This is a genomic window from Janthinobacterium agaricidamnosum NBRC 102515 = DSM 9628 (assembly GCF_000723165.1).
In the GTDB taxonomy this organism is placed as follows: domain Bacteria; phylum Pseudomonadota; class Gammaproteobacteria; order Burkholderiales; family Burkholderiaceae_D; genus Janthinobacterium; species Janthinobacterium agaricidamnosum.
Map to the genome: position 1 here is coordinate 170936 of NZ_HG322949.1, position 115343 is coordinate 286278.

A 115343-nucleotide genomic window follows, 5' to 3' on the forward strand; every position below is an offset into this window, starting at 1 on the left:
AGCCGCATGGTGGCAACGCGAGTACGCAGGCGGTGCTTGGAGATGGGATGACGTTATTGGTTCTTTCGGCAGTGATCCCGATAGCTGGCCCGCTCAATTTCGAACCGAATGCGTCCAGATTGGATTGCAATATTGGAGGCAGCAGATCCCAACCTCCGGCAAAAGATATTTCGGCGTTCTGGTTGAGCAAGGGGGCCTGCCACGGGTTTTGCTGGCGAAATCCAAAGGCAACATCTACGGTCTTATTCGGGCTGTTCTCAAACGAGCCGCGCGGCTAGGTGCCGAGGTTGGAGAAATAGCCGTGATGGTGGCTGATTACCAGGACAAGCTGCCTAAGAGCCTGCAGAACGATGCCGTGCATTTGCTGATTGCGCAAGTCGTCGGTACCGTGCTTGACCTCAAGCGGGAATTCAAGTTGAACAAGGGCGACAACGCGGTCGCCCGACTTGATAGTCTAGCCCCGCAATGGCGCCAACGCTTCCCTGTAGCCCTAGATGATCATGCTGCGATTGCCTTGCTAAGCGATCTCGTCGGGGACGCTGCCGCGATTGAAACCGAAACGCGCGCCGCGCCAGTGGTTGCTGAGCGTTTACTGGTGGAAGAATCAGGCGTATACACGCTAGTTTCACGCGTGGAGTTTCCTAAACTGCTGCTGGCCGAACCTCTGGCTGGCATACTAAATATTGATGAAAGCACTTTGCCATTTCGGTTCGCAGTCGATCTCCAGTTAGATAAGCAGTACTCTGCGGCGGATGTTCGTAAGACGCTTGGAACAGGTCCTGCACGTTTTCAGTTCGCGGTCTTATGCTCGCAGTGGCGCGGAGATGCCGCATTGCGAGAGCACTTGTTATGCAGTGCGTTGCCTGGTCGCGCGTCGATCAGCATACCGGTACCAGGCGGTATGGAAATGGACGTGGCGTCGCCTTGGGTTTTTACGTCAAACGGAGAGGAATGCCGGCTGGTTGCCCAAGGTAGCGCGGGTATTCGTCAGGACTTTGCTTATTTGGTCATTGACGATACGTGGAACATTTCTAGCGAGGGCCCCGATAGTTTAGTCGAGCGTTTGGGCCGTTTCTCTAGCGACTCCCTCGCGAAATCGGTATTCAAGGTCGTTGGTGTGGCAGCTGTGTTCGACGGCATACACACATATCGAGTTCATACCGGGCAGGCTGGCGCGGAAACCGAGCGACCGGTGTGGGAGGGCCGCCGTTTGGGTTTTGCATCTTCCCCGACCCTAGCCTTTTATGGTGCCCCAAAGCTTTGTCGCTATACCCCAGATGGTGCGCGCGAGGTTGTTCCTGTTCAGCAGCTTGAATGGCGCGTTGCCGGGACTACGCGCGTTGTAAGTGCCGCAGCTGCTCGCGGACCGGTCGATGTTCTGTGGCGAGTCAATGGCGAACTTCGTCTACGCAACAGGATGGTGATCCTTGATCGCCAGCCGTTACGATTTCAATCGGGGACATCTGTGACTGAGGGATGCATTAATGTTCCGTCCGTTTGGGCAGTGGATGCAGTTACCTTGGAGGATCGAGCGCTAGCCTTACGTTGCGAACGGACTATCGACTGGTTATCGATCAATGTGGATGCAACTAATCATCCACCAGAATCACTTCGGCTTACCTTGGATTGGAAGACATGTCCGGTACCATTCTTTCTAACGGTGCCGTTTCCTGCCTCGGGTGGGCGATTTGTTGACCGAAATGACAATCGGCTTGAAGTAGACTCCACGATCACTCTCGATCAACTACTTGGTGTCCGCCTGCGCTTGTTTGATTCCAACCCGGACCATCCGGTACAACATAAACTGGTTTTCTCGTTGCGTTACACTGGCCTCGACCGCCTCGCCGCAGTCCCTTCAATTGAGCATATTCTCGAGCTAGAAGACAACCGTGCCGAAGTGCGGCTGATTGACCACCAGAGCGATATCAACTCATTGCTGAGCCATACTGACGTGCTTGACGCCGTCGTCACTGTCGCGTTGTGGGCCGGCAGGAAGCAGGCTGCTTCGCTTTTGGTTAAACGTTACGAATTCGCTTTAATTCCAGACGGGGCCAGTGTCGGGATATCACCTTCGGACCTGCCGCGCTTGCCGATCGCTGCGCTTTCAGGGATAGAGTTGTTTGCGGTTCCAATCGGATCGATGCATAAAGATCCCGGCATCCGGTTGGTGCAGCAGCAGTCAGAGGGCGTTCCGTCGGGTAGGTGGAGCCTGCCTGTAAATGCCCCCGATCATCAATGGTTGATTTATCCGGCTTCCGGTTCGAGCTACAGTTTTCGAGCCGTGATGATTGACGTCGCCCAGCCCCAGGTTACTATGCCGACCGGCTATATTCTAGCCCCGGAGTCAATCTATGATGTGTTGCAGATAAGCGATCCGATTCGACGGCGCGCGATCCTGGCGCGTCGGCTTAACACGCTAGCAGATGATTACGCCCACCCTGATTGGCAGCTCATTGAAGGGATCTGGTGCAATATTGGACACCTCACGCTACCGACTTTGGATATCTGGCGAGCCTTCGCCATGAACCCATCCGCGCTGGCTGCATTTGCATGCCGTTGCTGGGAAAGTGCTTCGCTCGACCATGTGATGTCCATGTGTTGGCGGTTCCACAGCGAACTTGGGGTACTTTGGGAAACCGTACCGCTCCGAACTTGGTACGATGCCTGCGTCAAGATCGGCATCCAATACCAAGCCTTAATGCCAATGGTGGACAGCTCTGCGAGAGCGGCCTTAATCATCGACAGGGTCGGAGAAACGCTGCGCAGCATCCGGCTACATTTCCCTGCGCTCAACACCCTTCTTGCGTTCATCTCATTCCAACACACCGGCCAGGAGGTGGAAATCGTGGCACCGCTGATGCATGCCAAGTTGCAGGACTTGAAGGCGCGGCTGTGGCATGGTCCAGATGCGGCGATCCAAACCATCGTCTTACGCAATTCGGCTGACCGACATCCTCCATCCTTACCATTGTATGGCGACCTCATCGCTAAACTGAAGCTACCTGACGCGATTGCCAGCACGGCATTCACTCTGCTCTGGGATCCAACGAACCCGAAGGCTTGTGTGGCCAACATGCCTGTGCTACTTGCGCTCTGCAGTTGCACAGGAGCGTTATGCCATTGGTGGAGCGACCCGGCGCGCTTGACGGAGCTGCGTCAATATCGAGATTTCGACCGCGACTGGTTTTCCCATGCATTCGACCAAGCCGTGGCGATGTGTATCGTGTCTGGAGCCGTGCCGGCCATCCCAATAACAACGAACTGATTGAACATGAAGCCATTTTATTATTCGAAACTATTGCCCGACATGGCAGAGCGTACTAAATACGCAACGGTAAGCCGCCTTGCCTTCAGCAATCCAGCCTTGCGCAGGTATCTGCTGAAACAATTTACTGCACCGTTCGGTCAGTCTGGTAGTTTCCTGGGCGATCCTGTCTTCGAAGCGACGTTCGGTTGGGAAGCATCCACCGCAACCATGGGTGATTTGGCTGGCAACTTACTATCGTCGGCACTGGTTGACGCTATGGATGCTCCGCCCGACGAGTTGCGTGACGATTATCGCTTCCCCAGAAGCGCAACACCTTACGTGCACCAGCTGCAAGCATGGCGTTTGCTGGCCAGCGACTTGCCGCAGTCAGTGGTGGTCACCAGTGGCACTGGTTCTGGAAAGACAGAATGCTTCATGGTTCCGATTCTCGATCGACTGTGTCGTGAGCAGCAAGCCGCTCGGCGTCCGCTGGTCGGTGTGCGCGCACTGTTTTTATATCCGCTTAACGCGCTGATTAATAGTCAACGCGACCGACTGCATGCGTGGACCCATGCCTTTGGCGATTCGCTGCGCTTTTGCCTATATAACGGCAATACCGAGCACAAGGTACCCCAACGCGAACGTGACCAAGTGCCAAACCAAGTGCTCGACCGCGAAACGCTCAGGGAGGTCCCGCCTCCAATCCTAGTGACCAACGCAACTATGCTGGAGTACATGCTAGTACGCGCCCAAGATGCGTCGATTCTTGAGAAATCTAAGGGTACGCTCGAATGGATCGTGTTGGATGAGGCGCATAGTTACATCGGTTCGCAAGCAGCAGAGCTGGCCCTGCTGTTACGGCGCGTATTGCACGGCTTTGGGGTCGACGCGAGTAAAGTTCGATTCGTCGCAACTTCGGCAACTATTGGTGATCCATCTGGCGAGGCAGGCATTAAGCTACGCACTTTTCTGGCTGATCTGGCTGGGGTGGGAGTTGAGCAAGTGCATGTAGTGGCGGGGCAGCGATCGGTGCCAGTGCTGCCGCCGGCCGATGATCGTCACCGGCAGTCTTCTTTGCAAACTTTGCAGGAATTAGCTGGCGAAACGGACAGTGGGGAGCGCCTGTTCGCCGCGCTAGCCGGCAACGATACTGCAATGAAATTGCGCAATAGGTTTGCTCAGCCGCCGGATCGTAAGCCTGTGGCGCAGCTATCTGAACTATGCGAACTCTTAATTCCGGCAGCAGTGGACACGTCAACGAAACAAACACAAAGCCTGCTGTGGCTGGACCTGCTGAGCGGCACAACACGAGTCCTGCCATCGGGACGACTCGAACCATTTCTTCCACTGCGTGCGCACTTGTTTCACCAAGTGCTTGCTGGCCTGTGGGCGTGCGCTGATTCACAGTGTCCCTGCAAGGCGAATAGTCTGCTGGATGTTCCCGAATGGCCGTTCGGTAAGATCTATATGGAGCAGCGCAAACGCTGCGAGTGCGGTGTGCCGGTGTTCGAAATCAATTCATGCAGCGAGTGTGGCGAAAGCTTTTTGCCAGCTATGCTTGGCCTCACAGAGCATGGCTACTTTTTAGAAGCAACCGATAGTGATGCCGTCGACGAATTCTCTCTCGATGTTGAGCCGAGCGACGACGAAGGCGGAGAAGATGACGTTGGAGTGGTTGTCCATGTTAGCCGAACCAAGGTCATTATCGCGAATCGGATCCTTGGTGCCACTACTGGAACTAGGGTCGATAGGCTAACGCTGCAAGTCGAACCGGATGATAGTGTGGCCTGCTTGCGTCTCGACATCCGCGATGAAGAGGCACAAAAGGACGGTCGCATGGCGCTTCGTTGTCCATGTTGTAATGAAGTCGAAAGCGCTAAGTCGCCGTTGGCACGCCGCGCCATATTGGGATCACCGTTTTTGCTAGGACAGATTATTCCTACGTTACTCGAATTTTGCGAGGACGGAGAACAACCGCTTACTAAGCCTTATCGCGGTAAGAGAATGATCACATTTACCGACAGCCGACAGGGAACCGCTCGGATTGCTGCGAAGATCCAGCAGGATTCTGAGCGGAATCGGATTCGGGGACTTGTGTTGGCTAGGGTCGCTAGCTTGGCCAATGGGCCTGAGAACCCTGTCATCAGGCAGAAACAGGAGCAGATTTCGACGCTCCAGAGTGCGCTCGTTGCAGGCCCGAATGCAGGCTTGGAAAATCTGATACGCACATTCGAAAAGGAGATTGTCGAGGCTAGCGTCTTTAAGCCTGTGGGCTTCAACGATATGGCCGAGCACCTCACTACCAACGAGCCGGACGTTAAGCGCATGTACGAGTTCTACTTGGGCTTGGACCCAGAGCTGTTTAGTGGCCCTCACGGGTTACGCGAATTCGCAAAAATGTTACTCGCTCGAGAATTTGCTCGCCGTCCGCGGCGAGTAAACAGCAGCGAAACCATGGGACTCGTGGCGGTACACTACCCCAAATTGGAAGCGATCCAAGCGAAGCCGGTTTTGGGAGGCATGTCACTTGAAGAGTGGAAGTCGTTCTTGAAAATCTCACTCGACTTCTTCGTGCGTGAAAACACCTGCATTGATTTGCCAACCTCGTGGATGAAGTGGGGAGGAAATAAGGTACCTCGTAAGTACCTACTTGGGCCACAATCTAAAGAAAAGGCCGGCCATCCTTTCCTGAAATGGCCGCAGGTATCTGGAGCCCGCCGGGACCCACGCTTGGCACGGTTGCTGGCATATGGCTTGAAGATCGATGCACGCACTCCGGACGGTCGCGATGCAATTGATTCGCTGTTACGAAATGCATGGGACGACTTGATTGGTTGCGGCATCTTGCAGGGCAGTGTGAGTGGCGGCTATTACTTGACCTTCGATGCCATTGGGTTCGTTCCAATCACTCGTGCTTGGATTTGTCCAGTAACACGGCGTATATTGGACACAACATTTCGGAGCATTACGCCGTACTTGCCGCGCGACAATCCTAGTCCCGCCACGGCGGAGTGTTATCCGATTACCCTGCCATCTTATGCCCTGCTATCGCAGAGTTTTACCTCAGAAAGCGAACGCCTGGAAGCAATCCGATCTTGGCTGATGACGGCACCGGAGATCACGACCTTTCGAGAGGAAGGCATATGGTCTGATCTAAGCGACCGTATCGTTGAGGGGGCGGCTTATTTCCGGGCAGCCGAGCATTCCGCGCAACAGCCAGCACGTCGCTTGGGGAACTACGAGCGCGACTTCAAGAACGGTTATCTAAACCTACTGAGTTGCTCGACCACCATGGAAATGGGTGTTGATATTGGTGGCATTTCAGTGGTCGCGATGAATAATGTGCCACCGCACCCGGCTAACTATTTACAACGAGCAGGTCGCGCCGGCCGCCGCAGCGAAACTAGGTCGGTAGCACTTACTGTTTGCAAGAATAACCCCCATGATCAGTCCGTATTCGACAATACGCGTTGGCCGTTTGACACTAGTTTGCCCTTGCCAGCCATTTCGTTGTCGAGTAGCGCGATAGTGCAGCGTCACGTCAATTCGATGCTACTTTCAAATTTTCTGCGTGTTAGAGCCGGTACAGGCGGAATGGACCTGAACAAACTCGATTGTGCTTGGTTCTTCCTTCCGCACGATGCAGCGCTGGTGGATCAGTTTTGCAACTGGGCCGAAAATTTCCTGGGAAAGAATAATGCGGCACTGTCAAAGGGCTTGCGCTCGCTAATTCGTAACACCTGTTTCGATGGTACTACTGCTCTCACCGGATTAACGCAGATCGCTGCGGCCGAGATGCTGCGGGTACGCAATGCATGGTACGAAGAGTACGCTAGCATAGACGCGCGAATTTCCGAGTTTTCGTCACCAGCAATGCAGAAGGAGGCTGCATGCAAGGCCCTCAGCATTCAACGTAGTCGACTAGCTTCGGAATATCTTTTGTCGGAACTGGCATCGGAAGGTTTCCTGCCGGGATATGGATTCCCGTCCCATATTGCGTCCTTCGATACGCTTAATATCGAGGAAATTAAGCGCAATAAGCAGCAGGCAGCACACCGAGAAGACAACCGTATGCGTCATCGCGATTTGCCCAGCCGCGACCTTGTCACCGCGCTACGTGAGTATGCCCCAGGTTCCGACGTGGTCATGGATGGTATGGTTTACCGGAGTGCTGGTATTACGCTCAACTGGCATGCACCTGCAGCACAGCAGCAGATTCGCGAAATCCAGAGCATCCGAACTGCTTGGCGGTGTCGATCATGTGGTGCGAACGGCACAGAGCCAAACGTCGATTCAACCCTTCACTGCGCTGAGTGCGCAAAGCCCATACCTCCAGATGGTATCCGCAAGTATCTTGAACCGGCAGGGTTTGCCGTTGACCTATATGCAGACATTCATAACGATGTGACGCATCAACAGTTTATAAAGCCGCAGTCTCCTTGGATTCACGTCTCCGCAGAGTGGACCTCGTTGCCGAACGCGCGGCTCGGACGTTTCCGTGCGAGCCCAGAGGGGGCCGCCTATTTCCATTCGTCTGGTGCGCATGACCTTGGATATGCAGTTTGCCTCAAGTGTGGCAGGGCCGAACCCATGGGGGACGACAGTTCGGCCACGACATCTTTAAAAGGTCATTTGCCCGCTATTTTTCGCCATCCACATAAGCCTTTGCGAGGTAAGCGCGGTGGTGAAAGTGCAGTTTGCTCAGGCAGTGATGAGCCGTGGTCGATTATGCCGCACCTACACTTGGGACACGAGGTGCGTACTGATGTACTTGAGCTGCAGCTTCAAACTGTAGACGGCGATTACCTGCAAGACGAAGCAGCGGCTTTCTCCTTGGCGGTTGCGATTCGCTCGGCGATTGCAGACATGCTGGGAATTCAATCTGATGAACTGGGATGTAGTACTAAGGAAGTGCGCGCAGATGGCGGGACCATTTGCCGTTCTATTTTGGTCTACGACAATAATGCAAGTGGGTATGTGAGTACCGTCAGCGACCGCATCGATGCTGTGTTGCGCAAGGCCGCGCATGCTCTGCACTGCCCCAAGTCATGCGACAGCGCGTGCCAGCATTGCCTGGATAATTACGACACCCGTTTCCAGAACGAGTTATTAAATCGGCACGCGGCGCTGGCTTTCCTTACCGAAGCTTGGATCCGTGACATGCAGCTGCCAGTTGAGTATGCGTTTTTTGGAGCAGCGAATAGTCAGGCTGAATACCAGCCGTTAGCGGAAGCAATTTGGCGTGAACTAACAGCTCCAACTAATACCGCGCTGTATCTTTACTTGCACGGTGATGTTACAGACTGGGACCTGCCGGCGTCGACTCTGCGAAGCTACCTATACCGCTGGATTGGTGTTGGTAAGCCGATTACCTTTGTGCTTTCAGAGGCGGCTCTGCAAACGATCTCAATGCCAAACCGTCAAATGCTCAATGCGTGGGCAAACCTTGAGACAGTGAGTATTGGAACCTGCAAGAAGAGCCCATTAATTGGGGCGGGTGTTTTGCTGGCGCAGATCGCTAGTTTAGGTGGAACTATATCTTGGGCGATGACGAATGAATTGGCGGGGTGTGTCGGTCCTCAGTGGGGAGCAAGCGCGGGGCAAACTTTGGTACGGGGGCTTGGAATTGAACCTGCATCTGTTAAAGAGGTTCCGGTGGGAGAACTGATGCCTGCCAACCAAGCGAACAGCTATCAACTCCAGGTCACAGATCAATGGAACGGAAGTCTACAGGGTTTTGGTGAACGCTTCTGGCGCGACCTGTTCGAAGCTTACCCAGATCTGGCATCGCCATTAAGTCGGGGAAATAATAACGTTGTCGGAGTATCGTATCGCGATCGTTATCTTAATGCGCCCCTGCCGGTTGCATTGCTGCTTGAAGTCATCAATGGTTTGAAGCGGCGTTATGAGGATCAGTGGAATCCGCAGCAGATTGTAATCGAAACAGTCTCACTAAGTACCACATCCCAGATTGCGTCGGCACCACGACCCGTCTGGATGGATTGGACCAATGAGGCACTTCGCCAAGCAGCTATTGAGGAAGCATTCGCCTATTGTGGCATGTATGAAATCGAGTTTTCGCTGATAAAAAAATATGATGCCGAGCACGCGAGGACTCTGGAAATCGAATTCCAAGATGGATCGGGAATCGTAGTTAGGCTGGACCAAGGGCTGTCCTATTGGAAGGCAAATCGAAAGGGGTCACGCGTCGGTGGCACACACGACAGAGACAACGAGTTCGATTTTTCGCTGCCTACATCACTGCAAGGAGAGAAAATCGCGGAGCTTCGTACTGAAGTCGTTTGCCCAAGCTACCCGACATTCTTATATGCAAATCTACGTTAAAGCCATGGTCGAGTGAAGGACTCTACAAAAAGCGGAGCAAGTCCGGTGAACTCATGACCATTCCCGCCGACTACCGCACTTATTGCTGACGGCGGCCGAACGATACAACGTACGAGGCTGAGCGGGCATTGACCATCGGGTCCTGCACTTCAATACTGGCAGGCAGTGCATTGGGCAGGAATAACAGACGGTGCTGCGCCTCGTTGTTGTCGGGCGCGAGTTTGGTGATGAAAAGCACGCCCAGCTCTACTGTACGGCGGCTGTCCGGCCATGCGACCGAAGGATCGTTCAGCACGTCGCCGCTTTGAGCGATCTGCAACATCAGGCGGAACTTCACGGGCGCGCGCGCCACGCGCTGGCCGATCTCCGACGCCAGGTAATCGTGCGCCATCTTGGCCGCCTCCGCATCCGTCAGATAGTGTGCGCCATCGGCTGGAACGATTTGATAGCGTCCGTAGCTGACAGCGCCTTTGGCATTGGTGAATTTGAAGGTATTCACACCAAAGTAGGGCAGGCTTCCATAATCAGGCGGCGGCGGGCAGCGAGGATAGCGCGTCAGGCGCTTATCCCGTCTTTTTAATGGGCCTGCTGGCAACGCTTGGCGAACAACTGGACCAGCGGCAGCTAGAAAAAGTCATGGTGGAAACGGGGCGCCGGCTGGCGCGGGAGAATAACATCCCATCGTCCACTGATTTCGAACAGAACCTGGCCCAGGCAATGGCGATCGTGGATGGGCTAGGCGCCAATACGGAAGCGGTGGTTGAGGAAGGTGCGGTCGTGGTGCGCAATTATAGCTGTCCCGTTGCGGGGGCCGTGCGCGCAACCCCCTGCGTCTGCAAGGCAATCGCCGCTTACTTTGCCGAGGCGACCGGACGTCCGGTCACCGAGGAGTGTTTGCGCTCAGACCGATTAATCTGCCAATATCGGATCATGGATAGCTGATCTCCATCATCCCGGTGCAACTCCGAGGCTGTGGCAGCGGATGCCGGTGACGGCATCCGCTTTTTAGCTCTACTCGCTCAAGGCCAGATGCTCCACGGCGATGCTGCCCGTGGTGCCGTCCTGCTGCTTGTCTTGCGAATACACTCCCACCTTGTAATACACCGGTGTCGATTGCCAGGCATCCGCGGCATAGCTGAATTCGTATTTCGCGTCCTCTGTCCCGCTGCGCACCTCGACGTTCAAGGTGTCGCCGCGGAAGGCCAGATTGCATTCGATACGGCTACCCAAGGCCACCCCGTGCAACAGGGGGATGCGCTGTTCCGGGTCGCCGTAATGCTTTTTCACGCCCATGACGATGTCGCCGTGGCTCCAGCGCATCTTCAGCGCTTCCGAACCGCCGCTGCGTTCGCCGTGTATCTGGGCAAAGATTAATTCCCCGGTAGCGGGCTCAGCCAGCACCCGCAGCGCGACGGACAGTTCACGCTGCTGCGTGCTGCCCGCATCGATGGTCCAGTCGCGTTCTTCCCGCAATTCCACACGGGGAAACTCGGAATTCCCGCTATGGCCAGCCCCCGAAGGCACGCGGAATGTCATCGCCCCCGTGCGCTGATCGCTAAAGAAATACGCATCCTGATAGCGGTCGATGGGGCTGATCTCGGTGAATTGCAGGTTGGCATCAAGCGTTTGCAGCCGGAAAGGCGCAAGGTCGAAATTCTGTCCTGGCGCCAGCGCGGGATCGAGCGGCCCCGCCTGTACATTGTTCATCACGAAAAACGCCGACACCAACAAGACCATTTTTTTCATCGCTGCTCCAGGCTAAGGGAACTCAGGCGGACGCCGAGTTCCCCTTATTATGCGCCATGCTGATCTGTAGCAGCCCCGCGTAGCGGCGGAGATTGATGAGCGCCGGCATCTCAGCGCGGCAGCGTCCTTTCCACATTCACCCGCGCCAGCGCAAACGCCTGCCGCAAGATCGCCAGATCGCCAATGTGATTCGACAGCAGCAAGATTAGCTGGCTGTTCAGCATGGTGCGTTGGCCCTCGTCCAGGTCGCGCTGCGAATCGCTCACCATCTCGTAAAAGTCTTCATAGTCGTCGAGATTCTGGCCCAGATTCAATGGTGTGTTCATATATCCTCTCACTTGTTGCTTGGTTTATTTTTCAATATTTCAATATTTCAATACTCCGATACGCCAATATTCAGGCGGTCAGCAAACGGCCGCTGAGCAAGGCGTACAGCGTGCGGATAAACAGTACCGCGATGGCCACCGTCAGCAGGAACAGCAACAGCGCGGCGATACAGCCCAGCACTGTGCCGCCGACCGTGCCGGAATAGATCAGCGCCGAATTGGCCAGCGCCGCCATCGGGAAGCCGATCGCCCACCACGCGGGAGAAAACGGCGCCGGTTTGACGGCCAGGCGGTAGCCGATAATCACGAACAGGAACAGCCCGAAATAGAACAGCAGCGCGGCAAACATATCCACTTTGTGCACCAGGTTGACGTAGGCGATAAAGCCAACCGAAAACGGCGCAATCAATATCATCTTGGATGGACGCATGGCCGCGGCAAGAGGTTCCTGATGCACCAGCCGCGAGAAAATCAGCACGAAGAAAACGATGGCGCTGACGCCGCCAATCGCCGCCGCCAGCAAGTTCACTTCGTGTGTCCATTGCGCCGTCAGCGATCCTCCGGCCACCACGATATCGAGACTGCCGATGCCGGCGATCAGCCAGGCCGGCACGGCGCTCGAGGCCAGCGCATTGCCGTTCAACAGCCGCGAAATCATGACCACGCTCAGTGCCAGCGTGAAAGCCGTGCCAATACTCCACACAAGCAACTGGGCGCTACTGCTGTAGCCGCTGATGACGCTCGACAGCAACAGCACGCTGATGCCCACGGTACCGAAAAAATTGCCAATGACGGGATGCGAAAACTCCTGCCTGACCAAGTCGGGATGCCTGATCAGTTTGACCAGATAAGACAGCGCCAGCACAGCGAACAGCGACAGTGCGACGATGCCGATGCCGTTCGACACGGCGATATCGACGCCATACGCTTTGTTGGCCAGCCGCCACGCCAACGCCAGGCCGGCGACGCTCATGACGGAGCCGAACAGGGCGACCGGTAAATATCGGACAGACGGTCGTGCCCGCGCCGGAATGGTGCGGCGTGCTTGAGTGGTTTCCATAGTGACTCCATTGCTTGGTTGTACAAGTTCAGCACTGCCGGACCTGAGCCGGGCTGAGGTTTGCGCGTGCTTGCCGCTGGCGATTCTGCCCCAGCGGCAACGGGCTGTGAGCGGGCCGGCGGCGGCTTGGCCCAAAAGGAATACGACTTGTCCCCAAAGCGGCCAAGCCCCGGTTTCCGCTAGCCAGCGGACATGGCTTTAAAACCATTTTTTCACTCATCCGGGTTCGCTATTGAAGCAGCATCGCCGGCCCGAAAGCGCGCCCGGTACAGCTTTGGGGTGGTACTCAATTGGCGCGCAAAAATCATCCGCATCTGTGTTGCTGTGTGGAAGCCGCAGCGGAACGCGACAGTCTTCAGTGGCACATCTGTTTCCTCCAGCAATTTGCGGGCAAAATCGATCCGCACCTGGTCGACAAAAATCGACGGCGTGACGTGAGCATGCTTGGCAAAGGCGCGCGAAAATGTGCGCCGGCTGACGCCGACCGCGTCCGCGATTTCTTCTATCGTCAAGGCGTCGCTAATGTGGTCGGTGACATACTGCAACACCTTGCTCACCAGCGAGTCTTGATTCGGACCGACCGCAAGATACGGACTGTATTGCGACTGCCCGCCGTCGCGCCGGATGTACACGATCAGCCGTTTTGCGACCTTCATCGCAAGCTCATGCCCCCAATCCTCGGCAATCAGCGCCAGGCACAGGTCGATGCCCGCCGTGACGCCGCCGCAGGTGAACAGATTCCCGTCGCGCACGAATATCTTGTCTGGCCTCACCCTGGCAGCAGGGAACTGCGCCGACAGCCGTTGTGCGTGATCCCAATGGGTGGTGATTTCGCGGCCCGCGAGCAGCCCGGCGTGCCCTAGTAAAAACACGCCGTTGCATACCGCGCCAAACCTGCCGGCACCTTGCACATGCCGCTTCAACCAGTCGATAAAGGCCGGCTCCGGCTGATATGCCGGATATGCCGGTCCGCCCGCAACCAGCAGCAAGTCACTCTCCGCCTGGAAGTCCAGGTAGTGGCAATGAACCTTGAACTCGATGCCGCTGGAGCACATCACGCTGCTTGGCCGCCCTCCGACCAGCGTGATGTCGTAGTGGTCTTTCTTGCGCAGCAAGTAATTCGCCTCCGTAAAAACGTCCAGCGGACCCGCCACGTCAAGCGCTTGCACGCCGTCCAGTACCACCAAAGTCAGCTTCATCGCATCCCTCTTGTTTTGCCAAATTATCTGCGGTTAACAGACGGTTTTCTTGTCCTGCGCCGCGTGCCCCGGGCTGCTGAAGCCGTGAATCAAGGCAGCGGCCAGCCCCAGCACCACGCCAAAGACCACGATGCCGGTCCAGCCGAAACGGCTCATCAGCCAGCCGCTGATCGTCACGCCGAGCGCGCCGCCAAAAAACGTGGCCGTCATGTATAGGCTGTTGATCCGGCCTTGCGCTTTCGGATCGACCGCGAAGGCGCGCGTCTGGTTGGATACCAGCCCCGCTTGCACCCCGATGTCGAGCACGATGACGCCGATCACCAGCAATACCAGCGAGGATTCGGCGCCGGCCAGCAGCAGGTAGGCCACCGTCACGATGCCGATGCTCAGTCCGATGACGCTGCGCGATCCGACCTTGTCGGCCGCGCGCCCGCCGAGCGACGCGGCAAACGCGCCGGCCGCGCCGATGATGCCAAAACCGCCCGCCCAGGCGCTGCCCAAGTGCCATGGTCCGCTGGCCAGCAGCGCCGCCAGGTTGACCCAGAAGGCGTTGAAACAGGCCCACAACAGCGCTTGCACCATCATCGATTGACGGATCGGGCCATGGTCGCGGACCAGCGGCCACAGCGAAGCAAGCAGCCGTCCGTAGGAAAGGTTGGTGGTCGGCACGCCGCGTGGCAGCAGCAGGGCGGCGGCGATCCACACCGGCACCATGAACGCCGCTTCCATGCCGTACACCGCGCGCCAGCCATAGGCTTCGCCGACCACGCCGCTGATGGTGCGGCCCAGCAAGATGCCGACCATGATGCCGCTGACCACCGTGCCGACCGAGCGTCCCCGTTCGCTTGGCCGCGACATGACGGCCGCGAACGGCACCAGTTGCTGCGGCACGCAGCTGACGATGCCAAGCCCAAACGACGCGCCGATCAGCGGCCAGATGCCGGGCGCGAAGGCCGCCGCCAGGGCAAAGCAGAAGGCCGCCGCGATCTGGCCCAGCACCAGCTTGCGGCGGTCGAAACGGTCGCCAAGCGGCAGCAACAGGGCAAGCCCGGTGGCGAAGCCGAGCAGCGCCGCGCCGGCGACCAGGTCGACGGTGCTCAGGTCCACCCCCAGGCCGGATGCGATCAAGGGCAAGATAGGCTGGGTGCAATAGATGTTGGTGATCACCGCGCCGGCGATGATTGCCATCATGACGATCTTGCCGCGCGAGGCTATCGCCGGCGCGTCAGCATGCTCAGGATGCTTGGGTGTAATCGGCAGTGCGCTCACGGCACTCTCCTTTCATGTGAATGTCCTCCGTATTTGCGGCGGAATGCCGCGATCGGGAGCGTAGAGTGGCAGCTTACGTGTTTGCATTTATAAAGAGAATCCCATAAGATTGGGAATCATCCTCCCATTATTTGATAGAGTATTATGAGCCGTCTCGAATCCATGTCCATTCTGGTCGCCGTGGTTGATGCCGGCAGCCTGTCGGCGGCCGCGCGCCGGCTCGGCATGCCGCTGGCGACGGTCAGCCGCAAGGTGGCGGAACTGGAATCGCATCTGAAGACGCGCTTGCTTCACCGCACCACGCGGCAACTGTCGTTGACCGAAGCCGGTAGTTCATATGTGGCCGCCTGCCGCCGCATACTTGAAGAAATCGGCGAAGCCGAGCGCGCCGCGACGGGCGAATACGCGGCGCCAAAAGGCGAACTGGTGGTGACGGCGCCGGTCGTTTTCGGGCGCTTGCACGTGGTGCCGGTGATCGCCGAATTTCTCGCGCAGTATCCGGAAATCGACATCAGCCTGGTGCTCACGGACCGCGTCGTGCATTTGATGGACGAACACGCCGACGTCGCGGTGCGCATCGGCGAATTACCCGATAGCAGCTTGATGGCGACCGGCGTCGGTGCGGTGCGCCGGGTGGTCTGCGCCAGCCCCGCCTATCTGGCCACCCACGGCGTGCCGCACAGTCCACCCGATCTGAGCGCACATCAATGCATCACCTTCGAGGTGCTCGCTTCCAAGCGCGCCTGGGTGTTTGGAACCGGCAAGTCGGAGCTGTCCGTGCCGGTTCATTCCCGGCTCGCGGTCAATACGGCGGAGGCCGCTATCGCCGCCGCGATGCTGGGCGTGGGATTGATACGGGTACTGTCCTACCAGGTCGCGGACGCCCTGCGCGAGCATGCATTGAGCGTCGTGCTGCAGCCGTTCGAAGCGGCGCCATTGCCGATCAGCCTGGTACACAAGGGACAGGCGCCGGTGCCCTTGAAGGTGCGCGCCTTCCTGGATTTCGTCACGCCGCGCCTGAGGACTCGTACGGCGACATGGCAGGGCGCTCAAGTTCGAGATTATAAGAGCGTCTAACAAAACATCCATGGCGGCGTTGCCTTGCCTTGTCGTACATTCGTACTGCCTACGGCAAGGCGCCTTGCCCTGAACGTTTTGTTAGACGCATCTAAGATGCCGATGAAGTCCGGAATAAGCATCCACCAGTTGTTCCTTGCTGAAGCTTCGATTCAGCCCGCTCGGATTCGGTAATATCCACACCCGCGCGCCGCCAAAGCGCTGCGCCTGTTCGCCCCAATTCACTTGCCGTTTCCCCGTGATGCCGGCATACGCCGCCTTGCCAAGGAAGGCGACGCAGCCTGGTTGATACAAGGCGATTTTTTCCCGCAAGACCATTCCGGCAGTCTGGAATTCTTCCGCCTGCACCTGGTCGGCGCGCTGGGTGGCGCGGCCGACAGCCGCCGTCAATCCAACGCCGAAATCCAGCACGCCGCGGTCATCTTGCGGCGCCACCAGGTGCGGCGTAAAGCCGGCCAGATGCAGCACCGGCCAAAAACGGTTGCCGCGGCCGAGAAAATGGTGGCCCGCCGCCGCCGCATCGACACCGGGGTTGATGCCGCAAAAAACAACTTTTAATCCGTGTGCGAGGATGTCGGGCAGTGCTTGCTCAGCTTCGATGGTGCTCATGTGCGTTTTTGTGCGTTCATGTGCGACACCGGCTTGGCGACGCAGCGGTTTCATCAGTTGCAGGAAGCTGAAGTATGTTCGCTGTCACTGAAGCAGGCAAGTGACTTGGCAGCGTTTCCCGGCCATTCTGGAGCGATTTCGGGCCACGGTCGGAGGCAGGGCAACTGGCCGGCGCGAACAGCCGGCCAGTCTGGATCGCGCGGGCTTATTTCCTGGCCGCGAGCGGATCCGCCGTCGCAGCCGCTTTCGGCTTGGCGTCGGCGGCCGGGCTCGAAACGGGACCGGCCGGCGCCACCACCTTGTCCATAGGCGTGTTCGACGGCGCGCTGTCCATGCCGCCCAGGATCAGCGGCATGCCGCTCTGTCCGCCGCCCACCACCACCACCTTCGCATTCGGCGATTGCGCCAGCTGCGTGGTGGCGTCGATGCCGCGCAGGCGCAGATAGCCGTTGGTAATGCTGCCGCTGACAACTTGCTGGAAGTTGCGCACCCCCTCGGCCTCGATTTGCTTGCGTTCGCGTTCGAGCTGTTCGACCTTGACGCGGAAAGCATATTCCTCGATGCGTTGCTTTTGCTCGTTCTTTTGCTCGATCGCGGCGCGCACGGTTGGCGGCAGCACGATGCTGCTGATCAGCACATTTTCCACGTGCAGGATATCCAGTTCCGGGGTCGCGCTCAGCGTGTTGGAGGCGCGCTTGACATTGCGTTCGACGATCTCGCGGATCGCCGCTTCGAGCGTGCTGCGCTGGTTCGAATAAATTTCCTCGGCGCGGACCTTGCCCAGCACCGAGCGGGTCTGGGCGGCGATATCGGGCACCAGCAACGATTCCAGGAAGTGCGGCCCGAGGCGGCGGTGCAGGTGGCCGACGTTATTGGCGACCAGGCGGTAGCGGTAGGCGACCTTGACGCCGACCGACAGGCCGTCGGCCATCAGGCAGTCGACCGTCATCTCGCCCAGGCGGGTGCGGGTGTCGTACAGCGCGACGTCATCCCACGGGAAAATCAGATGGGTGCCCTCGCCATAGGTGCGCTCGGTTACCGTGCCGTCATGAAAGCGTTTCCACAGCACGCCGACATGGCCGGCCGGCACGGTGTAGACCACGTGCGGCGACAGCACGATCAGGATCGCCAGCGCGACCAGCGCGGCGACCGTCAGTTCGACGACGTTCGCTTCGAACCAGCGATGGATTTTCGCGCGCCAGCCTGTCGCGGCGGGCGCCAGTACTTCGGCCTTGTCAAGCTTCATCATCAACCTTTACTATGCTTCCGTAATTGAGTGCAATGCGGCGGTCCGCGACATCGAAATAGGCATCGTCATGGGTGATCGCGACGATGGTCTTGCCGGCGGCCTTAAATTCAGGCAGCAGCTCGCGGTAGAATTTCATGCGGAACACCGGATCCTGGTCGGCCGCCCATTCGTCCAGGATCAGGATCGGTTTTTCCTCCAGCAGGGCGACCAGCAAGGCCAGCCGCTTGCGCTGGCCGGAAGACAGGTCCAGCGTGTCGAAGCTGTCGTCAATCAGCTGCACCTTGCCGACCATTTCCAGCCGCTGCAGCAGCGCCGGCACGCGCTCGCGCGCTTCGGGGCTCAGTCCGTACAGGCGACGGAACAGGTGCGGATCGTTGAACACGACGGAAAACAGTTCGCGGTAGGCCTGGCCGTCTGTGGGCGCCAGCTCAAGCCCATCGAGCGAGATGGCGCCGCCGTCAGGCCGGTACAGGCCGGTCAGTATCTTCAGGAAAGTGGTCTTGCCGGAACCGTTGCCGCCGGTGATGAAGACCGTCTCTCCGCGCCGCAGCGTGAAGTCGATCGGCCCCAGCTTGAACGCGTTGCGGCCGGCGCCGTCATGATGGGTATACACGATGTTGCGCATGTCCAGCGTGTCGAACGGCAGCACCGCGCCGTGGTGGGTGTCGCGCGCGCCGCTGCCGAGCGCCGCTTCGACCTCGCCCAGGCTGCGCGCGGCCATGTCGGCGCTCGCCATCGCCGGCACCGAGCCGACCACCGCCGAAATCGGTCCGAACAGGAACAGCACCACCGTCGCCGTCTGCACCACCTGCGAGGAAAAATCCGAGGACAGCACCGGCACCACGAAAACCATCGTGCCGACCAGTAAAAACAGCGTGGTCTGGGCGAACGCCATGATGCTGCCGAGCGCGGTCATGGCGCTGATGCGCGAGCGCGCCGCGGCCTCCGACTCTTCCGCGAAGTGGCCGTACAACTCGTCGCTGCGGCCGCGGTTCATGCGGGTTTCCTTGAAGCCGTCGACAAAATCGGAGACGCGGTCGAACAGCCGGTTTTCCAGCCGCCCGGAATCGCTGAGGGCCTGGTTCAGCTTGCGGCTTTGCAGCAGGTACATGCCGACTGCCAGCGCGACAAATCCGGCCGCCACCGCCAGTGCCATCGGCGACAGCCATGCCAGGTACATCGCGCCAAAAAAGATCAGCACCACCGATTGCGCGGCGTTGGTGAGCACCGAGGCCAGTTGCGACAGGGTTTGCGTATCCTTGCCGATCGCGGCGTAGAGCACGCCTGGGCCGAGTTTTTCGAGGGTGTTGAGCTGGGCGTCGCGCAGCTTGCCGGTCAGGCGCAGCCGCAAGCGGTGCACCACGTGCTCGACTTCGGATGTCGTGACCCGGATCACGAAGCGGCTCGACAGCACATTGAGCGTCACCAGCGCCAGGAAAATGAAGAACGCGGCCGTGGTCGGCTTGCCCTTGGAGATCTCCTTGGCCGCGTAGTTGACGGACGCCAATACGCCGGCGCTGGTGATGCCCGAGATGGTAATCATGGCCAGCAGCTTGCGCTGCGTAATACGCAAGCCTTCCGCCTTGAGCAGACTAAAAAAACTCATAAATCGATGACTCCGTGGAATGGCGCGGGCAGCCCGCTATCACAGCGGCTTGGCCACAGGCTTGGGGCGGGTTAATACTAACAGCATGAGCGTCACGGGTGGCGACAATACCAGTGCCAGAATAAAGAAGCCGATAAAACCGATGCGGCGGCTAGTGCCGAACAATCCTGTTATCAACGCTCCAAGCAGATAGACGGCCATGAAAATGGGTAGAAACATGCGTGCGATTCCCTTTTAAAGAAAGTCTCAACAACGACCATACCAGTGGTGCCGTTGCACGAAATGTGTGGCTTGGCAGCCTACCATGATTGTACCTCGAAGTATTATCTAATTAATATATTTTTTAATGGAGTATGAATCTTCAATTTAAATAATTTATAAATTCTCAGTGACTATCGAAATAGTATTCTAAAAAAATCTGAATGAGGCCAAAGCCATCCTCAGCGCATAGCGGTACTGCCCTGTTGGCGCATGCTGGCCAGCGCCATTCCGGCAGCAGGCCGCAGCTGGAACCGGTTGCAGGCGGTCGGCTGGCATCCGCCACGCACCTCGGGCCGGATTGCCGCACCTTTTGCCGGGGCTGGAACGGCAGCGGACGGCGCCCCGCATACCGCTGCAGGAGCGGCTTGCGCCCTGAATCCTGCACCGCGGATTTCGCTCTGGTGGCGTGGTGTTATTTTCTTTCGTTTTGATCTAGATCAAACAATGAATATTTATGTGATAAATCGAATTTACTACTTCATTAAATTCATATAAAAAAAATTTTCGCAGGATTTATTATGGCTATGCGGGGAAAGGCATTATCGTAAAATATTTGTTTCGTTGTTGTTATTAATATTTCCATGTTACGATTAAATAAGATTTTTTGCGCGATCGCTAATTAGCTGATGGCCATCTGCAGTGAATCCTGACTTGGAAGTATTTTTTCATGAAATATTTACTTAAAGGAGTGTTCAAATGAGTGAAGCAGAAGTTGCAGCACCGATTCGCGCGGCATTAAGCGGGGACGCGCAGCGTTTGCTCGGCGCCGAACGCACGGTGGTGCGCTACGCGCAGTGGTCGCTGCTGGCGGGCCTGGTGCCGTTCAGCGTGCTCGACATCGCCGCCGTGACCGGCGTGCAAGCCAAGATGATTTATGACTTGTCCGGCCAGTACGGCATTCCGTTCCAAAAAGAACGGATCAAGACACTGATCGGCTCGCTGGTCGGCGGCGTCACCACCACCTCGCTGGCTTCGGGCGTGGTCGGTTCGGCCGTGCGTGCGATTCCGCTGGTCGGTTCGCTGCTCGGCGTCGTGACCCAGCCGGCGATCGCGTATGCGACCACCGTGGCACTGGGCCGCGTGTTCATCAGCCATTTTGAGGCCGGCGGCACGCTGCTCGATTTCGATCCGATCGAAATGCGCAGCTTCTACACCGGCGAAGTGGAAAAAGCCGCCAAGGAAGCAGAGCAAGCGGCAGCCGAGGTGAAACCGGCCTAATCCGGGATCCGGTCCGTGCGGGAGCGCTGGCCGCTGGCTGGCGCTCCCGCATTTTTGTCCTTCCCACCCCAGGTTAACGATTTTTTTGATGAGAGCGCAATACATCATGACCAGCACAAATGCATCGCCGGCGCCGCAGGAGCGCTACATCGTGGTGATCAATCACGAAGAACAATATTCGATCTGGCCGGAGTACCGGGAGTTGCCGCTGGGCTGGTTTGACGCCGGCAAGCGCGGCAGCAAGGACGAGTGCCTCGCCCATATCACCGAAGTGTGGACCGACATGCGTCCGCTGAGCCTCCGAAAACACCTGCAATCCTGAGCCGGCAGCCCGGTGCAGTTGATTGACACCTCACCATTGGAATCGTCATGTCCGTATCCCAGCCAGTCACGCGCGCGCAACGCGAATTGATCCTTGCCAGCCTGCTGCATCCTGAAGCGGCGCTGGGCAATACCGGCGGCACCGTCACCATGCACGGTGCGCTGCATATCGATGGATTCACCGCCTGCATGGCGCAACTGGTCGCCCGGCATGACGTGTTCGGCCTGGGCTTCGTGATCGACGGCCAGCAGATTGGCCACCGGCCGGTCGAACGCTCGGCGGCGCTGGTCCGGCTGGTCGATTATTCGGCGCATGACGACGCCGCGGAACTGGCGTCGGCGTTCATCGCACGGCAGTTCGCCACGCCGATCGACCTGGGCGCCGACGCCTCGCTGATCCAGAACTATCTGATTCGCGTGCATCCGCAGCATCATATCTGGCTATGCTTCGGGCCGCATGCGCTGCTCGATGGCTGGGGCTTTTCATTGATGTTCCAGGACATGGCCCTGTTGATGAGGCGGCATGCCGCCGGCGCGCAGGACGAGGCGCCGCCGGCGCCGCCGTCGTTCCTTGACTACACGGCCGAAGATTTGGCATGGTCGGCAAGCAGCGGCTGCCAGCGCTCCACCGACTATTGGCGCCAGCGGTTTCCGGTTGCACCCGACAGCCTGTTCGCGCCGATCAAGCCGTTCCAGCTGGCCGCCGGATCGCTCGCCCGCGCAGTGCCGCCAGCCCGCTACGCGCAGTGGAGCGCGGCCGCCGAGGGCGCCGGCCTGACGCTGGCCTCATGGATTGCCGCGGCGCTGCTGGCCACGCTGGCGCGGCGTACCGGCGTGGCACGCCCGGTGCTCGGCATGCCGCTGCTGGGACGCCGCACGGCGCAGCACAAGCAGACCATCGGCCTGTTCGCCAATGTAGTGCCGCTGGCGCTGACGGTCGATCCGCAGCAGCCGTTGGCGGCGCTGGCGGCGCGGGTCGCCGAACAGCAGCGCGCCGATTACCGGCACGCCCGCATCACGCCGAATGAAATCGCGCGGCCTTGGGGACAACGCGAGGGCAGCGCCGAGTTCATCCAGGTGACGCTGTCGTTCGAACGCCACGATTACACCAGCACCTATCCCGGCTGCACGCATGACATCGCGGCGTTCAGCCCGCTGGAACAACGACGGCCTCTGCAGATTTACCTGCGCGAATACCGGCAGGACCAGGATGTCGATATCGAGCTGTATTTCAACCAGTCCTTCCTGACCGAAGAGCAGGCGGCGGCGCTGCTGGACGATTGGCTGGCGCATCTCGACAGCGCCGGCCGCGGCGCCGACGACGGTCGCGCCGCCTGCCTGCCGGCGGCGCCGCATGCGCTGCCGTCCGGCGCGGCGCCGGACCTGTGGTCGGGCTTCGTGGCGCAGGTGCTGCGCGACGGCGCGGCGACGGCGCTGGTCGACAGCGACGGCGCGCAGATCAGCTATGCCGCCTTGCACCAGCGCGCGTGCCGGGTCGCCGCGGCGCTGGGCGGATTGGGACTGGCCGCCGAAAGCCGGGTCGGGCTGGCGTGCGAACGGCACGCCGGGCTGCTGGCGGCGATGCTGGGCATCCTGGCCGCCGGCGCGACCTACGTGCCGCTCGACCCGCGCTATCCGGCCGAACGGCTGGCCTACCTGGCCGGCGACGCGCAGCTGCGCTGCGTGCTGGCCGACGCGGCCGGCGCCGAGGCGCTGGCCGGGCTGGCGCTGCCATTGCCGGTGCTGTCCATCGATGCGCTGCCGGCGGCGGCAGACGGGCGCTGGCGCGCGCCGGCGATCCATCCGGAGCAGGCGGCGTATGTGATTTACACGTCCGGCTCGACCGGCCAGCCGAAGGGCTGCGTGGTCAGCCACCGCAACGTGGCCAGCCTGATGGCGTCGGCGGTGGCGCTGCACGGCTATGACCGGCACGACGTGTGGACCCTGTTCCATTCATACGCCTTCGATTTTTCGGTGTGGGAAATCTGGGGCGCGCTGCTGCTGGGCGGACGGCTGGTGCTGGTGCCGTATGCGGCCAGCCGCGACCCGGAAGCGTTGTATGCATTGCTGGCGCGGCAGCGCGTGACGGTGCTGAGCCAGACGCCGACGGCGTTCCGCTCGCTGCTGGCGGTGGACGCCGAGCTGCACGCCGGCCATCCACTGGCGCTGCGGCGGGTGATCTTCGGCGGCGAGGCGCTGGAGCCGGCGATGCTGGGCGACTGGTACCGGCGCCACGGCGCGGCGACCGAATTCATCAATATGTACGGGATCACCGAAACCACGGTGCACGTGACCAGCCGGGCGCTGGCGGCGCAAGACCTGGCGCGCGGCAGCGTGATCGGCGGTGCACTGCCGGGCTGGCGGCTGTATCTGCTGGACGCGGCGCTGCAGCCGGTGGCGCCGGGGCTGACGGGGGAACTGTATGTCGGCGGTGCGGGCGTCACGCGCGGCTACCTGGGCCGTGCGGCGCTGAGCGCGGAACGCTTCTTGCCGGACCCGTTCGCGGGCGACGGCAGCCGCATGTACCGCTCGGGCGACCTGGGGCGCTGGCGCGACGACGGCGAGCTGGAATACCTGGGCCGTGCCGACCAGCAGGTCAAGATACGGGGCTACCGCATCGAGCTGGGGGAAATCGAGGCGGCGCTGGCGGCGCATGGGGCGGTGCGCGACGCGGTGGTGCTGGCGCTGGAGGTCGGCGGTGAAGGAGACAAGCGGCTGGTGGCGTGGCTGACGCCGCGCGAGGCGGGGACGCCGCCGGCGGAAGCGGAGCTGCGCGGCTGGCTGGGCGGGCGGCTGCCGGAGCACATGATCCCGGCGGCGCTGGTGTGGCTGGAACGGCTGCCGTTGACGTCGAACGGCAAGCTCGACCGCGCCGCGCTGACGCTGCCGCAAGATGTGGACGACGTTGACGGCGCCGCCGCGCCGCGCGGTGCGCTGGAGCAGTTGCTGGCGGGGCTGTGGCAAGGCATCCTGGCGCGCCCGGCGATCGGGCGCGACGACAATTTCTTCGCGCTGGGCGGCGACAGCATCCTGGCGCTGCGCCTGGTGGCGCAAGTCCGTGAACACGGTTTCGAACTCAGCCTGGCGACGATTTACCGCCACGCGCAGCTAGCGCGGATGGCCGCTGTCATCGAAGCGGGCAGCGGCGCGGCGCAGGTGTTGCATGCCAGCACGCACGCCGGCGAAACGGCGCCGTCGCCGCCGCTGGCGGACGGCGTGGTACGTTCATTTCCACTTGCTGCGTTGCAGGGCGGTATGCTGTTTCACTCCGAACTGGAACAACACAACGCAATCTTCCTGGACGTGTTTTCCTACTTGCTGCGGGTCGACTGGGACGAGGCCCGCTTCCGCGCCGCGCTGATGCAATTGACGGCCCAGGTCGAGGCGCTGCGCACGGCGTTCGACTGGAGCCGGGGCGAGGCGCCGTCGCAACATGTGTATGCCAGCGCCACGCTGCCGTTCCAGGTCATCGACCTGCGCAGCCTCGACAGCGCCGGCCAGGCCCGCGCGCTGGAAGCCTTCCTGGCCGCCGAGCGCAGCCAAGCCTTCGATACCGGACACGCGCCGCTGTTGCGGGTCGCCGTGCATCTGCTGGGCCAGGACCGGCTCCGGCTGACGTGCGCATTCCACCACGCCATCCTCGACGGCTGGAGCTTCGCGACGCTGGTCGCGCGCCTGCTGGCCAGTTATCTCGAACCGCATCTGAACCTGCCCGCGCCGCCGGCGCTGCAAGAGCTGCAGGTGCGGCGCGAGCGCGCCGCCATCGCGGATCCGGCGCTGCAAGGCTTTTGGCGCGACTACGTGGCGGGCATCGCCGTCAGCGACGGTTTCGAACGTTTTGTCTCGGGCGAGAACCAGTTGCCGATCCGCTGCCGCGTGCCGGTCGACGCCGTGCTGCTGCGCGCCGCCACGGGGCTGGCCGCGCGCGCGGCGGTGCCGCTGAAAACGGTGCTGCTGGGCGCGCACATCCTGGCGCTGGCCGAAATCAGCGAATCGGACACGGTCTGCACCGGCTATGTCGCCCATTGCCGGCCCGAAGTGGCGCAATCCGAGCAAGCCATCGGCCTGTTCCTGAACACCTTGCCGCTGCAGGCGCAGGTCGACATCGACGCCTCGCTGGCGGGCTGGATACAGTCGGTCGCGGCGGAAGAGGCGCGCCTGCTGGAGCAGCGCTGGCTGCCGCTGGTCGAGATCAAGAAGCTGGCCGGCGGACGGCTGCCGTTTTCGTCGGCCTTCAACTTCGTTCATTTCCACGCCTACCATCCGCTGATCGGCGACGCGCGGCTGGAGCTGGAGGCGCTCGACGTGCACGAGCAGACCGACTTTCCGTTCCTGGCCCAGTTCTCGATCGATCCGCGCGACCAGTCGCTGGAACTGACGCTGATCGCCCAGTGCGATTCGATCGACTGGGAAGAGCTGAACCGGATGGCGCTGGTCTACCTGGCCAGCCTGGCGGCGCTGGTCGGCTCGGAAGCGGAAGGACTGGACGACGCGCTGGCGCTGCCGGGCAAGCTGGCGCTCGACACGCTGACCGTCAGCCGCCAGCTGGCGCCGCGCGGCGGCGCCGTCGCGCCATCGCCCCGGCCTGCCGCGCCGGCTACCGCGCCGGCTACTGCCCCGGCCATCGCGCCGGCCGGCGAGCAGGCCTGGTCGGCCACCGAACTGGCCTTGCGCGAACTGTGGCGCGACAGCCTGCCGACCGCCCGGATCGAACGCGGCGCCTCGTACTTCGCGCTCGGCGGCGACAGCATTTCAGGCACCCGCCTGGTGACCAGGGCCAGGGAACGTTTCGCGGTGCACTTGCCGCTGCGCGACTTCCTGGCCGACCCGACCATCGCCGGCATGGCGCGCGCGATTGACGGCGCCGCGCCGCGCGACGGCGCGACGCCGATCCCGCGCGTGCGGCGACCGGTGCACTGACGTTTCACTGGCCAGGGCGGAACTCCGGTTCCGCCTGTTCTTCCCTCTCATTGATCAGGTTCCATGCCATCTTTCGAAGCAGCGCTGTCAAGCACCCAACATGAAATGTGGATCGCCGAAAGTCTCGATCCAGGCACCACGGCTTTCCACGTCCCGCTGGCCATCGAGCTGAGCGGCACGCTCGACGAGCGGGCATTGCGCGCCGCGCTGAGCGGGCTGGTGCAGCGCCATGAAGCGCTGCGCACCAGCTTCGCCGTGCGCGGCGAAGACGTGGTGCAGGTGATCGGACCGGCCGCCAGTCCTGCGCTCGGGACCATCGCCCTCGACGGCGCGGACGATGCGGCCATCGACGCGCTGCTGCGGCAACTGGCGGCGCGGCCCTTCGATCTGGCGCAAGGCGCGCTGCATATCGCGCTGATCTGCGTGGCGCCGCAACGCCATATCCTGTTTCTCGGCCTGCACCACCTGATTTGCGACGGCTGGTCGCTGTCCATCCTGGGCCGTGACTTGCGGGCGCTGTATTTGACCCATGCTTGCGCAGCTGCCGGCGGCGGCGACGCCATCCTCGCGCCGGCCGACTACCAGTTCGTCGACTGGAGCGAGTGGCGGCGCGGACTGCCGGCCGATACCGCCGCGCGGGCGTTCTGGTCCGAGACCTTCGCCACGCTGCCGCCGCCGTGCCAGCTGGACCAGGCCGATCCCCGGCTGCCGCATTCCGTGGCGGCGTCGGTGGAAGCAGAACTGGACGCGCCTGCATGGTCGGCCGTGCAATTGCGCGCGCGGCAATCGGGCGTGACGCCGTTCGAATGGCTGGCCAGCCTGTTCGCGCTGTTCCTGGGGCGCGTGCACGGCGTCGCCGACCTGGTGATCGCGGTGCCGGTGGCCAATCGCGAGCAGCAGGAATTCGCCGATACCGTCGGCTGCCTGGTGAACACCGTGCCGTTGCGGCTGACGCTGGCGCATGGACAGCCGTTTGCCGAGCAAGTGCGGCGGCTGGCGCCGCGGATGCGCGCCGCGTTCGCCGCCGGTCCCTTGTCCCGTCAAGAGCTGGACGAACTGATACGGCAGCGCCATCCGCAATACGGCGGTCAACTCGGACACGCCATGTTCGCGCTGCAAAACGCGACCGGCATGGCGCACGACTGGGGCGACGGCTTGCGCGCGGTCCCGCGTCCGATTGAAAACCTGGGCGCCAAGTCGGACCTGGCCATGCGCATCGAACCGATGGACGGACGGGCCCGCATGGTGCTCGAATACCGCTCCAGCCTGCTGGGCGCGCCATTGGCGGCGGCGCTGATGGCCGGCTGGAGCCAGTGGCTGCACAGTATGTGCGCCGATCCGGAACGCAGCACCGATAACCTGGCGCTGGCCGACGCGCCGGCCGCACCGGCACAGGAGCCGCATGCGCTGCCGTCCGGCGCGGCGCCGGACCTGTGGTCGGGCTTCGTGGCGCAGGTGCTGCGCGACGGCGCGGCGACGGCGCTGGTCGACAGCGACGGCGCGCAGATCAGCTACGCCGCCTTGCACCGGAGCGCCTGCCGGGTCGCCGCGGCGCTGGGCGAATTGGGACTGGGCGCCGAAAGCCGGGTCGGGCTGGCGTGCGAACGGCACGCCGGGCTGCTGGCGGCGATGCTGGGCATCCTGGCCGCCGGCGCGACCTACGTGCCGCTCGACCCGCGCTATCCGGCCGAACGGCTGGCCTACCTGGCCGGCGACGCGCAGCTGCGCTGCGTGCTGGCCGACGCGGCCGGCGCCGAGGCGCTGGCCGGGCTGGCGCTGCCATTGCCGGTGCTGTCCATCGATGCGCTGCCGGCGGCGGCAGACGGGGGCTGGCGCGCGCCGGCGATCCATCCGGAGCAGGCGGCGTATGTGATTTACACGTCCGGCTCGACCGGCCAGCCGAAGGGCTGCGTGGTCAGCCACCGCAACGTGGCCAGCCTGATGGCGTCGGCGGTGGCGCTGCACGGCTATGACCGGCACGACGTGTGGACCCTGTTCCATTCATACGCCTTCGATTTTTCGGTGTGGGAAATCTGGGGCGCGCTGCTGCTGGGCGGACGGCTGGTGCTGGTGCCGTATGCGGCCAGCCGCGACCCGGAAGCGTTGTATGCATTGCTGGCGCGGCAGCGCGTGACGGTGCTGAGCCAGACGCCGACGGCGTTCCGCTCGCTGCTGGCGGTGGACGCCGAGCTGCATGCCGGCCATCCACTGGCGCTGCGGCGGGTGATCTTCGGCGGCGAGGCGCTGGAGCCGGCGATGCTGGGCGACTGGTACCGGCGCCACGGCGCGGCGACCGAATTCATCAATATGTACGGGATCACCGAAACCACGGTGCACGTGACCAGCCGGGCGCTGGCGGCGCAAGACCTGGCGCGCGGCAGCGTGATCGGCGGCGCGCTGCCGGGCTGGCGGCTGTATCTGCTGGACGCGGCGCTGCAGCCGGTGGCGCCGGGGCTGACGGGGGAACTGTATGTCGGCGGTGCGGGCGTCACGCGCGGCTACCTGGGCCGTGCGGCGCTGAGCGCGGAACGCTTCTTGCCGGACCCGTTCGCGGGCGACGGCAGCCGCATGTACCGCTCGGGCGACCTGGGGCGCTGGCGCGACGACGGCGAGCTGGAATACCTGGGCCGTGCCGACCAGCAGGTCAAGATACGGGGCTACCGCATCGAGCTGGGGGAAATCGAGGCGGCGCTGGCGGCGCATGGGGCGGTGCGCGACGCGGTGGTGCTGGCGCTGGAGGTCGGCGGTGAAGGAGACAAGCGGCTGGTGGCGTGGCTGACGCCGCGCGAGGCAGGGACGACGCCGGCGGAAGCGGAGCTGCGCGGCTGGCTGGGCGGGCGGCTGCCGGAGCACATGATCCCGGCGGCGCTGGTGTGGCTGGAACGGCTGCCGTTGACGTCGAACGGCAAGCTCGATCGCGCCGCGCTGACGCTGCCGCAAGATGTGGACGGCGTTGACGGCGCCGCCGCGCCGCGCGGTGCGCTGGAGCAGTTGCTGGCGGGGCTGTGGCAAGGCATCCTGGCGCGCCCGGCGATCGGGCGCGACGACAATTTCTTCGCGCTGGGCGGCGACAGCATCCTGGCGCTGCGCCTGGTGGCAAAGATCCGCGAACACGGTTATAGCTGCAGCGCGCGCGAGATTTTCCAGCATCCGACGCTGGTCGCGCTGGCGCCGGCGCTGAACCGGGCCGCCATGCCGGCCGACGACGGCGACGGTTTCGATGCGCGCCTGACGCCGATCGAAGCGTGGTTCTTCGACCTGGAACTGAGCAACCGCCACCATTGGAACCAGGCGGTGGTGCTGGAACTGGCGGCGGGCCTGGCGCCGGCGGTGGTGGCGGCGGCGATCGAGGCGCAGGTGCGCCGGCACGCGGCATTCTTCTGGAGCTGGCGGCAGGACGGCGCCGGCTGGAGCGTCGCGCAGGACCATGCCGCGCCGCGCCACTTGTGGCTGGCGCTGCCCGGCGCTGCCGATGACGCGCAAGCGGCGCAACTGGCGCAGCAGCGCATCCACCTGTCGGACGGCGCGCTGTCGGTGTGCGTCCATATCGACGCCCGGCCGGCCCGGCTGGTGTGGCTGGTGCATCACCTTGCGGTCGACGCCGTCTCCTGGCATGTGCTGCTGGGCGATGTCGCCGCGGCGCTGGACGGCGCCGCCGTCGGCCAGGCGCGCCTGGCCTCGTCGCGCCAGCGCCGCGTGCGCGACAGTGCCGGATTCGACCGGCAGCAGCTGGCGCTCTGGTCGCAGACCGCGCAACAGGCGCGGCCGTCGCTGTTCGACGCGGCCGGCGCCTGCACCTACGGCGACCAGCGCCGCCGCGACCTGCTGGTCGGCGGCGCCTTGTGGCGGCAGTTGCAGGACGCGCTCAGGCACGGCTTGCGGCTCGACGAATTGTTGCTGGCGGCGCTGGCGCCGGCGCTCGCCGGACTGGCCGGACAGAGCGCCATTGCGCTGGCGCTGGAGCATCACGGCCGCGACCTGGACGAGCGCGGCGCGCAGGCCGGCGCCGAAGTGGGCTGGTTCACCGCCATCGCGCCTATCGTCGTCTCGGCGCCGCCGGAGGCCGAGCCGCTCGACTGGCTTGCCAATACGGTCGAGGCGCTGGCGCTGTGGACGCCGCGCGCCGCCGAGTGGCTGGGCGCCCGCCCGGCGCTGGCCCCGCAAGACCGCGCATTGCCGGCGATTTCCTTCAATTACCTGGGCAATTTCGCCGCGCCGTCCGAGGGCGGCGCGCTGAAGGTGCTGCCGCTGCCGGCGCTGGCCTTGCACGACCCCGACGGCCGGCGGCCGTTCGCACACGACCTGATCGCCTGGTCCGACGCCGGCGGCCTGCATCTGCAATGGCTGTACGACGGTGCGCACCACGACCCGGCCGTGGTGGACAACTGGCTGGCCGCGATCGTGGCCCGGCTGGAGCTGCTGGCCGGCGCGCTGGACCGCTCAGGCCCGCGCTTGCCGGCGCTGGCGCTGCAGGAAGGACTGGTGTATCACGCCGCCAACGATGACAGCGACCGCTTGCCGAGCTATCTCGGCCAGGTACGCGGCACGCTGAGCGGCGCGCTGGACGCGGCGCGCTTCGAGGCGGCGTGGATCGCGCTGACGCGCCGGCACGCCGCGCTCAGGACGCGTTTTTACTGGCAAGCCGACGGCCGCGTGCGGCAACAGATCGAGACGGCGGTACGGATACCGCTGCGCCAGGTCGACTTGCGCGGACTGGATGCCGCCAGCGCCGGGCAGGTGCTGCGCCAGGAACTGGCGGCGCAGCACCGCAAGCCGTTCGCGCTCGACAAGGCGCCGCTGATGCGCCTGCTGCTGGCCCGGCTCGACGAGCAGCGTTGGGCTTTCGGCTGGACCCATCATCACGCCATCGTCGACGGCTGGTCGCTGCCGGTGCTGCTGACGGATTTATTGGCGCTGTACGACGCGCAGCAAAACCTGCCGCTGCCGGCCGCCTGCACGCCGGCCGAGCTGGCGCGCTACCGCCTGTCGCGCGACAGCCGCACCGCATCGGCCGCCTGGCGCGAGCTGCTGGCGCCGCTGGCCAGCCCGAGCCGGCTGGCCAGCGGCGCGGCGGGCCCGGCCGCCGACGCCGACCTGGACCTGACCCTGGCGCAGCCGCTGGGCGACGCGCTGGGCGCGCTGGCGGCAAGCCATGGCCTGACGCTGAACAGCCTGTTCCAGACCGCCTGGACGCTGACCGTCGCCGCCTTTTCGGATACCTTGGTGCCATGTTTCGGGGTTACCGTGGCCGGGCGCGACGCGCCGCTGGCCGGGATCGAGCAACTGGTCGGGCTGGCCATCAACACCTTGCCGATGGTGGTCGCGCTCGATCCCGCCGAGCCGTTGATCGCGCTGGCGCGGCGCGTCCAGTCGACGCTGGTGCGGATGCAGGCGCACGCCGAAACGCCGCTGCCGGCGCTGCAACGGCTGGCCGGCCATGCGGGCCATGAATTGTTCGATACCTTGTACGTGTTTGAAAATTATCCGCGCGGCGCGCTGTCCGGCCGCACGCTGACGGTGAGCGACATCGAGATGGCCGAGCGGGCCCATTATCCGGTGACGCTGGCGGTGCTGCCGGGGCCAGCCATCGGTTTGCGGCTGGCCTTGCGCGGCGCCGGCTCCGCTACTGCGCTGGGTGCCGCGCTGCTGGCCAGGCTGCAGGCGACGCTGCAAGCGCTGGCGGCGACGCCGCAACTGCCGGCCGGCGCGCTGCACGCGGCGCTGCCGGCGTGCGCTGCCGGTGCCGCCGCCGTTCCTGCCGCCGCCGGCGGCGCCAGTTTCAGCGAAATCTTCGAACGCAGCGCGGCCGCGACGCCCGATGCGATCGCGATCGCTTGCGGCGACGTCCAATGGCGCTACGGCGAACTCGATGCGATGGCCGAACGGGTGGCCGGCGCCTTGCAACAGCGCGGCATCGGTCCGGAAACGCTGGTGGCGCTGTGCGCGCGGCGCACTCCTGAAACGATGGCCTGCCTGCTGGGCGTCGCGAAGGCCGGCGCCGCCTTCCTGCCGCTGGATGCCGATACGCCAGCGGCGCGCCTGCGGGCCACGCTCGACAGGGCGGCGCCGGCGCTGGTCATCGCCGAAACGGAGCTCGGCGCCGCATTGACCGGCCTGGCGCTGGCCACGCCGGCCGCGCTGCTGGCGGCCGGAGCCGGCCCGCGCACCCGCCAGGCCGCCAGCCTGGATGCGCTGGCCTACGTGATCTACACGTCCGGCTCGACCGGCACGCCGAAAGGCGTGGAGGTCAGCCAGCGCGGCCTGCACAACCTGATGCAGGCGCAGCAGCGCGCCTGCCGCATCGATCCGGCGGCGCGGGTCTACCAGTTCGCCTCGCTCGGCTTCGACGCCGCCGTCTCCGAATTGCTGATGGCTTTCGGCGCCGGCGCCACGCTATGCCTGCCGGAACAGGGGCGCGGCGTGGTGGACATCGATTTCGAGGCGGACCTGCGGCGTCACCGGCCGACCCACATCACGCTGCCGCCGTCGTTGCTGGCGTCGCTGGCGCCGGCCGCGCTGGACAGCGTGCATACCTTGCTGGTGGCCGGCGAGCGTTCCGGCGCCGCCCAGCTGCAACCATGGCGCGCCCCGGGGCGGTTGCTGATCAATGCCTACGGCCCGACCGAAGCGTCGGTGTGCGCATCGATGGAAGCATGGGACGGCGCCGGCGATCCGCTGCTGGGCCGGCCGATGGCGGGCGTGACCATGCATCTGCTGGACAGCTGGATGCGGCCGGTCGAAGCCGGCGTGATCGGCGAGCTGTATCTGGGCGGCGCCGGGCTGGCGCGCGGCTACCGCGCGCTGCCCGGCCTGACCGCGGCGGCGTTCGTGCCGGACCCGTTCAGCGACCGTCCCGGCCAGCGGCTGTACCGCAGCGGCGACCTGGCGCGCCGCCTGGCGGACGGCCGGCTGGTGTATGCCGGACGGCGCGACGAGCAGATCAAACTGCGCGGGCAGCGCATCGAGCCGGGCGAGGTCGAGGCCGTGCTGGCCAGCTTGCCGGGCGTGCGGCGGGTTCGCGTCGCGGCCTGGAACGGGGACGGTGCGCTCAGGCTGGCGGCGTGGATCGAGGATGGCGACGGCCGGGCCGACCTGGCGCAGCTGGCGCAATTGGCGGCGCGCCAGCTGACGCCGGCGATGGTGCCGAGCCTGTGGGCGGCGGTGCCGGACTGGCCCTTGAATGCCTCCGGCAAGGTCGACGCCAGGCTGCTGCCGGTGCCGGCGCCGCTGGCCGGCGGCGGCGCGGCGGATGCGCCGCTCGAGGCCGGCGGCGCCGTGTTCGACGCCGTGTGCGCGGCGTGGGCCGAGGCGCTCGGCCTTGCCGCGGTCGCGGCCAGCGACGATTTTTACGCGATCGGCGGCGACAGCATCCTGGCGATGCGCATCTCTTCGCGGCTGCGCGCCGAAGGCTACGTCCTGCAACCGCGCGACATACTGGAAGCGGTCACGCCGCTGGAACTGGCGCGCCGCCTGGCCGCGCCGCCGGCGCAGGCGCAGCACCCGGCGGCGCCGTTGCTGGAAGCGCCGCTGGCGCCGGCGCAGCGCTGGTTCCTCGACCTGGCCGGCGGCCAGCCGCGCCGTTTCCTGCTGTCGGCCGAACTGCAACTGGCGCCCGGCTTCGACCGCGCGCGCCTGCTGGCGGCGCTGCGGCAGGCGATGGAAGGGTATCCGGTGCTGCGCGCCCGCCTGGCGCCGGAACTGGACCGGCAATGGCTCGATCCGCACGCGGCGGTGCCGGTCCTGTGTTCGGCCGCCGGCCAGCCGCGCGCGCAATTCATGGGCGCGGCGCGCGCCGTCATCGATCCGCTGCAAGGCCCGGCCTTCGTCTGCGCCTTATATCTTGGCGACGGCGATGGCGGCGCGGCCAGCCTGCTGCTGGCCGGCCATCACCTGTGGCTCGATGTGATCAGCCTGCAGCACCTGGCGGCGGCGATCGAGCGCGCCTATCAGGGCGCGCCCGCGCGGCCGGCGGCGACCACGTTCCTGCATTGGTCGGAACAACTGGCCCGGCTGGCCGGCGCCGGCGCGTTCGACGCCGAGGCCGGCTACTGGCGCGGCGTGCTGGCGCCGGCCGGGCTGCACCTGCTCGCGTCGGCGCGCCCTGATTACGCCAGCGTCGGCCGCGAGCAGTGGTCGCTGCCGCTGGCGCCGGACGCCACGCCGCCGCTGGCGATGCTGGAAGCGCTGCTGCTGCAAGCGCTGGGCAATGTGCTGGCGGGCGCTGGCCGGCCGGAACTGCTGGTCGAATGCGAACGGCATGGCCGCGACCCGGTCGCGGGCCAGGCCGCGGCGCTGGACGTGTCCGACGCGACAGGCTGGTTCACCGCCGCGTTCCCGGTGCGGGTGCGCAGCGGCGACACGGTGGCCGCGCTGGCGCGGCGGCTGGCGCAGCTGCCGCATGGCGGCATCGGTTTCGGCGCGCTGCGCGATCACCGGCGCGCCTTGCTGGGCGCCGATTTCGCGGCGTTGTACGGCGCCTGCCGGGTCGGTTTCAATTTCCTGGGCCGCATCCGGGCCGGCCAGCAGCATGGTCAAAGTCTGTTCGACGCCATCGGCGCCAGCGATCCGCTGCACGATATCGCGCCCGAGCTGGCGCTGCCGCATCCGCTGACGGTGGAAGCCTGGCTGGATGGCGACGGATTGTCGGTACGCTGGTCCGGCCAGCGCGGCGGCGCCGCGCCGGAGCTGGCGGCGGCGCACCGGCGCGAAGTACAGCGCCTGCTCGACGGCGGCGCCGCTTCCGTTTCTGCTGCCACTGTCGGCGCCGAGCTGCCTGCGCCGGATGAAATGCAAGCGCTGCTGGCGCAATTGCGCTGGGCCGATTGAGCGGGCCGCACCGCGCAGGTTTTCCGACTGTCCCGCCTGCAAGGGGGGACAGCACTACAACACGCAACACCTCAACGAGTCCTTATATGAACGACACGCCTCAGATCGACGCCGTCCTCCCGCTGCTGCCGCTGCAACGGGGCATGCTGTTTCACGCCGCGGCCGCCAGCGCCGCCGGCGACGACCCGTACATCCTGCAGGTCAGCGGCAGCATCCACGGCGCGCTCGACCCGGACCAGGTGCAGGCCGCGTGGCAGACGCTGTTCGAACGCCATCCGGCGCTGCGCTGCGCCTTCATCTACCAGGGCCAGTCCGAGCCGCGCCAGGCGCTGCTGCACGCGCTGCCATTCAGCATCGCCACGCTGGACTGGCAAGCGCTCGACGGCGCCGGGCAAGCCAGCCGCCACGCCGCGCTGAAGGCTGCCGAACTGGCCAGGCCGTTCGACCTGAACCGGCCGCCGCTGCTGCGCTTCACGCTGATCCGGCGCGCGCCGCAGGCCTGGGACTTCATCCTGACGCACCACCATATCGTGCTCGACGGCTGGTCGCAGTCGCTGCTGGTGGCCGAACTGTACGAATTGCTGGATGCCGCCGCCAGTGCGCGCGCGCCGCTGCTGAAGCCGCCCGCGCCCTACGCCGAGGTGGTGCGCGGCTTGCAGCAGCGCCGCCGCGACGACGACCAGCACTTCTGGCGCGAGCTGTTTGCCGGCTGGCAGGCGCCGGACCTGGCGCCGCCGCCGCGGCAGCCGGAGCAGCCGCCAGCCGCGGCGGCGCGTCCCGGCGTCGCGCTGGGGCCCGAGCTGACGCGCCGCCTGCAGGAAACCGGCCGTTCGCGCCGCATCACCCCGGCCGCGCTGTGCCAGGTGGCCTGGGCGCTGGTGCTGGCGCGGCATACGGCCAGCCGCGACATCGTGTATGGCGTGACGCTGTCGGGCCGCGCCGACGATGCGGCGGCGATGGGCGCGATCGGCATGTTCGTCAACACGGTGCCGATGCGCATCCGGCTCGATCCGTGGGACACGCTGGCGGCGTTCGCGCCGCGCCTGGCGCAGCAACTGCGCGACCTGGAGCAGCGCAGCCATTGCGATCTGGCCGAGATCCAGCGCTGGGCCGGCGTCGAACAGGGCGGCGCCTTGCTGCACAGCCTGGTCGCGTTCGAGAACTTCCCGCTATCGACGCTGCAAGCCGGCGGCCAGCTGCAGTTGTCCGGTCTGAGTTCTTCCGAGCGCACCAGCCTGCCGCTGGCGCTGGTGATCGTGCCGGGCGCGAACTGGCACGCGGCGCTGCAGGTCGACACGGCGCAAGTCGGACTGGCCAGCGCCCAGGCCATGCTCGACGATTTCGTCGCCGCGCTCGACAGCGTGACGCAAAGCTGGCTGACGCCGCTGGGCCGGATTCTCGACGGGCTGTCGCCGCAGCCGGACGCCGGGCAGCCGCAAGCCGGCATGCCCGGCGCGCCGGTCGCGGCCAACCTGCTGGCCGCCTGGTCCGCCTCGGTGGGCCGGCACGGCAGCCGCATCGCGCTGCGCAGCGGCGACGCGGCGCTGAGCTACGCGCAGCTGGACCAGGCGGCCGACAGCGTCGCCGTGGCGCTGCAGGCGCGCGGCATCGGCCCCGGCGCCACAGTGGCGATCTGCGCCGCGCGCGAAATGCCGATGCTGGCCGCGATGCTGGCCGCGGTCAAGGTCGGCGCCGCCTATGTGCCGCTCGACCCGCTCAATCCGACCGAGCGCCTGGCCTATATACTGGCCGACGCGAATCCCGCGGCGCTGCTGACCGACGCCCAGGCCGGCGCCGCCGCCGGCGCCGCGCTGGCGGCGGCCGGCCTGGATGGCGCGCGGCTGCTGGCGCTGGAATCGGTGGCGCGCACCGGCACGCCGCCGGCGCCCTGCACGCCGGCGGCCAACGCGCCGGCCTACATCATCTACACCTCCGGCTCCACCGGCCGCCCGAAAGGCGTGCTGGTGACGCACGACAATGTGCTGCAATTGTTCGCGGCGGCGCCGGTGTGCGTCGACGCCGGCCCGGACGACCGCTGGAGCCTGTTCCATTCGTTCGCCTTCGATTTCTCCGTGTGGGAAATCTGGGGCGCCTGGCTCAGCGGCGGCCAGACGCTGATCGTGCCGCAGGACGTGGCGCGCGATCCGGCCGCCTTCGTCGAGCTGGTGGCGCGCGAAGGCATCACCGTGCTGAGCCAGACGCCGTCCGCGTTCGGCCTGTTCGCCGAGGCGGAAAGCCGGCTGCCCCGGCCGCTGTCGACGTTGCGCTGGCTGGTGTTCGGCGGCGAGGCGCTGACGCTGGCCGCGCTGGGCGGCTGGATCGCGCGCCACGGCGACGCCGCGCCGAAGTTGATCAATATGTACGGCATCACCGAAACCACGGTGCACGTGACGTGGCGCCGCATCCTGGCGGCCGACCTGGACGCCGGACGCGGCAGCGTGATCGGCGTCGCGCTGCCGCATCTGCGCATGGCGCTGATGGATGCCGACGGCCGCCCGGTGCCGGATGGCGTGGCCGGCGAGATCTGGGTCGGCGGGCAGGGCGTCAGCGCCGGCTACCTGAACCAGCCCGGCCTGACCGCCGAACGTTTTGTGCCGGACCCGTTCGCGCAGCGCCCGGGCCAGCGCGCCTACCGTTCCGGCGACCTGGCCCGGCGCGGCGCCGACGGCGAGACCGATTATCTGGGACGCATCGACCAGCAGGTCAAGCTGCGCGGCTACCGCATCGAGCTGGGCGAGATCGAGCAGGCGCTGCTGGAATTGGCGCCGGTCGCGATGGCCAGCGTCGGAACTTACCGCAAGGAGCCGCAGCGCGATGCCGGCCTGCTGGGCTTGTGCGCCTGGGTGGTGGCGCGCCAGCCGGTGACGCCGGACAGCCTGCGCCAGGCGCTGTCGGTCCGCCTGCCGGCCTATATGCTGCCCGATGCGCTGATGCTGGTCGACCACATGCCGTTGACCATCAATGGCAAGGCCGACCGGCGCCGTTTGCCCGATCCGCAGCCGCAACCTGGCGGCGCGGCGGCCGCCGCGCCGCGCAATGAACGCGAGCGTATCCTGTGCGCGGCGATGGCGCAGGCGCTCGGTTGCGCGCAAGTCGGCATCGACGACAATTATTTTGCGCTGGGCGGCGATTCGATCCGCAGCCTGCGCTTCTCGTCGGCGGCGCAAGCCCAGGGCGCCGCCTTCCCGCTGCGCAAGCTGTTCGAATTGCCGACCGTGCGCGCGCTGGCCGGCTGGCTCGACAGCGCCGACAATGCGCCGGAGGCGGCAATCGCAGCGGCGACGCCGGCGGCCCCGCGCGCGCCGTTCGACGGCTTGCAGCCGGACGAGCGCAGCGCGCTGCCGGGCGACGCCATCGACGCCTTCCCGCTGTCGCGGCTGCAGGCGGGGATGCTGTACCACTCTACCTTTGATCACGCCACCCTTGATCACGCCAATCCGAATGCCGGCGCCGGACTGTATCTGGACCTGGTCAGCAACCGCCTCAGGCAGGCGCCCGAGCGCGCCGCGTTCGAGGCCGCCGTTGCGGCGCTGCAGGCCAGCCATCCCGCGTTGCGCACCAGTTTCCACCTGTCCGGCCCGAGGCCGCTGCAGGCGGTGCACCGGGACGGCCGGCTGCGGGTCGAATGGCTGGACTGCAGCGATTGCACGCCGAAACAGGCGCAGGCGCGCATTGCGCGCCAGGACGAGGAACTGCGCCGCCAGCCCTACGATATCAGCCAGCCGGGCATGCTGCGCCTGCGCGTCTCGCTGCTGGCCGACGGCGGCTGCTGGCTGTCGATCGCGATCCACCACGCGATTCTGGATGGCTGGAGCGTGGCGCTGCTGAGCGCCGAGCTGCTGGCCTTGTACCAGCGCGCGCGCGGCGGCGCGCTGCAGGCGCCGCCGGTGGTGTCGGAAATGGCCGCATTCGTGCAGCGCGAACAGGCACTGATGCAGGGCCAGGCCGCGCGCGATTTCTGGCGCGACCGGCTGGCGGCATTGCCGGCGTCGGCATTGCCGCGCTGGGGCGAGGCCGAAAGCGGCGTGCGGCCGCGCGCGATCTTGCCGCTGGCGGCGGATGCCGGCCGGCGCCTGTCGGCGCTGTGCGCCGACAGCGGCTTGCCGGCCAAGGCCTGGCTGCTCGGGGTGGCCGCCAAGGTGCTCGGCTGGAGCGCCGGCAGCCCGGCGTTCGCGCTGGGGCTGGTGGTCAACGGCCGGCCGCAGTCGGAGCAGGGCGCGCGCGCGCTGGGCCTGTTCCTCAACACCATCCCGCTTGGCCTGCCGGCGCGCGGCAGCTGGCGCGCGCTGGCGCAAGCCGCTTTCGATAGCGACGCCGAGACCTACGACTGGCGCATTTTCCCGCTGGCCGAAATGGTGCGCCTGCACGGCGGCCGCAAGCCGTTCGAAGTCAACCTGAATTTCGTCCATTTCCGGCCGCTGGCAGGCATCGAGCGGGAGTTCGGCATCGAGGTGCTGGAGTCGGTGTCGTCGGAATCGACCGAACTGCCGCTGACCATCAATTTCGGCATCGACCCGAACAGCGGCGCGCTGACCGGGCAACTGGTGGCCGACGACAGCTTTGCGGCCGTCCAGGTCGACGCGCTGGCGGCCCGCCTGGCGAGCGCCGTCGGCAGCCTGCTGGACGGCCCCGACGCGCTGGCCGACTGCGCCAGCGCGGCCGACCGCGCCTGGTCGGTGCGGCGCTACAACCCCGGGCAGATGGCCGAGCCGTTTGTGCCGCTGCCGGCGCAAGTGCTGCACAGGCTGCGCGACCAGCCGGCGGCGACGGTGCTGGTCGACGCCGATGGCGTCGCCTGGCAAGCGGCCGAACTGCTCGAACGCATCGAGTGCGTGGCCGCGCTGCTGCAGGCGCATGGCGTGGTGGACCAGCGGCCGGTCGCGATCTACCAGGACCGCACGCTCGACGCGATCGCCAGCCAGGTCGCCGTCGCGGCGCTCGGCGGCTGGTATGTGCCGCTCGATACCGCGGCGCCGGCCGGGCGCATCGCCGCCATCCTGGGCGACCTGGGCGCACCGCTGCTGCTGGCCGACCGTGCGCTCGACGAGGCCATCGCCCGCTGCTGCACGCCGCTGCAGGTGGCCGCTGCGCAGGGCCGCGCCGCCGGCCTGGCCGAGCACGCCGCCGCCATCTTCCCGGCCAGCGCCGCGTACGCGATTTATACCTCCGGTTCGACCGGCGCGGCCAAGGGCGTGCTGATTGGGCACCAGGCCTGGTCCAACCACATGGCGTGGATCAATGCGCGTTTCGCGTTCGGTCCGCGCGACCGCATCCTGCACCGCACCCGCGCCTCGTTCGACGCCTCGGTCTGGGAAGTGTGGGCGCCGCTGTCCAGCGGCGCCGTGCTGGTGCTGGCCGAGGCCGATGCCAGCGTCGATCCGGCCGCGCTGCTGCGCACGATCGAACGCGAACGGATCAGCGTCGCGCAAGTGGTGCCCAGCCTGCTCGAAGGCTTGATCGGCGATCCGGCCGAGGCCGCGCTGGACCGCCTGCGCCTGCTGTTCGCCGGCGGCGAGGCGCTGCGCAAGGAGCTTGCGCTGGGCGTCATGGCGGGACGCCGGCTGCAACTGGTCAATCTGTATGGACCGACCGAAACCACGATTGACGCCACCTACGAGGTGGTCGACGCCGGCGCGGCGTTGCGCAGCAAGGGCGGCGCGATTCCGATCGGCTTGCCGATCGACGCCGTCAGCGCGGTGGTGGTCGACGAGATGCTCGAGCCGCTGCCGGCCGGCGCCACCGGCGAACTGTTGCTGGGCGGCGTAGCGCCGGCGCTGTGCTACTTCGGCCAGCCGGCCATGACGGCGGAACGCTTCGTGCCGGACCCGTACGGCTTGCCGGGCAGCCGGGCCTTCCGCACGCGCGACCTGGCGCGCCGGCTGGCCGATGGCCGGCTCGATTTTGTCGGCCGCCTGGACCGCCAGGTCAAGCTCGGCGGCAATCGCATCGAACTGGGCGAGATCGAAGCGGCGCTGGCCGGCCTTGTCGGCGGCGCCCGCTGCGCGGTCGAGGCCGAAACGCCGGACGGCGGCGCGCGGCGCCTGGTCGCCTACGTCGAGCAGGGCGCGCCAGAGCAGGCCGCGCTGGCGCCGGCTCCACTGCGCGCCGCATTGGCGGCGCGCCTGCCGGCCTACATGGTGCCGGCGCTGGTGCGCCTGGTGGCGGCCTGGCCGCTGATGGCGAGCGGCAAGACCGACCGCGCCGCGCTGATGCGCATGGCCGGCACGGACGCGGCCGAAGCGGCGCCGCCGCCACCCTCCGCCGCGCAAGAACAGTCGCCGCTGGAGCTGGTCCTCGGCCGCGAAGTGGCCGCCTTGCTGGGCCTGGCGGCGGTCGATCCGGAACACGATTTCTTCAGCATCGGCGGCGACAGCATTTCGGCCATGCAGCTGGTGGCGCGCGCCCGTCCGCTCGGCATCCAGTTGAGCGCCAAGGATATTTTCCAGTACCGCAGCGTGCGCCAGCTGGCGCGCATCGCGGCGCGGCCGGCGCACGCCGTGGCGCCGGCCGCGCCGGCTGAGCGCTTGCAGCGCTGGCCGCTGCTGCCGATCCAGCACTGGTTCTTCGGCCTGCGGCTGGAGAATCCGCACTGGTATCACCAGACCGTCGCGCTCAAGCCGCGCGCCCGCCATGCGCTGGAACGGGTCGAAGCGGCGCTGCGCTTGCTGGGACGGCGCCATGACGCCTTCGCGTCGCGCTTCGATCCGGCCGGCGCGGTGGCGCGCGGCGAGTCCGATCCGCTGCTGCTGCGCATCCGCGGCACGGCCGACAGCGTGCCTCTGGCCGCCGCCGCCAGCCGGCTGCAGTCGGCCGTGTCGGTCGGCGCCGGGCCGCTGTGGGGCGCGGCGCTGGCCAGCACGGACGGCGAGACGCTCGACGCGCTGGTGCTGGCGATCCATCACCTGGCCGTCGACGGCGTGTCGTGGCGCATCCTGCTCGATGAACTGGGCACGCTGCTGGCCGGCGGCGAGCTGGCGCCGCTCGAGACCACGCTGGCCAGCGCCGCCATCGCGCTGGAAAACCGGATTCCGGACGCGGCGGAACAACGGCACTGGGCCGGCTTGCTGCGGCAGCTGGACGCCGCGCCAGGCACTGCGCCAGGTACTGCGCCGGGCACGCTGGGCGACAGCGTCAGCGCCGCCTGCGCGCTGACGCCGCAACAAACCAGCGAGCTGCTGACCGGCGCCACCACGCGCTGGAAAGCGAGCGCCGAGGAATTGCTGCTGGCGGCGCTGATCCGCGCGTTGTCGCAACTGGGGATGCCGGAGTCCACCGTGCTGCTGGTCGAAGGGCATGGCCGCGAGCCGCTCGACGGTCTCGACCTGGCGCGCACGGTCGGCTGGTTCACCACCCAGCGGCCGCTGCTGCTGCCGGCTCCGGCTCCGGCTCCGGCGCTGGAAGACGTGGTGCGCGAGGCCAAGACCGGCTTGCGGGCGATACCGGCGGCGGGCCGGGCCTGGCTGAAGACCAGCCGCGGCCAGCCCGGGCTGGCGCCGGCCGACTGCATCATCATGAACTACCTGGGCCGTTTCGACGGCACCATCGGCGCCGCCGACGCGCCGTTCGACGCGCTTGATGTCAGCTTGCCGCCGGCCAGCGATCCGGCCAACCGCCGCTCGTCGCTGCTGGACCTGGTCGGCCTGGTCGAGCGCCAGTGCCTGCGCCTGAGCATCGATGCCGACGGCACGCGTTTCGGCGCGGCGCGCGCCGCGCAGCTGGCCGAACTGCTGCAACAGGCGCTGGCCGGGCTGGCCGGCGCCGGGCCGGCGCAGGCGGGCGCGGCATGGCTTGCCAGCGACTTCCCGCTGGCGGCGCTGGCCGACGACGCCGAGCTGGGCGCGCTGCTGCGGGCGCACCCGGACACGCTGCAGGTTTTGCCGTGCACGCCGGTGCAGCAAGGCATGGTGTTCGGCCAGGATTTGCACGGCAACGCGGGCGGCAGCTATATCCAGCAACTGGACATCGCGCTTGGCGCGGCGCCGGACCCGCTCCGGCTGGAGCAGGCCTTCAACGCGCTCGGCGCCCGCCACGACGTGCTGCGCACGCGTTTCGTCCGCGCCGATAGCGGGCGGGTGCTGCAGCTGGTCCAGGCGCAGGCCGTGGTGCCGCTGGCGCGGCTCGATCTGCGCGGACACGATGCGCCATTGGCCGCCTGGCGCGCACAAGTGCAGGCCGACCGCGCGCGCGGCTTCGAGCTGGCGCAGGCGCCGTTGGTGCGCGTCACGCTGGCGCAACTGGCGCCGGACGACTGGCGGCTGCTGTGGACCCATCACCACCTGATCGCCGACGGCTGGTCGCAGCCGGTGCTGCTGGCCGAGCTGGTGGCGCTGTACCAGGCGGCGCCGCTGCCGGCGCCGGCGGCGATACCGTCCAGTTACTGGCAGTGGTTGGCCGGCAGCGACGCGCCGCTGTTGCAACGCCAGTGGCGCCAGCGTTTCGATGGATACGGCGAGCCGGCGCTGGTGGCGCGCGAAAGCGGCAATACCGCCACTGCCGCGGCCGCGCCGCTGACACTGCAGCTCGATGATGCCGCCAGCGCCAGCCTGCAGCAGTTTTGCCGGCGCCACGGCCTGACCTTGCCGGCCGTGGTCCAGGCCGCGTGGGGCTTGATGCTGGGGAAAATGCTGTACGCCGACGATGTTGCGTTCGGCATGGTGGTGTCGGGCCGGCCGGCTGAAATCGGCGGCAGCGCCGGCTGGGTCGGCATGTTCATCAACACGCTGCCGGTACGGGTGCGGCTCGACGGCGCGGCCGAATTGCTGCCATGGCTGGCGGACCTGAACCAGCAGATGGCGACGATTGCCGACAGCGCCCACCTGCCGCTGCCGCAAATCCAGGCGTGGGTCAATCACGGCCGGCCGCTGTTCGACAGCATCGTGGTGTTTGAAAACTATCCGCTGCAGGGACTGGCGCCGGACCACGGCGACGGCCTCGACGTGGTCGCCGTCGAGGCCCATGAAATCAATGAATATCCGCTGTCGCTGTATGTCGAGCCGGGCCAGCGCCTGACGCTGGCCCTGCGCTACGACGCGGCCCGGGTCGCGCCGCGCCTGGTGCAAACGATCGGCGCCGGCATGCTGGAAACCTTGCATCAGTGGAGCGCCGGCGGCGTGCACCGGCTGGGCGCCAGCGCGGTGCTGGCGCCGCCGCAGCGGGCGCTGCTGACGAACATCGGCAGCGGCGCGCCGACGGCGTCCGGCGCGGCCAGCGTGATCGATGCGATCCGCGCCCAGGCGCGGCGCACGCCGGATGCGATGGCGCTCGACGACGCCGATGGCGCGCGCCATACCTACGCGGCGCTGCTGGAGCAGGCGCAGCGGCTGGCCCACGCGCTGCAACGGCGCGGCGCCGGACCCGGTGCCCGCATCGCCATCCTGGCCGACCATCGCGCGCCGCTGCTGGTGGCGCTGCTGGCGGCGCAACTGGCCAGCGCGTGCTTCATTCCGCTCGACCCGACCTTCCCGGCCGACCGGATCGGCATGATCCTCGAGGATTGCCGGCCGCAGCTGCTGCTGCACGACGACGCCAACCGCGGCCACGCGGCGCTGGCCGGCCAGCAGACGGCCCGCATCGGCCAACTGCTGGCCGACGGCGGCGCGCCGCTGCCGGCGGTCCCGGCCCCGGATCCAGACAGCCTGGCCTACATCCTGTTTACCTCGGGCTCGACCGGGAGGCCCAAGGGTGTGCAGATTCCGCAGCGCGCCTTCGCCAATGCGCTGGCGTCGTTTGCCGTGACGCCCGGACTGCGGGCCGGCGAGGTGTTCGGCGCGGCCACCACGGTGTCGTTCGATATCGCGATGCTGGAGCTGTTCCTGCCGCTGACCGTCGGCGCCCAGGTGCTGATGATCGACAAGCAGGTGGCGCGCGACGGCGTGCGCCTGGCGGCGCTGCTGGCCGAGCGCGGCGTGACGGCGTTCCAGGGCACGCCGTCGACCTGGAAGCTGCTGTGCGCGGCCGACGCGCGGCTGGACCTGGGCGCGTGGTGCGGCGGCGAACAGCTGCCGCAGGCGCTGTGCGACGAACTGCTGCAGCGCTTCGGCGCGGTGTGGAACCTGTACGGCCCGACCGAGACCACCATCTGGTCGGCGGCGCAGCGCCAGGCGGCCGGCCAGCCGGTCGGCGCCGGCCGGCCGCTGGCCAATACCACCATCTTCCTGGCCGACCGCCACGACCAGCTCGCGCCGCCGGGCGCGATCGGCGAAATCTGCATCGGCGGCGACGGCGTCATGCGCGGTTACAGCGGCCGGCCGGACCTGAGCGCGGCGGCCTTCATCCCGGACCTGCTGCGCCAGGGCGGCGCGCCGGCCTACCGGACCGGCGATCTCGGCTGCTGGAACGCCGACGGCACGCTGGCCGTGCTGGGCCGGCGCGACCGGCAGCTGAAACTGGACGGTTTCCGCATCGAGCCGGGCGATATCGAGGCGGCCTTGCGCGCGCTCGACGGCGTGGCCGATGCGGCGGTGACGCTGCACAGCATCGGCGGCGTGGCCACGCTGGTCGGCTACCTGGTGATGCCGGATGCGGCGCCCGGCGCGCTGCAGCGGATCGCGCCGCAACTGGCCGGCAAGCTGCCGCGCTACATGATCCCGGCGCGCCTGATGCAGCTGCCGGCGCTGCCGCTGACGCTGAACGGCAAGCTCGACCAGCGCGCCTTGCCGCCGCCGGAGGCGGAACCGGCGCCGTCCGCAGGGCCGGCCCGTGCGCCCGACGGCGCGCTGGAAACGGTGCTGCTGCAAGCCTGGCGCGAGGCGTTCGGCCGCGACGATATCGGCGTCGACGACGACTTTTTTGCCGCCGGCGGCCATTCCTTCATCGCCACGCAGATCCATGCGCGGCTGGCGCGCATCTTCCGCGGCAATTTGCCGCTGAGCCGCATTTTCGAGGCCAGCACGGTGGCGCGCCTGGCCGCCGCCATCGTCGCCGGCGAGAGCGTCGCGGGCGACGCGACCCGGCTGGCCAAGGCTTACCTGGCCGTGCAGGCCATGACACCCGAGGCGCGCGCCGCGTTGCGGGCCCGCGCCCAGCGCTGATTTTACGGAGAATTCGATGTCGGATGTATTGAACCAGATAGTCAATCAGGCAGCCGGCGAGGCAGCCGGCGAGCTAGTCAACGAAGTAGTGAACACGGTGTTCAGCGATGCCGATCTGGCCGATGCCGAGCTGTTGTCGATGCTGGACGCGCTCGGCGACGACGACGGCGCTTTCGATCCGCTGCGCATTCCGCGCCTGGCGGCGAGCAGCGCGGCGCTGTCGTACGCCCAGCAGCGGCTGTGGTTCTTCGAACAACTGGAGCCGGGCAGCGCCTTCTTCAACATGCCGGCCAGCGTGCGCCTGCTGGGCCGGCTCGACAGCGCCGCGCTGGCGCGCAGCCTGAACGAGATCGTGCGGCGCCACGAGGCGCTGCGCACCAGTTTTATCGCCGAGGACGGCACGCCGCGGCAGCGCATCGCGGCGCAGCTGGCGCTGGACTTGCCGCTGACCGACCTGAGCGGGCTGGAGCCGGGCGCGCGCCAGGAAGCGGCGCGCCGGCTGGCCCAGCAGGCGGCCTGCCAGCCGTTCGACCTGGAGCGTGGCCCGCTGATCCGTGCCAGCCTGGTGCGCCTGGGCCCGAACGAGCACATCGTCACGCTGACGCTGCATCACATCGTCTCCGATGGCTGGTCGATGGGCGTGCTGGTCGGCGAAGTGGCGGCGCTGTACGGCGCGTTTGTCCAGGGCCTGCCTTCGCCGCTGCCCGAGCTGCCGATCCAGTACGCCGATTTCGCCCAGTGGCAGCGCCAGTGGCTGGCCGGCGGCGTATTGGAGCAGCAACTCGGCTACTGGCGGCGCCAGCTGGCCGGCGCCGATGAATTATTGGCACTGCCGACCGACCGTCCGCGTCCGCCGCGGCAGCGCTATCAAGGCGCCACGCTGTCCTTCACGCTGCCGGCGCCGCTGACGCGCGCGCTGCACGCGCTGGGAGAACGGCACCAGGCGACGCTGTTCATGACGCTGACGGCGGTCTTCAATGTGCTGCTGGCGCGCTACTCGGGACAAAGCGACATTTGCCTGGGCACCGTGATCGCCAACCGCAACCGGCCGCAGACCGAGGCGCTGATCGGCTTCTTCGTCAACACGCTGGTGCTGCGCAGCCGGATCGACGGCGCGGCCAGCTTTGCCGACCTGCTGCGCCAGGTGCGCGGCACGGCGCTGGACGCCTACGCGCACCAGGATGTGCCGTTCGAACAGCTGGTCGAGGCGTTGAAGCCGGAGCGCCAGCCCGGCCATACGCCGCTGTTCCAGGCCATGCTGTTATTGCAGAACATGCCGACCGGTACGCTGGAATTGCCCGGTTTGACGCTGAGCCAGGTGGCCGCCGAGCGCGCGGTCGCCAAGTTCGACCTGACGCTGTACCTGCAGGAAGAGGGCGAACAGCTGGCTGGCGCGTTCGAATACAATACCGATTTGTTCGACGCCGCCAGCATCGCGCGCATGGCCGGCCATTTCAGCCACCTGCTGCAGGCGGTGGCGGACCATCCGCAGGCTTGCATCGACCAGCTGCCGCTGTGCGACTGGCGCGCGATGCCGCCGGTCGCGGCGCTGGCGCGCGACGCGGCGCTTCAGCCGCTGTCGCCGCACCAGGAGCGCATGTGGTTCATCGATGTATTCGAGGCCGGCCATCTGTATCCGGCCAGCCCGACTTACCACAATATCCCGCTGCTGCTGGAGCTTGAAGGCCCGCTGCCGGTGAGCGTGATCCAGGCCGCGCTCGACGCGCTGATGGCGCGCCATGCGATCTTGCGCACCCGCATCGAGACGCGCGAGGCGCGCGGCTGGCAGCGGCTCGACGACACGGCGCGGCTGCCGCTGCGCGAGCTCGATGCCGCCGATCCTGGCGCCGATCCGGTCGCGCTGGCGCTGGCGGACGCGGCGCAGCCGTTCACGCTGGAACGCGACCTGCTGGTGCGCGCCGCGCTGGTGCGCGGCGCCGCGCGGACGCTGCTGGCCATCACCGCGCACCACATCATCGCCGACCGCGCGTCGATGCGGCTGCTGGCGCGCGACCTGCTGGAACTGTGCGCCGCGCTGCTGGAACAACGCGCGCCGCGCCTGCCGCCATTGCGCGTCGAACACGCCGATTATGTCGCCTGGCGCGACGGCCTCGATCCGGCCCATACGGAAGCGCTGTTCTTTTACTGGAAGCGGCAGTTGCGCGGCCGCCTGCAGGCGCTGGAACTGCCGTTGAACCGGGCCCGGCCGGCGGTGCACACGTTCAGCGCCGCGCGCCACGAGTTTACGATCGACGCCGGGCTGGCGGGGCGCTTGCGGGCGCTGGCCGCGCGCAGCGGGAGCGGCCTGTTCGACGTCGCCGCATGCGCCTTCAATGCGTTGCTGCGGCGCTACGCCGGCCACGATGAAATCGTCATCGGCACCAGCGCGCCGTGGCGCGAACGGGCCGAGCTGGCCGGCGTGGTCGGGCCGTTCGCCAATCTGCTGGTGCTGCGCAATGTCATCGGGCAGGACAGCACCTTGCTCGACTTGCTGCGCCAGGGCGCGCTGGGACGCGAGCAGGCGCTGCGCCACCAGGACATGCAGTTCGACCAGCTGGCGCTGAGGCTGAAACCGGAAAAGGACATGAGCCGCACGGCGCTGTTCGACGTGCTGTTCCAGCTGGAGGAGGACGACGCGGCGCTGGCGGCCGGCGCGTTGCGGGCGCGTGTCATCGAGACCAACCTGGGCTACGGCAAGAACGACCTGCACCTGTGCCTGCACGCGGAACGCGATAGCCTGGCCGGCCGGCTGGTCTACAACGCCGACTTCTTCGATCCGTGGCTGGCCGCGCAAATGATGCGCCATTATGTGGTGCTGCTGGAGGCGCTGGCGGACGATCCCGGCCAGCGCATCGACGACGTCGCGCTGCTCGACCGGACCGAGACCGGGCGCCAGCTGTACGACTGGAATGACAGCCAGGCGTCCTATCCCGATACGCAGACGGTGCACCAGCTGTTCGAACTGCAGGCGGCCCGCGTGCCGCAACGGATTGCCGTCACGTTCGAGGGCGCCGGGCTGTCGTACCAGGAACTGAACCGGCGCGCCAACCGCCTCGCGCATTATTTGCGGCACCAGGGCGTCGGCGCCGAATCGCTGGTCGCGCTGTGCCTGGAGCGCTCGTTCGACATGATCGTCGCGATCCTGGCCGTGATGAAGGCCGGCGGCGCCTATGTGCCGATCGATCCGCAGTATCCGGCCGAGCGCATCGCCTACATGCTGTCCGATTCCGGCAGCCGCTGGGTGATCACCAGCAGCGCGCTGGCCGATGCGCTGGACGGCTTGAAGGCGGCGCCGCAGGCCAGCCTGATCGCGCTCGACAGCGCGGCGCGGGCGATCGCGGCCGAGGCGGAACACAATCCGCCCAACCTGAACCAGCCGCGGCACCTGGTGTACGTGATTTATACCTCCGGTTCGACCGGCCAGCCGAAAGGCACGCTGCTGGAGCACCGCAACGTGGTGCGGCTGCTGTGCAACGACCGGCTGCAGTTTGCCATCGGCGAACAGGATGTCTGGTCGATGCTGCATTCGTATGCCTTCGATTTCACGGTCTGGGAATTGTATGGCGCGCTGCTGCATGGCGGCCGGGTGGCGCTGGTATCGAAGACGGCGCGGCAAGATCCGGTGCTGCTGCTGGACCAGTTGCTGGAGCAGCAGGTCAGCGTGCTGAGCCAGACGCCGACGGCGTTCTACAACCTGATCGACGAAATGGCGCGCCGCCCCGGCCTGGCGCTGCCGGCGCTGCGCTACGTGGTGTTCGGCGGCGAGGGGCTCAATCCCTTGAAGCTGAAGGCGTTCCGCGCGGCGCATCCGCAGGTTGAGCTGATCAATATGTACGGCATCACCGAAACCTGCGTGCACGTCACGTTCAAGCGCCTGGGCGACGACGACATGCATAGCGGCGCCAGCAATATCGGACGGCCGATCCCGACCACCACCACCTACATCATGGATCACCGCCAGCGCCTGCTGCCGGCCGGCGTGCCGGGCGAGATTTGCGTCGGCGGCCTGGGCGTCGGGCGCGGCTACCTGAACCGGGAACAACTGACGCGCGAGCGTTTCGTGGACCATCCCTACCTGCCGGGCGAACGGCTGTACCGCTCGGGCGACCTGGCCAAGCTGCTGGAAAACGGCGACATGGTGTACCTGGGCCGCATCGACAACCAGGTGCAGTTGCGCGGCTTCCGCGTCGAGCTGGGCGAAATCGAGGCGGCGCTGCTGGCGCTGCCGGCCGTGCGCGACGTCGCGGTGCGGGCGCGCGAAGATGCGCCGGGCGACACGCGCCTGGTGGCCTACCTGGTGCCGCAGGCGGGCGGCGCCGCGCTCGACCCGGTGCTGCTGCGTACCGCGCTGCTGCAAACGCTGCCGGAATATATGGTGCCGGCGCATTTCATCGCACTGGTGCGGTTGCCGCTGACGCCGAACGGCAAGGTCGACAGCCGCGCGCTGCCGGCCCCCGGCGCCAGCCGCAGCGAGGCGGCGTATGTCGCGCCGGCGACGCCGGTCGAACAGGCGCTGGCGGCGATCTGGGCCGAGGTGCTGGGCCTGGACAAGGTCGGCGCGCAAGACAATTTCTTTGCGCTGGGCGGGCATTCTTTGCTGGCCACCCAGGTGATGTCGAAAGTGCGGGTGGCGTTCGGCGCCGAGCTGCCGCTGCGCGTGATGTTCGAGGCGCCCAGCGTGGCGGCCCTGGCGCAGCGCATCGTGCCGGCGCAACGGCACGATGCGCCGGCGACGATCCCGCCGGCCCGCGCGACAATCGGCGACGCGGCGCCGCCGCTGTCGTTCGCCCAGCAGCGCCTGTGGTTCCTCGACCAGCTGGAGCCCGGCAGCGCGCTGTACAATATTCCGGCCGCGCTGCGCCTCGGCGGCCGGCTCGATGTGGCGGCGTTGCGGCGCACGATCAACCAGATCGTCGCGCGCCACGCCGTGCTGCGCACCACCTTCGCGGCGCGCGACGGCGCTCCGGTGCAGCTGGTCGCGCCGCGGCTGGAACTGGGATTGCCGCTGACCGATCTGGGCGGGCTGGCGCCAGCCGAGCGCGAGGCGCGCGCGCATGCGCTGGCCGGGGCCGAGGCGGCCGCGCCGTTCGACCTGGCGCGCGGGCCGCTGATCCGCGCCGCGCTGCTGCGGCTGGACGACAGCGAGCATGTGCTGCTGTTCACCGTGCACCACAGCGTCGCCGACGGCTGGTCGATCGGCGTGCTGGTGCGCGAAGTGGCGGCGCTGTATGCCGCGTATGCCGATGGCGCCTGGGTCGAGGGGCAGGCGTCGCCGCTGGCGCCGCTGCCGCTGCAGTACGGCGACTTCGCCCACTGGCAGCGGACCTGGCTGAGCGGCGCGGTATTGCAGCGCCAGCTCGATTACTGGCGCGCGCAACTGGCCGGCGCGCCGGCCTTGCTGGCCCTGCCGACCGACCGTCCGCGTCCGCCGCTGCAAAGCTATCGCGGCGCCACGCTGCCGTTCGACGTGCCGGCGGCCACGCTGGCCGGACTGGCGGCGCTCGGCCGGCAACAGCAGGCGACGCTGTTCATGACGCTGGCCGCCGCTTTCAGCGTGCTGCTGTCGCGCTACTCCGGCCAGGCCGACCTGTGCATCGGCACGCCGATCGCCAACCGCAACCGGGCCGAGACGGAAGGCCTGATCGGCTTCTTCGTCAATACGCTGGTGCTGCGCGCGCGGGTCGAGCGCGGCGACAGCTTCGCCAGCCTGCTGCGGCAGGTGCGGGCCACGGCGCTCGGCGCCTATGCGCACCAGGACGTGCCGTTCGAGCAACTGGTCGAAGCGCTGAAGCCGGAACGCCATCTGAGCCATGCGCCGCTGTTCCAGGTCATGCTGGTGCTGCAGAATGCGCCGATGGATACCCTGCAACTGCCCGGCCTGACGCTGCGCCCGCTGCAGGCGCCGAATACCGTCGCCAAGTTCGACCTGACGCTGAATCTGATCGAGCAGGAGGGCCGGCTGCTGGCCGCGTTCGAATACAACACCGACCTGTTCGATGCCGCGACGATCGCGCGCATGGCCGGCCATTACAACGAACTGCTGGGCGCCGTCGCCGCCGATGCGTCGTGCCGGATCGGCGACCTGGCAATGTTAAGCCCGGCCGAAAGAAACCGCCTGCTGGTCGAATGGAACGCCACCGCCGCGCCCTATCCGGACACGGTCGGCGTGCACCGGCTGTTCGAGGCGCAGGCCGCGCGGACGCCGCACCGGCCGGCGCTGCGCTTCGGCGCGCTGGAACTGAGCTACGCCGAGCTGAACGCCAGGGCCAACCGGCTGGCGCACCATCTGCGCGGGCTCGGTGTCGGACCCGAGACGCTGGTCGGCCTGTGCGTCGCGCGCTCGGCCGACATGATCGTCGGCCTGCTCGGCATCCTGAAAGCGGGCGGCGCCTATGTGCCGCTCGACCCGGCCCATCCGCCGCAGCGGCTGCGCCATATGCTGGAAGACGCCCGGCCGCCGGTGCTGCTGACCCAGCGCCGCCTGTTGCCCGGCCTGCCGCTGGACGGCATGGAGCGCATCGCCGCCGTCTGCCTCGACGACGAAGAGGTGGCGGCGGTGCGTGGCGACGACAATAATCCGCCGGATGCCACGCTGCCGGAGCAGCTGGCCTACGTCATCTACACTTCCGGTTCCAGCGGCAAGCCGAAGGGCGTGCAGATTTGCCACCGCAACCTGGCGGCATCGACCGCGGCGCGCATCGGCTATTACCGGCCGGCGGGGCGCCACCTGCTGATGTCGCCGGTATCGTTTGACAGTTCGGTGGCGCTGATCTTCGGCTCGCTGCTGAGCGGCGCCACGCTGCTGGTGCCCGACGATGACAGCGTGCGCGACCCGGCGCTGCTGGCGGCGCTGATCCGCGAGCAGCAAGTCAGCACGCTGCTGTGTGTGCCGTCGCTGTATGCCGAACTGTTGCGCGCCTGCCAGCCGGCGCCGGACTGGGCGCTGCGCCAGGCCATCGTCGCCGGCGAAAGCTGCGCGCCGGAACTGGTGCGCAGCAGCCACGCGCGCTGGCCGCAGGTCGAGCTGTATAACGAATACGGCCCGACCGAAGGCACGGTCTGGGCCTCGGTATACCGCACCGCGCCGGACGATGCGCGCGGCATCGTGCCGATCGGGCGCGCCATCGCCAACACCCGCATCTACATCCTCGATGGCGGATTGCAGCCGGTGCCGGTCGGCGTCGCGGGCGAACTGCATATCGCCGGCGACGGCCTGGCGCGCGGCTATCTGCGGCGCGCCGACCTGAGCGCGGACAAGTTCATGCCGGATCCGTTCGGCGCCGCGCCCGGCGCCAGGATGTACCGCACCGGCGACCTGGCGCGCTATCTGGCGGATGGCAATATCGAATACCTGGGCCGCATCGATCAGCAGGTCAAGATCCGCGGCTTCCGCATCGAACTCGATGAGATCGAGGCCGCGCTGGCCAGCCTGCCTGGCGTGAGCGCGGGCCTGGTGCTGGTGCGCGAGGATGCGCCCGGCGACAAGCGCCTGGCGGCCTATCTGCTGGCGCGCGCGGATGCGCGGCAGGACAGCCTGGCGCCGCCGGCACTGCGCGCGGCGCTGGCGCGGCTGCTGCCGGAGTACATGGTGCCGGCCCATTTCATCGTGCTGGAGCAATGGCCGCTGACGCCGAACGGCAAGATCGACCGCCAGGCCTTGCCGGCGCCGGACATGGCGCGCGGCGAGTCCGGTTATGTCGCGCCGGACACGCCGCAGGAGGCGGCGCTGGCGGCGATCTGGGCCGAGGTATTGGGCCGCGACCGGGCCGGCGTGCTCGACAACTTTTTCGAGTCGGGCGGCCATTCGCTGCTGGGGCTGCGCCTGGTGCAGCAGGCCCGCATCGCGTTGGGCGCCAGCATACCGGTCGCCGCGCTGTTCGCCGCGCCGACGCCGCGCGCCCTGGCCGCCTGGATGGACGCGCACCGCGGCGCGCCCGCCGCAAGCGGGGACGCCGGCGCGCTGGTGTCGCTGGGCGGTGCGCCGGAGGCGAACACCGTGTTCCTGCTGCACGACATCGGCGGCCGCGTGACCTCCTACGCCAGTGTGGCGGCGGCGCTGGTGCGGCATGGCTATGCCGTCGCCGCGTTGCAGCTGAGCGGCCACGAAGCGGCGCTGCCGGACAGCTTCGAAGCGCTGGTGGCGCGCTCGGTGGCGGCGATCCGCGGCCGCCAGCCAGCCGGGCCGTACCGGCTGGCCGGGCACTCCTACGGCGGCGTGCTGGCCGCGCACATCGCCGCGCAGCTGGAGGCGGAAGGGGAGCGCATCGAATTCCTTGGCGTGCTCGACAGTGTGCCGCTGGCGCCCGGCACGGTGCCGCTGGCGGCCGCCGCCGATCCGCTGGAACGCTGCATGTACATCGCGGTGGCCTGCGCCGCGGCGGCCGGGGCGCACGGCATGGCGTTCGAGCGGCGGCAGTTCGCGGCGCTGGCCGACAGCCAGGCGCGCTGGCGCCTGATCCTCGCCATGCTGGCGCGCGCCGGCCTGTGCGCCGACGCCGGCGACACGGCTGAACTGGCGGCGCTGGACCGCGCCTTCGGCAGGCTGGCCTTGCTGCCGGTGGCACCGCTGCCGCGTTTGCGGCGCGCGCCCGAGGTCTGGAACTGCGCCGCGCATGACGCCGATTTCGGACTCGAATGGGCCGCGTGCAGCGGCGCGGCGGTGCGCTCGCATCGCTGCGATGGCGACCATGTGTCGATGCTGTCCGGGCCGGCCGGCGCGGCGCTGGGCGGCGCGCTGGCGGCGGCGCTGCGGCGCTGCGCCGCCGGCGCTCAAGACGTTCAAGATCATCCAAGTTAATCAGGGAGCAAAAGATTGAAACAACAGAATCGCTGGCTGGAACCGCTGATCGAAGATNCAGCGGCCCTTGCTGTTTTGCCTGCCGTACGCCGGTGGCGGCGGCAGCGTTTTCAGGCAGNTGGCCGGAAGCGCTGGGCGACCTGGTCCAGGTCTGCCCGCTGCTGTTGCCGGGGCGCGACNGGCCGGATTGGCGAAGAGGCCATCGGCGCGATGGCGCAACTGGTCGATCAGCTGGCCGAANGCGATCCGGCCGCTGTGCCGGCGGCGCTGGTCGATCTGCGGCCACAGCATGGGCGCCGCGNATCGCGTGGGAGCTGGCGGCGCGTTTCGCGGCCGAGCCGGACGTCACGCCGCCCGAATGGNCTGCTGGTCAGCGGCCGCGGCGCGCCCGGCCTGGCGCGTCAGCAGGCGCCGCTGCACGGCNCTCGACCAGCGGCAGTTCCGCGCCGCGCTGGGGCGGCTGGGCGGCACGCCGCCGGAGGTGNCTGGCCGAGGATGAACTGATGGAATTGCTGCTGCCGATGCTGCGCGCCGACTTCCGCCTGNATCGAAACCTGGCAACCGTCGTTGGCGGTACTGGAACACACGCGCATCCTGGCGCTCGGCNGCCGACGACGACATCGAATCGGTCAGCGCCCGCCTGCAAGGCTGGCAAGCCCGCACCCGGNGCCGAGGCGCGGGTAGTCGAGCTGCGCGGCGATCACTTTTCGATCATTCAACGGCCGGCGNGCATTGCTGGAACAGATGAGAAGCGCACTGGAATGGCCAGGCAAGATCGCGGCCTAATCATTCGGACCGGACGATCAAGCCGTGCCTGCGGGGCCAGGTTCGCGGGCCTGCGGCGGACCGCCCAGCGCCAGGCGCATCGCATCGCGGTCCAGCTTGCCTTCCCAGGCCGACACCACCACCGTGGCCACGCCGTTGCCGGTCACATTGGTCAGCGCGACGCATTCGCTGAGGAAGCGATTGACGCCGAGGATCAGCACCAGTCCCGCCACCGGCACCGCCGGCACCACGGCCAGCGTCGCCGCCAGCGTGATGAAGGCGGCGCCGGTGACGCCGCTGGCGCCCTTGGACATCAGCATGGCGATGGCGATGATGCTCAATTGCTGGCTCCAGCTCAGTTCGATATTCAGCGCCTGGGCGATGAACAGCACGCCCATCGTCATGTAGATATTGGTGCCGTCCAGGTTGAACGAATAGCCGGTTGGTATCACCAGTCCGACCACCGATTTGGCGCAGCCCATTTTTTCCAGCTTGGACATCATTTGCGGCAATACCGATTCGCCGGAACTGGTGCCCAGCACCACCAGCAATTCTTCCTTGATGTAGGCGAGGAAGCGGAAGATGCTGAAGCCGCACCATTTGGCGATGCCGCCCAGCACGATGACGACAAACAGGAAACACGTCAGGTACAGCGTGAAGATCAGTTTCAGCATCGGTATCAGCGACACCACGCCGTATTTGCCGATGGTGAAGGCGATCGCGCCGAACGCGCCGATCGGCGCAAGGCGGGTGATCAGCTTGACGATGCCAAACAATACTTGCGACAAACCGTCGATCCAGTCATTGATACGCTTGCCTGTTTCACCCAGCGCGCTCAAGGCGACGCCGAACAGGATCGCCACCACCAGGATTTGCAGGATGTCGCCCTGCACGAAGGCCGATGCCAGCGTGTCGGGAATCAGGTGCAGGAAAAATTCGGTGGCGCCCGGGCCGTGCGCCTTCGATACGTACGAGGCGACCGCCTTGGCGTCGAGCGTGGCCGGATCGATATTGAAGCCGGCGCCGGGCCGCAGCAGATGCGTCGCGGCCAGGCCGATCAGCAGCGCGAAGGTGGACACGATTTCAAAATAAATGAACGCCTTGCCGGCCACGCGGCCCAGTTGGCCGACGCCTTTCATGCCGGCGATGCCGCTGACCACGGAACAAAAGATGATCGGTCCGATGATCATCCGTATCAGCTTGACGAAGCCGTCGCCGAGCGGCTTCATGTCGGCGCCGACGGATGGCGCGACATGGCCCAGCACGATGCCGATCGCGATGGCGACCAGCACCTGGAGGTAGAGTTTATCCAGATGAAGTTTGCGTAGCATGGTGGTCTCCGTGTGCAATCGATGCAGTCTTTATTGTTATGGGAAGGACGATCAGGGTTGCTGGCGTTCAGCCGGCAAGCGTCGCATGGACCGCTTGCGCCGCCGCGATCAGGCCGGCATCGTTGCCGCGGCAGCCGATCAGCGACAGGCCGACGGGCGCACCGTCGATTTGTATCCACGGCATGCTTACTTGCGGCAAGCCGGCCAGGCCGGCGATGCACAGCAGGTGTTGCGCATTGATCCGGTGATGGTCGAGCGTGGCGTCGCTCGCATCGCATAGCGGGGCGATGTCGGGCGCGGTCGGCAGCAGCAGGAAGTCGTGCAATCCCGGCAGCAAGGCTGTCAGCGTGGTCATCGCTTGTATGCGCACAATTTGTTGACTGGAAACGTCTTGCCGCGTCACCGCTGCCGCGTTGTCAAAACGGCGCCGCACGTCGGATCCCAGGCTGTCGCCGTGCGCGGTGACCCAGGCGCCGTGCTGTTGCCAGATTTCAGCCGATTGCAGCACCCGATGCGCTTGCGCCCATGGCGGCAGTGGCAATCGTCCCGATGGCACATGCCGCTTGTCGAAGCGCGCGGCCAGGTCGGCCAGCGCCGCTTCAAACGCGCGGTTGACGGCGGGCGAGCACCCGGCCAGCGCATCGTCCGAGATATGCAGCACGGCAGCGTGTTTTGACGGTATCTCCTGCTGTGCCAGTACCTTGAATACCGCGCCCAGGCTGGCGCCGTCGGCGGCGAACCAGCCCACGGTATCGAAGCTGTGCGCCAGCGCAAAACAGCCGTTCTTGGCGATCACGCCCTGCGTCGGGCGTATGCCCCAGATGCCGCAATAGCTGGCCGGCAGGCGGCAGGAACCACCGCAATCGGTGCCGAGCGCGATATCGGCGTGGCCGGCCGCTACCGCGACGGCCGAACCGGACGACGAGCCGCCGGGGAGCCGCAGCGGGCTGGCCGGATTGACCGGCGTGCCGTAGTGCCGGTTGATGCCCATCAGGCTGAATGCCAGTTCGTCGGTGACGGTCTTGCCGACCCAGGCCGCGCCGGCGCCCAGCAGCAGCTCGATGGCCAGCGCCGAGCCGGACGCCGGCTGCTGGCCGGCCAGCCATGCCGGATTGCCGGCGCCGATGCGCTGGCCGGCCAGCGCGAACACGTCCTTGGCGGCCAGCCGCAAGCCGCCCAGTTCGTCGGAATAAATCGCTACCGGGGGAGCGATGCCGAAGCCCTCGCTGACGAAGGCGCCCGAATAGGCGGGCTCGGTCAGGGTGGCGGAGGCCATCCCGGTTGCGGAGTGAGCGTGGAGTATCATGATGCTGGAGTCTTTCGATGGATGCGCGCCGGGAATTCGGCCTTGCGCTGGCATGTCGTCCGGCTATTATTGAAGGCGTAAAAAAACTGGACAAGCGAGCATTCGCAAAGGCTGTGTTTGTATTTTCCGAACGCCGGGCTGGCGCTGATGATGGAGGGAATACTTGTCGACCCGTTATGAACTGACCGATCTGAAAATCTTTCTTGCCGTGGCCGACGAGGGCAGCCTGACGCGCGGCGCGTTGCGCTGCCACTTGGCGTCGTCGACGGTCAGCCTGCGCCTGAAGGGATTGGAAGACGCCGTCGGCACGCCGCTGTTCGTGCGCGAGCCGCGCGGCGTGACGCTGACGCAAGCCGGCTTGATCATGCTCGACCATGTGCGGCGCTGCAATGCGCAGCTGGAGCAGATGCACGCCGACCTGTCGCCGTTTGTCGCCGGATTGGCGCAACGGGTGACGCTGTTCGCCAACAACAATGTGATCAGCTCTTTTTTGCCGCACGACCTGGCGCGTTTTTTTGAAGCCAACCGGCAAGTCCGGGTCACGCTGGAAGAGCGCATGGGGACCGAGACCGTGGCCGCCGTTGCCAGCGGCCGCGCCGATCTCGGCATCGTCACGGTGACGTCCGACGAACCGTCGCTGCAATTCATCCGATACCGCGAAGACCGCTTCGTGCTGGTGGCGCCGCGCTCATACGGTTTCGATGGCATGGCCGCGATGCGTTTCCGGCGCTGCCTCGACTATCCGTTTATCTCGCTGCAAAACGGCACCAGCCTGCATGCTTTTTTGACGAACCAGGCGTCGGCGCTCGGGCAGACGCTGGATATCCGGGTGCAGGTGTCCAGCCACCGTTCGATCCTGAACCTGGTGGCAGCCGGCGCCGGGCTGACCATCGTGCCGCTGTCGACCCTGGCCGCTGACGATCACCGGCAACTGGCGGTGATCGCGCTGGAAGACGAATGGGCCTTGCGCCACCATCGCATCTGCGTGCGCCGCGACACCTTGCAGCAGAATGCGATGGTGCGCACGCTGATCGATACATTGACGGTGTCGGCGCCGCTGTTTATGGTGTCAGCCGCAAGAAGTGATTGAGTATATGAAAGTGGTCTTCAAAAAACTGTTCTTCCATCGATAGCAGCTGGGCGATCGGCGTCCACTGGGCCAGCGCCGCGTCGTCGGACGCTGCGACTGCAGGTAACTGTTGCGTATTCAAATCGAAGAAGTGGGCGTGGGTCACCGTGCGGCCGCGCTGGCTGCGCTCGGGATGGTCGAATACCGCGACCTCGGCCAGCGCCTCGGTCAGCGATGGCGGCAAGACACCCAGTTGCGTCTCTTCGATCAGTTCCCGTATCGCGCCTTGCAGCAGCCGTTCGCGCTGTTCCAGGAAACCGCCCGGCAGCGCCCACAAGCCCTTGCCGGGAAAACCGTTGCGGCGTATCAGCAGCACATGGCCGGCGGTCTTGACGACCGCGTCGACGGTCGAAAAAATCGGTGGATACGGCGCGCTGCGCCATGCGGTCTGGTACGCTTCGACCGCCGCATGTTCCTGCACCAGCGCCGCATAACCGGGCAGCAAGCTCCATGCTTGCAGGTAGTGGCGTATCGCGGCCGGCACCAGTTCCTCGATCACGCTCAGCGACACGGCCACATTTTCCGCCTCGAACAGGACGCGGCGGATGCGGGTGGCGTCGATAGCGGGACCGTCGGCGATGGCCACCTGGCGCCACTGCGGAAAGTGGTTCAGGTAATAGCTGGACGCATCCTTGAAATACGCGATCAGCGCGATGTTTTCCGCCTGCGGCGCGGCGCGTTCGACGGCCGCGCGCACTTCGCTGGCCCAGCGGGTATCTTCGTAATAATCGCGCACCGGCACGTAAGATACGCGCGGCCGGTCTTGTTCCGGCAGTGTGTTGGCGATCATCGCGGCCCGCTCCTGCCACGTGAACGGGTTCTTGGCGCTGCGTGCATGGAACGACGAGCCGAGCACCACCACCACGTGGGGCGCATTATCCAGCGCGGCCCTGAGCAAGGCCGCATGGCCATTGTGAAACGGCTGGAAGCGGCCGATCAGCACGGCGGCATCGGTATGTTGAACGGTAGTCATATGTCGGTCTTTCAATATGTTGCGGTGATCGGCAATTGGCGGCCGCTGCCGAAGGCGCGCGAGCGGATCCGCACGATGGGTGCGGCCGTGTTGCCGGCAACGTCGCCGACGGTGACATTTGTTTGTGCGATGGCAATTGTGAGCCTGGGCTTCATGAATGGCAAAAAGAGCATTGCACATTTTCTTGAGTGGCGTCGTCCAATTGCAGCTTATTTTTCCGCGCCGGCAATTCACCGGCGTGCAACGCTCCCTGTGTGCCGGAGAAGGTCTTCATGTGGCAATGTTGTTTGCTCTGCAGCAATTGATCGCTTTCCATGGCGACGATTTCCTTGACCTGCGCCGGCAGGAATGAAACACTGCTGTCTATCTAACCATAAAAATCGCGCCATGGAGCAGGCACAACCCGACTTGAATTGGCAGGCGCCGGCGGAACCGGCGGATGAGCTGAAGCGTCTTGCCGCTTTGCACGCACTCCATTTCCTCGACGCGGCGTCGCAGCCGGAACTGGACCGTATCACGCGGCTGGCGGCGCGCCTGTTCGATGTGCCGATTGCGCTGGTGTCGCTGATCGACAAGGAACGCCAATGGTTTTTATCGCGGGTCGGACTGGGCACCAGCGAAACCGCGCGTAATATTTCTTTTTGTGGCCATGCAATTCTCGACGATGGGCCGATGGTGGTCGAAGACGCCTTGCTCGATGCGCGTTTCGCCGGCAATCCGCTGGTGACCGGCGAGCCGTATCTGCGGTTTTACGCGGGGCAGCCGATACGCAGCCGCCAGGGCCATGCACTGGGTACGCTGTGCCTGATCGACCGCCAGCCGCGCGGCATGTCGGCGCAGGATTTGCTGGCGCTGCGGGATTTTGCGGTGATGGTGGAACAGTATTTCCAGGCCAGCGAAGTCGACGCGCAAGTCAAGTCGGCGCAACTGCGCTACACGCGCTCGGAAGCGCTGCTCAATAATACCTTTGCGCAAGCCGCGGTCGGCATGGCGCTGCTATCGTTCGATGGCAAGTGGCTGCAAGTAAATCAGCGGCTGTGCGATATGCTCGGCTATCAGCGGGCGGCGCTGCTGAGTACCAGTTTCCAGGAAATCACCCATGCCGAGGACTTGGCGGGCGACCTGGCGCAAGTGGCGCAATTGCTGGCGGGACAGATCAGCACCTACACCATGGAAAAGCGCTACCTGCATGCGAACGGCAGCCATGTGTGGGCCGAATTGACGGTATCGCTGCTGCGCGACCATGCCGGCCATCCGCTGTATTTTTTATCGGTGATCAATGACATTGATGCCCGCAAGCATGCACAAATGGCGCTGGCCAGCTTGCACGGGGAATTGGAAAGCCGTGTCAAGATCCGCACCCATGAACTGGAAATGGCGCTGGCCCAGTTGCAACTGGCCAAGCAGGAAGCGGAAGCCAATGCCGAACGTTTTATCAGCGCCGCCGAATCGCACCTGGACGCCTACAGCCTGCTGCACAGTGTGCGCGATGACGACGGCAAGATCGTCGATTTCCGCTTCGAGTATGTCAACCAGGTGGCGCAAGCCGTGCTGGGGCTGCCGCGCGAACAGATCATCGGCCGCCGGCTGTGCGAATTGCTGCCGCCACATGTCAGCGCCGGCATGCTGGATAAATTCATCCGCACGGTCGACAGCGGCGAACCGCTGGCCGAACAATTCTGTCTCGACCTTGGCCATGGACCAGGGCAACTGCGCTGGATTTATCACGAAGTGGTCAAGACCGGCGATGGCTTGAGCATCAGTTCCAGCGATATCAGCGAACGCATCCGCGCCGAAGAAAGTTTAAGGTTGAAGGAAGCGATGCTGCGTCAGGTCACCGATGCGATACCGGCGCTGGTGGCGTTTGTCGATGCCGGGCAATGCTACCGTTATTGCAACCGGGCTTATTACCTGTCGTTCGCCGCCGACGCCGCGCAGATCGTCGGCAGCACCATGCACGACTTCCTCGGTGAGGAGCAATACCAGTTTGTCCAGGAACACATCGAACGCGCCGTGCAGGGGATCTGCGCCGAATTCGATCAAAGCCGCTTGAAGGATGGCAAGTTGCGCCAGTTTGAAACCCATTATTTGCCGCAGCGTGAAGCGGAAGGGCAAGTCACCGGCTTTTATATCGTCGGCTGGGACGTCACCGAACAGCGCCTGCGCGAGGAAACCCTGCGCGACCGCGCCACGCTGGACCAGATGACGGGCTTGCTGAACCGTTCCGCCTTCATGGCGCTGCTGGAAGACCGGCTGCTGCGTTCGCCTTCCAGCAGCGACGGCGTGGCATTGCTCTTCCTCGATATCGACCACTTCAAGCAAGTCAACGACCGTTACGGCCATGCGGCCGGCGATGCGCTGATCAGGGAATTCGCCAGGCGCACCCGTGGCGCGGTGCGCGGCGCCGATATCGTGGCGCGCCTCGGCGGCGATGAATTTGTCGTGTTGCTGCCGCAAGTCGCGTCGCTGGAAGCGGCGGCGCTGGTGACGGAGAAAATCCGCGCCGCGATGCGCCAGCCGGTCACGCTGCACGATAGCGACGGCATCGATTACCGGATTGCCAGCAGCATCGGCGTGGCCTACGCCGACGCCGCCGCGGCGCCGCGCTTCAGCGCCGCCGAGATGCTGGCGCGGGCCGACCAAGCGTTGTACCAGGCCAAGGCGGCGGGCCGCGATTGCTGGCGCAGCCAGGTGCTGAACTGACGCGTATGCCAGGGGCGTTTATTGCCGGATGACCTGGGCCAGCACGGCGTCGATAAATGCCTGCATCCGGCCTTCCGTGGTCAGGCTGGTTTGGTCATAGGAAAGTTCCTGCCGCCCAGAGCGTTGCGAATCGTAATACCAGCGGCTGACGTCGGCGCCGGTATAGATCAGGTACAAGGTGTCGGCATCGTCGGCGGGGACGATGGTGCCGGCCCGGGATTGACGATCCAGTAACTGTACCGAACTGAAAATATTCTTTTTTGCCAGTGCGTCGGCCAAGCCCTTGTTTTCACGGTGACTGGCCAGCGCCTGCGTGGCGAATTCCGCATCACTGATAAAACTCGGGTCATTGCCAAATTGCAAGTTGAAAGTTCTTGTTTTTTCCCGATAGCTGGTGTCTGCGCTCGGTATCGCGACGATCAGTTTTTTAGCGCTGAGCGCCCGTTGCAGCGGCACGACCTGGGCCAACGACTTGCCGTGTGCGGTTTCCACCGCTTGCATCAAGTCGTTCCTGGAATTGTATTCGACGCCATTGTAGGTATAACTGGCGCAGCCGCCCAGGGCGAGTGCCGCCGCGACCATCGCCATTTTCAATAAGAGCGCTTTCATTGCACTACCCTCCCTTGGGCCGCCTGACATTTTTCGGCGCTGCTGCTGGCCGCGACGATGGTACCCAATTGGCACATCACCTGGCCCTTGTCCGCTGCGGCGCGGGCGGAAACCGACGGCTGCGGCTGCAATCGCGGGAAGTAAGCGGTTCTCAAGGCTGCGGCGGTTTGATTGCACAAGGGTTCATCGGAGACGGTGTATTCCGGTACCAGGATACAAGTACCCAGCGCGTGGCCGAAGCGGTCGCGCCGCACTTGCTGGTAACTCTTGATACTGCCATCGGCAAATTGCAGTGTGTAGTTGAAGCGGAACTGCGTCTTGGCCGGCGTGTCGAGCGCCGCGCCGGCCGCCCTGCCGGCCAGCTCCGCGGCCCGGTGCTTGGCGCGCGAATAATTGCCTTCCTTTTCAGCTTTGTCCAGATAGTCCGCCGAGGCTTGCGCGGCGCCCTTATCGGCGTGAATGGTGGTGGCGGGCGTCGATTCGTCGACGCCGGGATTGTCGACCACGGTGGCGAAGGTGTCCGGCGCTGCCAGTTCGACGATATAGCGCTGTTGTATCAACTTCTTGTCGGATGGCGCCAGGCCGTTCCATGCCAGTTGCGATACCCGGATCGCGTCCTGCGCCATGGCGCCGCCGCACAGCGCCAGCGCCCATATCGCCAGCAGGCTGGCTCTGGCAGGTTTATTCCATATTGTATGCATGATGGTCTCTTCACATTAGTCCGGGAGTTTACCGGAATAAGCCGCCTTGATAAAAGTATCCTTACTGTAATATTTTCATCATAGTTGTGAACGGCGCATGCAGATGTTTGGCAAATGAAACAAGATGTTTTTCAATTGAGAAAGATGTATTCAATTGCAACCGGGCTTGCCTCGATTCTTCCTTGATCACTAAAAATAATCTTGAATGCCGATAATCTTGCTACCATCGGCGGCCGCGCTGACGCGGCACACCTATGCGTACCATCCAATAATGACCATTCATGACTGAACACCTGCTGCTGCAAACCGTGCTGAACCTGGGACTGGGCGTGCTGCTGGGCGCCATCGGCGGCTTGCTGGGCATCGGCGGCGGCTTGATCGCGATTCCGGTCCTGGGATTTTTGTATGGCATGGAGCAGCACCTGGCGCAAGGCACGGCGCTGGTGATGATCGCGCCGAACGTGCTGATCGGCTTCGTCCGCTATCGGCAGCGCAATGTCATCGACTTGCGCGCGACCGCCGGCATGTGTGTGCTGGCGGTGTTATCGGCCGGACTGGCTGCGCATTTCGCGTCGCGCGTATCGTCCGGACAATTGCGGTTCGGTTTCGCCTGTTTCCTGATCGTGCTGGCGCTGTATTTCATCCGGCAAATACGAAGCCGGCCGCTGGCCAAGGCGGCGACGCCGTTGCCGGAGCGCTATCTGCCGCTGGTCGGCTTGCTCAGCGGCGCCATGTCCGGCCTGTTCAGCATCGGCGGCGGCATGGTCGCCGTGCCGGTGCTGGCCAGCCTGTTCGGTTGGCAGCAGACCAGGGCGCAGGGCGTGGCGCTGGGGCTGGTGATCCCCGGCTCGGTGGTGGCGCTGTTCAGCTATGCGCAGGCGGGTTATGTCAACTGGCAAGTCGGCATTGCGCTGGCGCTGGGCGGCTTGCTCAGCGTGTCGTGGGGCGTGGCGCTGGCGCACCGGCTGCCCGCCGCGTGGCTGCGGCTGGCATTTTGCTCGGTGCTGATCGTCACCGCCACGCTGCTGTTAGTGCATTAAAACCGCACTTTCACATAGGCCGACGGTCCGGTCAGGCGGATATTCAAGTCGGCGCCGCGGTCGCTGTCGCGGTTCAGCTTGATTTTCGAAATGCCGTAATCGGCGACCAGGCCGATATTTTTCCACGGGAACCATTCGACGCCGATATTGCCGCCGTAAATGTGGCCATTGATGCGGCCGCCGTTCTTCTTGATGCCGGACGCTTCCGCATACATCCGCAAGTCCTGCGTGAACGCGTGGCGCCAGCCGATTTCCAGCAGCGGCGCGAAGGCGTTTTCGCTGATCGATTCGGTGCCGCTGCCGGCCACGCCGTTGACCACGCCGCTGGCGGTGCCGTCGATGCTGGCGTGGTAATACGCGGCGCCGGCGCCGATGCCGATCACGTCGTTGCCGCTGCCGATCCACCATTTATAGGCCAGTTGCGCCAGGTCCAGCCGCAAGTCGGCGCTCAGCTGGGCGTTGCCGGACGCCGGCTGGCCGTTGACGACGCCATTGCCGGAGACGGCAGGATGGTAGGATTTGTCGTAGCGGTAATAGTCGAAGGCCAGGCCGTGTTTGTCGCCCAGCAGCAAGTCTGCCTTGATGCGCGGAATCGTGGTGTGGCCCTGCTTGTCTTCCGGCGTATCGATGCGGCCGAAATTGGTGTCGGCACCGATCTTGATGCGCGGTTCGGCATAAAACGCGCCGCCCGAAATGCTGACCCGGTCCAGCGCCGGAGAGGGATCGGCCAGGGCCGCGCCGGCCGCCGTGCCGAGCAAACTGAACAGGATGGCGTGGCGCAACGGCGCCGTCGAGAATGCGGGCATCGGTTTCTCCTGCGTCTAAAGTTGAGTGATAGAAATCATAACAAGCTGGATGGCGAGTGCTAGTGGGTGCACACCGCCCAATGATGTGGGACTTATCCTACGGAATGGGTTTGCTGAGGCAAACCGATCGACATCAGCACGGCGCCGATCCGCCCGGCCGGCGGATACGCATGCGGCAGCAAGGCCATCGAACTGTGCAGTAACACCTTGCGCGCATGGTCGCGACAGGCGCCGGCCGTCGGTAACAGGCTGGCGAAAACCAGCGTGTAAGCGTTGACTACCCATTGCAGGCTGGTGGTGTCCAGCGCCGGCGCGGCGTCGCCGGCCGCGCAAGCGTTTGTCGACATGTTGCGGCAGCGCGGCTGAACACTGCGGTAAGCGCTTACGGCGCCAGTGCGGCCAGGCGTGCGACTTCCAGTCGGTTGGCGGCGCAGATGGCGCGGAAATCGTCGCTGATGCGTGGATCGGCGGCGGCGCTTTGCCAGAATGCCAGCGCGGCATTGGCGGCCAGCAGCCATGACTGGCGTTCGGCCGGCAACGCGAATGGCGGCGCAAAAGTGCGCTGCGGCAGTTCGACGCCGCGCACCGGCGCGTACAGCATCGGCAGCATGTCGTAGGCCGGCGCCAGCGACAACGGCGCGGCGGTCTCGCCCGGCAAGAAGGCGAGATTTCCTTCATGCATATCGCTATTGCCGATCAGGCGTCCGAAATGCCATAACAGGACGATCTGGTCGCGGGTTTCCGGGCCGATGTATTTTTCCGCCAATAAACGATGGGCAGCCTTGTTCCATGGTTCGCCGGCCATGCCGCCGATCAGCGCCGCCTCCAGTGCGGCCCAGCTACAGACCGCGGAGCGGCCGAATGCTCCATGGCGGTCGAAACGCTCGACTTCCAGGAAGGTGCGCCCGGCATGCCGGTGCACGCTGCTGCGTGCCGCCGGCAGCGCCAACTGCGTGGCCACCGCATCGAGCGCCAGGTGTTCGCAGACCAGCAAGTCGGACCAGCGTTGTACGCCGGGCGTCTGATCGTTGCCGGAAAACTTGACGATGACGTGATTGGCTTTGCCATCGAGCAAGCGGCAAGCGGTAAATTTCGGAAATTCCCCACCCGCCGACGAGCCCGCCGCACCGTCTTGCATCGCTTCCGCCGCGAGTCTTGTATACGCTTCTGGCAATGCGGCATCGTCGATCAACGGATAGCCCTGCCGTACGGTAGCGAGATGGTGCTGATAGGCGGGATCGCCGAGTATGTAATTGCCAGGGCTGTCCGAAGCCAGGCTGGATAAAACGAATAACACCTCGTCTTCTTGCCATTTGGCCGGATCGGGGCCGACTTGCAGCAATTGGGCGTAATGATGGGCAAAATTGCGACCAAGAAAACCTTGCGGACGCATATCGTCAAGCGGATAAGGTAAACCGGGAAACCAGCCATCGCGCATGTCCGGCGCCCGCGGCCATTCCAGCGCTTGTTCATACAGTAGGGCGCAACCGGCCGGATAGAGCGGGTCCAGCAGGGCGATGCGGCTGGCTCGTCCCGCGTGATCGATGCGGTACAGCGGTAGCGCTTCGGCATTGCCGCGGATAGGCCGCCGCGCGGCGTAGGTGGTGCGCCGCGCGGCGCCGCGCACCACCACCTGATCGCCCAGTTCGCGCACCATGCGCATCATGGTGGCGCGGCTGGTGCTTGGCCGGGTTTGTTGCAAACGAGCCAAAAGATCCGCAGCGCTGACGGTGCGTTCCTGGCGCAATATGCTCAGCAGATCCGCAGATGTTTGCTCAGTATTGAAACGTTTCATGAAACGATACTATCATGAAAAAACGTTTAAATTCAATTGATTAGTCAGAAATTTATCATTTTGATGAAACGATTGTACGAAGATTTTTCTACTGATTTGTAGTGAGTCTATTTATTTTTGCACCGGCACGATGCGGTACACGCACCGTCCTGCGCCCGCCAGCAAATGCTGTTCGCGTATCACGCTCGCGTCGTTGCCGATGATTTCCTGGAACAGGTTCAATTCCGAGCGGCAAAAGCCCTGGCAAGTGCGCGCCGCCGCGCAAATCGGGCAATGGTCTTCGATCAGCAAGCCATCGTCGCCATCGGTCTCGGCGCGCGCCATATACCCTTCGCTGCTGCGCACCAGCGCCAGTTGCTGCAAGCGCTGTTGCCAGCTGCTGCCGGTACACGCTTGCTGGTAGACGGCGCGGGTTTCCTGTTCGCGCTGGGTAATCAGCTTATCCATCCCCTCTTCGCCGAACAAGAGCCGGACCGAAGCGATCAGTTGCACCGTCAGTTGCGCGTGGGTATCCGGAAAACGGTCGTTGCCAGCCTCGGTCAAGACCCAGTTCTGGCTTGGCCTGCCGACGCCATTGGCCGCTTCCATGCGGCCTTCGACCAATGCCGATGCGGCCAGTTTCTGGATTTGCTGGCGCGCCGCTTCCGGCGTGATGTCGAGTTGTTGCGCCAGCGTCGCGGTCGACGCCGGTCCCTTGGTTTTCAAGAAAAACAGGATCCGCTCCGCCGTCGGCAAGTTGCCGCCGCTGTCGTCGGCCGCGATTAATGTCCCGCTATTTAACAAGTGTTTACTTGCGTAATTCATTTTACTGGCCTAATATCCAAGTCAATGTTTGGATATTAAAACGCTTCACCATGACTGTCGAGTGAAAAAATGATTCTTCACCGCTTCATTCATTCTTTTCTGTTCAACGTTCCTTTGGCATAAAAACCAAGCCAGGGCGTTTTTGACTACAAGAGGTTTATCATGCGCAAAAAATTATGGAGCGCCGTGGCGATTGCTTTGTCCGCAGCTATTGCGGGCGGTATCGTGTATAGCCGCAGCGCATCGAGCAAAGAGGCGGTTCCGCACGCCTATCCACCGCTCAAGGTGGCGCTGGCGACCGTGCAGCGCGGCAGCATGGCCAGTGCCTATTCCGGCGTCGGCGAACTGGAAGCCGCGCGCCAGGTGCAACTGGCGGCCGAAGTGGCGGGCCGCGTCACGCGCATCCATTTCGAGTCTGGCCAGCAAGTCAAGGCGGGCCAGATCCTGCTGCAATTGAACGATGCGCCGGAACAAGCCGACTTGCTGCGCCGCCAGGCGCAATTGCGCCATGCCGAAGCGGTGCTGGGCCGCTCGCGCAAGCTGTTGCAGGAAAATGCCGCGACCAGGGAGCAACTCGACAGCGCGCTGGCGGCGCGCGACATGGCGCTCGGCGAATTGCGCCAGACCGAGGCGGCGATCGCCCAAAAGACCATTCGCGCGCCATTCGCCGGCCAGCTCGGCATCCGCAAGGTGCATGAAGGGCAATACCTGAATCCTGCCGATGCGGTGGCCAGCCTGATCGATACCCGCACGCTGTATGTCAATTTTTCTCTGGAGGAACAAAGCAGTCCGCAACTGGCGCTCGGCCAGCCGGTGCGCGTGACGCTGGACGCGTATCCGGGACGCACCTTCACGGCCAGGATCAGCGCGCTGGAACCGCTGATCGCCCGCTCGCGCACGCTGCAATTGCAAGCCACGCTGGCCAATCCGGACGGCGGCCTGAAGGCCGGCATGTACGCCAGCATCAAGGTGCCGCGCACCGACAGCGCCGAGGTGCTGACGGTGCCGGAAACCGCGATCACCTACACCGCCTATGGCGACACGGTGTTCGTCGCCGCCCGCAACGATAAGCAATTGCTGGTGGTCAAGAAGGTGGCGGTCAAGACCGGCGAACGGGCCGAGGGCCGGGTGGTGATCGCCAGCGGCTTGCGCGAGCGCCAGCAAGTGGTGACCTCGGGACAGGTCAAGCTGAGCGATGGCGCGCAGGTCGAGGCCGTCAAGCATGACACCCTGGCGCAGACGGCATCATGAAATTCACCGACCTGTTCGTACGCCGGCCGGTGCTGGCGCTGGTGGTCAGCACGCTGATCCTGTTGCTCGGCATATTGGCGCTGAAGCGCCTGCCGATCCGCGAATATCCGATGCTGGAAAGTTCCACCATCACCGTCACCACCGCATATCCGGGCGCCTCGGCCGACTTGATGCAGGGTTTCGTGACGCAAACCATTGCGCAGGCGATTTCCTCGGTCGAAGGCATCGATTACCTGTCGTCGACGACGGTGCAGGGCCACAGCGTGGTCACCGCGCGCATGGCGCTGAACCGCGATTCGACCCAGGCCTTGACCGAAGTGATGGCCAAGGTCAACCAGGTGCGCTACAAGCTGCCGGAAAAAGCGTTCGATCCGGTCATCGAACGGTCGTCCGGCGAGTCGTCGGCGGTCGCCTATATCGGTTTTTCCAGCCAGACCCTGGCCATGCCGGCGCTCAGCGATTATCTGACGCGGGTGGTCGAACCGATGCTGTCGACGATCGACGGCGTGGCCAAGGTGCAAGTGTTCGGTGGCCAGACACTGGCGATGCGGTTGTGGGTCGATCCCGACCGGCTGGCCGGACGCGGCTTGACGGCCAGCGACGTGGCCGACGCGGTGCGGCGCAATAATTTCCAGGCCGCGCCGGGCAAGGTCAAGGGCCAGTTCGTGGTATCGAACATCAGCGTCAATACCGACCTGACCAGCCTGGAAGATTTCCGTGAACTGGTGCTGCGCAACGATGGCAACGGCCTGGTGCGCATGAAGGACGTCGCCACCGTCGAGCTGGGCGCGGCGGCGACCGACAGCAGCGGCCAGATGGATGGCAAGCCGGCCGTCTTTATCGGCCTGTCGGCCACGCCGTCCGGCAATCCGCTGGTGATCGTCGACGCTATCCGCAAGCTGTTGCCGGAAATCCGCAAGACCTTGCCGCCCGGCGTGCACGCCGAAATGCCGTTCGAGACCGCGCGTTTCATCCAGGCCTCGATCAATGAAGTCGTCCATACGCTGGTCGAAGCATTGCTGATCGTGGTGCTGGTGATTTATGTGTGCCTCGGTTCGATGCGCACCGTGCTGATTCCGGTACTGACGATTCCGCTGTCGATGCTGGGCGCGGCCGGCCTGATGCTGATGTTCGGTTTCAGCATCAATCTGCTGACCTTGCTGGCCATGGTGCTGGCGATCGGCCTGGTGGTCGACGACGCCATCGTGGTGGTCGAAAACGTGCACCGCCACATCGAGCAAGGCAAGACGCCGGTGGCCGCGGCGCTGATCGGCGCGCGCGAAGTGGCCGGGCCGGTGATCGCGATGACGATCACGCTGGCGGCGGTGTATGCGCCGATCGGCCTGATGGGCGGCTTGACCGGCGCCTTGTTCAAGGAGTTCGCGCTGACGCTGGCCGGCGCGGTGATCGTCTCCGGCGTGGTGGCGCTGACGCTGTCGCCGGTGATGAGCTCGTTCCTGTTGCCGGCCAAGCAGAACGAGGGCCGCATGGCGCATGCCGCCGAGTGGTTTTTCGATGGCTTGACGCGGCGCTACGCGGCGCTGCTGGGCTGGTCGTTGCGCCATCGCCCGGCCATGCTGGGCTTTGCCGTGGTGGTATTGCTGAGCTTGCCGTGGCTGTACCAGATGCCGCAGCGCGAACTGGCGCCGGGCGAAGACCAGGCCAGCATCCTGACCGCGATCAAGGCGCCGCAGCACGCCAATCTCGATTACGTCGAACGTTTCGCCTACAAACTCGATGAAGTCTATACGCGCTTCCCGGAAACCGTCAGCCGCTGGATCATCCACGGCGGTGAAACGCCGGCCAACAGCATCGGCGGCATCAACCTGTCCGACTGGGACCAGCGCAAGCGCAGCGCGGCGCAAATCCAGGCGCAATTGCAGGCAGCCGTCAACGATGTCGAAGGCGTCAGTATTTTCGCCTTCGAATTGCCGGCCTTGCCGGGATCGAGCGGCGGCTTGCCGGTGCAAATGGTGTTGCGCAGTGCACAGGATTACCGCGTGCTGTTCCAGGCGATGGAAGAGATCAAGCACAAGGCGCGGAGCAGCGGCTTGTTCGCGGTGGTCGACAGCGATCTCGATTACAACAATCCGGTGGTGCAGGTGCGCATCGACCGCGCTAAAGCGAACAGCCTCGGCATCCGCATGCAGGATATCGGCGAATCGCTGGCGGTGCTGGTCGGTGAGAATTACCTGAACCGCTTCGGCATGGATGGCCGTTCCTACGACGTGATTCCGCAAAGCCCGCGCGAACAACGGCTGACGCCGCAAGCGCTGGCGCGGCAATATGTGCGCACCCAGGACGGCACCTTGGCGCCGCTGTCGACCGTGGTGCAACTGAGCATGCAGGTCGAGCCGAACAAGCTGACCCAGTTCGACCAGCAAAACGCCGCCACCTTCCAGGGCATCCCGGCGCCGGGCGTGACGCTGGGCGACGCGGTCGCCTTCCTCGATGGCGTAGTGAAAGACTTGCCGGCTGGTTTCAGTCACGCATGGTTATCCGATGCGCGTCAATATATGCAGGAAGGTAATGCACTGATCATGGCGTTCCTGTTTGCGCTGATCATCATTTACCTGGTGCTGGCGGCGCAATATGAAAGCCTGGTCGATCCCTTGATCATCCTGATCACGGTGCCGCTGTCGATTTGCGGCGCGCTGCTGCCGCTGGCGATGGGCTTTGCGACGATCAATATCTATACCCAAATCGGCCTGGTGACCTTGATCGGCCTGATCAGCAAGCACGGTATTTTGATGGTGGAATTCGCCAACGATTTACAGGCGCAACAGGGACTGGACCGTGGCACGGCGATCCAGCGCGCCGCGCAGATCCGCTTGCGGCCGATCCTGATGACGACGGCGGCGATGGTGGTCGGCCTGGTGCCGCTGCTGTTCGCGTCCGGCGCCGGCGCGGCCAGCCGTTTCGGATTGGGACTGGTGATTGTTGCCGGCATGCTGATCGGTACCTTGTTCACGCTGTTCGTCTTGCCGACCGTCTACACAGTACTGGCGCGCAATCACGCGGCCGGCCAGGATGCGGTACGCGTCTTGCAACTGGCCGAGGCCGACTTGCCCTTGAGGACATGATGAAACAATTGACGATAGTGGCGGCCAGTGTGCTGCTGAGCGCCTGCGCGGTCGGGCCGCAGTATGAGCAGCCGCAAGCGGCGCCGATCGCGCTGGCCAGCCCGCAACAGACGGCGTTTTCCCGCACGGCTGCGTTGCCGGCGCCGGCCGCGTGGTGGCGTTTCTTCGACGATGCCCGGCTGGTGGCGCTGGTCGATGCCGCCTTGCTGCATAACCACGATATCCGCCAGGCGCAAGCGAACTTGCTGGCCTCGCGCGCACGGTTCGATGAACGCGATCTCGACCGCTATCCGACGGTGAGCGGCTCGGCCGGCTACCAGCGCGGCAGCCAGCAACAACCGGGCCCCGATGGCGCGGCGCGGCGCACGCTGGCGCAATCGTACCGGCTCGGTTTCGATGCGCAGTGGGAACTCGATGTCTTCGGCCGGCTGCAACGGCTGGCCGCGTCGGAGCAGGCCCGCTCCGACGCGGCGCAGGCCGAGCTGCAACAATTGCGGCTGACCATCGCCGCCGACGTGGCGCGCCATTATTACGAGCGCCTGGGACTGCTGCGCAAGCTGGACATCGCCGCGGCGCAGGTGCACAGCTGGCGCGACACGGTGGCCGTGATCCGCGCCCAGGTGCAGCTGGGCACCGGCTTGCAGGAAGACCTGGCCAGCGCACAAGCGACCTTGCTGCGCAGCGAGGCGGCGCTGCCGCCGTTGACCGCCGCGCTGCAACAGGCCAGCTACCGGCTCGATGTGTTGAGCGGCCAGCGTCCCGGCCAGCCGCATCCGGAAATGGAGGCGGCGGCGCCGGCGCCGCTGGCGAAACAATTGCCGCTGGGCGATGTGAACCAGCTGATCCTGGCGCGGCCCGACGTGCGGCGCGCCGAACGCTTGCTGGCGGCCAGCACCGAGGATGTCGGCGCGGCGACGGCCGACCTGTATCCGCGCTTCAGCCTGGGCGGCTTCGTCGGTTTCTTTGCGTTGCGCGGCGGCGATATCGGCAGCGCGTCGCGCGCATTTGACTTGGCGCCCAACGCCAGCTGGCCGGCGTTCCCGCTAGCCAGCAGCCGGGCCCGGCTGCGCGGCGCCGAGGCGCACACGCAAGGCGCGCTGGCCCGTTATGAACAAGCATTGCTGCTGGCGCAGGAAGACGTCGAAAACGCTGTCACGCGGCTGGTGCAAGACCAGTCGCGCACCGCGTCATTGATACAGTCGGCCAGCCATGCGGCCAGCGCGATCGACATCGCCGGCAAGCGCTACCAGGCGGGCGCCGGCAGTTATCTGGCGCTGCTGGAAAACCAGCGCACGCTGTTCCAGATCCGCCAGGAAGTGGCCGACGCGGAGACCGCCTCATATGTCAATGTGATTGCGTTGTACAAGGCATTGGCTTGGGGCGCCACGACGTCGCAATAAAGTTGCTTAGCAAGACGGCGCCAGTGCCACCGGCACCGGTACCAGCTCGGTCTGGCCTTCCTTGACGATCACCTGCTTGATCGTCACGCTGCATTGTTTACCTTCCCATTCGAAGGCCGCCTCGTAATCTTCGCCGGCATGCGGCGTGAAGGTGATCTGGCCGCCGCAGCTTGGCGCGCGGCTTTCGTAGCGGATGCCGTTGGCGACATAAAACGACGACACGTCCTGGAAATGCAGGCGCAGGCTGCTCGGCTTGCCGGCCGGTAGCGCATATTCCTTGAAATAGGCCTTGGAAAAGATGCCGTCTTTTTTCGCCAGATTCAGCGTGGTCGGGGTGTCCGGCATGCCCAGGCTGGTATTTTCGACCGAGCCGATCAGCGAACCGAAAGCGCTGGCCATGCCGCCGGATACTTTTTCCTCGCCGCCGCTGAACATGCCCTTGATGCAGCTGCTGTCCTGGTAGAGTGACACCATCGCGCCATTCTGTCCGAACAGGCGCAAGCGGCTGAGTGGCGCGGCGTCAGCGGAGGCGGTGGGAGCGGCTTCTTGCGCCGAGACCGAGGCACAGGCCAGCAGCATGGCGGCGATGGAAATAGTCTTATGCATAGTGATCCTTATTAAAAATAGAAATATATCCTGAGAGAAACATCCTGCGTTAATTATTATGCTAATTATTTTTGTAATGCGCGGTACGGGCTTACAATGACGGCGGGACCGACCGATATTTTGTGAGGCAAGCATGAGAATCGCGGCAATTTCCGATATCCACGGCAATCTTGGCGCGCTCGACGCGGTGCTGGCCGACATCGCCCGCCGCGGTGTCGACCTCACCGTCAACCTGGGCGATATCCTGTCCGGCGGCTTGCAGCCGCGCGCCACCGCCGACCGGCTGATGATGCTCGATTTTCCTACCATCAAGGGCAACCATGAACGCCAGGTGCTGGCCGGCGATCCATCGCGGATGGACTTGTCCGACCGCTATGCCTATGACACCTTGCGGCCCGACCAGTTGCGCTGGATAGCCAGCTTGCCGGCCACCTTGCGCCTGCCCGGCGAGGTGTTGCTGGTGCATGGCACGCCATCCAGCGACCTGGTGTATTTCCTCGATACGGTGACGCCGGACGGCAGCCGCGCGGCGACGCTGGACGAAGTGGCGAGCCGCGCCGGCGACACGCCAGCCGCGCTGATCTTGTGCGGCCACACGCATCTGCCGCGCCGGGTGCGGCTGGCCGATGGGCGTCTGATCGCCAATCCCGGCAGCGTCGGCTTGCCGGCTTACGACGACGACCATCCGTTCCCCCACAAGATGGAAAACGGCACGCCGCATGCGCGTTATGCGATCGCTGAACGGACGGCGGACGGGGCCTGGTCGGTCGAGCCGGTCGCCGTCGCATACGACTGGGATGGCGCCGCCGCGCTGGCCCTGGCCAACGGCCGGCCGGACTGGGCGCATGCCTTGAAAACCGGCCATGCCGGCGCGTCGCCTGGCTGACCAGCTTAACTGAGTCAGTTACCTGAAGTCTTCGGCCACCAGATTGTATTTCTGCATCTTGTGATACAGGGTTTGTTTCGGCAATCCCAGCACCGCGCACGCTTCGGTGACGTTGCCGGCGTAGTTGCGCAATGCCTGTTCGATCAGCGCCCGTTCGAAGCTGTTGACCTGTTCCGCCAGCGATGCCGCGACCGTGTTGCGGGCCGACAAAATGCCGCTGTCGCCGCCGGCGATGCCGAGCACGAAGCGGTCGGCGATATTGCGCAATTCGCGCACATTGCCGGGCCAGGAATGGGCCATCAGGTTGCGCATCTGCGCGCTCGATACCATTGGCGCGGGACGGTTGTAGCGCGTCGCCGCCGCCAGTACAAAATGTTCGAACAGCATCGGTATGTCTTCACGACGCTCGCGCAGCGGCGGCAAGTGCAGCACGATCAAGTTCAGGCGGTAATATAAATCGCTGCGAAATTTCTGCTGGCGCGACAGATCCTCCAGGTCCAGCTTGGACGCCGCGACGATGCGCACGTCGACCGGCGTCGGGATGTTCGAGCCCAGCCGTTCGATATAACGTTCCTGCAGCACGCGCAGCAATTTGACTTGCAGCGACAGCGGCAAGCTTTCGATTTCATCGAGGAAAAAGGTGCCGTGGTCGGCATGCTCGATCTTGCCGACCTGGCGTTTCGCCGCGCCGGTGAACGAGCCTTGTTCGTGGCCGAACACTTCGCTTTCAAAAATGTTTTCGGGAATCGCGCCGCAATTGACGGCGACGAAATGGTGCTTGCGGCGGTGGCTGTAATCGTGCAGGCAGCGCGCCACCATTTCCTTGCCGGTGCCGGTATCGCCATAGATCAGCACGTCGGCCGGTTCGTCGGCGACGTCGAGGATCAGGCGCCGTATGTCGCGGATCGCCGCCGAATTGCCCAATAAACGCGCTTCGATGCCGTCGCCATCTTCGATCCGGCGGCGCAGGCTGTGCACTTCCAGCATCAGGCGGCGGGTTTCCAGCGCGCGCAGGATCACGTCCACCAGTTGCTCGGAAGAATACGGTTTTTCAATAAAATCGTAGGCGCCGGTGCGCATCGCGTGCACCGCCATCGTGATGTCGCCGTGGCCGGTGACCAGGATTACCGGCAGGTTGCTGTCCAGCGTCTTGACCGCCTGCAATAGATCGAGTCCGCTCATGCCGGGCAGGCGCACGTCGGTAACGATGATGCCGGGAAAATCCGGCGTCAGCAGCCTGTAGGCCTGCTCGGCCGATTCGAAGGCCAGCACGTCCAGTCCGGCCAGTTGCAGCGCCTGTTCGCTGCCTTCGCGCACGGTCGGATCGTCCTCGACCAATAATACTTTCAAGCCGTCAAACATGTTTTCTCTCCTGCTGCGCCATTTGCAGTTCGATGGTAAATACCGCGCCGCCAGCTTCGCTATTTTCTGCGCGCAATACACCGCCGAACTGGCGCGTGATCTGTTCTGAAATCGCCAGTCCCAGGCCGAGGCCCAGTCCCTGCGGTTTGGTGGTGAAGAAGGGTTCGAACAAGTGCTCGCGCACATCATCCGACAGGCCGGAACCGGTGTCGGCCACCTGGATGCAGACCCTGTCATCTTGATGCAAGACCGTCACGGTCAGCGAGCGTACCGCGCTGCCGGCCATCGAGTCGAGCGCGTTGGCGAATAAATTGACCAGCACCTGTTCCAGCCGGTTACTTTCGCACAGGGCGAAGATATCGTCGGGCGGCAAGTTCAAATTGAAGCGTACGTTTTCCACCTGCAAGCGGCGCTCGACCAGGAACAAGGCGTTGCTGATCGCGGTCGGAATCGATACCGATGTCAGGCTGGTGGTCGATTTGCGGGCAAACACTTTTAACTGGCCGGTGATCGCGCCCATGCGCCCGGCGATTTGCGAAATCTTGGCCAGGTTTTTCCTGGCGTCGTCCAGGCGGCCCCGCTCCAGCAAGATCACGGCATTGTCGGACATGGTGCGCAGCGCCGTCAAAGGCTGGTTCAGCTCGTGCGTGATGCTGGCCGACATTTGTCCCAGCACCGCCATCTTGCCCGCCTGGAATAGTTCGTTTTGCGTCAAGTGCAGTTTCTGTTCGGCCTGGCTGCGCACCGCGATTTCCTGGCTCAGGCTTTGCGTCATCGCATTCAATTCCGACGTGCGTTCGGCCACCATGGTTTCCAGGTTGGAATATGCGTATTCCAGGTCTTCCTTGGCCAGCAGTTTTTGCGCCAGCGCCTGGCGCCGCTGGCGCATATAAAAGAACAGCAGCAAGAAAAAGCCCAGCACCACGGCGGAAAACGCGGCGGCGGCCTGGGCGCTGGCATGGGCCTGGCTCAGGTCGGACAAATAAATGAATTGCCAGCCGGCCGGCGATTTCAGTGTTAGCCGTGTCATCACGCTGGCACTGGTTTTCGACGGCGTGCCGTACACGCTCTGGTCGCGCATCGATACTACCCGCGCGCCATTGCCCAGCAATTTGTCGGACAGGAAGGGGATCGGATCGAGCCGTTGCGAATAATACTGGCGCGTCTGGCGCAGTAACTCGAAGACCTCGGGCGCCAGCGGCGCCAGCGTCTTGTATTTCCAGGACGGTACGGAGGTCAGGAAAACCACGCCATGCTCATCGGCCAGCATCACCTTGTCGGCGCCCTGGGTCCAGCGTTTTTCGAGACTTTCGATATTTACCTTGACGGTGGCCAGGCCCAGCATCTTGCCGTTTTGATAGATGCCGTGGGCAAAGAAGTAACCCGGCTGCAGCGTGGTCGTGCCGACCCCGTAAAAGCGGCCCGGCGTGCCGCGCAACGCATCTTGCGCATAGGGGCGAAAGGAAATATTGTCGCCGATAAAGCTGCCGGAATCTTCGCGCCAATTGCTGGTCGCGTTGGTAATGCCGCTCAAGTTGCTGATATAAATCGCCGCCGACCTGGCCTGGGAATTCATTTGTTCCAGGTACAGATTGACCGACTGGACCAGGGCCGGATCGTCCGGATTTTGCAGCAGCCGTATCACTTCCTTGTTCAGTTCCAGCGTCTTCGGCAGGTAATCGTATTTTTGCAGCGCGTTTTCCAGGCTGCTGACATACACTTCCAGCCTTTGCGTGCCGCTCTCCTGCAGCTTGCCGATGGCGATGCGCTCGGTCCAGAAATACACCAGGTAGACGATCGCCAGGAAACCGGCCAGCACCAGGCAGGCGGCCATCGACTTGCGGCCCGACCATAAGCCGGCCCGTTGCCGCCCGCGGATTGCGCTTTTGCTGCCCTTATTCGTCTTCATGGCGTATTTTACCTTTGCCTTGATGCAAGGTGCTGCATAAGGCGCTGACACATAAAAAAAGCCGCGAAACTAATGTTCCGCGGCTAAAGCTTGCCGGAGACAAGCGGGGATCTGTCAGGCGCTTTCTAAATGGTACTTAAAAAGTGTGACGCATGCCCAGGTTAATGCCGCTATTGCCGGTGCCATCGTCGGTCGCATTGCCGACCTTGAAGGCTGCGCCGTTCTGGTTGTTGATGCGGGCATAAGCCAGATACAGGTCGGTGCGTTTCGACAGCCTGTGCAAGCCGCCCAGCGCCCATTGGCTGGCGTCGAGGTTGGCGGCGCTCTTGTCGTTGTGGCGGATGTAGGAAACCAGCAGGCTGTTCGCGCCGAACGGCACCGTCAGGCCAAGCAAGACATCGTTGCTTTTCACGGCGGCGAGCGCCTTGTTGTCGGCATAGCCCAGGTGCACTTGCAGCACGCGGAAATTGTATTTGGCCGCCAGCAAGGTGTTCTTGCTTTGGTCGGTGGCGCCGACATTGTCATGCCGGTGATGGTTCAGCGACGCCGTCAACGGGCCGTTGTCATAGCTGAGCGTGGCGCCGATGCTGCGGTTGCTGGTATTGCTGTCCGGCTTTTCGCCAAAGCCATACGCCACGTCGGCGCCGAAACCGTTCACTTTCGGGGTCGAATACTGGACCATATTATTGATCCGGATATTGGTCTCCATCAAGTTCGACGCAGTGCCGGCCAGGCCGATGACGAACGGATCGGCGATGTCGCGCAGCGCCAGGTAATACGGCGAATACTGGCGCCCCAGCGTGACCGCGCCGGCCGTACCGGACAAGCCGACATAAGCTTGCCGGCCAAACAGCAAACCGCCCTGGCCGGAAGCGCCGGTATCCAGGCTGAAACCACTTTCGAGAACGAAATTGGCGGCCAGGCCGCCACCCAAGTCTTCCTTGCCCTTGAAGCCGATGCGCGAACCGGACGCCACACCGCTGCTGATATTGGTGTGGCGGCCATTGCCATTTTCTACCACCAGGCCGGCGTCGGCGACGCCGTAGAGGGAGATGCCGGACTGGGCCAATACGGCGCCCGATGCCATGGTCATGACAACAGCGGACAGCGGCAGCAAGGAAAACAAGTTCTTTTTCATGGTTTCTCGTCTCTTTTATAGTGTTACGGTTTGGAAAATCCGTCGGCTTGAAACTATGCGGCTTTGCGCTCCGCCAGGCCCCCGCTCAATTCCGCCTGGGCAGCCAGCGCCGCATTGCGCGCCATGTCTTCTTCGCTGGCGAGTCCGCCTTCCCACTTGGCGACGACCGCGGTCGCCACCGCATTGCCGACCGCATTGGTGGCCGAACGGCCCATGTCGAGGAAGTGGTCGATACCCATCAGCAGCAGCAAGCCTGCTTCAGGAATGTGGAATTGATTCAGCGTCGCGGCGATCACCACCAGCGAGGCGCGCGGCACGCCGGCGATGCCTTTCGAGGTCAGCATCAGCAGCAGCAGCATGGTAATTTGGGTACCAATCGGCAAATCGATGCCATATGCCTGGGCAATGAACAGCACCGCGAAGGTGCAATACATCATCGAACCGTCCAGGTTGAACGAATAGCCCATCGGCAGCACGAAGCTGGAAATCTTGCGGTCGACGCCGAACTGGTCCAGCGCCACCAGCAGTTTGGGATACGCCGCTTCGGAACTGGCGGTCGAGAACGCCAGCAGGAACGGTTCGCGGATCAGGCCGACCAGCTTGAATACGCGTGGGCCGATCACGGCAAAACCGGCGGCGATCAGCAGCAGCCACAGGCATGCCATGCCCAGGTAGAAGCCGCCCATGAATTTGGCGAACGTGGCCAGCACGCCCAGGCCGTGGCTGGTGACCACCGACGCAATCGCGGCAAACACGGCCAGCGGCGCCATCGACATGATGGTGCCGGTGATGCGCAACATGACTTGCGCCAGTTGGTCGATCATCGCCGTCAGTATCTTGGCCGATTCGCCGAGGCCGGCCAGCGCGCTGCCGAAGAAGATCGAAAACACCAGCACTTGCAGGATTTCATTATTGGCCATCGCCTCGATCGGCGATTTCGGCACCAGATGGGTGAAGAAGTCCTTCAAGGTGAAGGCGGCGACTTTCAGGTCGGTACTGGCGCCGATATCGGGCAAGGGCAAGTCCAGATGGGTGCCCAGTTGCATGATGTTGGACAAGATCAGGCCCAGCGTCAGCGATACCAGCGACGCAACCATGAACCAGCACACGGCCTTGACGCCGATGCGGCCGGCGGTCTTGCCGTCGCCCATGTGAGCGATGCCGACCGTCAAGGTCGAGAACACCAGCAGCGCGATGATCATCTTGATCAGGCGCAGGAAGACGTCGGTGACGATCGAAATATTGGCAGCGATGTCGGCGCTGGTTTTTATATCCGGAAATGTTTCATGGCAGGTATAACCCACCAAAATGCCCAATACCATTGCTACCAGGATGTATACGGTTAATGGCCGTTTCTTTTTCATCTTGATTTCTCCAATTGTTTCCCCGCTTTAGCGGATTGTTTATTCCCCGGCATCTCCAACCTTGATCAAGTTGCTTCTTTGATAAAAGTTTTCGTATGCAGACTCTTTGCTCCAGAAGCCATTACTAAGCAAATCGCGTGCCTGCTTGTCATAAAACGGTAATAATTGCCAAGCGTTTGATTTTCAACAAGTTTTTTCGACACCTTATCGACCGGGCCAAGCCGCCGCACCAGATGTTGGACGCACGGCCGCGTGGCTGTATGAGTTTTCATAACGCTAACGCTGCTGGAGAGGGAGGTGACTGGTGGATAATTCGATAGTTATTCACGATGGAATTCATGGATTTAATCAATTATTCAAATATTGATGACTTTGCTAAAGTGACTCTTCATCAGCGCCTTGGCGCGCCATGCCTGACGATCAGGAGTAACTGTGCAAGAATCTCTACCCATACCGATGCCGGATGCAAAGTTGGTTCCGGCTGCAATGAATGGTTCCAAGCTGCATCAAGCAACGCTGGAATTGCTGGATCACGCCGGCATCCGCATCAATGGCGACCGGCCCTGGGATATGCGCTTGCTGCGCCCGGGCGTGCCGGAGCGGGCCTTTGCGCAAGGCAACCTGGGCCTGGGCGACGCCTATGTCGACGGTGATTGGGAAGCCGAGCGGCTGGATGAATTTTTCGACCGTTTGCTGCGCACCCGGATGACCGGCCAGATCCAGCCGCTACGCCTGCTGGGCCAGGTGTTCGCCGCCAAATTCCTGAACCTGCAAAACGTCGCGCGTGCGCGCCGGGTCGGCGAAGTTCATTACGACCTGGGCAATGATTTTTACGGCGCCATGCTCGATCCGCGCATGACCTATACCTGCGGTTATTGGGAAACGGCAAGCACGCTGGAACAGGCGCAGGAAGCGAAGCTCGACCTGATTTGCCGCAAGCTGCGCCTGCAACCCGGCATGCGCGTGCTCGACATCGGCTGCGGCTGGGGCAGTTTCATGGCGTTCGCGGCCGAGCGCTATGGCGTGCAGGCGGTCGGTGTCAGCATCTCGAAGGAGCAGGTGGCCTGGGCCCGGCAGCGTTACGCCGGTCTGCCGCTGGAATTCCGCTTGCAGGATTACCGCGCCATCGACGGGCAATTCGATGCGATCGTCAGCATCGGCATGTTTGAACATGTGGGCCGCAAGAATCACCGCACCTATATGGAGCTGGTCCACCGCTGCCTGAAGCCGGGCGGCCTGTTCTTGCTGCATACGATAGGCAAGAACCAGCGCCGCTCGACGCCCGATCCCTGGATCGGCAAATACATTTTCCCGAATGGCGACTTGCCGTCGGCCGGGCAGATCGGCGATGCGGTCGATGACTTGTTCGTGGTTGAGGACGTGCACAATTTCGGCGCCGATTACGACAAGACGCTGATGGCCTGGCACGACAATTTTATCCAGGCCTGGCCGCGCTTCGCGGCGCAATTGGGGCCGCGTTTTTACCGCATGTGGCGTTATTACCTGCTGTCATGCGCCGGCGCCTTCCGCGCCCGCGACATCCAGTTGTGGCAATGGGTGTTGTCCAGGGATAGCCTCGGCGATGGCTATCGCCGGGAAACGATTTGATTGTTACAGGAGAAGGAGCTGAAGATGAGCCAAGACTTGAAAATGCTGGTCGACCTGCTGCGCGGTATCGATCAGCCCGGATCGCCATAAAAAAGCCCTCCCAGGCCGTGTTGCCTGGAAGGGCCATGCCGATGGCGCCGCTTAGAACTTGACGTTGGCGGTCAGGCTGAACGAGCGTGGCGTGCCCGGCGTGTAGCGGAAGCCGCTCTTGTTGATCGCCGCGACATAGCTCTTGTCGCCGAGGTTGTAGACGTTCAATTGCAGGTCGACATTCTTGCTGATGCTGTAAGCCGCCATCGCATCGACCACCCAGTAGGCGTCGACCTTGGCCGGGGTGCCGACGGCGCCGTCTGTGCCGCGCAGCAAGTCGCCGACATAACGCGCGCCGCCGCCGATTTTCAGGCCGAATGGCAAGGTGTACGAGGTCCAGCTGGTGAATGCCTGTTTCGGTGTGTAGCTGAGGTTGTTGATGCCGCTGGCGGTCACCACCTTGCCCGATTCGACGCTGGTATTCATGCGGGTGTAGCCGGCGCTGACCAGCCAGTTGCGCATGATTTCGCCGGTCACGCCGAGTTCGACGCCTTGCACGCGTTTTTTACCCGTTTGATAGAACAGCAAATCGACCGGATCTTGCTCGACTTCATTTTTGACATCGGTCTGGTACAGCGCCGCGGTGAACGACAATTTCTGTTTCAGGAAATCCCACTTGGTGCCGATTTCCTTGCTGGTGGTTTGTTGTGGATCATAGTTAGGATTTTGCGCACTGTTGGCAGCCGTGCTCAGCGCAAAGTTGGTGCCCGGCGGCGCTTTCGACGTGGCCCACAGCGCATACACGCTGCTGTCCTGGGTCGGTTTGTAGACCACCGACAATTTGCCGTTGACCAAGGTATCACTGAGCGAGATATTGGTCGGGATCGGCGTGCCAACCGGCAATGGCTGGACCGCAGGCGGCGTGACGGCCGCCTGCAGCGCCACGGCATTGTATTTGGTGCTGAAATGGTCGAAACGCACACCGCCGTTGAATTGCCATTTCTCGCTGACCTTCAGCGTATCGAACAGGTACACGCTCTGGGTATCGACGGTGCCTTCGGTAAACGCGCCGCTGCGCTGCGGATTGAAGCCGGTGACCGGGTCGTTCGGATTCGGGTGGTACAGATTGGCCGGCGGCAGGGTGCCCATGCTGGCCGGGACATAGCTGTAATTGGTTTGTTTTTCATTGGTCAATTCCAGGCCGCCCACCACCGTATGCTTGACGGCGCCGGTATTAAATTCGGCCGTCACCGTGGTCTGGTTGGTCAGGATGGCGTTTTCCTGGTCCTTGACGGTGCGCAGCGAACGCGCCAGCGTCCACGTCGCCGGGTTGGCCGGGTTCGGCGTCTGCAGGTTGGCGGTGTTGGCCATGAAGGCGGTCAGCAGATAATCCTGCTTGGTCTTGCCGTAGCGCGTGGTGTTTTGCAACTTCAGGTTCGGCGAAAAATCGTGTTCGATGCGCACCGTCGCCATGTCGGCCTTGACCTTGTCGTAATCCGAGGCCGAACCATAAAAATTGTGCGGATCGACCGGCGCCGCCGAGTTCAGGAAGGTGCGGATCACCTTGTTGGTGGCGGTGATGGTGTCCGGCGTGCTGTAGCCAGGCAGGCCGATGGTCGGCACGCCTCCATCCGGCACATTGTTCTGGTCCACATGCAGGTAGCTGGCGATCACGCGGGTCGGCGAACCGAGGCCGAAGGTGACGGTGGGCGCGACGGCCCAGCGCTTGTTCTTGACCTGGTTGCGTCCGGCGACGCCGCTATCCTGGTCCAGCAAGTTCAGGCGGAAGGCCGTGCCGCTGTCGGCGTCGATGACATGGTTCCAGTCGGCGGTAACGCGTTTCTGGTCGGCGCTGCCGACCGTGACCAGCGAATTGAAGGCGTTTTCCATGGTCGCCGTTTTCGAGGTCAGGTTGATCGAGCCGGTCGGCGAGCTGCGTCCGCTGTCGGTGCCGGACGGGCCTTTCAAGACATCGATCTGTTCGATGTTGAACACGTCGCGCGAAATCGAGCCGACATCGCGCACATTGTCGACATAGATGCTGCCGGAGGTGTCGAAACCGCGCATATAGATCGCGTCGCCGGTGTTGGTGCTGCCGTTTTCACCGAGGAAGAAAGTCCCCACGCCCGGCGTGTTGCGCAGCGCGTCGGTCAGCGTCAGCGCGCCTTGCTGCTCGATCAATTCCTTCTTGATGACCACCACGGTTTGCGGCGTGTCGATCAGTTTCTCGGTGTATTTCGGCGATGCCGCCTTGTCGGCCTTGAAGTCGTTTTCCTTGGCGCCGAGAATTTTTACTTCCGGCAAGGACTGGTTGCCGCTGGCAGCTTGCGACTGTGCACTGGCGGCAGGATCGGCGGCGTGGGCGGCGACCGGCAGCAGCATGACTGCCAGCGCGGTGCTCATGTGTTGGTTAAAACGGGACTGTGCGTGTTTACGGCTTTTGATCTGCGCCATGTGCATCTCTCGGTTGTCATTGTTAAAAGCAGGAATGAGAAATGACTGGCTGGCTATGCTGGAATGCGGCCCGTGGCGGGTCTGGCTGGCGGTCGGATTCTCTCCAATATACTCGCCAATTGTAATAACTTGTAATCAGTCTGTAAATGAGAATTATTATCAGTCGCATTTGTGCAACGGCGGCGGAGTTTTGTAACAAGCCCGTAACATACCTTGCGCAACAGCGTCTGCTGCTGTTACAGGCGTTACCTTGTATGATGCTTGTCTGACGTAATTTATATACCGTTGGTAATCATTCCATTTCCGATGTCCCCTTTGACGCCTGGCCGACCATGTTAGCAACCCCCGACACTTTCATCCCGCTGCTCACCGCGCAAACCCATGCCGATCCGCTGACTTTTGTGTTTCACCGTGGCCGTTTGCTGTTGCGTGAAGCCGGCCTGGATTTGCCGGATGCGGCCTTCCTGGCGCGCGCCGCCATCGATGTCGCGCAGGCGCAGCCGGTGGGCTTGTGGCATGGCCGCTATTGCCAGACAGTGGCGGTGGATGACGACAGTTTGCCCGGAGATGAGTGCGCTTATCATGGCTTGCGCGCACTGTTCAACGAAGTCGACGATGGCTTCCTGGGCCTGGCCGGCCGCGCCGGCCAAATCGCCGAATGGGCGCGCACTCACCGCTATTGCGGCGTGTGCGCCACGCCGATGGGGCTGGCTCCCGGCGAGCGCTGCTTCAAGTGCCCGGCTTGCGGCATGATGGCGTATCCGCGCATATCGCCGGCGATGATGGTCTTGATACGCAAGGGCGATGCCGTGTTGCTGGCGATGCACACCAACTCGCCATCGAAGCGCTACAGCCCGCTGGCCGGTTTTCTGGAAGCGGGCGAATCGATCGAAGAAGCGGTGCACCGCGAAGTGATGGAAGAAGTCGGCTTGCGCGTGCATAACTTGAAATATTTCATGAGCCAATCCTGGCCATTCCCCCATTCGCTGATGATCGCCTTCACCGCCGACTACCTCGACGGCGAGATCCGGCTCGATCAGAACGAGATCGCCGAGGCGCGCTGGTTCGGTCCGGACGAGGCGTGGGAAGCCACTTCCAGCGTGTCGATTTCGGCCATGTTGGTGCAGGCGCACCGGCAACAGGCGCGCTAAATCGCATACTGCGGGCTGATCGGGATGCCACATTTTCTATATACTGGCGGCAATTGCAATTTTTGAGGTATTTCAGCATGTCCAAAGAAGAATTCACAGAAAACGACTGGCGCCGCCTGCTGGTCAGTCTGGGCGAAGACCCGCAACGCACCGGCTTGCTGGAAACGCCGGCGCGCGTCGCCAAGGCCTGGAAGCACTGGACTTCCGGTTATGGTCAGGATCCGGTCGAACTGTTGAAGGCTTTTGAAGATGGTGCAGAGCAATACAATGAATTGATCGTGGTGCGCGGCATTCCCGTGTACAGCCATTGCGAACATCATCTGGCGCCGTTTTTCGGCCGCGCCACCATCGGTTACGTTCCAAACGGCAAAATCGTCGGCTTGTCGAAACTGACCCGCCTGGTCGATTGCTACGCCAAGCGCCTGCAAGTGCAGGAACGCATGACGATCCAGATCGCCAATTCCCTGATGGAAGTGCTGGAACCGAAAGCCGTCGGCGTGGTCGTGCGCTGCCGCCATATGTGCATGGAAAGCCGCGGCATCCGCACCCAGGGCGAAGAAACCGTCACCTCGGCGATGCTGGGCGAGTTGCAGCCCAACCTGGCGCTGCGCACCGAATTCCTGGCGCTGGCCCGCGAGTAAACCATGGCGACGGCAATCGACTGGAGCGCAGGCGGCTTCGATGCCGCCGCCGCATTTTCCGCCGCTGAAAACCGGCCGCTGTTCCTGTATTGGGGCGCGGCCTGGTGTCCTCCCTGCAACCGCAGCAAATCCGACCTGTTCGCGCGGGCCGACTTCGCCGCGTTGGTGAACGCCGCCGTGCCGGTGTTTCTCGACGGTGACAGCGGCGGCGCCCAGCAACTGGCGGCGCGCCTCAAATTGCGCAGCTACCCGACGCTGGTGCTGTACCGGCCCGATGGCCAAGAAGTCATGCGCTTGCCGTGCGAACCGGATGGCGAGGTCGGTATCGATATCGTCAAGCTGGCGCTGGCTGCGCAGTACACTGCCGCCGAATCGCTGCACGCGGCGCTGTCGGGGACACGCGCCTTGCAGGCCGATGAATGGCGCGTGCTCAGTTATTACTCCTGGGATACCGACGAAGGACAATTGCTGGGCCAGCGCGCGCTGTCGGACACGCTGGCTGAGCTGGTATCGCTTTGTCCGCCGGGCAACGCGGCGCAGCGCTTGCTGTTGCAAACGATGAGCGTGGGCGCCGGCGCGCCGGATGCCGACGCGTTGCTGCGCATCCTCGGCGATGTCGGCCTGGCGCGCGCCAATATGGATTTGCTGTGCAACAACGGCTTAAAACTGATCAAGTTCGCCGCCGTGCCGGGCAGCGCCATGCACGGCGCGCTGGTGGCGGCGCTGTATGCGGCGGCGGGAATCTTTGCCGACGACATCTGGCTGACCACGCCGGACCGCATGGCCGCCTTGCGCCTGCAAGTACGCCTGCTGCGCTCGGGCGTTGCCGATGCCGGTTTGCCCGATCGCTTGCCTCGCCTGGTTGCCGAGCTCGGCCAGCAAACCGACGATCCCCAGCAGCGCCACGCGCTGGTGAATGCGGCCGCCGGCGCCTTCAGCGACGCCGGTTTGCTCGATGCATCCGATGCCTTGCTAAACGCCGAACTGGGGCGCAGCCATGCGCCGTTTTATTTCATGCACAATCTGGCGGCCAACGCCCGGCGGCGCGGCGATGCGGCCGCTGTGCTGGATTGGCAGCAGCAAGCCTGGCAAGAAGCAACTGGCCCGGCGACCCGTTTGCAATGGGGCGCGACCTATTTCCTGAGCTTGGTCGAATTGGCGCCATCGGCACATGCTCGGATTGAGCAAGCGGCGGCCGGCATGTTGCGCGATGTCCAGGCCACGCCGGATGCTGTTTACCAGCGTAATCGGAGCCAGATGCTGCGTATTGCGGCGAAATTGAGCGGCGATGGTCTCGCCGTATCGGCCTTGCGGGAAGCCCTGCGGCAAGTTGCCGCCTGATTCCCGCGGACCGCCAGCGGTCTAAATCTACCGCCTTCGCCTCGCGATCCGGTTGGCCTGCATAGATGATCTTTTATTTCAATCGAGAATGTCCATCCGTTTTCGGAGGAGGAAAGCTGCTTTGAGGAGTATATTGCTCCCACAGCGCTTTGACATCGTACTTTGTTTCTATCTCTTCCATTGTATTATCCTGCTTGAATTTAATGACTTTTGTGCTGTATTCCACCCATGGTGGAGGACATGGTTTTCCTTCTTTTACAAAATGCACATGGCTTTGTACATCGGGATTATTTCGATTTCTGTAAATCCAGCGTAATTCCGCTCCTGTATAAGCGCGCGTCTTGGCCGTGTTTGACTGTTCATTATTTGAACCTGTTGGATTGTCATAGGAAGCCGATTTCCGCACTACTGCTTCCATGTCAAGTCCATCCAGCACAAAATGCACATGTTTTTTTGCAACGCTGGTGGCCCAATATAAACCGCCTTTTACCTTCCTGCGTAAAATGCTATTTTCAGTATTATTGGGTGATTTCGCCATTAATGCAGACCTGTATTTATAATGTTGCTTTAACGTGTCTTTGAACGATGTCTCTTCAGCAGGAGGCATTTTTTGATCGTTATTACGTTCATGTTGGGCTATTCTGTAATTATCTATCCTGCATGGAGTGAGCCTGGCTTTCAGCCGATAATCTATATGATATTTCCTTGCCCTTTCTCCGTTAGGACCTTTTTCAAGTCCATAAACCAGGTCGCCTTTCTGGAAAGTTCGCGGGGCAAATGGTGGCTGTTCTCCCGCGTTAAATGAAGTTCTTTCCTGTTTTAACAATGTTCTCTCAAAGTTGCCTCGAGTCTTGGCTTGATCGGGGTATTTTGGTAACGATGGAGAGCCTGTTCCGCCAGCAGGGTTGGTGTTTTGACGTGGCCGGCCCTCAGTAACTGGCCCGGCAGGAGCGAAACTGGTTGAAGGAATTTCGGCAGGCATTCTGGGAGGAATGGTTCTAAAAGGTAACATTCTGTTCCTAAGGGATTGGTTCGTTCGATTGAGTGCTGAGTGTGGTGAAAATCACTGGCATCACATCCAGCAGGATTAGTGTCCGGAAGAGCTTTTTTTTTGAGTGGTACTGGAAACGGAAAAGTTCCAGGTTGATTTGCTCAGCCTGCTCGAATCGGCGCCATCGGCACATGATCGGATTGAGCAAGCGGCGGCCGGCAAGTTGCGCGATGTCCAGGCCACGCCGGATGCTGTTTACCAGCGTAATCGGAGCCAGATGCTGCGTATTGCGGCGAAATTGAGCGGCGATGGTCTCGCCGTATCGGCCTTGCGGGAAGCCCTGCGGCAAGTTGCCGCCTGATTCCCGCGGACCGCCAGCGGTCTTAGCCCGCCTGTGATTCGATCACCTTGATGATGTTGAACAAGGTCTGGTTCACCGGCGTCGGCACGCCAACTTGTGCGCCCAGCTCGATCACCGCCCTGGCGAAGATATCCACTTCGGTCTGGCGGCCGGCCTCGACATCTTGCAGCATCGACGTCTTACCGGCCGGATTGAGCGTGCCGATGATGTGCATGAAGCCATCCAGGTCGGTTTGCGTCAGGTTGATCTCCATTTTCTGCGAAATGGCCATTACTTCATGCATCGCCAGCAGCATCAGCTGGCGCGCCTGTGCATTTTGCTGGAATACGCCATACGGCGCGCGCAGCACCGCCGACGCCTGGTTGATGCCGACATTCATCATGAACTTTCCCCACAGGGATTGATACATGTTTTCCGGGATCTGATGGGGGATGGCGGCTTGTTCAAACAGTTCCTTGACGGCCGCGACAGGGCCGGACAGCACCTTGTTATTGTGGGCGCCGAACACGACTTTTCCCTTGTTCTTGAAGACAATCTGCTTGCCATCGCGCACCGCATCCATGCCCACGCCATATGCATACAGCAAATGGTCCATGCCATGGGCCGCGCCTATCATTTGCTCGCTGGACACGCCGTTCAGCAGCGAAATGATGATGGTGCCGCTGCCGATGAAGGCGGCGATGTCATTGATGGCATCCGGCAACTGGTGGTGTTTGACGCTGACGATGATCAGGTCGGCCGGCGCTTGCGTGGCGTCGCCCGGTTCGATGAACGTGAAGTCATAGTGCTTGTCATTGATGACGATGCCCTGCTGCTGGAACGCCGCGCTTCTTTTTTTGCTGGCGATAATCTTGACCGACTTGGGGTCCATATCGTACAGGCTGGCGGCATAAATGGCGCCCAGCGCGCCCAGGCCGATAATATAGGTGTTGGCAATCTTCATGACTGGAACGGACGGTTAATAGCGGTACTCGCTGACCACATGCTTGGTGAAGTTGTACTTGCTGCCGCCTTGCAGCAAATCGATCAGCCGCTTCGGCGCGGCCGCCGTCATGAAGGCGTCGGCGGCGCCGTCCGTGCTGCGGAATTTCATCGCCGGACTGAGGATCTGGCCGCCCTTGATGGTCAGGTGCTGGAAGCTTTTGGTCTTTTCATTGTTGAGCACGAAATGCAAATCCTGCTTGAAGGTCAGGAACGGGATTTTCAGCCACCAGCCTTCATCCGTGCCATATGCCACCACGCTGGAAAAATGGGTGTTCTTGTCGGTCAGCGCAGGTTTGCCGAGGCGGTCGTTGATGCGTTTGATGGCTTCGATCTTGGTCATGCTGTTTCTTCTCGTTTCTTAATGGAGTGGCTCGCGCTTAGCGCGCGGCCTTGAATTCTGCGCCTCGGTTCCAGACCGGACGTTGTTTGCTGTCTTGCGCCGCGTCGTAGCCGATATGGAACAGCAGCGCCACGTCGTCGACCGCGCCGCGCATGTCCCAGCCGGGCATGACGACGTCGCTGACCTTGTGGTAATCGTGGGCAATGTATTGCTCGACTTTATCCTTGCCGTAGCCTGGCGGCTTGCCGATGAAGTCGTTGCCGTCCTTCAGGTAGACTCCCGGCACGCCGACCTTGGCGAATTCAAACTGGTCGGCGCGGTAGAACGAGCCCCGTTCGGTCTTGGTATCGGGCAGCGCCACGCGGCCTTGCCATCGTGCGGCCTTGGCCACCAGTTCGTCGCTGGTCGATTTGCCGTAGCCGACGATTTCGATATCCCTGGTACGGCCCCACAGGTTCAAGCCGTCGACGTTGATGTTGAGCACGGTCTTGTTCAGCGGTACCAAAGGATGGCGCGCGTAATATTGCGCGCCGAGCAGGCCGCGTTCCTCGCCGGTGGTCATCAGGAACAATATGCTGCGTTTCGGTGCCACGCGCAGCGCCTTGTAGGCCTTGGCCACTTCCAGCAGCGCCGCCACGCCGGACGCATTGTCCCTGGCGCCATGGAAGATTTGCTGCGTGCGCGGCCCCGGCAAGCTGGTGTCGATGCCGAAATGGTCCCAGTGCGCGCTATAGATGATGTATTCGTTTTTCAGCAGCGGGTCGGAACCCTCGATCTTGCCGATCACATTGTTGGAGCCGACGTCGCGCCAGGTGCTGTCGGCGCCGATGGTGGCCGTCACGTCCAGCGGCACCGGCTTGAAGTCGCGCGACAGGGCGGTTTTTTTCAGCGTGTCGAAATCGTAGCCGACCGAGCGGAAAATATCCTTGGCGCGGTCCAGTTGTATCCAGCCCGGCAGCAGCGGGAAATCCGGATTGGCGCCATCGCTTTTAATCGCGAAATTTTCGCGGCCCCAGCTGTTTTGCACTACTTCGTATGGATAGGCCGCGGGCTTGGTTTCATGCACGATCAGCGCGGCGGCGGCGCCGGCCTTGGCTGCCATTTCGAATTTATAGGTCCAGCGGCCGTAATAGGTCATCGCCTTGCCGCCGAACATGGCCGGATCGAGGCGCGATGGATCGCGCGGATCGGGAATCGCCGGATCGTTGATCAGCATCAGCAAGGTCTTGCCGCGCAAATCGACCCCCTTGTAATCGTCCCACTGGTATTCCGGCGCCTGCACGCCATAACCGACAAAGACGATTTCCGACGCTGGAATCTCCAGTTTGGCGGTCGGATTCGGCGACCAGGCGACGAAGTCTTGCGGGAAGCTCAAGGTCGTGCTCTTGGCGCCGGTCGAAAAACGGAAGGTGGGCTGGGACGTGACGGCCAGCAGCGGCACTTTCTGGAAATACGATCCATCCGGATTACCCGGCGCCAATCCCAATTTGACGAATTGACGGCGCAGGTACTCGGTTGTCGCGAGTTCGCCGGGCGTGCCGGGCGAGCGGCCTTCAAAATCGTCCGACGCCAGCATCTTGATGTGGCCCAGCAAGCTGGCGCCGTCGATTTTCCTGGCGGCCGCCACGGCGGCGGCGGGCGCGCGCGTGGCCGGCGCGGCGATGGCGGTGCTGGCCATGCCGGCCGTCAAGATCAGCGTCAGCGTGGTGTATGCCTGTGCCGCGGCGAATGTCTTTTTCATGGGATATCGATGGATCGGTGGATGGACGGGAAAGATGCGTGCAAGTCTGTCATTCTGACACATTTTTTTGCGCGGCAACTGCAAGGCTGGCCATTTGCTGGCCGCCGGGCGGCTGTTGTAAGTTGCAACAGATTAACAGTAATGTTGGTTAAACATTGTTTATTCGCATGAAATTTAGCAGGCTTACGTCGTATTGTGGGGCTGTCTGATATCGCCGGAGACCCCACATGAAAAAGCTTTCGTTTCAACAAAAATTATGGATACCGCTGCTGTGCAGCCTGCTGTGTATTACCGGTATCTTCGTGTATGACGCCTTTGAAGTGCGCAAGATACGCATCGAAGAGCGCAGCGCCGACCTGAGCAATATCGCCGACCTGGGCCTGAGCACCATCAAGCTGTTTGGCGAACAGGCCGCGGCCGGCAAGATCAGCAAGGAACAGGCGCAAGAGCAGGCTACCGCGATCATCAAGAATATGCGCTTCGGCAAAGACGGTTATCTGACCATCACCAACTTCGACGGTTATGCCTTGATGAACCCGTTCAAGCCCGAAAACAATGGCAAGAACATGATCGACTTCCAGGACGCCAACGGCACGTATATGTACCGCGATATCGTGGCGGCCGGCATGAGCGAGACCGGCGCCGGTTTTGTGCGCTACGTGTGGCCGCGGCCGGGGCAGAGCGGGGCGGTGCCGAAACTGAGCCGGGTGGCCGGTTACAAGCCGTGGCGCTGGAATGTGATGGTCGGCGTCTACATGGACGATATCGACCAGGCGTTCCAGGCCGCGCTGTGGAAATCGCTGGGCTTGCTGGTGATCTTGTGCGGGGCGTTGTCGGCGATCGTCATCGCGATCAACCGCAGCCTGCGCCATGCGCTCGGCGGCGAACCGGAATATGCGGCGCAAGTGGCTGAAAAAATTTCGCACAACGACTTGAGCGGCACGGTCACCACTCATGCCGATGACAAGGGCAGCGTACTGTTTGCGATGAAAACCATGCAAAGCAACCTGGCCAGCACCATTGCCGAAATTCGCCACAGCGCCGACACCATCGCCACCGCCTCGCGTGAAATTGCCAGCGGCAATATGGACTTGTCGGCGCGCACCGAAATGCAAGCCAGCTCGCTGGAAGAAACCGCCGCCTCGATGGAACAATTGACGTCGACCGTCGCCCACAATGTGCAAAACGCGGTGCAGGCGAACCAGTTGGCCAAGGCGGCGTCCGAAGTGGCGCAGCAGGGCGGCGCGGTGGTGGCCAAAGTCATCGACACGATGCAGACCATCAACGATTCGGCAACCCGTATCGTCGATATCATCAGCGTCATCGACGGCATCGCGTTCCAGACCAATATCCTGGCGCTGAACGCGGCCGTCGAAGCGGCGCGGGCCGGCGAGCAGGGACGCGGTTTCGCAGTGGTGGCGACCGAGGTGCGCAACCTGGCGCACCGCAGCGCGGCGGCGGCCAAGGAAATCAAGGTGCTGATCGGCGATTCGGTCGACAGTATCGCCGCCGGCAGCGCGCTGGTGGCGCAGGCCGGCACCACCATGGACCAGGTGGTGGCCAGCGTGTCGCGGGTGACCGACATCATGTCCGAAATCACCGCCGCCTCGCACGAGCAAAGCACCGGCATCGGCCACGTCAACCAGGCGATCACGGAAATGGATGGCGTCACCCAGCAAAACGCGGCGCTGGTGGAACAGGCGGCCGCGGCGGCGGGCAGCTTGCAGGATCAGGCCGGCAACCTGGCGCAGCTGGTGTCGCGCTTCGAGCTGGAGGAAGCGGCTCCGGTACGCCCTGCGGCGACGCCGCGCGGCGCCCCGGCCAGGCCGGGGCGCGGACTGGTCCTGCAGTAATTTATTGGGCTGGAGCAGTTGTTCCGGCGGCGCCGGCCGGCGCCCCGGACTCCGGCACGAACACCAGCTTGTTGTCGTCCTGTACCTCGAAGGCGCCGACCGGCTGGCCCAGGTCGGCCTTCGGATCGTTCTGCAATTCCACCAGCTTATTGCAGGTATTCGTTTCCGCCTGCCATAACTGATTGCCGAGACGGATATTCCACAAGCCGTCGCCGGCGGCAAACACTTCCACCTTGACATCTTCCGCTACCGCCGTGGCCAGCGTATGGCGGCGCTGGCAATCCGGCAGGTGCGACACCATCAGCGTCACATTGGCCTGGTCTTGCCAGAAGTAATCTTGCTGGCGCCGCACGCTCAGTGCATAGTCGCGTCCATCGATGTAGTACGAGGCGCTGTCGTTGACACAAGCTGTCAGCAGCATGGGCATCAAAAGGATCAGGAGCTTGCGCATGGCGTTGTTTTCCACGTTGTTTTCCATATTCTACAGCGACACCAATCGAAGCAACAAAACGCAGGGCGCACCGCCGAAATAAGCCGGCGCCATGCCGTTTCCGCTTACGTGGCATTATATCGGTGCAAGCCTGTCGCGGCGCGACGATTGTCAACGGTCGTATTGAAATCGCGAAGATCCGCGGTAGGCATCCTTTTACATCAGAGAGAGAACCGATGATCGATCTGTATTACTGGACCACGCCGAACGGCCACAAAATCACGATGCTGCTGGAAGAAGCAGGCATCCCCTACAACATCATCCCTGTGCATATCGGCAAGGGCGAGCAATTCAAGCCGGCATTCCTGGCGATCGCGCCGAACAACCGCATCCCGGCGATTGTCGACCAGGCGCCGCTGGATGGCGGTCCGCCGATTGCGCTGTTCGAATCGGGCGCCATCCTGCAATACCTGGCTGAAAAAAGCGGCAAGTTCTTGCCCGGCGACGTGCGCGGCCGCGCCGAAGTCAGCCAGTGGCTGTTTTGGCAGATGGGCGGACTGGGGCCGATGGCCGGCCAGAACCACCATTTTGTGCAATATGCGCCGGAAGCGATCGAGTACGCGATCGCCCGCTACGTGAATGAAACCAACCGCCTGTACGGCGTGCTGGACCGGCGCCTGGCCGACCGCGCCTTCGTCGCCGGCGACGACTATTCGATCGCCGACATGGCGATCTATCCGTGGATCGTGCCGCATCAGCGGCAGCGCCAGGATCTGGCCGACTTCCCGCACCTGGCGCGCTGGTTCGCGGCCGTCGCGGCGCGCCCGGCAACCCAGCGCGCCTACGCCCGCGCGGCGGAAGTCAATCTGCAGCCGACCGTCAGCGAAGACTCGAAGAAAGTGCTGTTTGGCCAGACCGCGCAGCATAGGCCGGTGTGATGCTGTCGGCCGCTACTGTCGTATCGGGCCAGGAGCGGCCTGTATGGCAGATGTGGTGAGCGATAAAAATATTTTCTCCAGGTGTGTAAGTAATTTGTATGTGACAACGACAGAGTTATAAGCCGAAACATTGCGCCTGATTATGCAGCTGGTTTCGTCCCCAAGATGTCCGACCCCACCACTTAAATATTTGGAGTAAATCATGAATAACGCTATCACCACCATCAAATCCGGCGCCCTGATCGCAGCTGCTGTCGCCGCCATGGCTTTGTCGGGTTCGGTATTGGCCGCCACCAGCAGCGTTTCCGCCGGCGACAGCGTCAGCTGCGCAGGCATCAACAGCTGCAAGGGCCAAAGCGACTGTGCCACTGCGGAAAACGCCTGCAAGGGCCAAAACACTTGCAAGGGTCACGGTTTCGTCAAGGCCAAGGCCGGCGAATGCCTGGCAAAACAAGGCAAGATCATCGATCTGGATAAATAATCCGCCTCTGTTACAGAGCGTGTGCAGCAGGCCGGCTATCCGATGACTCGCTACGTGAATGCAAGCAAGCCCCTGTAATCGGGGGGCTGGTTCGCGGCTAGCGCGGCGCAGCCGGCAGCCCGGTGCGGCCGGCGTGATGTGGCCGCGATTTGCGGCCTGTCCAAGCTTGCTTATACCTGTATTGCAGGTCTGGCAGACGAATAAAAAATATTTTTTTAAAGTTGTGTAAGTAATTTACTTGCCGAAACGACAGAGCTATAGTCGAAACACTGTGCCATCTGATACCGGCCAGTTTTGACTCCTGGATGTTTGACCCCACCACTAATGCACTTGGAGAACATAATGAATAACGCTATCACCACCATCAAATCCGGCGCCCTGATCGCAGCTGCTGTCGCCGCCATGGCCATGTCGGGCTCGGTACTGGCCGCTACCAGCAGCGTTTCCGCCGGCGACAGCGTCAGCTGCGCAGGCATCAATAGCTGCAAAGGCCAAAGCGAATGCGCCACCGCGGAAAACGCCTGCAAAGGCCAAAACACCTGCAAAGGCCACGGTTTCGTCAAAGCCAAAGCCGGCGAATGCCTGGCCAAAAAAGGCAAAATCATCAATCTGGATAAATAATCCTGTCGGGCGGCGCCGGTTTCCCGGCGCCGCCTGCCGCTGTATTGATATGTTGACGATGATACCGACCAGACAGAGCGCCATGCCAGCCAACCTCACCCAGCCATCGCCAGGCTTTGGCCTCGGCTTGCGTCCCAGCCATTACAACGACTTGCTCCATACCAGCCCGGCCACGTCCGGCATCGACTGGTTTGAAATCCTGTCCGAAAATTACATGGTTCCCGGCGGCAAACCGCTGGCCATGCTGGATGCGATACGGCAGGATTATCCGATGGTGATGCATGGTGTTTCGATGTCGATCGGCACGCCGGAAGGTCCGTCTGACGACTACCTGCGCCAGTTGAAGGCGCTGATGCAGCGGGTGCAGCCGCTGTGGCTGTCCGACCATTTATGCTGGACCGGCATGCATGGCAAGAATATGCACGACCTGTTCCCGCTGCCTTACACCGATGAAGCGATCAAAACCGTGGTGCGCAATGTGCGCCGCGTACAAGATTACCTGGAGCGTCCGATCTTGCTGGAAAACGTCTCCAGCTACCTGACCTACAATGCCGACACGTTCCAGGAATGGGATTTCGTGGCCGCCGTGGCGGAAGAATCCGACAGCCTGATTTTGCTGGACGTGAACAATATCTATGTCAGCAGCGTCAACCACGGCTTCGACCCGGCCATGTATTTGCGCGCGATGCCGGCCAAGCGGGTGCAGCAAATCCACCTCGCCGGGCACAGCGTGCAAGAGGGCTGCATCATCGATACGCATGACCGCGCGGTATCCGATCCGGTGTGGGCGCTGTATGCCGACGCGTTGCGCCGCTTCGGCCCGGTCGCCACGATGATCGAGCGCGACGACAATATCCCGCCCTTGCCCGAACTGGCCGCCGAATTGCAGCGCGCGCGTACGCTGGCCGGCAGCGTATTGCATGCCGAGGAGGCCGCATGAGCGGCTTGCAACAGATCCAGAGCGATTTCCAGCATTACGTGTTGGGCGGCGCCGGCGATCCCGATGGGAAACCTCCGGCCATCGCCGCCGCCATTTCCGAACAGTTCGGCTTGAATGCCGAACAAAGGCTGGCGATTTATTACAATTCCTACCGCAGCCGCATGCGCGAAGCGCTGTCGGAATCGTTCGATAAAACCTGGTCGTATGTCGGCGACGACATGTTTGCCGACCTGGCGAGTTCCTACCTGGACGCCCATCCGTCCGAGTTCCGCAGCCTGCGCTGGTATGGCGGCCAGTTTGCCGCGCATGTCGCGGCCGAGTTGCCGGATTATCCCTTTGTTGCCGAACTGGCGGCGTTCGAATGGTCGCTGGGCCTGGCGTTCGACGCGTCCGATGTGGCGCCGCTGAATGCTGGCGACCTGAGCATGGTGGCGCCGGACGAATGGGCCGGCCTGAGATTCGGCTTGCATCCATCGGTGCAATTGCTGGCGCTGCACTGGAATGCCGTGGCCTTGTGGCAAACATTAGGTGAGGACATGACACCGCCCGATGCGCTGGAGTCGGCCGAGGCGACCTGCTGGCTGGTATGGCGCACCGCCGGCCAGCCGCATTTCCGTTCGCTGAGCCCGCTGGAATTTGCGGCGCTGGATGGCATCCGCCAAGGCCAGTCGTTCGGCGAAATTTGCGACCTGGCGAATGGCGACGGCGAATTGGTGTTGCGCCTGGCCGGTTTTCTGCAAACCTGGCTGGCGCAGGAAATGCTGATCAAACCTTAAACCAATGTGCGCAGGCCGCGGCTAAAGCGGCCGGCGGCGTCAAGGTTTGTTTTTTCTATTCGCGGAAAATCAGCGCGCTTGAAATGTCGGCCACCGTCTTGCAGCCGCACAAGGCCATCGCGACTTCCAGTTCATCGCGCAGCAGGCGCAGCACGTGGGCCACGCCCATCGCGCCGGCATTGTGCAGTCCGTAAATATACGGCCGGCCGATCAGTACCGCGTTGGCGCCCAGCGCGATGGCTTTCAGCACGTCGGTGCCGCGCCGGATGCCGCCATCGGCCAGAATCGGAAAATCGGCCGACACGGCGCCGCGTATGCGCGGCAATACGGCGGCGGCGGCGGGCGCCGTGTCGAGCGTGCGTCCGCCGTGATTCGACACGATGATGCCGGCCGCATTCACTTGTTCGGCCTGGCGCGCGTCGTCCGGATGCAATATGCCTTTGAGCAGGATCGGCAGCGAGGTGATGCTTTGCAGCCAGGCGATGTCGTCCCAGGTCGGCGCGGCGTGCAGCAAGCCGTCGAACAAGGCGCTCTGGCCTGCGTGCAGATTCAGTGCCGGCGCTGGTGGCATGCCGGCCAGGTTGACCGCCGATATGCCTTCCGGCAAGCGGAAACCGGCGCGCCGCTCGCGGTCGCGCACGCCGCCGGTGGGCGCATCGACGGTCAGCACCAGCGCTTCATAGCCGGCTTGTTCGGCGCGTTGTACCAGTTCGCGGCTGAAGCCCCGGTCGTGCTGCAAATACAGCTGGAACCACAGCGGACCGCGCTGCTGCAGACCCAGCACGGCGCGGGCGACGATGTCGAGCGCCACGCTCGCTTGGGTGCTGTGGATGATGCCGGCGCCCTGCATCGCCGCTGCGAAGCTGGACGCCAGTTCGCCGTCCGGGTGCGCTAGGCGCTGCAAGGCCACCGGCGCCAGCAGGATCGGATGTTCGAGCGTGCGGCCCAGCAAGTCGGTGCGCGTGTGGCCGCCAGCCAGCGCACGCAGCACGCGCGGCTGCAACGACAATTTGTTCCAGCCGTCGCGATTGTTTTGCACGGTAATTTCATCGGCCGCGCCGCCGCTGAAATAGGCCAGCGCATGGGCGTCGAGTTGGCTACGCGCATGGGCTTCATGGTCGGCCAGGCTGAGGATGCCGGCCGGAACCGCTTGCAATACGGGGAGATCGCTCATGGTCATGTTTACGCGCCGGCCCACATCCTGAGCAGGTTGTGATAGGTGCTGCTCAAGCCGACCACGGCGCCATCGGTTTCGCCCAGCGTGGCCCGCAATTGCCGCAGATGGTGGTCCATATTGAATAGCAGGCGGCGCTGGTCTGCGCCGCGCACCATGCTTTCGATCCAGAAAAAACTGGCCAGGCGCTGGCCGGAACGCACCGGCGCTACCCTGTGCACGCGGTCGCTTTCATACAGGATCATGTCGCCGGCCGGCAACTTGATCGATTCTTCACGGTACGCATCGGCCAGCACCAGTTCGCCGCCGTCATAAGCGTCCGGATCGCTGAGGAACAAGGTGCACGACAGGTCGGCGCGCAAGCTGTTGCCATTGGATAGATAGCGCACCGACGCATCGACATGGTCGCCATAACTGTTGGCCGCGCCGCTGTAGCAATTGAACCATGGTGGAGAAATATGTTTCGGCAAGGCCGCCGTGAAAAACAGCGGATGGCGTTTTAATCCAGCCATGACCAGTTGCTGCAGCGCCGTCGACACGGCAGATTGCTCGGCCAGTTGCCGATTGTTTTTGACGTGCGCCGCCTGCTGGCCGGACGTGGCCCGGCCATCAGTCCAGGGGGCTTGCTGCAGCAGTGCACGGGCCTGCGCGACGTCGTTCTCAGTGAGTACTTGCTTGAGGTGCAGTAACATGGTTGTTCAAATAGAGTCGGCTTCGTCGCGCAAACGCTGCTCGCCGGACGACCGCAGCCAGCCTTTCAGATTATGCAGGAACGCCGGCGTTGCACTGCGCGGAATGCGCCTGATCATGTCCAGCGCCGCATCGACCTGACCGCGTTCTAGCAATACCCGCGCGCAATTGAATTGCCCGCGGAAATCGCCGCCCTCGGCCGCCATCCGGTAACAGTCAAACGCCCGTTCGGCATCTGGCGCCACTTCCCATCCTTCTTCAAAAAAGCGGCCGACGATATTGACCGCCTTCGCATGTCCCGTCGCCGCCGCTTTTTGATACCAGGCCAACGCGGCCGGCCGGTCGGCCTCGATGCCGAGGCCGCTCATGAGCAGATTGGCAAAATTATACATGCCCCATGGATCGCCGCGCTTGGCGGCCAGCCGGTACCAATATACCGCCATCGCCATGTCGGGCGACGTGCCCCAGCCATGTTGATGGCAGCGTCCCAGCATATTGATCGCTTCCACCTCATCGCGCTCGGCGGCGACGCGGAACCAATGCAGCGCCTCATGCGGATCGCGTTGCAAGCCATGGCCGTCGAGCAGGCGCTGCGCCAGGATCGCTTGCGCGCGCGGCACGCCTTGCTGCGCCGCCACGCGCAGCCATGGCGTGGCGGCGGCGGGCGGGCCGGCCATCAGCGCGGCGAAATCGTCGGCGCCGATGGCGTTCAATTGCGCCACGCTGACCATCTTAGAAGCTCAGGTCGGCGCTGACGGTGATGGTGCGTCCGGCGCCCGGCACGCCATATAGCTGGAAGCCGTCCAGCGACGAGCCGATGCGCGACCAGTAGAACTTGTTGAACAGGTTGTTGACGTTGGCGTTCAAGGCCAGGTTCTTGCTGACCTTGTAGCGCGCGGCAATGCTGTGCACCCAGTACGACGGCGCTTTTTCGGTATCGAGCACATACACCGGTGCGATGCCGGCCGGGCCGCTGACGCTGCTGCTGTTATTGCGCAAGCCGCCGACGTAGGTATTGTCCGAATAACGCCGTTCACCGACATATTGCGCGCCATAGCTGAACTTCAAGCCGGCCGTCGCTTCATACGAGGTCCACAGGTTCAGCGACCAGTCCGGCACGTTCTTCGCTTCGCTGCCCTGGTTGACGCCCTTGGTCTGTTCGCTTTTTAAATGCGACAAGCCGCCAAACACCGACCATTCCTTGCTCAGGTCGCCTTGCAAGCCCAGTTCGATGCCATCGACCCGTTTGGCCGGCAATGCGCGCACCGGCGATGTGTCGTCGTCGCCATACTCCCAGGAATCGCTCAATTCCGAGCGGAATATCGCACCGGTCAGCGACAACTTATCGTGCAGCAAATCCCACTTGGTGCCCAGCTCGGTGGTCTTGGCGGTGGCCGGTTTATACACCGACGCGGCGGCCGTGCCGAAGATATTGTTGTTGGTCGATGCGCCGACCGCCGACGGTTCAGCCGCCTGGCTGTAGGAAACATAAATACTGCCATCCTTGGCCGGTTTGTAGACCAGCCCGACCCGGCCGCTGACGGCGCCGGCGCTGCTGTCGGAGAGCGTCACGCCTTTTTGGGAAGTGACGGCCTTCCAGTCGTCATAGCGCAGCGAGGCCAGCGCTTGCCATTGCGGCGTGAAGCTGATGGTGTCGCTGACATACACCCCCGCATTGCTCAAACGCGACACCAGGCCGGCGCTGCCCTTGACGGTAGGCGCGCTGGCGAAGGCGGTGTTCGGATTGCTCAAGTCGAACCACAGGTTGCCGAGCGGTGCATCGATGGTGCGCTGCAAGTCGCCATAGGTTTCGCGGTACAGGTCGAGCCCGGTGACCAGGTCGTGATGCAAGCCGGCGGTATCGAATTTCAAGGTGAGATCGGTTTGCGCGCCCAGTGTGCTGTAGCGTTTCGAGGTGCCGAAATCGCTGCCGCGCAGCACGCCATAATGTTGCATGCTGGAGTCACTGCCGGTATTGCTGAAATTGGTGTACGACGGAATGCCGGCGATATTGCTCAAGCCGCCGACACCCACATAACCGAGCGACGTGCCCAGCGAGCCGCCCTTGGCGTTGCCAGCCTGGAAGCGGGCCGGCGACAGGACGCCGATATTGTCGGTGCGCGCCCAGCGCAACTGGGTATGGATCTTGGCGTTCGGACTGAAATCATGGTCCAGCTTGCCGGTCACGGAATCGGACTTGGTCTTTTGCACATAGGAATCGGCGCCGAACCAGGCGCTGTCGGCGATGCCCGGCATCACTTGTCCGCCAGTGCCGCGCGGGATCGGCAAGCCGCCGTCCGGCACATTGTTATCTTCCTGGTGGAATACGTCGATGAAGCCGCGGGTATCGGTGTCGAGACCGAAACCGAGCGAGGCGGCGACGCCCTGGCGGTCGTACTTGACCTTGTCGCGGTCGACCACCTGGTTCTTTTGCTTCATCAAATTGATGCGCAAGGCGCTGGTGTCGCTCAATTGACGGTTGAAGTCGCCGGTGACGCGGCCATACGAAGCGCTGCCGGCGCCGATCGATGCATTGTAGTCATTGCCTAATTCGGCTTCCTTGCTGACCAGGTTGACGCTGCCGCCGACCGCCGACACGCCCGATTCGATCGAGCCGGTGCCCTTGAATACTTCGGCCTGTTCCAGGTCGAAGGTGTCGTTGCGGCTCGACAAGCCGGCGTCGCGCATGCCATCGACCGTCAGGCTTTGTTCGGACGAGAAGCCGCGGATGGTGAACATATCGCCCCAGCCCAGGTTGCCTTCGCCGGAAGTGAAGGTAATGCCGGGCACGTTCTTCAGCACATCTTGCAGGTTTTGCGCATTTTGTTCGGTCAGCACTTCCTTGGGCACGATGGAAATACTTTGCGGCGTGTCGCGCAGCGGCTGGGTGAATTTTTGCGAACTCAGGTGTTCCGGTTTGTAGGCTGGCGCTTCGCGCTCGCCCTTGACGATCACCGCCTTCAATTGCACCGGCTTGTCGGCCGATGGGCTTGCCGGCCCCGCATCGGCATCGGCCGCCAGCGCCGGCAGGGCCAGCGACGCCAGCGCCATGCCGACCGCCGCCGACAGGGCTTGGCGGCGTGGTAAACCATTCAATTCAGAAACCGTTTTGCTGCGATTGTTCATATAATTTCCCACTATTAAATATAATGATTCTCATTAGCGTTAAACTATAGGGCGTGACTGTCCTGGCGATATGTTGATAGCCGGGTCGAATGTAATGAAATGTGTTGAAGTTATGATTCGCAACATTTCATTGCAATTCATGGGCGCAAAACAACAGCGCGGCGGTCGACAATCCGCAGCGGCCACTCCACCGATGTTGCAGGAATATGAAAAAAGCAGACCACGTATTGATCGTCGACGACGATCCCGAAATTCGCCAGTTGCTGACCGACTATTTACAAGGCAATGGCTACCGCACTTCGGCCGCCGCCGATGGCGAAGAGATGCGCCGTTTGCTGCTGGCCGTGCCGGTCGACATCGTCGTGCTCGACCTGATGCTGCCGGGCGACGACGGCTTGACGCTGTGCCGCGAATTGCGCAAACGCAGCAACACGCCCGTCATCATGCTGACCGCGCGCGGCACGCTGATCGACCGCATCGTCGGCCTGGAAGTGGGCGCCGACGATTACCTGCCGAAACCGTTCGATCCCCGTGAATTGCTGGCGCGCATCAAGGTGATCTTGCGCCGCGCGCGCAGCTTTCCCGAACAAAGTGAAATCGAGCAAATTCCCTACATCCATTTCGCGGGCTGGCGGCTCGATACGCAAGCCCGCCAGATGCTGTCGCCGAAGGGTGTGACGATCACGCTGGGCGGTTCCGATTATTTGCTGTTGCGCGAATTGCTGAACCACCCGAACCGCACGTTGAGCCGCGATTATTTGCTGGGCCGCGTGTATGACAAGGAAAGCGCGCCCTTCGACCGCGCCATCGACGTCTGCATCAGCCGCTTGCGCCAGCAGCTCGACGACGATCCGCGCGCGCCATCGCTGATACGCACCGTGCGCAACGCCGGCTACATGCTGACCGCCGTGGTCGATCCGCAGGCATGAAGTACTTGTGGCCGCAATCGCTGTCGGGCCAGCTCGCCATCATCCTGGTGATCGGCATGTTGCTGGCGCAAATGTTGACCGGCACCATCTGGTACGACATGCGTTACGGCAAGGCGCTGGAAATGCCGACCCGGCTGGTGGCCGCCAAACTGGGTCATAGCTTGCGCATCCTCGATGCGGCCGATGCGGGCGAACGCGATCAATTGATCGCTGCGCTGAGCAGCACCGATTTCCATTTGCAATTGCTGGCGATGCCGAGCACCGCCATGCAATCGTCCGACCGCAGCGTGACGGCGCTGGCCCAGTTGCTGCAAGAAGTGCTGCAGCATGAAACCGGCAAACGATTGAATATCCGCATGCTCGACATCCACCTCGATGGCGACCATGAAGGCGAGGATGAATTGCTGACCTTGCTGCATACCGAATACCCATCCGGCCATTTCCGGCTGCAAGTGCAATTGCCCGATGGCGCCTGGCTGCAGGCGGACGCGCGCGAAGGGCAGGCCGGCATGAGCATGGCGCCGCTGAGCGCGCTGTTCGATTATTTGGGGCGCATCTATCTGCTGCGCATCGCCGCCATCATCGTCATCGCGCTGCTGGCGGTGCGGCTGGTGATGCGTCCGCTGAACCGGCTGGCGCGCGCGGCCGAGCGGCTGGGCGCCAATCTGCACAGCGAACCGCTGACCGAAAGCGGCCCGCTGGAAGTGCGCAAGGCGGCGCAGGCTTTCAACGCCATGCAGCGCAGGCTGATCGCCAACATCGCCGAACGCACGCGTTTCCTGGCGGCGGTCTCGCACGATCTGCGCTCGCCGATCACGCGCATGAAATTGCGCACCGAAATGCTGCGCCAGCCCGAACAGCAAGAAAAATTCCGCAAGGATCTCGATGAAATGGACGCCCTGATTTCCGCCACCTTGAACGTGGTGCAAGACATCGAGGTGCATGAAGAAAAGCAGTTGATCGACATCGACAGTTTGCTGCTGAGCCTGCAAACCGACTTCAGCGAAATCGGCGCCGAAATCACCGTGCACGGCAAGGCCGCGCCGCTGCCGGCCTATGGCCGCAGCCTGAAACGCTGCCTGCAAAACTTGCTCGACAACGCGGTGCGTTATGGCGAGCGGGCTGACGTCAGCGTGCAAGACGATGAGCGGCAATTGCGCATCACCATCAGCGACCACGGCCCCGGCATACCGGAGGCCATGCTGGAGCAAGTGCTGGAACCGTTTTACCGCCTGGAACAATCGCGCAACAGCAGCACCGGCGGTTTCGGCCTGGGGCTGAGCATCGCGCAAACCATCGTGCTGGCGCATCACGGCAGTTTGAGCTTGCATAACCGCGAACAGGGCGGATTGGAAGCACGGATTATTTTGCTAAGATAAGCAGATTCCGACTGACAGAAAAATTCCTTCTCTGTTATTTTGTGGAATTAAAATTGAATACGGGAGTTAATTTGTGGCCTCTGATTTGAGCGGAGAAGTAAGTAAGGAAAATAAATATTCCCACTCTTATAAGGAATTTTTTCCCGTATTAGGATTCATGATTTCTCATCCTTTCGAGATTTTTGCGTTACTAGTCTCTGTCATAGGAATTTTAGGATATGCTGCGGGTGATTCATTTTATCAAGGTTGGAATTCGGTAGCGGGAATTTCATCATATACTTTTTCTATTGGTACATATGAGAAAATAGTAAAAGGTTTGACCCTTGTTTCTCCTTGGATTTATTGTATTGCCCTTTTAATTTTTGCTATTGTTTACGCATCAATGTTGGGGATATGGGATGAATGGCACACGCAAAGAAGTTCTTTAGTAAGAATTCGTAGACGCAGTTTTGAAAAGAAGAACGAAAGGCTGCTACGTTATAAAATTGCGAAGGCGGCTAAGGCTGAGAGGTGCACTTTTGGAATTCTTGCGAGAGATACAGGGCCTTTAAATTTAAAATGGAAAGAGCTTGGCCCAAGAGGTCGTTGGCGGATAAGATCTGAAATAAGATATGAAGAGAGGAAAAGAAAATTAATTCGATATGAGAAATATGGAGTTAAAGTTATTGGATTGATTTTTTATCTTGTTATTGTTGGTGTGTTTTCACTATCTTATTTTGTTTTAAAAAATATGATTATCAAGCCGGCAAATAGAGATGGCACACTGGAATATATTGGAATTTATTTGGCGGTGACAGGAAAATTGCCAACGCAGTTAGTGAACAATAATATTGAGAAGAAGCGGATGGTGGAGCTTGCCTGCGACGGTTATCATGAATTGTGGAAATATCGATTTTCCTCGATCAATGACGCTGAAGTTGATGGGGGATCTGGCAGTGGGAAATATATTTTACAAGGCGGAGATAAAATATTTTTCCTTTTAGGGAGTGAAGGTTCAAGTATCTATTCTTTTGGCAGTAAGAATTTTGTATTGAACGAGGCGTATCCAAGAAAGTATTCCGACTTGGTCAAGGATTGCAAAGATTGAACTTGCTATTGGCTCTTCATGTCATGCAGATCGATCTATTATGCGGCGCGGCCGTGCGGCGCCGCCACATCGCGGCTGGGCGGATTCCTGCAGCTCTTCGAGCGTGGTTTCGGTATCCTGGAAATTGGGGCCGGCAATCGCGGCGAGACGGGCCGCGCCGCCCTTGGCATTGTCGCTGGCGCGTTGAACCTGGCCAGCCAGAGGAAGCATGTCCGGCGCCAGGCGCGATTGCAGCAGCACGGATTGCGGAATATTTTTTTCGGCCGCGTAGGCCGCTACTTTGTCGAGGTAGTGCGACATGATGCCCAGGCCGCGTATCAATACGGGAATGGAGGCATCGTACATGGAAAGGGACATGATCGTTCCTGTTAGCTTGCGTGTTTAAAGAGAGCCCGCACATGTGCGCAGGCGCTGCGGATAAGCGCCTGCGCCTTGCCGGCGCAGGCGCCCGGCCACAGTTAGACTTGGGCCATGCCGCCGTCGACTGGCAGGTCGATACCGGCGATGTAGGCGCTTTCATCCGATGCCAGGAACAGCGCGGCGGCAGCGATTTCGTGCGCTTCGCCCATGCGGCCCAGTGGAACCTGGGTAGCGAAGAACGCACGCACCTGGTCGGCTCCTTCTTTGGTTTCAGCCTGGCTGTCGATCATCGGCGTATCGATTGGCCCCGGGCTCAAGGTGTTGACGCGGATGCCGCGTTCTTTCAGTTCCGCGGTCCAGGTGCGGACGAACGAACGTACTGCCGCCTTGGTGGCGCTGTAGGTGGCGTAGCCAGGGAAACCCTTGGTCGATGCGATCGACGATACCAGGATGATAGCGCCGCCCTTGCCCATCAGCGGCAGCGCTTTTTGCACCGTGTAAAACAAGCCTTTGGCGTTGATGCCGAAGGTCTTGTCGTAGTGCGCTTCGTTGGCGTCATCGATGGGCGTCGGCTCCACGATGCCGGAGTTCGCCACGACGATGTCCAGCTTGCCTTTTTGGGATTTGACGGCGGCGTACAGGCGCTCCAGGTCTGCCATGCTGCTGACGTCGCCTTGCACGGCGCTGACGTTGCTGCCAATTAGCGCGACGGCCTTGTCCAGCTCGGACTGGCGGCGGCCGGTGATGAAGACGTATGCGCCTTCGTTGACGAAGCGTTGCGCCGTTGCCAGGCCAATGCCGCTGCTGCTGCCGGTGACGACTGCTACTTTACCTTTAAGATTGCTCATATCGATACTCCAGTGATGGTCAGGTTAAAAAAGGCGTTTGTCGCGAGGGCTTCGTTTTCCCTTGCATCCAAGCTCCCCATGACCAAAGTATCGGGGCGAGGCCATCAACCGATAAGACCACGCAACCGTATAATGCCTATGCCTCGATAGCATGAATGTGATTTTAGGAGTGTCAATTGGATCGTTTTCTACTAATGCAGTGCTTCGTGCGCGCGGTTGAAACCGGCAGCTTTTCGGCCGTGGCGCGAGAGCTGGGGACTGGGCAGCCCAACGTGAGCCGGAACATCGCGGCGCTGGAACAGCATCTCGGTACGCGGCTGCTGCACCGTTCGACGCGCAAACTGACGATGACCCCTGAAGGCGAGCGCTACTATGCGGAGGTCAGGCGGGTCTTCGACGCGATCGCCGAGGCCGAATCCAATGCCAGGGGAGAGGATAAACCCAGCGGCTTGCTGAAGGTGAGTTGTCCGACTTCACTCGGCCGCACCCAGCTGCTGCCTTGGGTGGTGAAATTTCTCGAACAGTATCCGGACAATGGAAGTCGATGTCCAGATCAGCGACCGCTTCATCGATATGGTGGAAGAGGGCGTGGACCTGGCAATCCGCATCGGCACCTTGGAGGACAGTACCCTGCGCGCCCGGCGCATCGGCGCATCGGAGCGCGTGTGTGTCGCCAGTGCCGGCTACCTGCAAAAAAAGCCGGCGCCCAAGGCGCCGGCAGACCTGGCGAACCATAACTGCATCGCCTATACCCTTTTTTTCGCAGGTACCTCCTGGCTCTTCAGCGATGGAGAGGCGGTCATCAGGGGAAGCATGAAGTCCAACACGCTCGATGGCGTCCATCAGGCCGTGATCGATGGACTGGGGATAGGGTATGGTCCTCTGTGGATGTTCGAGGATGCGGTGCGCAGCGGTGACGTGAAGCTGCTGCTCACCGACTTCAGCCCGAAGCCGGTGCCGATCCTGATCGTCTATTCTGCCAGCAGGCTGATGCCACGCAGGGCCAGCGCGTTCATGGATTTTTTTTCCGAGGCGTTCAAAAGCCAGCCATCCCTGAATGAGGGATCGCTGCGGAAACTGCTTGAAAGCCAGGGCGCATCCCTCAAGTTCACAGCGTGAAAACGTGAGTCCGTTTACATCCTTACCACATGATCACGCGTTGCTCGGGCGGCAGATACATCGGATCGCCCGGCTTGATGTCGAACGCCTCATAGAAGCTAGGCTGGTTCATCACGGTGCCCTTGGCGCGGAATTCGCCCGGCGCATGCGGATCGCTCTTGATCTGTGCAATCGCCGCCTCAGGGCGCAATTTGGCGCGGCATTTCGTGGCAAAGCCGATGTACAGGCGCTGTTCGCCGGTCAGGCCGTCGAGCACGGGCGACGGCTTGCCTTGCAGCGAACGTTCATAGGCCTTGTAGGTGACCGACAAGCCCGAATTGTCGGCGATGTTTTCACCCAGCGTCAGCTCGCCATTGATGAAGTAGCCTGGCACGGGGCTGTAGGCGCCATATTGCCTGACCAAGCCTGCGGCACGCGCCTTGAAGGCGCTACTGTCTTGCGCGGTCCACCAGTTGCGCAGGCGGCCATGGGCATCGTACTGGCTGCCGGAGTCGTCGAAGGCGTGGCTGATCTCATGGCCGAAGGTAATGCCAAGCAGGCCGTAATTGACCGCATCTTCGGCTTTCACATTGAAGAATGGCGGCTGCAGGATCGCGGCCGGAATCGTGATTGAATTCAGTTCTGGGCTGTAGCTGGCGTTGACGGTTTGCGGCGTCATCCACCATTCGTCGCGGTCGACCGGTTTGCCGAGCTTGCCGAGATTTTGCTGGTGGCTCCAGGCGCGCGCCGCCCGCACGTTGGCGATCAGGTCATGCTTTTGCGTGTGCATGGCGCGGTAGTCGCGCCACTTGTCCGGATAGGCGATTTTGGGCTTTAATGCCGCCAGCTTGGCTTGGGCTTCCTTCTTGGTCTCCGGTCCCATCCAGTCGAGCTGGTCGATGCCGTCCTTGAACGAGGCCACGAAATTGTTAAACATGGCCATCACGCGCGGCTTGGTTTCGGGCGGCAGATACATCTCGACATACCGCTTGCCGACTGCATCGCTCAGGGCGCCATTGGTAAAACGCAGCGCCAGTTGCCACAGCGGTTCACTTTGCGGGACGCCGCGCAGCACCGTGCCGTCGAAGGCGAAGCGTTCCTTGACGGCGGCGCTGTTCAGATAGGAAGCGTAGCTTTCTGTTTAGTAATTTAAAAAAAGACAGACCCCGACTTTCCTACCCCTGCTCCGCGCAGCTTGGAAATTTTGGGTTTCATCACTTGCAGTTTCCTCATCCCTCTCATCGTTGAGGGTGCAGGTCTCCGCAACGGCTGTGAGCCATTTTTGGGTGTCGATGGCACGCATTTTACGCTTGTTCAGAGGCTTGACAAAACTTTGAACCGCCGGATACTATGAGTTATAGGCGCGCCCCCCGAGAAATGGAGGGTATTGGGACTCGACAGAAATGAACGAGAAGATGCCTGATGGTATATCCTACCCAGGAAGAACCATCGCGCGAACGGAAGGCACGCGTTTGTCGCTATCGATAAGTGCTTTAGTCTTGGGTACCTACCTCATGTAGGATACGCAGCAGAATTCGGTACGGCTCGGAGATATCCGAGCCGTTACTCCATCTGGACCACGAAACTCTAAGGATGCGAATGTCAGAGCAATCAATAGTCACTGTTCCAGCTGCAAAATTCGAATTTCTGTCCATTGTGGATCTACCAGCGTTAAAAGCTCATCTCAAACAAACACTCACTGGCCCGACAATTTTAGGTAGTCAGCTTGGGGAATTGCTGCTGAGAGCATCACCAGTAATCGAGCGTCAAATAGTTGTGCGTCAATTCGGTGGCCTTAGAAAATTCGCTAGAGACCATTTGAGCGATATGGTCGTGCTCAAAGCCCAGCATGCTGTTGGTCAGGCAGAGATATATGAAGTGTTGGTAGGTTCTTCCGAACTAGGCGAGCCTGCTAGCGCTCGTGAGCCGTTGAGCTTTACACCTCGAAATGCTAGATTTTTTTGGTATGCTATCAGTAATCCCCTTTCTAGGTATGCTACTGCAATAGTTGCAAACAAGCTTGTATGCCACGTTAAAAACGAACCAGTCGATGGCGCTGTAAGCTTCCTCCCTTTTTCTCTTGAAAATTACCGCGAGGTCGCTCGAGAATTCGTGGCTTCGCTTCCTTCGCCTGTGAACAACATGGCTGAAACTCTCCTGACTGAGACTAAGCCTGAGGAATTACACCGAAAATTGATCCCATTCCTCCGCACTGAGTGTGGAGGGGCAGAAGTACAACGGTGGGATGGCATACGTCGCTCGGAAATCTTGAAGAAGTTCGTTGAGCAGGCCCTAGCGCACGGCCTAGACGCAATAGAGGTCGAGGATTATAGACTGATGCTTTCCAAAGTGAATTCTAAGCCGGAGGCGCTCACTGTCATCAAAAACGAGACCAAGCTAGTGGATCAAAAGAAATCAGAGGGGTTAACGAATATACAATTTATAGCCATAGATGTAATACGGCGTATGAGTGATGAGCAGATAAGGGCGCTGGATCTTCCATTTGGTCTTGTTTTAGATGCTGCGACAACTAAGCTTACCTGAGCGTTGCTTTTAGAGCACAATGATTTATGGCCAAATTACTTGTTGTATGTTCTGATATGGAAATGGCGCGGGTTGTCGATGCGCTCCGATATTCAGTGAGATCAGATCAGCGGCAGGACGTTATCGTCTGGGAACTACGTGACGGCTGCAAATTAGTGGACGGGAATCAGCAAACAGTCTTTTGGACAGATATTCCCGCCGACATACATGTTTTGGTGACGAAGTCTGTAAAAGGCTTTCCGCGAGACATACTTATTGATGCTGGGTACTCTATCAAAGTTGTATCGCGAGAGGGCTTTTTTCAGGAGGGAAATTCTAAACTTGAGCGCTTCTTGGAGACTCTTGGGATGTGCTGGACGGATCAAGCGCGGGATGCCTATGAGTCTTACGATCACCGTTCTCCAGATTTTGATGTGGCTAGTTGGTTAAAGCAATTTGACGCCATTGGAGCACCAAGCTTAGGTAAGGCACTGCTTCGACACTTAGAGGTTCTACCAACAGATCAATGCGTGTCGATCCTCGCTAAGAGTTATTTAGCTCATAGTGGTGTACCGGCAGATTTTGTTGCTACGTTGTCCAAAATGGGAAAAAGTGGAGCTGCCTTATCTGGCGGGTTGAGACGTCATTTAGAACGGGATCCTATAATTCTAACTGACGCAATTGAAAAAAATGCCACTTCTCAAGAAAGAAAATGTATTCATGTTTTTGAGGATGGGCTTTGGACCGGTATAGAACTATCACGTGTACTTGAGTCTTTAATTGGAAAATCGACAAAGCCAAAATTGCCCGCTTTATCAGATCCTACGCTGTTGCATAAATATAATGTGGTTCTTCATTTTGCATTGGCTACTGATATCGGTATCTACGCTGCTAAGTCACTTTTATTAGAATGGGATTTGAAAAATTTCTCACTTGCTACTTCAAATTCAAAGATGATTGAAGTACTAACTGCTGAGGCGAAATCAAACTTTGAGAATGGAAATTTCTCTTTTAAACACGTAAGGGATTTCGCCTCAGAGGTTTCAATCACTCCAAGAATTATTACCTTACTGAGTGTAGAAATGAGCGATGCCGCAATAACCCATGTAATGGGGGTGATTAGGACAGTTGGATCTCAACTCTGGGCGATTAACAATAAAGCATTGTCAGATTCAGCAATTCCTCTAAACGTAGAGTTCGGTGCGAATGGAATCGGGTCAACAACCCTCTTCCGACATAGTTCTCCGAGAGCAGTCCTCCCCATGTTTTGGGCAAGTGGCCCTATAAAGTGGGGCTCCAAGCGCATTCACTGGAAAGCGCTGTTTCCTGAAAATGGTCCCAAGGATCATATACTTGCTACTTCTTAAATTCTTGGCAGTCAGAAATTATCAATGCGATAGTTATTTTTTAAGCTTGCGCATTTCACTCAACCGCAGATATACGTTTTATCTATTCTTGTCAGAGTGGCCCAGTTTGGTTACGTATGAAGTAAAAACGCCCGCAGCAATGCGGGCGTTTATTTGGAGTATTTTCCAACTCTGAAAAACTAATTTCCTATCCAATCTAGCAACTATAGGAAAGCTAAGTAAGCCGTAATAAATTCTTGTGATTTCTGACTTCCATAACCGGCGCTCTGCGGTGTTGCTCGCCGCTAGCAGTGCTCGCACTGCGTCGCAACGAGCGCCTTGCAGCGCATCCGGTTCTGTTCGCCATAACTTCACAATCATTTTCCACGACCTACTTAGTAAATGTTTTTAGTCGTAGAACAGTGGGACTCCACGGTAAAGTAATTGAAATTAAACGTCAATATTCCCCGCCCTCAACGCATTATTCTCAATAAACGCCCTGCGCGGTTCCACATCGTCCCCCATCAGCGTCGTGAAAATCTGATCCGCCGCGATCGCATCCTCGATCTGCACTTTCAGCAAGCGGCGCACGGTTGGGTCCATGGTGGTTTCCCACAGTTGGTCCGGGTTCATCTCGCCCAACCCTTTGTAGCGCTGTTTCGAGACGGTGCGTTCGGCTTCGTCGCGCAGCCATTGCATGGCGTGGTGGAAGTCCACCACGGCGATTTCCTTCATGCGCTCGCCTTCGCCGCGGCGCACGAACGCGCCTGCGCCGATCAAGCCCTGGAACGTCGCCGCCGCGTTGGCCAGCACGCTGTAGTCCGGGCCTTGCACGAAGTCGGCGTCGATGGCGCTGACTTTGACGTTGCCGTGATGCATGCGCTCGACGCGCAGCACGTGTTTTTCGGACAGTTCATCGGAACGCACGAAGACTTTGACCGCCGGGTCGTTGATGGTGCTTTCCAGCGCCTGGCGCGAGGTTTCGGCTTGCTCGATGGTGTCCAGGTTCAGCGTCACGCCGGTCATGATGGCGGT

74 protein-coding genes and 2 pseudogenes (2 of these 76 running past the window's edge) are annotated in these 115343 nt (G+C 62.9%); 35 read left to right on the forward strand and 41 right to left on the reverse strand.

Annotation, left to right across the window (positions count from 1 at the left end; all coding sequences use genetic code 11):
- On the forward strand, positions 1-3265 hold the 3' portion of the coding sequence (locus GJA_RS00720; RefSeq protein WP_206778339.1) for an STY4851/ECs_5259 family protein. It extends 8 nt beyond the left edge of the window; 3265 of the gene's 3273 nt are visible here — the last part of the coding sequence; its start codon lies off the left edge, out of view; its stop codon occupies positions 3263-3265.
- Between the two features lie 6 nt (positions 3266-3271).
- A complete protein-coding gene (locus GJA_RS00725) occupies positions 3272-9592 on the forward strand; it encodes a DEAD/DEAH box helicase (protein ID WP_038498207.1) in 6321 nt (2106 codons plus the stop codon).
- Positions 9593-9671: 79 nt separating this feature from the next.
- On the opposite strand, the gene GJA_RS00730 is transcribed toward GJA_RS00725, so the two are convergent.
- Positions 9672-10091 (reverse strand): catalase, encoded by a 420-nt coding sequence (locus GJA_RS00730; protein WP_051780083.1) that lies wholly within the window; start codon positions 10089-10091, stop codon positions 9672-9674.
- Between the two features lie 80 nt (positions 10092-10171).
- On the opposite strand from GJA_RS00730, the gene GJA_RS00735 reads away from it, so the two are divergent.
- Complete coding sequence (locus GJA_RS00735) at positions 10172-10534, forward strand: helix-turn-helix domain-containing protein (RefSeq protein WP_174526005.1); 363 nt, start codon at positions 10172-10174, stop codon at positions 10532-10534.
- Positions 10535-10603: 69 nt separating this feature from the next.
- Here the strand turns inward: GJA_RS00735 and GJA_RS00740 are convergent, their stop codons facing one another.
- The 5 genes from GJA_RS00740 to GJA_RS00760 all read right to left on the reverse strand — a co-directional run bounded on the left by GJA_RS00740 (position 10604) and on the right by GJA_RS00760 (position 15192).
- Positions 10604-11338 (reverse strand): polysaccharide lyase family 7 protein, encoded by a 735-nt coding sequence (locus tag GJA_RS00740; RefSeq protein ID WP_051780084.1) that lies wholly within the window; start codon positions 11336-11338, stop codon positions 10604-10606.
- A 110-nt stretch (positions 11339-11448) separates the two neighbouring features.
- Positions 11449-11664, reverse strand: coding sequence for a DUF2783 domain-containing protein (locus GJA_RS00745; RefSeq protein WP_038487658.1), 216 nt, complete (start codon positions 11662-11664; stop codon positions 11449-11451).
- Positions 11665-11734: 70 nt separating this feature from the next.
- Positions 11735-12724: an SLAC1 anion channel family protein gene (locus tag GJA_RS00750; protein ID WP_038487661.1), complete on the reverse strand. Its 990-nt coding sequence runs from the start codon at positions 12722-12724 to the stop codon at positions 11735-11737.
- Positions 12725-12936: 212 nt separating this feature from the next.
- Positions 12937-13923 carry a GlxA family transcriptional regulator gene (locus GJA_RS00755; protein ID WP_038487663.1) on the reverse strand — a complete coding sequence of 329 codons (987 nt, stop codon included), beginning with the start codon at positions 13921-13923 and terminating at the stop codon, positions 12937-12939.
- A gap of 33 nt (positions 13924-13956) precedes the next feature.
- On the reverse strand, positions 13957-15192 hold the full coding sequence (locus tag GJA_RS00760) for an MFS transporter (RefSeq protein WP_038487666.1): 1236 nt from the start codon (positions 15190-15192) through the stop codon (positions 13957-13959).
- Positions 15193-15336: 144 nt separating this feature from the next.
- On the opposite strand from GJA_RS00760, the gene GJA_RS00765 reads away from it, so the two are divergent.
- Positions 15337-16269 carry a LysR family transcriptional regulator gene (locus tag GJA_RS00765; RefSeq protein ID WP_051780088.1) on the forward strand — a complete coding sequence of 311 codons (933 nt, stop codon included), beginning with the start codon at positions 15337-15339 and terminating at the stop codon, positions 16267-16269.
- An 81-nt stretch (positions 16270-16350) separates the two neighbouring features.
- On the opposite strand, the gene mug is transcribed toward GJA_RS00765, so the two are convergent.
- The 4 genes from mug to GJA_RS00785 all read right to left on the reverse strand — a co-directional run bounded on the left by mug (position 16351) and on the right by GJA_RS00785 (position 19952).
- Positions 16351-16878 (reverse strand): G/U mismatch-specific DNA glycosylase, encoded by a 528-nt coding sequence (mug, locus tag GJA_RS00770; RefSeq protein WP_038487669.1) that lies wholly within the window; start codon positions 16876-16878, stop codon positions 16351-16353.
- Positions 16879-17083: 205 nt separating this feature from the next.
- On the reverse strand, positions 17084-18127 hold the full coding sequence (locus GJA_RS00775; RefSeq protein ID WP_081905191.1) for a prohibitin family protein: 1044 nt from the start codon (positions 18125-18127) through the stop codon (positions 17084-17086).
- A complete protein-coding gene (locus GJA_RS00780; RefSeq protein ID WP_051780094.1) occupies positions 18114-19733 on the reverse strand; it encodes a cyclic peptide export ABC transporter in 1620 nt (539 codons plus the stop codon). The genes GJA_RS00775 and GJA_RS00780 overlap by 14 nt, the downstream gene beginning before the upstream one ends.
- 39 nt (positions 19734-19772) lie before the next feature.
- Positions 19773-19952 (reverse strand): hypothetical protein, encoded by a 180-nt coding sequence (locus GJA_RS00785; RefSeq protein ID WP_038487673.1) that lies wholly within the window; start codon positions 19950-19952, stop codon positions 19773-19775.
- 252 nt (positions 19953-20204) lie between these two features.
- Between GJA_RS00785 and GJA_RS27015 the strand changes: the two genes are divergently transcribed.
- From GJA_RS27015 to GJA_RS00815, 7 genes are all read left to right on the forward strand, one after another.
- The gene (locus GJA_RS27015; RefSeq protein ID WP_144241395.1) at positions 20205-20489 is read left to right on the forward strand and encodes a hypothetical protein; all 285 of its coding nucleotides are present in this window, start codon (positions 20205-20207) and stop codon (positions 20487-20489) included.
- Between the two features lie 201 nt (positions 20490-20690).
- Positions 20691-21212 carry a YcjF family protein gene (locus GJA_RS00790; RefSeq protein ID WP_051780097.1) on the forward strand — a complete coding sequence of 174 codons (522 nt, stop codon included), beginning with the start codon at positions 20691-20693 and terminating at the stop codon, positions 21210-21212.
- 106 nt (positions 21213-21318) lie between these two features.
- On the forward strand, positions 21319-21534 hold the full coding sequence (locus GJA_RS00795; protein ID WP_038487675.1) for an MbtH family protein: 216 nt from the start codon (positions 21319-21321) through the stop codon (positions 21532-21534).
- Between the two features lie 47 nt (positions 21535-21581).
- Entirely contained in the window at positions 21582-26453 is a 4872-nt protein-coding gene (locus tag GJA_RS00800; RefSeq protein ID WP_038487679.1) for a non-ribosomal peptide synthetase, read from the forward strand.
- A 63-nt stretch (positions 26454-26516) separates the two neighbouring features.
- Positions 26517-35279 (forward strand): non-ribosomal peptide synthetase, encoded by an 8763-nt coding sequence (locus GJA_RS00805; RefSeq protein ID WP_081905192.1) that lies wholly within the window; start codon positions 26517-26519, stop codon positions 35277-35279.
- A gap of 86 nt (positions 35280-35365) precedes the next feature.
- Complete coding sequence (locus GJA_RS00810) at positions 35366-46309, forward strand: non-ribosomal peptide synthetase (protein ID WP_038487684.1); 10944 nt, start codon at positions 35366-35368, stop codon at positions 46307-46309.
- A 16-nt stretch (positions 46310-46325) separates the two neighbouring features.
- Entirely contained in the window at positions 46326-55106 is an 8781-nt protein-coding gene (locus GJA_RS00815) for a non-ribosomal peptide synthetase (protein WP_051780098.1), read from the forward strand.
- Between the two features lie 803 nt (positions 55107-55909).
- Here GJA_RS00815 and GJA_RS00825 read toward each other — a convergent pair.
- Together GJA_RS00825 and GJA_RS00830 are read right to left on the reverse strand one after the other, a co-directional pair.
- Complete coding sequence (locus GJA_RS00825) at positions 55910-57202, reverse strand: dicarboxylate/amino acid:cation symporter (protein WP_038487689.1); 1293 nt, start codon at positions 57200-57202, stop codon at positions 55910-55912.
- A 67-nt stretch (positions 57203-57269) separates the two neighbouring features.
- Positions 57270-58478: an amidase gene (locus GJA_RS00830; RefSeq protein WP_038487692.1), complete on the reverse strand. Its 1209-nt coding sequence runs from the start codon at positions 58476-58478 to the stop codon at positions 57270-57272.
- 193 nt (positions 58479-58671) lie between these two features.
- Between GJA_RS00830 and GJA_RS00835 the strand changes: the two genes are divergently transcribed.
- Positions 58672-59598 (forward strand): LysR family transcriptional regulator, encoded by a 927-nt coding sequence (locus GJA_RS00835; RefSeq protein ID WP_051780100.1) that lies wholly within the window; start codon positions 58672-58674, stop codon positions 59596-59598.
- Here GJA_RS00835 and GJA_RS00840 read toward each other — a convergent pair.
- Positions 59570-60610 (reverse strand): bifunctional nicotinamide-nucleotide adenylyltransferase/Nudix hydroxylase, encoded by a 1041-nt coding sequence (locus GJA_RS00840; RefSeq protein ID WP_038487695.1) that lies wholly within the window; start codon positions 60608-60610, stop codon positions 59570-59572. The genes GJA_RS00835 and GJA_RS00840 overlap by 29 nt on opposite strands.
- A 151-nt stretch (positions 60611-60761) precedes the next feature.
- Positions 60762-60926, reverse strand: coding sequence for a hypothetical protein (locus tag GJA_RS28060; protein ID WP_156484150.1), 165 nt, complete (start codon positions 60924-60926; stop codon positions 60762-60764).
- A gap of 71 nt (positions 60927-60997) precedes the next feature.
- Between GJA_RS28060 and GJA_RS25925 the strand changes: the two genes are divergently transcribed.
- Entirely contained in the window at positions 60998-63313 is a 2316-nt protein-coding gene (locus GJA_RS25925) for a diguanylate cyclase (protein ID WP_051780103.1), read from the forward strand.
- A gap of 18 nt (positions 63314-63331) precedes the next feature.
- On the opposite strand, the gene GJA_RS00855 is transcribed toward GJA_RS25925, so the two are convergent.
- On the reverse strand, positions 63332-63922 hold the full coding sequence (locus GJA_RS00855; protein ID WP_038487701.1) for a hypothetical protein: 591 nt from the start codon (positions 63920-63922) through the stop codon (positions 63332-63334).
- Positions 63919-64623 (reverse strand): hypothetical protein, encoded by a 705-nt coding sequence (locus GJA_RS00860; protein ID WP_038487703.1) that lies wholly within the window; start codon positions 64621-64623, stop codon positions 63919-63921. Before GJA_RS00860 ends, GJA_RS00855 begins: the two co-directional genes overlap by 4 nt.
- A 281-nt stretch (positions 64624-64904) precedes the next feature.
- Between GJA_RS00860 and GJA_RS00865 the strand changes: the two genes are divergently transcribed.
- A complete protein-coding gene (locus GJA_RS00865) occupies positions 64905-65663 on the forward strand; it encodes a sulfite exporter TauE/SafE family protein (RefSeq protein ID WP_038487705.1) in 759 nt (252 codons plus the stop codon).
- Here the strand turns inward: GJA_RS00865 and GJA_RS00870 are convergent.
- From GJA_RS00870 to GJA_RS00885, 4 genes are all read right to left on the reverse strand, one after another.
- Complete coding sequence (locus tag GJA_RS00870; RefSeq protein WP_038487708.1) at positions 65660-66469, reverse strand: porin family protein; 810 nt, start codon at positions 66467-66469, stop codon at positions 65660-65662. The two genes, GJA_RS00865 and GJA_RS00870, sit on opposite strands and share 4 nt — an antisense overlap.
- 92 nt (positions 66470-66561) lie before the next feature.
- Positions 66562-66816, reverse strand: coding sequence for a hypothetical protein (locus GJA_RS27955; protein WP_038487711.1), 255 nt, complete (start codon positions 66814-66816; stop codon positions 66562-66564).
- Positions 66817-66851: 35 nt separating this feature from the next.
- Complete coding sequence (yjjJ, locus tag GJA_RS00880; RefSeq protein ID WP_038487714.1) at positions 66852-68264, reverse strand: type II toxin-antitoxin system HipA family toxin YjjJ; 1413 nt, start codon at positions 68262-68264, stop codon at positions 66852-66854.
- A 111-nt stretch (positions 68265-68375) separates the two neighbouring features.
- Positions 68376-69068: a helix-turn-helix transcriptional regulator gene (locus GJA_RS00885; protein WP_038487717.1), complete on the reverse strand. Its 693-nt coding sequence runs from the start codon at positions 69066-69068 to the stop codon at positions 68376-68378.
- Positions 69069-69230: 162 nt separating this feature from the next.
- On the opposite strand from GJA_RS00885, the gene GJA_RS00890 reads away from it, so the two are divergent.
- Genes GJA_RS00890 through GJA_RS00900 form a run of 3 tightly spaced genes read left to right on the forward strand, consistent with a single transcriptional unit; the run spans position 69231 to position 74802 of the window.
- Entirely contained in the window at positions 69231-70319 is a 1089-nt protein-coding gene (locus tag GJA_RS00890; protein WP_038487720.1) for an efflux RND transporter periplasmic adaptor subunit, read from the forward strand.
- On the forward strand, positions 70316-73402 hold the full coding sequence (locus GJA_RS00895; RefSeq protein ID WP_038487724.1) for a MexW/MexI family multidrug efflux RND transporter permease subunit: 3087 nt from the start codon (positions 70316-70318) through the stop codon (positions 73400-73402). The genes GJA_RS00890 and GJA_RS00895 overlap by 4 nt, the downstream gene beginning before the upstream one ends.
- The gene (locus GJA_RS00900) at positions 73399-74802 is read left to right on the forward strand and encodes an efflux transporter outer membrane subunit (protein ID WP_197539769.1); all 1404 of its coding nucleotides are present in this window, start codon (positions 73399-73401) and stop codon (positions 74800-74802) included. Before GJA_RS00895 ends, GJA_RS00900 begins: the two co-directional genes overlap by 4 nt.
- A gap of 6 nt (positions 74803-74808) precedes the next feature.
- On the opposite strand, the gene GJA_RS00905 is transcribed toward GJA_RS00900, so the two are convergent.
- Positions 74809-75408 carry a hypothetical protein gene (locus GJA_RS00905; RefSeq protein WP_038487730.1) on the reverse strand — a complete coding sequence of 200 codons (600 nt, stop codon included), beginning with the start codon at positions 75406-75408 and terminating at the stop codon, positions 74809-74811.
- Positions 75409-75541: 133 nt separating this feature from the next.
- On the opposite strand from GJA_RS00905, the gene GJA_RS00910 reads away from it, so the two are divergent.
- On the forward strand, positions 75542-76294 hold the full coding sequence (locus tag GJA_RS00910; RefSeq protein ID WP_038487733.1) for a metallophosphoesterase family protein: 753 nt from the start codon (positions 75542-75544) through the stop codon (positions 76292-76294).
- An 18-nt stretch (positions 76295-76312) separates the two neighbouring features.
- Here the strand turns inward: GJA_RS00910 and GJA_RS00915 are convergent, their stop codons facing one another.
- From GJA_RS00915 to GJA_RS00930, 4 genes are all read right to left on the reverse strand, one after another.
- A complete protein-coding gene (locus GJA_RS00915; RefSeq protein ID WP_038487735.1) occupies positions 76313-77656 on the reverse strand; it encodes a sigma-54-dependent transcriptional regulator in 1344 nt (447 codons plus the stop codon).
- Positions 77649-79565, reverse strand: coding sequence for a sensor histidine kinase (locus GJA_RS00920; RefSeq protein ID WP_242404413.1), 1917 nt, complete (start codon positions 79563-79565; stop codon positions 77649-77651). The genes GJA_RS00915 and GJA_RS00920 overlap by 8 nt, the downstream gene beginning before the upstream one ends.
- A gap of 136 nt (positions 79566-79701) precedes the next feature.
- Positions 79702-80703, reverse strand: a complete 1002-nt coding sequence (locus GJA_RS00925; RefSeq protein ID WP_038487738.1) for a porin — start codon at positions 80701-80703, stop codon at positions 79702-79704.
- Between the two features lie 53 nt (positions 80704-80756).
- Complete coding sequence (locus tag GJA_RS00930) at positions 80757-82067, reverse strand: dicarboxylate/amino acid:cation symporter (RefSeq protein ID WP_051780104.1); 1311 nt, start codon at positions 82065-82067, stop codon at positions 80757-80759.
- A 486-nt stretch (positions 82068-82553) separates the two neighbouring features.
- Between GJA_RS00930 and cfa the strand changes: the two genes are divergently transcribed.
- Positions 82554-83675: a cyclopropane fatty acyl phospholipid synthase gene (cfa, locus tag GJA_RS00935; protein ID WP_242404414.1), complete on the forward strand. Its 1122-nt coding sequence runs from the start codon at positions 82554-82556 to the stop codon at positions 83673-83675.
- 141 nt (positions 83676-83816) lie between these two features.
- Here the strand turns inward: cfa and GJA_RS00940 are convergent, their stop codons facing one another.
- Positions 83817-86159: a catecholate siderophore receptor Fiu gene (locus GJA_RS00940; RefSeq protein WP_038498247.1), complete on the reverse strand. Its 2343-nt coding sequence runs from the start codon at positions 86157-86159 to the stop codon at positions 83817-83819.
- Between the two features lie 332 nt (positions 86160-86491).
- Between GJA_RS00940 and nudC the strand changes: the two genes are divergently transcribed.
- The 3 genes from nudC to GJA_RS00955 all read left to right on the forward strand — a co-directional run bounded on the left by nudC (position 86492) and on the right by GJA_RS00955 (position 89292).
- Positions 86492-87310, forward strand: a complete 819-nt coding sequence (gene nudC, locus GJA_RS00945) for an NAD(+) diphosphatase (protein ID WP_081905194.1) — start codon at positions 86492-86494, stop codon at positions 87308-87310.
- A gap of 77 nt (positions 87311-87387) precedes the next feature.
- Positions 87388-87951 carry a GTP cyclohydrolase I FolE gene (folE, locus tag GJA_RS00950; RefSeq protein WP_038498253.1) on the forward strand — a complete coding sequence of 188 codons (564 nt, stop codon included), beginning with the start codon at positions 87388-87390 and terminating at the stop codon, positions 87949-87951.
- A 3-nt stretch (positions 87952-87954) separates the two neighbouring features.
- Entirely contained in the window at positions 87955-89292 is a 1338-nt protein-coding gene (locus GJA_RS00955) for a thioredoxin family protein (protein WP_051780108.1), read from the forward strand.
- A gap of 73 nt (positions 89293-89365) precedes the next feature.
- On the opposite strand, the gene GJA_RS27025 is transcribed toward GJA_RS00955, so the two are convergent.
- Genes GJA_RS27025 through GJA_RS00980 form a run of 5 tightly spaced genes read right to left on the reverse strand, consistent with a single transcriptional unit; the run spans position 89366 to position 93709 of the window.
- Positions 89366-90304: a hypothetical protein gene (locus tag GJA_RS27025; RefSeq protein WP_144241396.1), complete on the reverse strand. Its 939-nt coding sequence runs from the start codon at positions 90302-90304 to the stop codon at positions 89366-89368.
- Between the two features lie 7 nt (positions 90305-90311).
- On the reverse strand, positions 90312-90632 hold the full coding sequence (locus GJA_RS27030) for a hypothetical protein (protein WP_144241397.1): 321 nt from the start codon (positions 90630-90632) through the stop codon (positions 90312-90314).
- Between the two features lie 34 nt (positions 90633-90666).
- A complete protein-coding gene (locus tag GJA_RS00970; RefSeq protein WP_038487747.1) occupies positions 90667-91587 on the reverse strand; it encodes a ketopantoate reductase family protein in 921 nt (306 codons plus the stop codon).
- A 15-nt stretch (positions 91588-91602) separates the two neighbouring features.
- Positions 91603-91968 carry a hypothetical protein gene (locus GJA_RS00975; RefSeq protein ID WP_038487749.1) on the reverse strand — a complete coding sequence of 122 codons (366 nt, stop codon included), beginning with the start codon at positions 91966-91968 and terminating at the stop codon, positions 91603-91605.
- Between the two features lie 37 nt (positions 91969-92005).
- The gene (locus GJA_RS00980) at positions 92006-93709 is read right to left on the reverse strand and encodes a M28 family peptidase (protein WP_051780110.1); all 1704 of its coding nucleotides are present in this window, start codon (positions 93707-93709) and stop codon (positions 92006-92008) included.
- A 227-nt stretch (positions 93710-93936) separates the two neighbouring features.
- Here GJA_RS00980 and GJA_RS00985 point away from each other — a divergent pair, with 227 nt between their 5' ends.
- Positions 93937-95562: a methyl-accepting chemotaxis protein gene (locus GJA_RS00985; RefSeq protein WP_038487752.1), complete on the forward strand. Its 1626-nt coding sequence runs from the start codon at positions 93937-93939 to the stop codon at positions 95560-95562.
- Position 95563: 1 nt separating this feature from the next.
- Here the strand turns inward: GJA_RS00985 and GJA_RS00990 are convergent, their stop codons facing one another.
- A complete protein-coding gene (locus GJA_RS00990) occupies positions 95564-96013 on the reverse strand; it encodes a hypothetical protein (RefSeq protein WP_038498262.1) in 450 nt (149 codons plus the stop codon).
- A gap of 215 nt (positions 96014-96228) precedes the next feature.
- On the opposite strand from GJA_RS00990, the gene GJA_RS00995 reads away from it, so the two are divergent.
- From GJA_RS00995 to GJA_RS01015, 5 genes are all read left to right on the forward strand, one after another.
- Positions 96229-96930 (forward strand): glutathione binding-like protein, encoded by a 702-nt coding sequence (locus GJA_RS00995; RefSeq protein ID WP_038487755.1) that lies wholly within the window; start codon positions 96229-96231, stop codon positions 96928-96930.
- A 202-nt stretch (positions 96931-97132) separates the two neighbouring features.
- Positions 97133-97411 (forward strand): BufA2 family periplasmic bufferin-type metallophore, encoded by a 279-nt coding sequence (bufA2, locus tag GJA_RS01000; protein ID WP_038487758.1) that lies wholly within the window; start codon positions 97133-97135, stop codon positions 97409-97411.
- Positions 97412-97753: 342 nt separating this feature from the next.
- Positions 97754-98032, forward strand: a complete 279-nt coding sequence (gene bufA2 / locus GJA_RS01005; RefSeq protein WP_038487762.1) for a BufA2 family periplasmic bufferin-type metallophore — start codon at positions 97754-97756, stop codon at positions 98030-98032.
- An 82-nt stretch (positions 98033-98114) separates the two neighbouring features.
- Positions 98115-98972 carry an MNIO family bufferin maturase gene (gene bufB / locus GJA_RS01010; RefSeq protein ID WP_038487765.1) on the forward strand — a complete coding sequence of 286 codons (858 nt, stop codon included), beginning with the start codon at positions 98115-98117 and terminating at the stop codon, positions 98970-98972.
- The gene (locus GJA_RS01015; protein ID WP_038487769.1) at positions 98969-99748 is read left to right on the forward strand and encodes an HvfC/BufC N-terminal domain-containing protein; all 780 of its coding nucleotides are present in this window, start codon (positions 98969-98971) and stop codon (positions 99746-99748) included. Before bufB ends, GJA_RS01015 begins: the two co-directional genes overlap by 4 nt.
- A 55-nt stretch (positions 99749-99803) precedes the next feature.
- On the opposite strand, the gene GJA_RS01020 is transcribed toward GJA_RS01015, so the two are convergent.
- From GJA_RS01020 to GJA_RS01035, 4 genes are read right to left on the reverse strand one after another with little or no spacing between them, the layout of a single operon-like run.
- On the reverse strand, positions 99804-100922 hold the full coding sequence (locus GJA_RS01020; RefSeq protein WP_038498264.1) for an alpha-hydroxy acid oxidase: 1119 nt from the start codon (positions 100920-100922) through the stop codon (positions 99804-99806).
- An 8-nt stretch (positions 100923-100930) separates the two neighbouring features.
- The gene (locus tag GJA_RS01025; protein WP_038487771.1) at positions 100931-101614 is read right to left on the reverse strand and encodes a Fe2+-dependent dioxygenase; all 684 of its coding nucleotides are present in this window, start codon (positions 101612-101614) and stop codon (positions 100931-100933) included.
- Between the two features lie 6 nt (positions 101615-101620).
- Positions 101621-102343, reverse strand: coding sequence for a tetratricopeptide repeat protein (locus GJA_RS01030; protein WP_038487774.1), 723 nt, complete (start codon positions 102341-102343; stop codon positions 101621-101623).
- Position 102344: 1 nt separating this feature from the next.
- Complete coding sequence (locus tag GJA_RS01035) at positions 102345-104738, reverse strand: TonB-dependent receptor (RefSeq protein WP_051780111.1); 2394 nt, start codon at positions 104736-104738, stop codon at positions 102345-102347.
- A 206-nt stretch (positions 104739-104944) separates the two neighbouring features.
- Between GJA_RS01035 and GJA_RS01040 the strand changes: the two genes are divergently transcribed.
- From GJA_RS01040 to GJA_RS27035, 3 genes are all read left to right on the forward strand, one after another.
- The gene (locus GJA_RS01040) at positions 104945-105667 is read left to right on the forward strand and encodes a response regulator (RefSeq protein ID WP_038487776.1); all 723 of its coding nucleotides are present in this window, start codon (positions 104945-104947) and stop codon (positions 105665-105667) included.
- Positions 105664-107046 carry an ATP-binding protein gene (locus tag GJA_RS01045; protein ID WP_038487779.1) on the forward strand — a complete coding sequence of 461 codons (1383 nt, stop codon included), beginning with the start codon at positions 105664-105666 and terminating at the stop codon, positions 107044-107046. The genes GJA_RS01040 and GJA_RS01045 overlap by 4 nt, the downstream gene beginning before the upstream one ends.
- Positions 107047-107119: 73 nt before the next feature.
- The gene (locus GJA_RS27035) at positions 107120-108133 is read left to right on the forward strand and encodes a hypothetical protein (RefSeq protein ID WP_144241398.1); all 1014 of its coding nucleotides are present in this window, start codon (positions 107120-107122) and stop codon (positions 108131-108133) included.
- A 21-nt stretch (positions 108134-108154) separates the two neighbouring features.
- On the opposite strand, the gene GJA_RS01050 is transcribed toward GJA_RS27035, so the two are convergent.
- Both GJA_RS01050 and GJA_RS01055 read right to left on the reverse strand, forming a co-directional pair.
- Positions 108155-108490, reverse strand: a complete 336-nt coding sequence (locus GJA_RS01050; RefSeq protein ID WP_081905195.1) for a DUF1993 family protein — start codon at positions 108488-108490, stop codon at positions 108155-108157.
- A 101-nt stretch (positions 108491-108591) separates the two neighbouring features.
- Complete coding sequence (locus GJA_RS01055) at positions 108592-109341, reverse strand: SDR family NAD(P)-dependent oxidoreductase (RefSeq protein ID WP_038487783.1); 750 nt, start codon at positions 109339-109341, stop codon at positions 108592-108594.
- A gap of 194 nt (positions 109342-109535) precedes the next feature.
- On the opposite strand from GJA_RS01055, the pseudogene GJA_RS28570 reads away from it, so the two are divergent.
- Positions 109536-109646 (forward strand): annotated as a pseudogene (locus tag GJA_RS28570) (helix-turn-helix domain-containing protein); the annotation flags it as partial.
- 229 nt (positions 109647-109875) lie between these two features.
- Positions 109876-110460: a substrate binding domain-containing protein gene (locus tag GJA_RS28575; protein WP_339325647.1), complete on the forward strand. Its 585-nt coding sequence runs from the start codon at positions 109876-109878 to the stop codon at positions 110458-110460.
- A 22-nt stretch (positions 110461-110482) separates the two neighbouring features.
- On the opposite strand, the gene GJA_RS28450 is transcribed toward GJA_RS28575, so the two are convergent.
- Complete coding sequence (locus GJA_RS28450) at positions 110483-111229, reverse strand: M13-type metalloendopeptidase (protein ID WP_339325674.1); 747 nt, start codon at positions 111227-111229, stop codon at positions 110483-110485.
- 36 nt (positions 111230-111265) lie between these two features.
- A pseudogene (locus GJA_RS28455) lies at positions 111266-111562 on the reverse strand (M13 family peptidase); the annotation flags it as partial.
- A gap of 476 nt (positions 111563-112038) precedes the next feature.
- Between GJA_RS28455 and GJA_RS27040 the strand changes: the two are divergent.
- The gene (locus tag GJA_RS27040) at positions 112039-112983 is read left to right on the forward strand and encodes a hypothetical protein (protein WP_144241399.1); all 945 of its coding nucleotides are present in this window, start codon (positions 112039-112041) and stop codon (positions 112981-112983) included.
- A 26-nt stretch (positions 112984-113009) separates the two neighbouring features.
- On the forward strand, positions 113010-114329 hold the full coding sequence (locus tag GJA_RS27045) for a phosphoribosyltransferase-like protein (protein WP_144241400.1): 1320 nt from the start codon (positions 113010-113012) through the stop codon (positions 114327-114329).
- A 429-nt stretch (positions 114330-114758) separates the two neighbouring features.
- On the opposite strand, the gene gyrB is transcribed toward GJA_RS27045, so the two are convergent.
- Positions 114759-115343 carry the 3' portion of a DNA topoisomerase (ATP-hydrolyzing) subunit B gene (gene gyrB / locus GJA_RS01075; protein WP_038487789.1) on the reverse strand. It continues 1914 nt past the right edge of the window, so the window shows 585 of its 2499 coding nt (coding positions 1915-2499); its start codon lies beyond the right edge, outside the window; the stop codon is at positions 114759-114761.

Coding starts and splice junctions, on each gene's coding strand:
- GJA_RS00725 (WP_038498207.1), top strand. CDS start 3,272: ATGAAGCCATTTTATTATTCGAAACTATTGCCCGACATGGCAGAGCGT.
- GJA_RS00735 (WP_174526005.1), top strand. CDS start 10,172: ATGGGCCTGCTGGCAACGCTTGGCGAACAACTGGACCAGCGGCAGCTA.
- GJA_RS00740 (WP_051780084.1), bottom strand. CDS start 11,338: ATGAAAAAAATGGTCTTGTTGGTGTCGGCGTTTTTCGTGATGAACAAT.
- GJA_RS00745 (WP_038487658.1), bottom strand. CDS start 11,664: ATGAACACACCATTGAATCTGGGCCAGAATCTCGACGACTATGAAGAC.
- GJA_RS00750 (WP_038487661.1), bottom strand. CDS start 12,724: ATGGAAACCACTCAAGCACGCCGCACCATTCCGGCGCGGGCACGACCG.
- GJA_RS00755 (WP_038487663.1), bottom strand. CDS start 13,923: ATGAAGCTGACTTTGGTGGTACTGGACGGCGTGCAAGCGCTTGACGTG.
- GJA_RS00765 (WP_051780088.1), top strand. CDS start 15,337: ATGAGCCGTCTCGAATCCATGTCCATTCTGGTCGCCGTGGTTGATGCC.
- mug (WP_038487669.1), bottom strand. CDS start 16,878: ATGAGCACCATCGAAGCTGAGCAAGCACTGCCCGACATCCTCGCACAC.
- GJA_RS00775 (WP_081905191.1), bottom strand. CDS start 18,127: ATGATGAAGCTTGACAAGGCCGAAGTACTGGCGCCCGCCGCGACAGGC.
- GJA_RS00780 (WP_051780094.1), bottom strand. CDS start 19,733: ATGAGTTTTTTTAGTCTGCTCAAGGCGGAAGGCTTGCGTATTACGCAG.
- GJA_RS00785 (WP_038487673.1), bottom strand. CDS start 19,952: ATGTTTCTACCCATTTTCATGGCCGTCTATCTGCTTGGAGCGTTGATA.
- GJA_RS27015 (WP_144241395.1), top strand. CDS start 20,205: ATGCTGGCCAGCGCCATTCCGGCAGCAGGCCGCAGCTGGAACCGGTTG.
- GJA_RS00790 (WP_051780097.1), top strand. CDS start 20,691: ATGAGTGAAGCAGAAGTTGCAGCACCGATTCGCGCGGCATTAAGCGGG.
- GJA_RS00795 (WP_038487675.1), top strand. CDS start 21,319: ATGACCAGCACAAATGCATCGCCGGCGCCGCAGGAGCGCTACATCGTG.
- GJA_RS00800 (WP_038487679.1), top strand. CDS start 21,582: ATGTCCGTATCCCAGCCAGTCACGCGCGCGCAACGCGAATTGATCCTT.
- GJA_RS00805 (WP_081905192.1), top strand. CDS start 26,517: ATGCCATCTTTCGAAGCAGCGCTGTCAAGCACCCAACATGAAATGTGG.
- GJA_RS00810 (WP_038487684.1), top strand. CDS start 35,366: ATGAACGACACGCCTCAGATCGACGCCGTCCTCCCGCTGCTGCCGCTG.
- GJA_RS00815 (WP_051780098.1), top strand. CDS start 46,326: ATGTCGGATGTATTGAACCAGATAGTCAATCAGGCAGCCGGCGAGGCA.
- GJA_RS00825 (WP_038487689.1), bottom strand. CDS start 57,202: ATGCTACGCAAACTTCATCTGGATAAACTCTACCTCCAGGTGCTGGTC.
- GJA_RS00830 (WP_038487692.1), bottom strand. CDS start 58,478: ATGGCCTCCGCCACCCTGACCGAGCCCGCCTATTCGGGCGCCTTCGTC.
- GJA_RS00840 (WP_038487695.1), bottom strand. CDS start 60,610: ATGACTACCGTTCAACATACCGATGCCGCCGTGCTGATCGGCCGCTTC.
- GJA_RS28060 (WP_156484150.1), bottom strand. CDS start 60,926: ATGGAAAGCGATCAATTGCTGCAGAGCAAACAACATTGCCACATGAAG.
- GJA_RS25925 (WP_051780103.1), top strand. CDS start 60,998: ATGGAGCAGGCACAACCCGACTTGAATTGGCAGGCGCCGGCGGAACCG.
- GJA_RS00855 (WP_038487701.1), bottom strand. CDS start 63,922: ATGAAAGCGCTCTTATTGAAAATGGCGATGGTCGCGGCGGCACTCGCC.
- GJA_RS00860 (WP_038487703.1), bottom strand. CDS start 64,623: ATGCATACAATATGGAATAAACCTGCCAGAGCCAGCCTGCTGGCGATA.
- GJA_RS00865 (WP_038487705.1), top strand. CDS start 64,905: ATGACTGAACACCTGCTGCTGCAAACCGTGCTGAACCTGGGACTGGGC.
- GJA_RS00870 (WP_038487708.1), bottom strand. CDS start 66,469: ATGCCCGCATTCTCGACGGCGCCGTTGCGCCACGCCATCCTGTTCAGT.
- GJA_RS27955 (WP_038487711.1), bottom strand. CDS start 66,816: ATGTCGACAAACGCTTGCGCGGCCGGCGACGCCGCGCCGGCGCTGGAC.
- yjjJ (WP_038487714.1), bottom strand. CDS start 68,264: ATGAAACGTTTCAATACTGAGCAAACATCTGCGGATCTGCTGAGCATA.
- GJA_RS00885 (WP_038487717.1), bottom strand. CDS start 69,068: ATGAATTACGCAAGTAAACACTTGTTAAATAGCGGGACATTAATCGCG.
- GJA_RS00890 (WP_038487720.1), top strand. CDS start 69,231: ATGCGCAAAAAATTATGGAGCGCCGTGGCGATTGCTTTGTCCGCAGCT.
- GJA_RS00895 (WP_038487724.1), top strand. CDS start 70,316: ATGAAATTCACCGACCTGTTCGTACGCCGGCCGGTGCTGGCGCTGGTG.
- GJA_RS00900 (WP_197539769.1), top strand. CDS start 73,399: ATGATGAAACAATTGACGATAGTGGCGGCCAGTGTGCTGCTGAGCGCC.
- GJA_RS00905 (WP_038487730.1), bottom strand. CDS start 75,408: ATGCATAAGACTATTTCCATCGCCGCCATGCTGCTGGCCTGTGCCTCG.
- GJA_RS00910 (WP_038487733.1), top strand. CDS start 75,542: ATGAGAATCGCGGCAATTTCCGATATCCACGGCAATCTTGGCGCGCTC.
- GJA_RS00915 (WP_038487735.1), bottom strand. CDS start 77,656: ATGTTTGACGGCTTGAAAGTATTATTGGTCGAGGACGATCCGACCGTG.
- GJA_RS00920 (WP_242404413.1), bottom strand. CDS start 79,565: ATGAAGACGAATAAGGGCAGCAAAAGCGCAATCCGCGGGCGGCAACGG.
- GJA_RS00925 (WP_038487738.1), bottom strand. CDS start 80,703: ATGAAAAAGAACTTGTTTTCCTTGCTGCCGCTGTCCGCTGTTGTCATG.
- GJA_RS00930 (WP_051780104.1), bottom strand. CDS start 82,067: ATGAAAAAGAAACGGCCATTAACCGTATACATCCTGGTAGCAATGGTA.
- cfa (WP_242404414.1), top strand. CDS start 82,554: ATGAATGGTTCCAAGCTGCATCAAGCAACGCTGGAATTGCTGGATCAC.
- GJA_RS00940 (WP_038498247.1), bottom strand. CDS start 86,159: ATGGCGCAGATCAAAAGCCGTAAACACGCACAGTCCCGTTTTAACCAA.
- nudC (WP_081905194.1), top strand. CDS start 86,492: ATGTTAGCAACCCCCGACACTTTCATCCCGCTGCTCACCGCGCAAACC.
- folE (WP_038498253.1), top strand. CDS start 87,388: ATGTCCAAAGAAGAATTCACAGAAAACGACTGGCGCCGCCTGCTGGTC.
- GJA_RS00955 (WP_051780108.1), top strand. CDS start 87,955: ATGGCGACGGCAATCGACTGGAGCGCAGGCGGCTTCGATGCCGCCGCC.
- GJA_RS27025 (WP_144241396.1), bottom strand. CDS start 90,304: ATGTTACCTTTTAGAACCATTCCTCCCAGAATGCCTGCCGAAATTCCT.
- GJA_RS00970 (WP_038487747.1), bottom strand. CDS start 91,587: ATGAAGATTGCCAACACCTATATTATCGGCCTGGGCGCGCTGGGCGCC.
- GJA_RS00975 (WP_038487749.1), bottom strand. CDS start 91,968: ATGACCAAGATCGAAGCCATCAAACGCATCAACGACCGCCTCGGCAAA.
- GJA_RS00980 (WP_051780110.1), bottom strand. CDS start 93,709: ATGAAAAAGACATTCGCCGCGGCACAGGCATACACCACGCTGACGCTG.
- GJA_RS00985 (WP_038487752.1), top strand. CDS start 93,937: ATGAAAAAGCTTTCGTTTCAACAAAAATTATGGATACCGCTGCTGTGC.
- GJA_RS00990 (WP_038498262.1), bottom strand. CDS start 96,013: ATGCGCAAGCTCCTGATCCTTTTGATGCCCATGCTGCTGACAGCTTGT.
- GJA_RS00995 (WP_038487755.1), top strand. CDS start 96,229: ATGATCGATCTGTATTACTGGACCACGCCGAACGGCCACAAAATCACG.
- bufA2 (WP_038487758.1), top strand. CDS start 97,133: ATGAATAACGCTATCACCACCATCAAATCCGGCGCCCTGATCGCAGCT.
- bufA2 (WP_038487762.1), top strand. CDS start 97,754: ATGAATAACGCTATCACCACCATCAAATCCGGCGCCCTGATCGCAGCT.
- bufB (WP_038487765.1), top strand. CDS start 98,115: ATGCCAGCCAACCTCACCCAGCCATCGCCAGGCTTTGGCCTCGGCTTG.
- GJA_RS01015 (WP_038487769.1), top strand. CDS start 98,969: ATGAGCGGCTTGCAACAGATCCAGAGCGATTTCCAGCATTACGTGTTG.
- GJA_RS01020 (WP_038498264.1), bottom strand. CDS start 100,922: ATGAGCGATCTCCCCGTATTGCAAGCGGTTCCGGCCGGCATCCTCAGC.
- GJA_RS01025 (WP_038487771.1), bottom strand. CDS start 101,614: ATGTTACTGCACCTCAAGCAAGTACTCACTGAGAACGACGTCGCGCAG.
- GJA_RS01030 (WP_038487774.1), bottom strand. CDS start 102,343: ATGGTCAGCGTGGCGCAATTGAACGCCATCGGCGCCGACGATTTCGCC.
- GJA_RS01035 (WP_051780111.1), bottom strand. CDS start 104,738: ATGAACAATCGCAGCAAAACGGTTTCTGAATTGAATGGTTTACCACGC.
- GJA_RS01040 (WP_038487776.1), top strand. CDS start 104,945: ATGAAAAAAGCAGACCACGTATTGATCGTCGACGACGATCCCGAAATT.
- GJA_RS01045 (WP_038487779.1), top strand. CDS start 105,664: ATGAAGTACTTGTGGCCGCAATCGCTGTCGGGCCAGCTCGCCATCATC.
- GJA_RS01050 (WP_081905195.1), bottom strand. CDS start 108,490: ATGTCCCTTTCCATGTACGATGCCTCCATTCCCGTATTGATACGCGGC.
- GJA_RS01055 (WP_038487783.1), bottom strand. CDS start 109,341: ATGAGCAATCTTAAAGGTAAAGTAGCAGTCGTCACCGGCAGCAGCAGC.
- GJA_RS28575 (WP_339325647.1), top strand. CDS start 109,876: ATGGAAGTCGATGTCCAGATCAGCGACCGCTTCATCGATATGGTGGAA.
- GJA_RS28450 (WP_339325674.1), bottom strand. CDS start 111,229: ATGCACACGCAAAAGCATGACCTGATCGCCAACGTGCGGGCGGCGCGC.
- GJA_RS27040 (WP_144241399.1), top strand. CDS start 112,039: ATGTCAGAGCAATCAATAGTCACTGTTCCAGCTGCAAAATTCGAATTT.
- GJA_RS27045 (WP_144241400.1), top strand. CDS start 113,010: ATGGCCAAATTACTTGTTGTATGTTCTGATATGGAAATGGCGCGGGTT.